This window comes from Cognatishimia sp. MH4019 (assembly GCF_020177595.1).
In the GTDB taxonomy this organism is placed as follows: domain Bacteria; phylum Pseudomonadota; class Alphaproteobacteria; order Rhodobacterales; family Rhodobacteraceae; genus JAHTBL01.
On the sequence record NZ_JAHTBL010000001.1, the window covers coordinates 170,278 to 282,157 of the forward strand.

Consider the following 111,880-nt stretch of genomic DNA (forward strand, 5'->3'; position numbering starts at 1 on the left):
TGAAACTGCGGGGCGTTTGTCGTTTTGGCATACAAAAGTATCCTGTAATATTGTGATATATTTAGTATTTTCTTGTTTACAAAACGCCTGTCGTGTCTACCTAAAACCTTATGAACCAAACACGTCAGATATCCGCGCCCATGCAAGATCACCCGTTGCGCTATGCGCTCTCCAATGAATTGCACGCCCGGCCTTTCCCATCGCTGGATGCGCCTTGCACGGCGGCCTATCTGGCCATCAAGCAGCCCAAGGATGCGGCGGCTCGCAACAGGCAGGCTGATACGGACCATCTGACAGCGCTTCTGGACCGCTACGGCGCGCCCCATCCGCAACCCGGCGCAACGCATTACTTTGGCAAGATCGGGCGGCATACGCTGAAATGGGAACAGCATACGGAGTTTGTGACGTACACCGTCTTTTCCGAAGGGCTGGGCAGCCGCCCCTTTGATCCGCATGATTTTGAGGTTTTTCCAGAAGACTGGTTAGCTGATGCGCCAGGCAACCGGGTGACATCCGCATTGATCCGCGTCGATGACCGCCCCGAAGAAGAAGATCAGATTGCGCCGCTGATTGCCGATTGGTTCGTGCCGGAAAGCTTGGCGTGCAGCCATGTGCTGGACCAGACCGCGACGATTGCAGGGGATTTCCGGATTGATCCGGCAGGCCATTTGCGGTTCGCGGTTTTTGTTGCGGGTGACACAGGCGCACGGCGGGTGGGCCGGATCGTGCAGCGGCTTTGCGAGATCGAGACTTATAAATCCATGTCGATGCTGGGCCTTGCGCGGGTGCGCGATATGGGCAAACGCATGAACGAAATGGACACCGAGCTGACCGAATTGGTGGGGGATATGACCTCGAACGGGGCGCCTGCTGAATCGACGTTAAAAAGCCTGCTTGGCATTTCCGCAGAGCTTGAAAACATGATGGCGCAAGCCTCGTTCCGCTTTGGTGCAACGGGGGCTTACGAGGCCATTGTGAACCAGCGCATCGACGTGCTGCGCGAAGAGCGGTTTCAAGGCCGTCAGACCTTTGCCGAGTTCATGATGCGCCGATTTGATCCGGCGATGCGGACTGTGAAGGCGACCGAGCGGCGCTTGGCGGCCATGTCAGACCGTGCGCTCCGCGCCGGCGACCTGCTGCGTACACGGGTGGACGTGGAACGCTCGGCCCAGAACCAAAAACTGCTGGAGAGCATGGACAAGCGCGCTGATCTGCAGCTGCGCTTGCAAAAGACGGTTGAAGGCCTCTCGGTCGTGGCGATTAGCTATTATGCCGTCAATCTGGTGATCAACATGGCCGAGCCGTTCGGCGATGCCGCAGGGCTGTCGAAACTGGTGATGACAGCGATCGCGACGCCTGTTGTGATCTTGCTGGTCTGGTGGATGGTCCAGCGCGTCAGAAAGTCGATGGAGTAGGGGCGCGCGCCATCTAAGAAAGCCTTCGGCGAGAGTATTTTTGGCAAAGATGAAACAGCCATTAACCTTAATGGGCGCTTCACCTTTGTCTAAATACTCCGGGGTCTGGGGCAGCGCCCCAGCCACCGATCACCGTCCGCGAATACGCGGGTCGAGCGCATCGCGCAGGCCGTCTCCGAGGTAGTTGACCGACAGCACTGTCAGCGAGATGGCGAGGCCTGGCAGCATCACACGCTCAGGGAATTCGGCCATCCGTGGCACGCTATCGGACAGGATCTTGCCCCATGTGGGGAAGTCCGACGGGAAGCCGACGCCGAGGAACGACAGCGCACTTTCGGTGATGATCGCGGTTGCGAGGCCGAGTGTGGCAGACACCATGATCGGTGAGACGACATTGGGCAGCAGGTGACGGCGGATGATGGTGAAGGGCTTTGTGCCGATGGAGCGGGCGGCAAGCACGAACTCGCGCTCTTTCAGGGCAAGGATTTCGCCGCGCACGATGCGGGCTGTGTTCATCCAAGAAGTCAGGCCGATAACGGTCACGATGAGGATGAACATGCCTGTCTCAGGTCCAAAATTGGCGCGTAGCGGTTGGCGGAAAAGCGTCACGGCGACCAGCAGCAGAGGCAGGATCGGCAAGGACAGCACCAGATCGGTAAAGCGCATCAGGAACCCGTCAAGCGCTTTGAAATAGCCCGAAATCACGCCGATGGCCGTGCCGATGATGAGCGACAGCAGCATCGCGGTCCAGCCCACCGCCATGGAGGCGCGCCCGCCTGAAATCATGTTGGCCATGATATCGCGGCCCAGATTGTCGGTGCCGAACGGATGGATCCACGCGACCTTCGCATCGCCATCCCACAGCGCCACATAGATCGGGCGCAGGTCCTTGTTGCGGATATCAAGCTGTTGCGGATCGAAGGGCCAGACATAGGGTCCGACCAGCACGAAAAGCGTGATGAAGATCAGAAAGCCGCCACCAAACAATGCGCCGCGGTGTTTGCGGAACTGGTGCCAGATATCACGCATCTGGCTGGAGGGCGGGCCTTCGGGAACCGGGTCGGTCAGAGCGCCTTGGCGGGGGACGACATCAGTCATAGCGGATCCTCGGGTCGAGAATGCCGTAAAGCACATCGGCAATCAGGTTAAAGACAACGATCAGGATCGCGAAGATGAAGGTCAGCGTTTGCACCATCGGCAGATCGTTTGCGAAAAGCGCTGTGATCAGCAGCTGGCCGATGCCGTTCACCTTGAAGACCTGTTCGGTGATGATGGCGCCTCCAAAGATGGCGGGGATGCCGAGGGCGATGACGGTCACAACCGGGATCATCGAGTTACGCAGCACATGCACCATCACGACAGCGCCTTCCTTGAGGCCCTTGGCCCGTGCGGTTCGCACATAGTCTTGCCCCAGATTGTCGAGCATAGAGGCGCGCATGAAGCGGCTGATCTGGGCGGTGGTCTGCAGCGCCAGCACCATCACCGGCAGGATCATTTGCTGCAGCTGAATATTGAAGCTGTCCCAGTCGTTGACCACATGGGTCGTGTCATAAATTGACGGGAACCAGCCGAGGTTGACCGAGAAGATCACAATCACCAGAACGCCCGAAAAGAAAGGCGGCACCGAGAAGCCAATCATCGACACCAGCGTGCCGGCCTGATCGAAAACTGAATACTGCTTGTAGGCGGAATAGATGCCGATGGGCAGGGCGATCAGGATGCCGACCACATAGGACATGCCAACAACCCAAAGCGTCTGCGGCATACGCTGGACGACGATATCCATGACCGGAGAGCGGGTTTGCCAGCTGATGACGCGCTGGCTGCCTTCGGCGAAGGTTGTGCCGAACCAGTGATCAATCAGATGCATCGGTTCGATGATGAAAAACTGCTGGAGCCACTTGAAATAGCGGATATGCATCGGCTCCCCAAGGCCCAGGGCCTCGCGCATGCGCTCCTTTACGTCAGGGGGCACGGTCAAGGGGACCTGCGCCATCGGGTCCCCTGGAGCGAGCTCCAGCAAAAGAAAAATCACGAGTGAGATCAGGATCAGCGTCGGCACGGAGATGGCCAGACGCCGGAGCGTATAAGTGAACATGGATCAGCCCCTGAATGAGAAAACGCGCGCCCCCGTGAGGACGCGCGTTATGAGACGGGATTAGCCGTCGATGCGATACCAGTCGGCTGCATTCCACAGCTCGCTGTCCCAAGTGTTCAGAACCACACCACCCAGCGTATTGGAATGGGCCGAGACACGACCACGGTCCACGAGGGGCACGATGGTGTAGGTGTCTTTGGTCAGCATGTCGTTCAGACGCTTGGCGATCTCACCACGCTTTTCAAGCTCACCCGTGCGGGCCAGCTCGTCGAGCAGCTCGTCATAGGCGGGATCGCAGAAGCGGTTGATGTTCTCACCCTGCCATTGGGAAGAGGGCTTCGGCTCGTTGCCGCAGCGATACATCGACAGATAGGACTGGGGGTCCGTGCCGTCGAAGTTGTTGGCATACATTTCAACGTCCGCATAGAATTTCTGGAACGTATCAGGGCTGCCGGGATCGCCGCCGAAGAAGACCGAGGCGTCGATGTTGCGCAATTCGGTTTCAACGCCGATCTGCTGCCACCAATCCTTGATGAGCGCTTGGAAATCCTGACGCACAGCGTTGGTCGAAGTCTGATAGAGCAGCGATAGCTTCATGCCATCCTTGTCGCGGATGCCATCACCATCGGTGTCGGTCCAACCGGCTTCCTCAAGCAGCGCGCGCGCACCGTCGAGGTCCTGCACCAGACAATCGGTGTTGTCAGAGGCATAGTTCGCAGGGGCAGGGACCAGATTACAGGTCGGACGACCGGCCTGACCATAGCCGATCTCGACAAGCAATTCGCGGTCGATCGCCATGGAAAGCGCTTTGCGGACGTTCAGGTCGCTCAGGATCGGATGCGGCTCAGCCACGGTCGAGCGTGTCTCGGGCGGCAGGTCCGGGCTGGGGTTTGTGAGGTTCATCTCGATCCGCTCAACCAGCGTGCCGAACGCGGAAATGGGTGTGCCCTTGCCGCCTTCTGCCATCTGCGCCAGCACATCAGGGGCCAGTTGCAGGTTCCAGGCATAATCGAACTCGCCCGTTTCCAAAACGGCGCGGCCTGCAGCTGTTGCATCACCGCCGCCTTTGAAGGTCAGCGTCGCGAAAGCGGGTTTTGCCGGGTCGCGGTAGTTCTGGTTCGCTTCCATCTGGATGACGTCATTGGGACGGAAATCGGTAACAACAAAGGGGCCTGTTCCGATGGGGCTGAAGTTCGCCTCGGTGCATTCCGGGGCTCTCGCACCAAGGCAGTCCGCAAATTGTGCGGCCTGAATGATGGGAGATTGGCCGCCCATGAAGGGGCCGTAGGGGTTTGGTGTCGGCTGGTTGAACGTCACTTTGACGGTCAGATCATCGACAGCTTCCACCGTTTCAACGCCCGTGAATTTCGCAAGCTGCGCGCAGCCACCTTCGGGGTGCATGCAGTATTCTGCCGTGAATACCACGTCAGCCGATGTCACAGGCGTGCCGTCGGACCACAGCAGGCCCTCTTTCAGCGTCCACGTAATCGTCGTGAGATCTTCGCTCACGCCGCCATTCTCGACCGTTGGGATTTCTTCGGCCAGATAGGGCACGAGGTTGCCGTCCTGGTCGTAACGGCCCAGCGGTTCGATCACGAGAGAGGCCGCTTCGAGGTCTTTTGTGCCGCCTGACAGATAGGGCGTCATAATGGACGGCGCTTGCCAATAAATGATGTTGACGTTGCCGTCAGAGCCGCGCTCGGCGACTGCTGCAGGGGCCACCATAGCAGTGGCAACAGCGCAGCTGAGGGCTGTTTTGAGTTTCATGATTTCCTCCTTGTTGGATGGGCGAATGCCCTTTGCCTTTCCGGCAAACCGGTGTGGGATCATTGTAATCTTTACAGAATCTCCCTGAATCCCTCACAGATCATGCACCAATTCACGCAGAGATTCGCGAAAATGCAAGCCTCTTGGGCAGTTTCCCTCGCGGCTGCTTGCTCAGCAGGCAGGCATATGCCCAAGGTTTCAGCCCATTGCGTCAAAAGCCTTTACACTTGCGCGGGCTTGCGGCTTTCTTAGTGGATCATTTCGGGAGAATGGCATGCTCGACGGTCCTGTCGCGTCACTTGAAAACCTGCGGGTCGAATTTCAAACCAAGGGCGGCACGGTCGTCGGCGTAGAGGATGTGTCCTTCACAATCAACGCAGGCGAGACGGTCTGTGTCGTGGGTGAAAGCGGCTCAGGCAAATCTGTCTCGTCGCTGTCTCTGATGCGGCTGGTCGAGTTCGGCGGCGGCAAGATCGCCGGCGGCGCTCTGAAGTTCAAACGCGATGACGGCGTGATTGATTTGCGCAACGCCGATGACGGGCTGATGCGCACCATCCGCGGCAATGAAATCGGGATGATCTTTCAGGAGCCGATGACATCGCTGAACCCGGTCTTCACCATCGGGCGGCAGCTGACCGAAGGCGTGAAGCTTCATAAGGGCGTTACCCAGAAGCAGGCCGAAGAGCGGGCGCTGGAGTTGCTGCGCGAGGTCCGCATTCCAGAACCCGAGCGGCGCTTGACCCAATACCCGCATGAGCTGTCAGGCGGCATGCGCCAGCGGATCGTGATCGCCATGGCGATGGCCTGCAAACCCCGCCTGCTGATCTGTGACGAGCCGACCACCGCGCTTGACGTGACCATTCAGGCCGAGATTTTGGCGCTGATCGACCGCCTTAAGCGCGAAAGTGGCACAGCGGTTCTGTTCATCACCCATGACATGGCCGTGGTGGCCCAAATGGCCGACCGCGTGATCGTCATGTTTCGGGGCAACATGGTCGAAGAAGGCCCTGTTGAGGAGATCTTCGAGAACCCGAAGGAAGACTATACCAAGGCGCTTTTGGCCGCAGTCCCCAAGCTGGGGGAGATGACCGGCAAGGCCAACCCCGAGCCGATGAAGCTGGTCGGTCAGGACAATGACACCAGCCCGATCATCGCCAAGGAAGACCGGGTGCTGCTGGAGGTTAAGAACCTCACGACGCGCTTCCCGGTAAAGGGCGGCTTCTGGCGCCAGACGGTGGCGAATGTCCATGCAGTCGAAGATCTGACATTCGACGTGAAATCGGGGCAAACCCTGTCGCTGGTGGGCGAATCCGGCTGCGGCAAGTCCTCTGCCGGGCGCTCGATCCTGCGTTTGGTAGAGCCGCAAAGCGGCACTGTAAACCTTGACGGCACTGATATTCTGGCGCTGGGAACGTCCGGCCTGCGCGAAGCACGCCGCGACATGCAGATGATCTTTCAGGACCCGTTCGCCTCGCTCAATCCGCAGATGCAGCTGATGGATGCAGTGGCCGAGCCGATGGTGAACTATGGGCTTTATTCAGCGTCCGAACGGCAGGATCGCGTGGCCGCGCTGTTTGACCGGGTGGAGCTGCCCCGCAGCTTCCTCAAACGCTTCCCGCACGAGATGTCGGGGGGGCAGCGTCAACGCGTCGCGATTGCCCGTGCGCTTGCTTTGAACCCTAAGCTGATTGTCGCGGATGAGGCTGTTTCGGCGCTCGATGTGTCGGTGCAGGCGCAAGTGCTGAACCTGCTGATGGAGCTTCAGGCAGAACTGGGCATTTCGATGCTTTTCATCAGCCACGACATGGCCGTGGTCGAACGTGTCAGCCACCAGACAGCCGTGATGTATCTGGGCCGCATCGTCGAGATTGGCCCGCGCCAGTCGATCTTCGAGAACCCGCAGCACCCTTATACCAAGCAGTTGATGTCTGCGGTACCTGTCGCTGACCCGCGCAAGCGCAAGTCAGAGCGGGACCTGAACTTTAAACCGATCCCGTCGCCGATCTTCCCCGTCAGCCACACGCCTGAGCCGAGTGTCTATGAAGAGGTCGCACCGGGTCACAAGGTTCTGGTGGGTGAGTGGGGCGGCTTCAAACGCGACGGCGACAGTTTAAATGCCGAAGCTCGTCTGCGTGAAGGTGTTGATGCGCCTGAAGGCCTTGCAGGTCGGCGCTTGTATGACTGACGCGTCAGTCTAGGTTTAAGGCATGAACGCAAAACTCACGCCTCGCGATCTGCTGGATCGCCTTGTCAGCTTCCCGACCGTCAGCCGCGACACGAACCTCCCGCTGATGGATTTCGTGGAGGAGTACCTCGACGGCTACGGCGTTAAGGCGCATCGCGTCTATGATGCGACGGGCCAGAAATGTAACCTCTACGCCCATGTCGGCCCCGAGGTGGAGGGCGGTGTCGTGCTGTCCGGTCACACCGATGTCGTGCCGATTGACGGGCAGGATTGGCACACCGATCCGTTCACCGTGGTCGAGAAGGACGGCAAACTCTTTGGACGTGGCACCACCGACATGAAGGGCTTTGACGCACTGGCTTTGGCCGCTGTGCCGTTGGCGCTGGAGCGGGGGATCAAGCGCCCGCTGCAACTTGCGCTGAGCTATGACGAAGAGGTCGGCTGCATCGGCGCACCCTTCATGATCGACGAGATGAAGACGACGCTGCCGCGCGCCTCTGCCGTGATTGTGGGGGAACCCACGGGTATGCAGACCGTCACGGGCCATAAGGGCACGACCGGGCTTGACGTGACAGTGCATGGGTTCGAGGTGCATTCCTCGCTTCTGCATACGGGCGTGTCGGCGATCATGATCGCGGCGCAATTGGTCGAATGGTGTCGCCAACAGACAGCCGCCAATATGGCGCGCGAGCCGGACCCGGTGGCCGCGATCTTCGAGCCGCCGTTCACCTCGCTCCATGTGGGGGTGATGAATGGCGGGACGGCGCATAATATCACCGCAAAGACCTGCCGCTTCACGGTGGATATCCGCGAAGTGCCCACGGAAAGTCCTGCCGAATGGGTCGCCAAGTTCCGGGCCGAGGCCGCGCGACTTGAGGCAGAGGCGCGCAAGATCCGCCCTGAGGCGCGGATCGAAATCAGTCAGTATTCCGCCAGCCCCGGCTTGCGCCCGGAGGATGACCCAACTGCTGAGCCCCTCGTGCGCCAACTCACCGGCGACAACGGCACCCATGTCGTCAGCTACGGCACCGAAGCCGGTCAGTTTCAGGAACGCGGCTATTCCACCGCGATCTGCGGCCCCGGCGATATTGCCATGGCCCATCAACCCAACGAATACATCACCGTCGATCAGTTCCAAAAGGGCGAAGCATTCATGCACCGCCTGATCGACCATCTTGTGGAGAGCTAACATGCCCGTCAAAAACCGCTTTGCAGAGCTGCTGCCCGAAATCACCGAATGGCGTCGGGACCTGCACGAAAACCCCGAGATCCTGTTCGAGACACACCGCACTTCGGCCATGGTCGCCGACAAGCTGGCCGAGTTCGGCTGCGATGAGATCGTCACCGGATTGGGCCGCACAGGCGTTGTGGGGGTTATCAAAGGCAAGACGAACTCCTCGGGCCGCACGATTGGCTTGCGTGCCGATATGGACGCACTGCCGATCCATGAGGCGACGGGGTTGGAGTATGCCTCCAAAACCGATGGCGCGATGCATGCGTGCGGGCATGACGGGCATACCGCGATGTTGCTGGGTGCTGCGAAATACCTCGCTGAGACGCGCAATTTCGATGGCACCTGCGTGGTGATTTTCCAGCCCGCCGAAGAAGGCGGTGGCGGCGGCAAAGAGATGTGCGATGACGGCATGATGGAGCGGTTCGGCATCCAGGAGGTCTACGGCATGCACAACTGGCCCGGCAAACCCGTGGGCAGTTTCGCGATCCGTCCGGGGGCGTTCTTTGCTGCCGCTGACCAGTTCGAGATTGAGGTCGAAGGCAAGGGCGGCCACGCCGCCAAGCCGCAAGAGACCGTGGATACAACCGTCATGGCCAGCCATATCGTGCTGGCGTTGCAGACCATCGCCAGCCGCAATGTGGACCCGGTCAAGCAATGCGTCGTCTCGGTCACCTCGTTTGAGACGGACAGCAAAGCCCATAACGTGATCCCGCAGCGGGTGACGTTGCGCGGTACGGTGCGGACGCTGGACGCAGAGGTGCAGGACCTTGCCGAAAAGCGTTTGATCGAGATTGCAGAGGCCACGGCGAAGGTTTTTGGCGGCGAAGCGCGGGTGGATTATCAGCGCGGATATCCAGTGATGGTGAACTCGGAAGAGCAGACGGAATTTGCGGCGGAAGTCGCTGCAAAAGTGTCTGGCGAGTGTGAAGAGGCACCGCTGGTCATGGGCGGCGAGGATTTCGCCTTCATGCTGAACGAGCGACCGGGGGCCTATATTTTGGTCGGCAATGGCGACACGGCGTCTGTGCATCATCCGGAATATAACTTCAGTGATGACGCGATCCCGGCGGGTTGTTCCTGGTGGGCCGAGATCGTCGAACAGCGCATGCCCGCCGCTTGAGGCTGGACCTGAGCGGGGGGAGCGGGTAACCCGCCCCCATGACGACCGCCAATATCATCTGCATCAAATGGGGCACGCTGTTCGGGCCGGAATATGTGAACCGGCTCTATTCCGGCGTGCGCCGCAATATTAAGGCCGATGTGCGGTTTTTCTGCATGACCGAGGATAGCGCCGGGTTTCATCCCGATATCGAGGTGCTCGATCTGCCGGTCGAACCTTATGCGGATGAAATGGACAAGGCGCTGGCGGTGGCCAATCGGCAAGGCGCGATGCGCAAGGTGAGCCTGTTCAAGCCCGGATTAATCCCCGATCTAGAGGGGTCCGTTTTGGGCTTTGATCTGGATGTGGTGATTACCGGCGATCTGACTCCGATCTGGCAAATGGCCCCCGGCAAAGTGGCGATGCGCCATGACTGGACCGAAGAGCGCAAAGGGCGGCCCACAGGGCATGGATCGGTCTTTCGATACGATCCGGCGGTGCATGGGTTTCTCTATGACGACCTCGCGGCGGACCCCTATAAGGTCGTCGAAGAGGCACGAGGCTCAGAGCAGCGCTATACCTCGCACAAGGCGATGGATAAGGATGCTTTCGCCTATATTCCAGAGCCTTACGTTGTGTCCTTCAAGTATGACTGCAACCCGTTTCCGGGCAACTACTGTCGTGCGCCTGCTTTGCCTGCTGACGCGCGTGTGGTGTGTTTTCATGGGCGTCCGAAGATGTCAGAGGCCATCTACGGCTACTCCGGATCATGGGTCCGGCGTTCAAAGCCATGTCCATGGTTGGAAGATCACTGGATTACGCGCACGCGCGCGGATTTGGGCGCTGACTACGGCTGATTAGCCGCCTGTGTGGCTCATATGGCGGGTCATCTGACCGCCAAGCTCTTGCCGGGAATAGTCGAAATCGTGGCCTTTTGGCTTGAGCGCAATCGCGGCCCGGATCGCCTCTTCCAACGGGAAATCGGTGTCGGGATAGGCCCGCAGCGGCGCGCGCAGATCGGATTTTCCTTCCTGACCCAGACAGGTGTAAATCTCACCTGTGCAGGTGATCCGCACGCGATTGCAGCTTTCGCAGAAATTATGGGTCAGCGGCGTGATAAAGCCGATCTTTTGGCCCGTTTCTTCAAGCCGGATATAGCGGGCTGGGCCGCCCGTGCGCTCGGCCAGATCGGTCATGGTGAAGCGCTCGCCGATGGTCTTGCGCATGTCCTTGAGCGACCAATACTGCCCCAACCGGTTCTCATTGCCGATATCGCCCATCGGCATGACCTCGATAAAGGTCAGGTCCATGTCGCGGGAGGCACACCAGTCAATGAGCGGAAATAGCTCATCCTCGTTGAACCCCTTCAGCGCGACCGTGTTGATCTTGACCCGAAGCCCTGCCTTCTGCGCCGCATCAATGCCCTTGATGACCTGAGGCAAACGCCCCCAGCGCGTAATCTCGGCAAACTTGGCCTCGTCCAGCGTATCAAGCGAGATGTTGATCCGCTTCACGCCACATGCGGCCAGATCATCTGCGTATTTTTCCAACTGAGAGCCATTTGTCGTCAGCGTCAGCTCTTTCAAAGCGCCGCTTTCCAAATGACGCGACATGGCGTCGAAATAGGTCATGATCCCGCGCCGCACCAAAGGCTCGCCCCCGGTGATGCGCAGCTTTTGCACGCCCAGACGGACGAATGTCGAACACAGGCGGTCCAACTCCTCTAAAGTCAGCAGCTCTTTCTTGGGCAGAAAGGTCATGTTTTCCGACATGCAGTACACACAGCGAAAATCGCAACGGTCCGTGACGGACACCCGCAGGTAGGAAATCGCGCGCTCAAATGGGTCAATCAATGGCTGGCTCATCCTTAGAAAGGTAAGCGGGAAAACCGGAGGCCACAAGCCCGCGGGGCGGTTGCGGGCAGGCAAAACCCTGTTAAGACTAGGGATATGAGCTTGATGCGACAATTTGGAACTCTTTCGGCATTGGTGTTTCTGGCGGCCTGCGCGGTCCCGGCGACCCAAACGGCACCTGACCCCGAACCAGAAAACGCGGCACCTGAGGCGGCCCTGCCGAAACCGGCAGCCCCACCGCCTTCTGCACGCACAGTTGAGCAGTTTGACACGACCACCGCAGAGGAGCGGGCCGAGGTCGTCAAAGCTGCTGCAACGCCTGCGCAAGACAGGGCGTTGGGAACGACGGTGGCGTCGCTGGGCGATCCGACCGATCCTGGCTTTTGGCTGAAAACACCGCTGGTCTCGTCCGAGCAGCCGGGCCGCGTGACCTATCCGGCAGCCGGCACCAGCGTTGCCGTGACGCTGATCCCGATCGACGGCCCGTCGACAGGGGGGTCGCGGTTGTCCTTGCCCGCGATGCGGCTGCTGCAGGCTCCGCTGACAGGGCTGCCTGAAGTCACTGTTTTCGCACGCTAAATGACCCGCGCGCTGGTCCCTTGGAACGGCGATTGGGATGACGCCCGCGCGGCATTTCGCTGGAGTATTCCGCCTGTATTCAACATCGCCGAGCGTTGTTGCGACAGCTGGGCCTTGAGTGATCCTGATCGTGTTGCGTTGATCGTGCCTGACGGACGCGATTGGACCTATGGTGCGTTGAAAGAGGCCAGCGACCGTTTCGCCAATGTGTTGCGCGCGCAAGGCATCGGGCCAGGCGACCGGGTGGCTGTCCTGCTGCCTCAAGCGCCCGAGGTGATGATCACCCATTTCGCGGCAATGAAGCTGGGGGCTGTCAGCCTGCCGCTTTTCACGCTTTTCGGGACCGAGGCTTTGGCCTATCGCCTATTTGATAGCGGTGCGAAGGCTGTGGTGACCCATAGCGAAGGGGTTGAGAAGCTCACCGCGATCAGCAATCAAACGCCCGATCTCAAAGCGATTTTCAGTATCGAGGGCGGGGTAGAGCCCATCCGCGATTTCTGGGCCGATATTGAACGGGCCTCTTCGCAGATCACGCCTGTCGCGACGGCGGCTGAAGACCCCGCGATGATGATTTATACCTCTGGCACAACGGGTGACCCCAAGGGCGTCCTGCACGCCCATCGCTTCTTGCTGGGCCATTTGCCATGTGTCGAGATGCACCATGAGGGTCTGCCGCAGCCCCGCGATTTGGGCTGGACCCCTGCAGATTGGGCCTGGATCGGTGGTCTGATGGACCTCGCGATGCCCTGCCTTTATTATGGCATCCCGCAGGTCGTGACGCGCATGCGCAAATTTGATCCGCAATCGGCTTTTGATCTGATTGCGCGCCATAAAATCCGCAATATGTTCCTGCCGCCCACTGCGCTCAAATTGATGCGCGATGTGCTGGTTCCCGATGCGGTCGATATTCGTAGTATCGGATCGGGGGGCGAAAGCCTTGGCGCTGATCTGTTGGAGTGGGGCCGCGAGGTTTTGGGCGCGCCGATCAACGAGCTTTATGGCCAGACAGAATGTAATCTTGTCATCACGTCGCGCGCCGGGGCTGGCGTTTTGCGTCCCGGCACGATGGGCAAGGCGGTTCCGGGCCATGATGTGGCGGTGATCGACGGCGACGGTAACCCCGTCGCCGATGGGCAAGAGGGCGAGATCGCCGTGCGGCGGGGAAGTGCCTCTATGTTTTTGAAATATTGGAACAAAGCTGAGAAGACGGCAGAGAAGTTTACAGGCGATTGGATGCGCACGGGCGATCTTGGCACCCGCGACGAGGCCGGTTATTTCCGCTATGCGAGCCGCGACGACGATGTGATCACCTCGGCTGGCTACCGAATTGGACCGACCGAGATTGAGACCTGTCTGACAGCGCATCCCGATGTGTTGAGGGCAGCCGTGATCGGTGAACCTGATCCGCTGCGCACCGAAATTGTCGTTGCGTATGTGGTTTTGCGAGAGGGCGTGGAATGGGAGGGCTTGTCGGACGTGTTAATCGACCGTGTCCGCAAAGAGGTCTCCCCTCATGTGGCCCCGCGCCGGATTGAGCGGCGCGAAAGCTTGCCCATGACCGCCACGGGCAAGATCATGCGGCGCGCATTGCGGCAGGATTAATCGCGCAACAGACGTCCGGCTTCCTTACGCAGAGAGGGGCGCATTTGATCACCATGGCGAGCGAGGAAGGCGCGGACGCGTTCGGCATCATGCTTGGAGAGCTCTCTGATCCACCACGCAACAGCCTTCTGAATAAACCATTCAGAATCAGTGGTATAGCTGGCTGCCCAGCCCAGAACCCGGTCACGGATTTCAAGCTCTTGCGGTTTTGGGAAATTCTGTTTCGTCCATGGCAACGTCATCACAAGGGCTGCGCGCCGGGTCCAGAGGTGGTCGGCGGTGGTCCATTCTGCCACAGCGTCAATCCGCGCGGGGTCAGCCAATAGGCGTTTTTGACCGGCGATACAGGCGTGATCTGCGATGGCCCAGGCATCAAATTGCGGCACCCAGCTTTGGAGGATTGTCCAGACACGGGCGTCATCGGGTTTGATCCGGGCTTGGGTAAAGAGCTTTGCTGCTGCGATGCGTGCTTCATGAATATCAGTTGCCCAAAGCCCTTCGGCCAGATCGCAGCGGGCGCCCAGATCCATGTTGGCGCGCCACGTCTTTGTCAACGCGTCAATTACCGGGTTCGCGACGCCCAAGTAAACGCGGGGGACTTTGTGATAGGCGGCCATTTCAGCGGCCTTTTCTGGCGATGTTCCAAGCGCGGCAAGCGCCTCTTCAACTGTCATTCGACGGTCACGGATTTCGCCAGATTGCGCGGTTGGTCCACATCGGTGCCTTTGGCAACAGCGGTGTGATAGGCCAGCAATTGCGCAGGCACGGCGTAAAGTATGGGCGCCAGCAGCGGCGAGACGGCAGGCATCTCAATCTGCTCCCACACGCCGATGCCGCCGGTTGCGATCCCGTCTTGGTCCGAGATCAGGACAACCTTGCCGTTGCGCGCCATGACCTCTTGCATGTTCGACACGGTTTTGTCGAAAAGCGGGTCGGTAGGGGCCATGACGACCACGGGCATTTTCTTGTCGATCAAGGCAATAGGCCCATGCTTCAACTCGCCGGATGCATAGCCTTCGGCATGTATATAGCTGATTTCTTTCAGCTTTAAGGCGCCTTCCAATGCAAGCGGGAACATCGCGCCACGCCCCAGAAAGATCACGTCCTGCGCTTCGGCGAGCTTTCGTGATACTTTTCGAACGGTTTTTTCGATGCGGAGCGCCTGATTGAGCAATCCGGGCAGCGCGCGCATATCCGCCAAATGGGCCGCAAGCTGATCCGGGGGCAGGGTGCCACGTTGTCGTGCGGCCTCCATCGCGAGGGTGAGCAGTACAGTTAATTGGCAGGTGAACGCTTTGGTGGAGGCGACACCGATTTCGGTGCCTGCGAGGATCGGCAAGGCCAGATCGCTTTCGCGCGCGATGGAGCTTTCGGGGACGTTGACGACCGATAGAATCGTGTCGGCCTTGCCCTCGCAATAGCGCAAGGCGGCCAGCGTGTCCGCGGTTTCCCCTGACTGGCTGACAAACAGGGCCGCGGTGCCTTTAGCGATAGGAGGCTCCCGATAGCGGAATTCAGAAGCGATATCGACTTCGACGGGCAGGCGGGCGACCTGCTCGAACCAATATTTTGCAGTGAGGCAGGCCAGATAGGCAGTGCCGCAAGCAACCATGGTCAGCCGGTCGATCTTGGTGAAATCAATCGCGCCGGGCAGGGTGATCGTGTCATTCGCGCCAATGTAGAAGTTTAGCGCGTTGCCCAGAACCATCGGTTGCTCGGCGATCTCCTTGGCCATGAAATGCTTGTAGCCTCCCTTCTCGACACCTGCGGTTTCAAGCTGAATCTGCCGTTTCTGTCGATTGGCGCGGGAGCCGTTTTTATCCGTAATTTCAACGCTGTTTCGGGTGACGACGGCAAAGTCGCCTTCTTCAAGATAGGTCACCTGATCCGTCATCGGGGCAAGCGCAATCGCGTCTGATCCGACGAACATCTCCCCCTCGCCATGACCGATGGCCAAGGGCGATCCAAGCCGCGCGGCCACGATCAGGTCTTCTTCACCATGAAATAGAAAGCAGAGTGCAAAGGCACCTTCCAGCTTGGCGATGGTTTTTCGCGCGGCCTCGACGGGTGTGTCGCCATTCCTCAGAAAATGATGCGCGAGCATGGCGACGGTTTCAGTGTCGGTCTCGGTCTCGCTGGTCAGGCCGTGTTCGGCCAGTTCGGCGCGCAGATCGCGGAAATTCTCGATGATCCCGTTATGCACCACGGCCACGTCTCCGCAGCGGTGGGGATGCGCGTTCTCCGCTGTAGGTGCGCCATGTGTCGCCCAGCGGGTATGTCCGATCCCGGACTTACCTGCCAGCGGGTCATGCACCAGCAAATCCGACAGGTTCACCAGCTTACCCACCGCTCTGCGGCGGTCTAAAGCGCCATCATTGACGGTTGCAATTCCAGCGCTGTCATAGCCGCGATATTCGAGCCGCTTCAGCGCCTCAACAAGGATCGGAGCCACCTCATGGGTGCCAAGAACACCTACAATACCGCACATTATGAGCCGTCCTTCTGTCGTTTGGCCTTTATAGCCTTTAACTTTTCGAACAATTTTACGGCAAAGCCGGATTTGTTCTCCTGCCGGGCGCGGGCCACGGCCAGATCGGTTGCCGGGACGTCGCGCGTGATGACAGAGCCGCTTGCCGTCATCGCATCGTCGCCCAGTTTCACAGGGGCGACCAGCATCGTGTTGGATCCCACGAATACGCGCGCGCCAATCTCGGTCTGGTGTTTCAGAACGCCATCGTAATTGCAGGTGATCGTGCCCGCCCCGATGTTGGAGGACGCGCCGATCTGTGCATCGCCGATATAGCTGAGGTGGTTCACCTTGGCGCCTTCGGCGAGGGTGGCGTTTTTCAGCTCGACGAAGTTACCGATTTTCACGTCTTCCGACAGTTCGGTGCCGGGGCGCAGGCGGGCATAGGGGCCGACCACCGCGCCGCGCGCGACATGGCACCCCTCTAGATGCGAGAACGCACGTATGCGCGCACCAGTCTCAACCGTGACACCGGGGGCGAAAACCACATTGGGCTCGATAACGCTGTCGCGGCCCAGCACTGTATCGGCGCTGAATTGCACTGTTTCGGGCGCTTGCAATGCCACACCATCCTCCATCGCTTTGCGGCGCATCTGGGTTTGGAAAATCCCCTCCGCCTGGGCGAGTTCCGCGCGGGAGTTGATGCCCAGGGTTTCGGCCTCATCGCAGCGCACGACGCCTGCCGTCAAACCGCGCTTGTGAGCCAGTTCCGGAATGTCGGTGAGGTAGTATTCCCCAGCGGCATTGTCATTGCCAACCTCGGAGAGAAGCTCAAAAAGCACATTGCAATCAGCCGCTATAACACCAGAATTACAAAGTGTTATAGCGCGTTCCTCATCCGAAGCCTCATTGTATTCAACGATCCGCTCAAGCGTATCGCCTTGCGTCACAAGCCGCCCGTAACGCGCTGGATCAGCCGCTTCGAACCCCAGCACAACCACGGCATATTTAGTGCGGGCCTCAAGCATCGCTTCCAAGGTTTCGGGTTGGATAAAGGGCGTATCGCCAAAGAGCACTATGGCGTCGCCCTCGAACCCCGCCAAAGCCGTGCGAGCCTGTTCGACCGCATGGGCGGTGCCCAATTGCTCGGTCTGCAAAACAACGTCGACCTCGGGGTCGTAGATCTGGGCGGCGGCCTTCACGGCCTCGGCACCGTGACCGGTCACGACGACGCTTCGGGTTGGAGAAATCGCAGCTGCCGATTGCATCGCGTGATGCAAAAGCGGCGCATTGCCGATCTCGTGCAAGACTTTGGGCAGGTCGGACTGCATTCGCGTGCCTTTACCGGCCGCCAATAGAATGAGTGCGGTCGCCATGCCTGCCCCTTTTCTTTCTCTTGGCCCCGTTTTATCCATCCCTCAGCGCGCCGCAAGGGTGGGCGGATCACATCCAATTACCGAACGTGTCAGCGAGGCCCTTATGCGCACAGTTGTTTTCGATCTCGACGGCACGTTGGCCGATACCAGCAAAGACCTAATCGCGGCTGCGAACGCTTGTTTTCAAGGGCTTGATTTGGGCAATCTGCTGGACCCGGTAGACGATGCCGCGACGGCTTTCGCAGGCGGACGGGCCATGCTGCGGCTGGGATTCGAGCGGGCCGGGCGGCATGGTGAGGATGAAGTCGATCGGCAATATCCCATTCTTTTGGACGCCTATGCGCAGGATATTGACCGGCACACAGTGCTTTATCCCGGCACGATGGAAGCGGTGGAGCGTTTGAAATCAGGCGGCTACGCCGTGTCGATCTGCACCAACAAGCCCGAAGGTCTGGCCGAAACGCTGATGCAGCGTCTTGGCGTGCGCGGTGCGTTCGGTGCTTTGGTCGGGGCCGATACCTTGCCAGTTCGCAAGCCCGACCCCGCACCGTTTTTTGAGGCGGTTGACCGGGTCGGCGGCACGCGCAACCTGTCGCTTTTGGTGGGCGATACCGTGACGGATCGCAAGACCTCCGCTGCGGCGAAGGTGCCATCGGTGCTGGTTACGTTTGGCCCCACAGGCCGTGCGGTCGCGGATCTGGAGCCGGAAGCGCTTTTGGATCACTACGATCAACTGGATGCCGTAGTGGCCGGTCTGATTGGCTGAGCCAAGAGGCCGAGAAGCGGTGCGAAGGTGCCATTTGCCAAGCTCATGATCTCGTTTGCGAGCTGATCCGTGTCCTGTATGCCCAGAACCGGGCGAACCAAAGCGTCGAATTTTTCACGTAACTCCAATGGGGTGGGTGGCGCGTCGTGATCCCATCGGGGCTGATGCCAATCGCTGCTCAGCCGGGTGCCATCTTGCAATGTCAGATGCACCTGCGCGAGCCGCGTTAGGGGGAAGGCCGCATTTGCCTCCTCGGCCTCGACCATCTTGGTGGCCTGCGACAAGCGCAAAATCTCTGGGTCTTTCAGCGCGTCGCCGGTCAGGTCAGACGGCGCAATGCCATCGCGCACAAAGGCGACCGCGCAGGGAAAGGATGTGGAATACTGAGCGTCTTCGGTGCTGGCGGGCAAGGACGTGGCCAGGCGGGTGCATTCGTGAAACGACGCAATCTCGATGGCTTTGATCTGGGTGGAGACCAGACCGTGCTGGCGGCGCAGGGCAAGCGCGGCTTCCACCGGTGGCTGAGCCCAACGGCAGACAGGATAAGGCTTGAAATACTGCTCATGGATATACCAGCGCGCACCCAGATCTTCCCAAGCGGGGCCATGCGCTGTGAGGGCAGGTGCACCGGTGAAGCCGTCGCGCGCCAGCAGCGCCGCGCTGACACCGGCCATCGCGCCCCAACCAGAGCCATCCTTGACCATGGTTGGATGGTCAATGCAGCGCATCATCTGACTGCGCGGTCCGTGATACTCCGCAATGCCCATTGCATGCTCCATCTGTGCGGGGGGCAGGCCAAGCATCCGCGCCCCCATAGCCGCCACCGCGACCGCGACCCAAGCGCCTGATGTGTGGTAGTCCGGCACCGTCTCATGCAAAGTGATCGCAAGGCGTGCGCCGATTTCGTAAGCAAAAACAAGCGCTTCCAAAAGTACTTTGCCGTCGTCGATCCGCGCCTCCTGCGCCAAAGCAAACAGCCCCGCGACGACCCCGCAGCCGATATGGCCTTTCGACGGGTTAAACCCGTCATGCCCATCCAATGCGTCGATTGTCATGCCCGTCGCCAAGGCGACCCCGGCGGCACTGGCTGTCTGATCGCTGAAAGGCACGCTATGAGATCCGCCAAACTGGCGCGCCGCATGGGTGGTGATGATGCGCGCGAGCTCGGTCTGTGCGCCGCCAAACCCCACCCCGATCAGGTCCATCAGACACAGATGCGCTTGGCGCTGTGTCGCCTCGTCGAGCCCGTCCCAAGACAGGCTCTCGCTGAAATCATGCAGTTTGATCATGTTGGAAAGCATGGCGGGTAAAATGGTTTCGCGCATTGACATTTACGACGATATGATGTCGCGCCTCTCCATTGACGTGACGCTGCAAACGGGCGCACACTCATGCGTATGACCGAAGTCTTCACAGGCAGTTTCACCCAGCAAGAACCGATCCCGGAGGCAGGGATCGCTGCCGCGCTGGACGTGCTGCGTCACGGTCGGCTGCACCGGTACAATACGATCCCCGATGAGGTTGCCGAGGCTGATCTGCTGGAGCAGGAATTTGCCAGCCTGATGGGCGCGAAATACGCGCTGGCCGTGGCGTCTGGTGGCTATGCGATGGCCACGGCCCTGCGCGCGTGCGGCATTGGAGCAGGCGACAAGGTGCTTTCCAACGCGTTCACATTGGCCCCGGTGCCTGGGGCGATTGCCAGCGTCGGTGCGACCCCGGTCTTCGTCGAAGTGACCGAGGATCTGACAATTGATCTGACGGATCTGGCGGCGAAGGCCGATCAGGCCCGCGTCTTGCTGCTCAGCCATATGCGCGGCCACATCGCGGATATGGATGCGCTGATGGCGCTTTGCGAAGCGCGTGACATCACGGTGATCGAGGATTGCGCGCACACGATGGGCGCTAAATGGAACGGGACATGGTCCGGACGTCATGGCGTGCTGGGCTGTTATTCGTGCCAGACGTACAAACACGTCAACTCGGGCGAAGGCGGTTTTCTGGTCGGGGATGATCCAGAGCTGATGGCGCGGGCCGTGATGCTGTCGGGCAGCTATATGATGTATGGCCGTCACGGGGCAGCACCTCCGGTCGAGACATTCGAGGATATCCGCTTGGAAACGCCCAATATTTCAGGCCGCATGGACAACTTGCGCGCCGCGATCTTGCGCCCGCAATTGCAGGATTTGGCCACGCAATGTGACCGCTGGAACGCGCGCTACCGCGTGATGGAAGACGGGCTGGCGCAGACACCCGGTCTCTATCTGCCGCATCGCCCCGAGGCGGAAGATTATGTGATGTCGTCGTTTCAGTTCCTGTTGCTCGACTGGGACGAGAACGCCATCCGCCGCGTGATCGCAGGCTGCCTCAACCGAGGGGTGGAATTGAAATGGTTCGGCGCGGAAGACCCGGTGGCCTTCACCTCGAAATACGACAGCTGGCGCTATGCCAATCCGCAGCCGATGCCACAGACCGACAGGGTCCTGCACGGCATTCTGGATATGCGCCTGCCGTTGACATTCAGCCTTGAGGATTGCGCTCTGATCGCCCGGATCATCCGAGACGAGGTCGCGCGCGCGTTTCAAATGGCAGCGGAATGATTTGACGGAGCCGACTCCTCCGCTATAAATGAACAAGCGTTCAATAAGCGCATGGGAGGATTTGCAATGTTCATGGCGTCGATGACGTTCGATCTGGGCGAAGATGTTGCCGCACTGCGTGAAATGGTCCACCGCTGGGCGCAGGATCGTGTCAAGCCGATGGCGGCCGAGATTGACCAGACCAATATCTTTCCGGCTGATCTTTGGCGCGAGATGGGCGAATTGGGCCTTCTGGGCATCACGGTCGACGAAGCCTATGGCGGCGCGGGCATGTCCTATCTGGCGCATACCGTCGCTGTTGAAGAGATTGCGCGGGCGTCTGCCTCGGTCTCGTTGTCTTACGGGGCGCATTCGAACCTGTGTGTGAACCAGATCAAGCTGAACGGCACCGATGCGCAGAAAGAGAAATACCTGCCGCGCCTTATCTCGGGCGAGCATGTCGGCGCGTTGGCAATGAGCGAGGCGGGGGCGGGATCAGACGTTGTCTCGATGAAGTTGCGCGCAGAAAAGCGCAATGATCACTATAGGTTAAACGGCAACAAATATTGGATCACCAACGGCCCGGATGCCGACACGCTTGTTGTCTACGCCAAGACGGACCCGGATATGGGATCGAAAGGCATCACCGCATTCCTGATCGAGAAAGAGATGACGGGTTTCAGCACCTCGCCCCATTTCGACAAGCTGGGGATGCGTGGTTCGAACACGGCAGAACTGATCTTTGAGGATGTTGAAGTCCCGTTTGAGAATGTGCTGGGCGAAGAGGGACGCGGTGTGCAGGTCCTGATGTCCGGGCTCGACTATGAACGCGTTGTGCTCGCAGGCATCGGCACCGGCATCATGGCCGCCTGTCTGGACGCAATCATGCCCTACATGGCCGAGCGCAAGCAATTCGGCGAATCCATTGGAAACTTTCAACTTATGCAGGGCAAAATTGCGGATATGTATACCGCGATGAACTCCGCCCGCGCTTATGTCTACGAGGTCGCAAAGGCCTGTGATCGCGGCGAGGTGACCCGCCAGGACGCCGCGGCTTGCGTGCTTTATTCCTCGGAGGAGGCGATGAAACAGGCTCATCAGGCGGTGCAGGCCATGGGCGGGGCGGGGTTTTTGAACGACAGCCCGGTGGCGCGCCTGTTCCGCGATGCCAAGCTGATGGAGATCGGCGCAGGCACGTCCGAGATCAGGCGCATGCTTGTGGGCCGCGAGATGATGGGAACCATGCTGTGAACAATTCGACCGTAAAAGAAAATGATGCCTATAAAGAGGGACTGGCTGAGATACGGTGGAAGTATGAGACTTTTGGTAAAAATACCTCTGAAAGAGCTTACGAATACGGTACGTTAGTAATTAAGAATGCCTTTCTTGTTTCGGGCGGAGGTTTATTTTTCATTCCAGCAATGCTTGGAATGTCGTCTGAGTTAAATGTTGAATACGCCTTCTTATCCGGCATTTTCTTCTTTGGTTCTGTAGTCTTGGCCTTGGTGTCTAACTTTTTGATTTACATTAACTTTTCGCTTCTGGAGCGTTCTGGGGAAGCAGTTTTTGATCTTGAAAAAATATATTTGCGGCGAAATCTTTCACGAGAGTTTGAGACAGACAAAGCTGATGAAGCAGAGCTAATCAGAAAGTATAATTCATCTGACGCATGGATTTTTCTTTCCTATTGGCTACCAATCATTTTCGCATTTCTTTTCTTAGCCTCACTTTTTTTTGGAGCTTATTTTCTTTATCTCGCCTTCGGATTGACTTGGGAGGGAAAGCAGTGAAGCTTTCTGTCCAAGCGCTGCCCTCATCGCAGGCGTTTCAAAAGAACCGCGCGGCACATCTTGAGGCCTTGGCTGTTGTACAAGAAGCCGCCGCGTGGGCCGCTGCGGGTGGCGGCGAAAAATCCCGCGCGCGCCACGTCTCGCGGGGCAAAATGCTGCCCCGTGACCGCGTGGCCGGGCTTCTGGACCCCGGATCGCCCTTCCTGGAGGTTGGCGCAACAGCGGCGCATGGGCTTTACGACGGCGCGGCGCCTTGTGCTGGCGTGATTGCCGGTGTGGGCCGCGTTCAAGGCCAGGAGGTTATGGTTATTTGCAACGACGCCACTGTGAAAGGTGGCACTTATTACCCCATGACCGTTAAGAAACACCTAAGAGCGCAGGAGATTGCCGAAGAATGTCGCCTCCCTTGCGTCTATCTGGTGGATTCCGGCGGGGCGAACCTGCCCAATCAGGATGAGGTGTTCCCGGATCGCGATCACTTTGGGCGGATTTTCTACAATCAGGCACAGATGAGCGCGAAGGGCATTCCGCAGATTGCCGTGGTGATGGGATCGTGCACGGCGGGGGGTGCTTATGTGCCCGCGATGTCCGACGTGACGATCATCGTGAAAGACCAAGGCACGATCTTTCTGGCAGGCCCGCCGCTGGTGAAGGCCGCGACCGGAGAGGTCGTCACAGCCGAGGATCTGGGCGGTGGCGATGTGCACACGCGGCTGTCGGGTGTCGCGGATTATCTGGCCGAAGATGATGCGCATGCCTTGGCGTTGGCGCGCCGGGCGGTGGGATCACTTAACTTCGATAAGCCTTTGACTGTGCAATGGGAAACACCAGAAGAGCCGGCTTATGACCCCGAAGAATTATTGGGTGTCGTCCCTGCCGATCTGCGCACGCCCTATGACATTCGCGAGGTGATTGCACGGGTTGTTGATGGCTCTCGCTTTGATGAGTTCAAGGCGCGGTTTGGGGAGACTTTGGTCACGGGCTTTGCCCATATCAACGGCTGCCCTGTGGGCCTTGTGGCGAATAATGGCGTGCTCTTTTCCGAGGCCGCACAGAAAGGGGCACATTTCGTTGAGCTGTGCTCGCAACGCAAAATCCCTTTGGTGTTCTTGCAAAATATCACGGGCTTCATGGTGGGCCGCAAATACGAAAACGAAGGCATCGCGCGGCACGGGGCGAAGATGGTGACGGCGGTTGCCACGACATCTGTGCCGAAGATCACCATGGTGGTTGGAGGTTCTTTCGGAGCTGGAAATTATGGAATGGCAGGAAGGGCTTATCAGCCGAACTTCATGTGGTCCTGGCCCAATTCCCGTATCTCTGTCATGGGCGGTGAACAGGCGGCGGGCGTCTTGGCGACCGTTAAACGCGACGCTTTGGAGCGTGCGGGCGAAAGCTGGTCGGCGGAAGATGAGGCCAAGTTCAAGGCCCCGACGATCAAGATGTTTGAAGAGCAATCGCACCCGCTTTATGCCAGCGCGCGGCTTTGGGATGACGGGGTTATAGACCCCAGAAAAGCGCGCGATGTGCTGGCGTTAAGCCTGTCTGCCGCTTTGAATGCGCCCATCGAGGACACGCGTTTTGGCGTGTTCAGGATGTAGGGACAGGCCGTATGGTTTGCGTATGGAAAACGTATGGCTCGGGTATGGCTTGGGTATGGACAGGTTAGGACAGATATCATGACCCTTCAGGAGTTGATCGACGCCAACCCGGATGCGGACACGTTCCGTTTTGGTGACAGTGAGGCGCTGTGTAACGAAATCTTAGCTCTTGTGCGCTCTGGTCAGAAAACGGCGACCTGCGAAGCGATGGAGGTGTATGAAGGCGATGATGTGATGCCCCGCGTGGGGCGGCGCGATATTGCGCTGAACTGGGACGGCACGCCTGCGGTGATGTTGGAGACGGTCGAGGTCACGCAGCGCAAATTCTCAGAGATGGATGAGGAATTTGTCGCCGCTCAAGGCGAGTTTCGCGATCTGGGACATTGGCGCAAAGGTTATACCGCGTATTTCAAGCGTAATGGCCTCTTCAAACCGCATATGATGCTGATGTGCGAGCGGTTCCGACTGATCGAGGATTACGCCTGATGTTTCGGCGCATCCTGATCGCGAACCGGGGCGAGATTGCGTGCCGCGTGGCGCGGACCTGCCGCGATATGGGCGTAGAGACGGTCGCGGTGCATTCGGACGTCGATGCAGGCGCGGCGCACGTGGCGGCGTGCGATCTGGCGGTATCACTCGGCGGCGCGACCCCGGCTGAAAGCTATTTGCGCGGCGACGCGATTATCGAGGCGGCATTGGCGACGGGGGCAGAAGCGATCCATCCGGGATACGGGTTCTTGTCGGAAAACCCGGATTTCGTGGATGCGGTTGAAAAGGCGGGCTTGGTTTTTATCGGGCCAAGCGCGGATGCGATCCGCGCCATGGGGCTGAAAGATGCGGCCAAGGAATTGATGGAGAAGGCGGGCGTGCCTGTCGTGCCGGGATATCACGGTGCCGATCAGGACGATGCGGTGCTGGCAAACGCCGCCGATGAAATCGGCTATCCGGTGCTGATCAAGGCTGTCGCAGGGGGCGGCGGCAAAGGCATGCGGCTGGTCGATGATGCATCCGGGTTCGCGGCAGGGCTGGCCAGCGCGCGCAGCGAGGCGAAGGGAGCCTTCGGCAACGATGCGGTTCTGGTGGAGAAGTTCGTCTCCAAGCCGCGCCATATCGAAGTGCAGGTCTTTGGCGACGGCAGCGATGCGGTGCATCTTTATGAACGCGATTGCTCGCTTCAACGGCGGCACCAGAAGGTGATCGAAGAGGCGCCTGCGCCGGGCATGACACCCGAAATGCGCGCCGCGATGGGGGCAGCGGCGGTCGAAGCGGCGAAGGCTATCGGCTATAAGGGCGCAGGCACGGTGGAGTTCATCGTCGACGGTTCTGACGGGCTGCGCGTGGATGGCTTTTGGTTCATGGAGATGAACACGCGGTTGCAGGTCGAACATCCGGTGACCGAGGCCGTCACGGGCGTTGATCTGGTCGCGTGGCAACTGCGTGTGGCGGCGGGCGAGGGTCTGCCAAGCGCGCAGGACGACATTCCTTTGCACGGCCATGCGTACGAAGCGCGGCTTTACGCAGAGGATGTTCCGGCGGGGTTCTTGCCCGCGACGGGCACGTTGTCCCATCTGGTCTTTCCCCAGGGGGTGCGCGCCGATAGCGGGGTGCGCGCGGGCGATACAATTTCGCCCTTTTACGACCCGATGATCGCAAAGGTCATCGTCGCAGGAGAGACGCGCGACGTGGCTTTGGCAAAGCTGCGGGCCGGGTTACGCGGCACGCAAGTCTCTGGAACTGTGACGAATTTGGCGTTTCTGCAAGCCTTGGCGGATCACGAGGGCTTTGCGGCAGGCGATGTCGATACCGGGTTGATCGGGCGAGATCTGGACGCTTTGGTCGCGGTGCCAGACCCCTCGGCAGAGGTGATGGCACTGGCCGCAATCGGCGCGCTTGGGTTGGATCACGGATCGGATTTTGAAGGGTTTGCCTTGTGGACACCTCTGGTGCGTGAGGTGGTCTTGGGGGAGCACACCGCGCGGGTCAGCGTGCAAGGCGCGGGGCAGTTCGAGGTGTCGGTCGGCGCTACGGTCGTCTCTGTCGAGCGTGATGACGGCTGGCGCGTGGACGGCGCAAAAAGCGTTGCGGATGTGATCCTGACCGACGGCGTTGTATCTGTCTTTGCACAGACGGCCTATCACTTTGATCTGATTGACCCGCTGGCCCGCGATGCCAGTGCTGGCGGCGACGCCTCGCTGATCGAAGCGCCGATGCCGGGCTTGGTGCGGGCCGTGTCCGTTACCGCGGGCGCCGAGGTTGCGAAGGGCGACGCGCTGGTTGTTTTGGAAGCGATGAAGATGGAACACGCTCTGGTCGCGGCGCGCGACGGGGTTGTCGCGGAAGTGCTGGTGACCGAAGGCGCGCAGGTCGAAGCCGGGGCCGCGCTGATCCGGTTGGAGGACGCATGATAACGCTGCATCATTGTCACCAGACACGCTCCATGCGGGTGCTTTGGTTGCTCAATGAGCTGGAAGTTGACTTTAAAGTCGTCATCTATCCCTTTGACCAGACGCTGAAATCTGATCAGTATCTGACCGTGCATCCAGTCGGGCGAGTGCCTGCGCTGCAGATCGACGGGGAGGTCATGTTTGAAAGCGGCGCGATCGTCGAATACCTGTGCGAGCGGTTTCCCGAGGCCGGTTTGGGGCGCGCGCCGGGTGATCTGGACCGGATGGATTGGCTGAATTGGGTGCATTTTGCAGAGACGATCTCGCAGCATACGGCGGCACTGACCCAGCAGCATGTGGCGCTTTATGAGGATGCCATGCGCTCCCCCGTCGTGATGAAGATCGAAGCCAAGCGGATCGGCAAATGTTTCGACGCGATTGAAGCGCGGCTCGACACACCGGTGGAGCAGCGGGACTATTTGCTGACGTCGGGGTTTTCGGCCGCGGATATCGGTGTCGGGCAGGCGGTGTATATGGCCAAGCATTTCGTAAAACTTGATCCCTATCCGAAGCTGTCCGCCTGGTATGCGCGGATCACGGAGCGGGCGGGGTTTCAGGCCGCGTTGCCTCCGGACGACGGGCGCTTGTATGCGCAGGATTTCTATCCGGTGTGGTCGGATGTCTGACGTCGTTGAGATATACGAGGTCGGGCCGCGGGACGGGCTGCAGAACGAAGCGGCTGTGATTCCGGTGGCGCGCAAAGTGGCGCTGGTGGATGCGCTCTCCGGCGTGGGGTTCCGGCGGATCGAGGTAGCAAGTTTCGTGTCTCCGAAATGGGTCCCGCAGATGGCCGATAGCGGTGCGGTGATGGATGCGATGCGTCGGGCAGAGGGTGTGGGCTATGTCGCCCTGGCGCCGAACCTGCGCGGGTTGGCGGATGCAGAGGCGGCAGGGGCCGACGAGGTTGCCGTGTTTTTGAGCGCGTCGGAAGGGTTCTCAAAGGCGAACATCAATTGCTCGGTTGCGGAGAGTATCGAACGGGCGCGGGCGGTTGTTGACGCGGCACGCGTTCCGGTGCGCGGCTATGTGTCTTGCGTGGTGGAATGCCCCTATGATGGCCCGGTTTTGCCAGCATCGGTGGTGCGTGTGGCCAAGGCCTTGATCGAGATGGGCTGCCACGAAGTATCGCTGGGCGACACGATCGGGCGCGGGGTGCCGGACGCGGTAGACGCGATGTTGGCAGCGGTTTGTGATGCCGTGGATGTGGCGCGTTTGGCGGGGCATTTTCACGACACATCTGGGCGCGCGTTGGAGAATGTCGATGTCGCCTTGGCGCGCGGCGTGCGGGTCTTTGATGCGGCGGTCGGCGGCTTGGGCGGGTGTCCCTATGCGCCGGGGGCGGCAGGGAATGTCGCAACAGAAGCGGTGGACAGGCATTTGAGGGCGCTGGGCTTTGAGACCGGGCTGGATGCTAAGGCTTTGGCCAAAGCGGCGGAGATGGCAAAGGAGATGCGCGGTGTTTGAGACGTTGGATCTGGCCGTCGATGGGCGCGGCGTGGCTTTGTTAACCTTGAACCGGCCTGAAAAGCACAACGCAATGTCGGGACAGATGATCGGTGAGCTGACCGAGGCGGCGGCGGTGTTGGGCGCGGACAAGGCTGTGCGGGTTGTCGTGCTGACAGGCGCGGGGAAAAGCTTTTGCGCAGGCGGTGATCTGGGCTGGATGAAGGCGCAGATGGAGGCGGATGGGCCGACGCGCGTGGCGGAGGCGACCAAGCTGGCCATGATGCTCAAGGCGTTGAATGAGTTAGACAAACCGCTGGTGGGGCGGGTGCAGGGCAATGCGTTTGGCGGCGGGGTCGGGTTGATCTCAATCTGCGATGTGGCGGTTGGTGTGGACGGTGTGAAACTAGGGCTGACGGAGACACGGTTAGGCCTGATCCCGGCGACCATCGGCCCGTATGTGGTGGCTCGCATGGGCGAGGGGATGGCGCGGCGCGTCTTCATGTCGGCGCGGGTCTTCGCAGCAGAGGAGGCGGTGGCGCTGGGGCTTTTGGCAAAGGCGGTGCCGGCGGATACGCTCGACGCGGCCGTGGAGGCCGAGGTCGCGCCTTATTTGGCGTGCAAACCGGGTGCTGTTGCAGCGGCGAAGCGGCTCGCGCGGCGGTTGGGGCCGGATTTGGGGGAGGACGTTATCGCGGAGACGATTGAGGCGCTGCGGGTGCAGTGGGAGAGTGATGAGGCGCGGGACGGGGTTGAGGGGTTCTTTAGGGGGCGGTGAGCAGGTTTACTTCGTGTTGGTCGATTCACAAGTTTCGTTTTTATTGCAGTAGTCAAATGGAAGGCTGAAGAAGTCTTCAATCGCCCAAAAAGAGATGTCAGGCTCTGGCATAATTGAAACTATGACTTTGCCTGCGACATTGTCGCCGACAACTGAGCGAATGGAGGAGACTGTTGGACCCACTGAGTGTTCGGCAAATTCCGGAGGTAAAAATTCCCAAGGAATTTTCGGGATTTCGCGATTGTAAGTGCCGACCTCTGCCGCAGTGCTAAATAGTTGATCGACCACGCCCGGGGCAACGCTTTCCAATGAATTGGCGCACTGCCATCCAAGCATAAAGTCGTCTTTGTGTATTGCGATAATGAACTCGGTGACGCCTAAAGGAAGCTTATCACCTACCTCCCACTCAGTTATGATTGTTTTGTCAGTTTCGAACGCTTGATCGCGACTTAAATCTTGTAAGATGAGTGCATCGAAGTGCTTTAGGCTCGAGCAAATGAGAACGTCGGCTGCTGCGGTACCAGCTATTGTGGCCCAACCAATAGCTATCAACCATGTTCTCATGCCGGACCCGTCGAAAGTGAGCATTGCAAGACGTCTATCAGCTTGCCAGTCCAATTTATCAGTCTTGCCTATAGCATGCCAATTGGGAGACGCCACGCGCTATCTGCTACGAGCGAAAAGAGAAAAAGTGTCTATAGCGTTCATTTTTCTTTCACCTTCTGCAAAAGGCGCTTCGCTCTGGTCGGTTGAGAAGAGGCCCGGTTTTGATTTCTTTTTGGGAACTGTATCAGCTCTATTCCGGCAAAACCTGCCATCGCCGGGTTCTCAGTGTTTCACTCCCCTTCGGCTTCAATTGCAGCTGGCTAATTACTCCAGACCATCCCCGCGACCCCAAACCGCTCCCACTTCCCGTTGACCCTCACCACGCACCGGAATAGATACCAGAGCAAGCCAAGCAAACATGCGTCCCTCCGCATGAAAAGGAGCCAAAATCGTGGAAGAGCTGCTGAGCGAATACCTCCCGATTGTCGTTTTTCTGGGTCTCGCCATCGCCTTGGGGCTCGTGTTGATCCTCGCCGCTGTCGTTCTGGCCGTGCGCAACCCGGACCCCGAGAAAGTCAGCGCCTACGAATGCGGGTTCAACGCGTTTGATGATGCGCGCATGAAGTTTGATGTGCGGTTCTACCTTGTCGCGATCCTGTTCATCATTTTCGATCTGGAAATCGCGTTCCTGTTCCCCTGGGCGGTGGCGTTCCAAGACATCAGCATGCTTGGGTTCTGGTCGATGATGGTGTTTTTGGGCGTTTTGACCGTGGGCTTTGCCTATGAGTGGAAAAAAGGAGCGCTCGAATGGGAGTAGGTGAGGCGAAGATTTCGACGAACGGAAATACCGCCGGGGCGGACCGCGAGGTTGCCACGCAAGAGCTGAACCGCGAGTTGCAGGACAAGGGTTTCCTGCTGACCTCGACCGAGGATATCATCAACTGGGCGCGCACCGGGTCGCTCCACTGGATGACGTTCGGGCTGGCCTGCTGCGCGGTCGAGATGATGCACACCGCCATGCCGCGCTACGATATGGAGCGATTCGGAACCGCGCCGCGCGCCTCCCCGCGCCAGTCTGATCTGATGATTGTGGCTGGCACGTTGACCAACAAGATGGCGCCTGCGCTGCGCAAGGTTTACGACCAGATGCCCGAGCCGCGTTACGTGATCTCGATGGGGTCGTGTGCCAATGGCGGTGGCTACTATCACTATAGCTATTCGGTGGTGCGCGGGTGCGACCGGATCGTGCCGGTGGACGTCTATGTGCCGGGCTGCCCGCCGTCGGCCGAGGCGCTTTTGTACGGCATTCTCCAGTTGCAGCGGAAGATCCGCCGCACGGGCACGCTGATCCGCTAGGGGACTGATATGACTGACGCTTTGCAAGAACTGGGCACCCATATTGCGCTGAAGCGGCCCGATTGTGTGCTGTCTTGGGACGTCACCCATGACGAGCTGAATATCGACGTGGCGCCGTCTTCGCTGACCGGGTTTGTCGAGTTTCTGAAGGCGGATCGGACCTGCCAGTTCTCAAGCTTGGTGGATATCACGGCGGTGGATTATCCCAGCCGCGACAAGCGGTTCGACGTCGTTTACCACTTTCTGAGCATGTATCAGAACCACCGCATTCGTCTGCGCGTGAGCATTCGCGAGGAAGACATGGTGCCGTCGATCATCGAAATTCACCCCTCGGCCAACTGGTTCGAGCGCGAGGTGTTCGATATGTTCGGTATCCTGTTCACTGGCCACCCCGATCTGCGCCGGATCCTGACCGATTACGGGTTCCGCGGCTATCCGCTGCGCAAGGATTTCCCGACGACGGGTTATACCGAGGTTCGCTATGACGAGGCGCAAAAACGTGTGGTTTATGAGCCTGTTTCGCTGACGCAGGAATATCGGCAGTTCGACTTTATGTCGCCGTGGGAAGGGGCGGAATATATCCTTCCGGGTGATGAGAAGACCGAGGAGAAGGCATGAGCTTGACCGGATCCTGCCTGTGCGGTGCCAGCACTTTTGAGGCCGAGCTTGGCCCGATGGGGGCAGGGGCCTGTCATTGCGGGATGTGCCGGAAATGGTCCGGCGGGGTCTATCTGTCGGTTGATTGCGGCGAGTCTGTAAAGTTCAAGGAAGGCGCGCCGTTGGGGTCCTACAAAGGCTCGGAATGGGGCGAGCGGGTGTTTTGCAAGGACTGCGGCTCATCCCTGCTTTGGCAGACGCAAGACGGCAAGAACCAGCACGTGTCGATCCAGTGCTTTGAGGACCCGTCCCAGTTCGAGATCGGGATGGAGCTTTTCATTGATCGAAAGCCGTCGAGCTACGCTTTGGAGGGCGAGCGCAACAAGATGACCGAGGCAGAGATCTTTGCGATGTTTGCCGATATGGAGGTTGAGAAATGATGGACGGAACCAATTTCGACGACGCCCTGACAGGCGAGCAGAAAATCCGCAATTTCAACATTAACTTCGGCCCGCAACACCCTGCAGCACATGGCGTTTTGCGTCTGGTGCTGGAACTGGACGGCGAGATTGTCGAGCGTTGCGATCCGCATATCGGGCTGCTGCATCGCGGCACCGAGAAGTTGATGGAGAGCCGGACCTACCTGCAAAACCTGCCGTATTTCGACCGGCTGGATTACGTGGCGCCGATGAACCAGGAGCATGCGTGGTGTCTGGCGATTGAAAAGCTGACCGGTGTGGAAGTGCCGCGTCGCGCGTCGCTGATCCGGGTGCTTTATTCCGAGATTGGCCGCATCCTCAGCCACATCCTGAACGTCACCACGCAGGCGATGGATGTGGGCGCGCTGACGCCGCCGCTTTGGGGCTTTGAAGAGCGTGAAAAGCTGATGGTGTTTTATGAGCGTGCGTGTGGCGCGCGTCTGCACGCTGCGTATTTCCGCCCGGGTGGGGTGCATCAGGACCTGCCGAATGATCTGATCGATGACATCGAAACTTGGGCCAAAGAGTTCCCGAAGGTGCTGGATGATATCGACGGGCTGCTGACTGAGAACCGGATTTTCAAGCAGCGGAACGCAGACATTGGCGTCGTGACTGAAGAAGACATCCAGAATTATGGCTTCTCTGGCGTGATGGTTCGTGGCTCGGGCCTTGCCTGGGACCTGCGCCGCGCGCAGCCCTATGAATGCTATGACGAGTTTGAATTTCAGATCCCTGTCGGCAAGAACGGCGACTGCTATGACCGTTATCTGTGCCGAATGGAGGAGATGCGCCAATCGACGTCGATTATTTTGCAAGCCATTGAAAAGCTGCGCGAAACCCCCGGTGACGTGCTGGCCCGCGGCAAGCTGACCCCGCCGACGCGCGGTGAGATGAAGACCTCGATGGAGGCTTTGATCCACCACTTCAAGCTTTACACCGAAGGCTTCCATGTGCCCGAGGGCGAGGTGTACGCCTTCGTCGAGGCGCCAAAGGGCGAATTCGGCGTCTACCTTGTGGCCGACGGCACCAACAAACCCTACCGCGCCAAGCTGCGCGCGCCGGGCTATCTGCATTTGCAGGCGATGGATTACCTGTGCAAAGGCCACCAACTTGCCGACGTCGCGGCCATCATCGGCACGCTCGACATCGTATTCGGAGAGATTGATCGGTGAAGAACATCTTTGTCTTGTTTGTCTCGTTTTGGCTGGCGACAGGGGTCGCAGCTGAAAATCCGTATAGGGCCTATTCTGAAGCCATTCGGGAGTTTGTCGAGAGCTATGTCAGCGAAAAAGGTCACGAAATAACGGAGATGTCTGGAGCTGAATCGCAAGCGTTCCAGAGAGAACTGCGCGAGTATATGGATACCGAAATGAATCGGCGTTTCAACCTGGATTGGCAGGACGAAACCGAACTGTTGGACGCTTATCTAACCCTAGTCGAGCAATGCGATCTGCCGGCTTCAATTTGCGAAGCATGGGCCGCCCGCGACTACACCCGTTATAGTGGCTTCGGTGAGTCGTTCGTCGTTATGAGCTTGCTGAGTGATGCTGTGCCAAGCGTAGGTTCGCCGGCGCCTGTGCGATGTGAGGCCTCTCATGCAGGCTTCGTAAACGGACCTGTCTTGCGGACAGAAACATATAGCTTTGTCGTAAGAACGCATACGAGCGATGCCAATTCGCCATGCTTCCTTCAAAAACTAGGACAATAGTAGATGCTACGCCGTCTTCACCACGACCAACCCGATCACTTCGCCTTTACGCCTGACAACCAGAAATGGGCCGAGGCGCAGATGACGAAGTACCCGGAGGGGCGGCAGGCCTCAGCAATTATTCCGCTGCTCTGGCGCGCGCAGGAGCAGGAGGGGTGGCTGTCGCAACGCGCGATTGAGACTGTGGCCGAGATGCTGGATATGGCCTATATTCGCGCGTTGGAAGTCGCGACGTTTTACTTCATGTTCCAGTTACAACCTGTTGGAAGCGTGGCGCATATTCAGATTTGTGGCACGACGTCCTGTATGATTTGCGGGGCGGAGGATCTGGTGGCGGTCTGTAAGGAGAAGATTGCTCCGAAGCCGCATCAGATCAGCGCGGATGGCAAGCTGAGCTGGGAAGAGGTCGAGTGTCTGGGCGCATGTTCCAACGCGCCGATGGCGCAAATCGGCAAGGATTATTACGAAGACCTGACGGCTGAGAAATTCGGTCAGATGATCGACGATTTCCGCGCGGGCGAGGTGCCGGTGCCGGGGCCGCAGAACGGGCGGTTTGCGTCGGAGCCGCTCAAGGGGCTCAGCAGTCTCGAAGGGTTTGACAGCGGCAAGACGAAATTCAATGCATCGGCGCAACTGGCCACTGACCTGAACGATACAGTCAAGCGGATCGACGGCACCGAAGTACCGCTGTTGACGCCGTGGCAAGGCAAGCCTGCGAACCGCACCAGCAAGCCCAAGACAAAAGCCAAGCAAGGGCATGTGGAGGCGGATCGAAGTCCGAAGGCAACGGCCAAGCCCGAATTGACCTCTGCCTCGCCGACACAGAAAAAGCCGCGCACGATGAAAGCACCGCGCAAGGCTGGAGCGGATGATCTTAAGCTTATCAAAGGCGTGGGGCTAAAGTTGGAGGCGCTTTTGCAGTCGATGGGCTTTTATCATTTCGACCAGATCGCCAAGTGGAGCGCCGATGAAATCGCTTGGGTCGATGACAATCTGGAAGGTTTCAAAGGCCGGGTGAGCCGCGATGATTGGGTCTCTCAGGCGAAAATCCTTGCAGATGGGGGCGAGACGCCGTTTTCTGCTCGTGCTAAGAAGAGCTAAGGGCTGCGTCGATCAAGCCCAAGACGGACAGGGAGACGACTTCGATGAAGGATTATGAAGCCAAGGCGGCCTGCAATAAAACATGCTGGACGGTTGCCGCGCTCGCAGGCGGTATGTTGGGACTTGGGCTGTGGCTGGTCGCGGAATACACAGCCACGCAAGCGATATTCATGGCAGTGATTGCCTTCCTGCTTTTAGGCGTCGTGCTGGCGGTGTTTTTGTGCCGCTCCCCTGCGCCGAAGATGGAGCAGGCGGGCACCGCGGGCAAAACGCCAGCACCGGCCCCAGCGGCCAAGGCGACGCCTGCGGCGGCTCCGGCAGCCACAGCGGCTCCGGCCGCTACTCCGGCACCGGCTCCTGCGGCAGCTCCGGCCACGCATGATGCGCCGAAACCGGCTGAGAAGCCTAAAGCGGCGGCCAAACCCGTGGCAGCCGATGGCAAGCCCGAGATGCTGAGCGCGCCGCGCGATGGCGGGGCCGATGATCTTAAACAGATCAAAGGTGTCGGACCCAAGCTGGAAAAGCTGCTGCATTCGATGGGCTTTTACCATTTCGACCAGATCGCCGGATGGCGTAAGAAAGAGGTCGAATGGGTCGATGAGAACCTTGAAGGGTTCAAAGGCCGTGTAAGCCGAGATGAATGGGTCAAGCAGGCCAAACTTCTTGCCAAAGGTGGTGAGACAGAGTTTTCCAAGAAAGTCGCCAAGGGTGGCGTCTACGACGGATAAAAGCATCGTCCGTCTCTGGTGCAAATCGGGGACGGGCATTTAACGGCATCGCTTTTGGGAGGGGCGTTGCGGACAGGCCCGAAAGGGTCTGTGCACTTTCCAAATGGAGCGAGACTGACCAATGACTGACATGAACAAATGGACCGACGCGGCCTTGTCTGCACGCAGGACAGGGTTGCTGATGACGCAGTTGCCGATGGCCCCTGCAGCAGCGGGGCTGTATTTCTGGCGTCTGGCCGTGGCCCCCGTGGCGTTGAGCGTGATGCCGCCCAAGGCCGCGCGCCCTGCGACGGTGGGCGATGTTGTGGCCAAGGTGAAGAAGGCGGCTCCGAAGCCGAAGGCAAAGGCGGCGCCTGCTGCGAAGAAAGCCGTTAAAGCGCCTGCGCCGGTTGCCAAGGCGGCGCCTTCAAAACCTGCGCCGAAGGTTGCGAAAGCGCCTGCACCGGCTGCGAAACCGGCCCCGGCAAAAGCCGCTACACCGGCTGCAAAACCGGCCCCGGCCAAGGCAAAGGCGGCGCCTGCGAAAAAGCCAGCGGCGTTGGCGAAACCTGCCGCCAAAGCAACAGCGCCAGTCAAGCCCGCGGTTGCAAAGACAGCGGCGGCCCCGAAACCTGCGCCCAAAACCGCGGCACCGGCAAAGCCTGCGGCAGCGAAGAAGGCGGCTCCGGTGAAAAAGGCGGCAGCGAAGCCTGCGGCCAAACCCGCAGAGGCTCCGAAAAAGGCAGCTCCGGCGGCGAAGGCCCCGGCTGCTAAGCCCGCCAAGGTCGAGACCGAGTCCTATCGGGTCAAATCCAGCAATCAGAAAGCCAAGGTGACGCTTGCGGCCATGCCCGAGCGGAAAACCACAAGCGACAAGTCGTAAGCCATGGCAGAGCGCTCCAACCTGTCTCGCGATGAAGAAGCCGCACTGGCCCGGAAGGGGCGGATCGCGGCTTTGGTGATCGCAGGCACCATGCTGATCTGGCTGGCCGCGCAAGTGGTCGGACCCGCGATCGGCATGGCGGGGCGCTATGCGCTGCTGTTCGATTTTGCCGCATTGGCGGGGCTGTTCTGGGCGTTAGTTGTCACATATCAGATCTGGCGCGCGCGCCGGCAATCGTAAGGGAGTTCAGCAATGCTGAAGGATGAAGACCGGATCTTCACCAATCTATACGGGATGCACGACCGCACCCTGAAGGGCGCACAGCAGCGCGGCCATTGGGACGGCACCGCAGGCATCATCAAGAAGGGCCGCGACTGGATCGTGGACGAGATGAAGTCCAGTGGCCTGCGCGGGCGCGGCGGGGCCGGGTTCCCGACCGGTCTGAAATGGTCGTTCATGCCCAAGGAAAGCGACGGGCGTCCGTCCTATCTGGTTGTGAACGCAGACGAATCCGAGCCGGGGACGTGTAAAGACCGCGAGATCATGCGCCATGATCCGCATACCCTGATCGAAGGCTGCCTGATCGCGTCTTTCGCGATGGGGGCGCATGCCTGCTACATCTATATTCGTGGTGAGTATATCCGCGAGCGCGAGGCGCTGCAGGCCGCGATTGATGAGGCTTATGATGCTGGGCTTCTGGGCAAGAACGCCGCGAAATCCGGTTGGGATTTCGACCTTTACGTCCATCACGGGGCCGGGGCCTATATCTGCGGCGAGGAAACTGCGCTTCTGGAAAGCCTTGAAGGCAAGAAGGGTATGCCGCGCATGAAGCCGCCGTTTCCGGCAGGGGCTGGCCTTTATGGCTGCCCGACGACTGTGAACAATGTCGAATCGATTGCGGTTGTGCCGACAATTCTGCGGCGCGGGCCGGATTGGTTTGCCAATTTCGGACGTCCGAACAACGCCGGCACCAAGCTTTTCGCGATCAGCGGTCATGTGAATAACCCTTGCGTGGTCGAAGAAGAGATGTCGATCCCGTTCGAGGAACTGATCGACCGTCACTGTGGCGGCATTCGCGGCGGTTGGGATAACCTCAAGGCGATTATTCCAGGGGGCTCGTCTGTGCCGTGTCTGCCCGCTGAGATCGCAAAAGACGCGATCATGGATTTTGACTGGCTGCGCGAGCAGCGGTCTGGTCTTGGCACCGCAGCCGTGATCGTGATGGATCAAAGCACCGATATCATCAAAGCGATCTGGCGGCTGAGCGCGTTCTACAAGCATGAAAGCTGCGGGCAATGCACGCCCTGTCGCGAAGGCACCGGCTGGATGATGCGCGTGATGGACCGTCTGGTGAAAGGCGAGGCCGAGGTCGAGGAGATCGACATGCTGCTGGATGTGACCAAGCAGGTCGAAGGCCATACAATCTGTGCGCTGGGAGATGCGGCGGCTTGGCCCATTCAGGGTCTGATCCGCCATTTCCGCGACGAGATTGAGGACCGGATCAAGCATAAGCGGGCCGGTCGGCCTGCGGTGGCGGCAGAGTGATCCGCCACGCCGCCTTGATGTGTCTTTTGGCCAGCCCGGTGCTGGCCGAAGACCAGACTGCCCCTGATTACTTCGTGGATACGGTCGTAGCGACCGGTGTCGCGCAGCAACTGGCACGGGCGTGTCCGACGCTTAGCCTGAACCCGCAAACCGTGGCTAAGGACAGCGATGAGTTGATGAACCAGCTCGCCGCAGACGGGGTCATGTCCGCCGAAGAAATGCCTTGGGCCGAGGATGCAAATACCCGCATCGAGGCGCAGGTGCAGGCGTTCTTGACCCGCACAGGGCTGGATGAGCCGACACAAGACAAGGTCTGTGATGTCGGCTTGACCGAGATTGCGGAGGAGACCGCAATCGGGCGCTATCTGCTGGAAGTGCCTGCGTGAAGCAGCCCGCCGGACATCACCTCGCTGAACTGAATGTCGGTCGGCTTAAGGCGGATGTTGGTGATCCGCTGGTCGCCGAGTTCATCGACAATATCGATCGCATCAACGGCATGGGCAAAAGAATGCCAGGATTCGTGTGGATGCTGGAAGGCTCTGGCGCACCGGGGGCGACATCTCATGCGATTGGCGGTGATCCGCGCTATGTGCCGAACCTGACCGTCTGGGAAGATGTGGCGAGCTTGCGCAGCTTCGTCTGGGACACGGTGCATGCACGGTTTCTCAACAAGCGCCAGGAGTGGTTCGACGCCTTGGAAGAACAGCATTTCGTGATGTGGTGGGTGCCTGAAGGGCATCGCCCGTCGCTGGACGAAGCGCTGGACCGGCTGGAGATGCGCCGCGCGCAGGGCGATACAGATCAGGCTTTTGGCTGGGATGCGCTGGGCGGTGCGAAAGCCGCGGAATAACGCTGATTTTCAACGAAACCTCGCCTGATATTGAATAACATCGGCGGAAATTCCCATAGTCAGACCAGACGCGCATGCCTATCTAAAGGGCATGGCAAAGCCGAGGACCGAGCTATGAAGACACTTTTATCCGCAATGCTACTGGGCGTGATGGCCACAAGTGCGGCTGCATTGACGCCTTTGCCGGAAGAAAAACACATCAACGATCAGCTTTTGGCGGCCTCTGTCGGTGACAAGATCCGCAAGAACTGCCCCAGCATCTCAGCGCGTATGTTTGTGGTTTGGCAGAAGGCCAATGATCTTGAGGATTACGCCCGCGACAAGGGGTATTCGGAAGAAGAGGTAAAGGCGTTCCTGAAAGACAAGGATGAGCGCAAGCGGATGAAGCGTCTGCGCAACGCCTATCTTGAGGAAAACGGTGTCTCCAAGGACAACCCTGACAGCTACTGCGCGCTGGGCGAGAAAGAGATCAAGGCCAAGTCCTTGATCGGAGAGCTTTTGCGCGCGAATTAAGGCGTTTCATGGTTGCTCCAACGGCGGGGCGGGGGTAGATGTCCCCTAGCCAATGAGACGGGATGCCGGTGGCGTCCCGTTCGCCATGAAAGGGACCCCATGAGCGACCTGCGCAAGATCATCATTGATGACAAAGAGCTGGAAGTTGACCCCGCGATGACGCTGATCCAGGCCTGTGAAGAGGCCGGCGTCGAAATCCCGCGCTTTTGCTATCACGAACGCCTGTCGATTGCGGGCAATTGCCGGATGTGTCTGGTCGAAGTTGTGGGTGGGCCGCCCAAGCCTGCGGCCTCCTGCGCGATGCAGGTCAAGGATTTGCGCCCCGGCCCCGATGGGGAACCACCGCAGGTGCGCACGAACTCCCCCATGGTCAAGAAGGCCCGCGAGGGCGTGATGGAGTTTCTGCTGATCAACCATCCGCTCGATTGCCCGATCTGCGATCAGGGTGGTGAGTGCGATCTGCAGGATCAGGCGATGGCTTACGGCGTCGATTTCTCGCGCTTCCGCGAGCCGAAGCGGGCTGTTGAGGATTTGGACCTTGGCCCGTTGGTTGAGACCCACATGACCCGCTGCATCTCCTGCACCCGCTGCGTGCGTTTCACGACCGAGGTCGCGGGGATCACGCAGATGGGCCAGACGGGCCGGGGTGAGGATAGCGAGATCACGTCCTATCTGGGCGAGACGCTCGACAGCAATCTGCAGGGCAACATCATTGATCTATGCCCGGTGGGCGCGCTGGTCTCAAAGCCCTACGCCTTTACTGCGCGGCCTTGGGAGCTGACCAAAACCGAGAGCATCGACGTCATGGATGCGCTTGGCTCCAACATTCGCGTGGACACCAAAGGCCGCGAAGTGATGCGCTTTCTGCCGCGCAACCATGATGGGGTGAACGAGGAATGGATCGCCGACAAGACGCGCTTTGTCTGGGACGGGCTGCGCCGTCAGCGGTTGGACAAGCCCTATGTCCGCGAGAACGGCAAATTGCGCGCGTCGACCTGGCCAGAGGCTTTGGGCAAGGTTGCTGAAGCGATGAAGGGCAAGAAGGTTGCGGGCCTGGTCGGTGATCTGGTTCCGGTGGAAGCGGCGTATGCGTTGAAAGCGCTGATCGAAGGGCAGGGCGGCTCGGTCGAATGCCGCACCGATGGCGCGAAGCTGCCCGAGGGGAACCGCTCCGGCTATGTCGGCAATTGCACCGTCGAGGAGATCGACGACGCCGAGCATATCCTGCTGATCGGGACAAACCCGCGGATGGAAGCGCCTGTTCTGAATGCGCGCATTCGCAAGGCGTGGAGTAAAGGCGCGACGGTTGCTGTCATCGGTGAGGATGTCGATCTGACCTATCCGACCCAACATGTCGGCAATAGCCGCGAGGCTTTGGCGGCGTTGGCCAAGATGGACCATTCGGCGAATGCGGATGTGAACGGGATGATTATCCTCGGCATGGGCGCGTTGATGGAGGCTGATGGCGCGGCGGTGCTAGGCACGGCGATGCAACTGGCAGAGACTGTAGGCTCCAAGCTGATGATCCTTCACACCGCTGCGGCGCGCGTCGGCGCGATGGATGCAGGTTGCACCACCGAAGGCGGCCTCAGCGCTGCCATCGACGGAGCCGAGGTGATCTATAACCTCGGCGCGGACGAGATCGACATCGAGGCCGGGCCGTTCGTAATCTATCAAGGCAGCCATGGCGACCGCGGCGCGCACCGCGCGGATGTGATCCTGCCGGGGGCGGCTTATACCGAGGAACAAGGCCTCTTCGTGAACACCGAAGGGCGGCCTCAACTGGCGCTGCGGGCGGGTTTCCCCCCCGGTGAAGCCAAGGAAAACTGGGCGATCCTGCGGGCGCTGTCGGCCGAGATGGGCGCGACGCTGCCCTTTGACAGCCTTGCACAGCTGCGTCAGGCGCTTGTGAAAGCTATGCCGCATCTGGCGAAGATAGACGAGGTGCCGGAAAACGAGTGGCAGGCATTGCCCGCGGGCACGCTGGGGGATGCGTCTTTCCGCTATGCGATCAGCGATCACTACCTCACCAACCCGATTGCGCGGGCGTCCCAGTTGATGGCCGAGCTGTCGGCGAATGCCAAAGCCCGGTCCGAGCAAAAGATCGCGGCGGAGTAACGAGATGCGCGGGGCGTTGATCGGGCTGGCCGCTTTGGCCATGACCGCCTGCACCCCGCCGCATTTGCAACAGGCTAATCCGGATCAGATCAACTTGCCTTTCTCACCCAAATATAACGGCATCGAGACCCGCCTTCTGGACGGCGATCTGGTGAGTTTTCTTGTCTCCATGGAAGGCGCACGGGGGCCAAAAGACGTTGAAGACTATGCACGCTGCGCCGCAGCACAGTATACCTTGATCCGAGGCTACGGATTCGCGCGACACGTGCGCACAAGTGTCGAGGAAGTGGCTGGTATTTGGACTGCAGATGCGGTTTACACCATCTCAGCCGCGCTGCCTCGTGGAACGCAGACCTTGGACGCCGAGGTGGAGGTGGCCAACTGCAGGGAACTCGGGATACCCACGGTGTGAGGACATATGGCTGACTTTTTCGCAACCGGAGCCGGTGTGGCGGTGATCATCGTTGCTCAATGCCTTGCTGTCATTGGGTTCGTGATGATTTCGCTGCTATTTCTGGTCTATGGTGACCGCAAGATCTGGGCCGCTGTGCAGATGCGGCGCGGGCCCAATGTTGTGGGTGCGTTCGGTCTGTTGCAGACCGTGGCCGACGCGCTGAAATATGTGGTCAAGGAAATCGTCATCCCCGCAGGTGCGGATAAGACGGTCTTCATGCTCGCCCCGATGGTGTCTTTCGTTCTGGCGCTGATCGCCTGGGCGGTGATCCCGTTCAATGACACTTGGGTGCTGGCCGATATCAACGTGGCGATCCTCTATGTTTTCGCGATCTCCTCTTTGGAGGTCTACGGCGTCATCATGGGCGGCTGGGCGTCGAACTCGAAATACCCGTTCTTGGGCAGCCTGCGCTCTGCCGCGCAGATGATCTCTTACGAGGTGTCGATTGGCCTGATCATCATCGGTGTCATTATCTCGACCGGGTCTCTGAATTTCGGGGATATCGTCCGCGCGCAGGATGGCGATCTTGGCTTTTTCAACTGGTATTGGCTGCCACATCTGCCGATGGTGTTTCTATTCTTTATCAGCACCTTGGCTGAGACGAACAGACCGCCCTTTGACCTACCCGAAGCGGAATCCGAACTGGTCGCGGGCTATCAGGTGGAATACTCGTCCACGCCCTTCCTGCTGTTCATGGCAGGCGAGTACATCGCCATCTTCCTGATGTGCGCGCTGATCACGCTGCTGTTCTTCGGCGGCTGGCTGTCGCCTATCCCATTCCTGCCGGACAGCCCGCTGTGGATGGTCGCCAAGATGGCGTTCTTCTTCTTCCTCTTCGCGATGGTCAAAGCCATCGTGCCACGCTTCCGCTATGACCAGTTAATGCGTCTGGGCTGGAAAGTGTTCCTGCCGATGTCGTTGGCTTGGGTCGTGATCGTGGCATTCTTCGCAAAGTTTGAACTTTTCGGCGGAGCGTACGCCCGCTGGGCTGTTGGAGGGTGAGCGATGGACTGTGAAATGCCACAGCGATACGTAGATTACCCTGCCTATCAGGAGTGTCTTCAGCGACAAGGGTTCTCAGATGAACTTCGCGAGCCGTTGGTGGAGGCCTGTGCAACTGAAGGCCCAAAAGTGAAGTTGGATGAATTGAAGGTGTCGAGCGGAACTTATCAGGTCATGTTTGATTGCTCGCAGATTCAGAGTGGATCAGACGCTTCAGTCCCAGAAAAGGAGGCAGATGAATGACGCAGATCGACTATGGACGGGCCGCGAAATACTTTCTGCTGGCCGATTTCTTCAAAGGCATGAAACTGGGGCTGCGCTACTTCTTTGCGCCGAAAGCGACGCTGAACTATCCGCATGAAAAAGGGCCGATCAGCCCTCGGTTCCGGGGCGAGCATGTGTTGCGGCGCTATCCCAATGGCGAAGAGCGGTGCATTGCGTGCAAGCTGTGTGAAGCCGTCTGCCCTGCGCAGGCGATCACCATTGATGCCGAACCGCGCGAGGATGGCTCGCGCCGGACGACGCGCTATGACATCGACATGACCAAATGCATTTATTGCGGGTTCTGTCAGGAAGCCTGTCCGGTGGATGCCATCGTGGAAGGACCGAATTTCGAGTTCTCGACCGAAACCCGCGAAGAGCTGTTCTACGACAAGGAAAAACTGCTTGCGAACGGCGACCGCTGGGAAGCCGAGATTGCCCGCAACCTTGAGATTGACGCGCCTTACAGATGAGCTCTTCCGACGCATATGACCGCGGCAAGCCGATGGCTGAGGCCACCAACCCCGGCATCGAAGAGACGCTGGCGGCGCGCTATGACGCGTTGTTGCCCGGTTTTTCGAAGTCGCTGATCGAGGTGGCGTATGGGCATTACTACACCCGAGAGGGGCTGGATGCGAAGACGCGCTATCTGACGACGATTGCGGCGCTCACCGCGATGGGCGGGCAGACCGCGCCTCAGCTAAAAGTGCATATTCGCAATGCGTTAGGGTCCGGCGCGAGCCAGCGCGAGATTGCGGAGACGATCAATCAGATGGCTTTGTATGGCGGATTTCCGGCGATGGTAAACGCGCTGAACGCCGCCATCGAAGTGTTCGAGGAGGACGCCGCATGAGCGATCCAACCAACCCTTTTGCCGCGATGATGGTGCAGTCGCAAGAATGGCTCAAATCCATGAACCCCGCGTTGGAGCAGTTCACGCCGAAAGGCTTTGAGGCGCTGTTTCCGACCATGTCGAAAGACATGATGGAGACGTTCATGGGCAAGACTTTCAACCCCGAAGGTCTGGATGCAAAGACCCGGCTTTTGCTGACCTTGGCAGGCCTGACGATCATGGGGGCGCAAGCGGAATCGCAGGTGCGCATGACCGTGCGCCACGCGCTGGAAGCTGGTGCGACCAAGCAGGAAATCGCGGAAGCCATCGCCCTGATGGGCGCGTTCGGTGGCTTGCCTGCAATGACCAAAGCGATGGAATTGGCGACTGAGGTGACCGACGCCGCCGAGAAGGAGAGCGACACATGACCGTTCCGGTGATTGCCTTTTACTGCTTTGCGCTGGCGACTGTGACGGGGGGCCTGTTCACCGTCATCTCGCGCAACCCTGTGCATTCGGTGCTGTGGTTGATCCTTGCGTTTCTCAGCTCGGCGGGCCTGTTCGTGCTGCTGGGGGCCGAGTTCGTCGCGATGCTTTTGGTGATCGTTTATGTCGGCGCGGTGGCGGTGCTGTTCTTGTTCGTTGTCATGATGCTCGACGTGGATTTCGCCGAACTCAGGGCCGAGATGTCGAAATATGTCCCGGTGGCTTTGCTGATCGGCGTCGTGTTGATGATGCAGCTGGCGATTGCCTTTGGCGCATGGGGCTTTTCCAGCGGGTTTGAAGAACGTCTGGCGGCCAACACGCCCGATGACATCCATAATACCAAGGCGCTGGGGCTGCTGATTTACGATGAGTACATCCTTCTGTTCCAACTCGCGGGCCTGATCCTGCTGGTCGCGATGATCGGGGCGATTGTCCTGACCTTGCGCCACCGCAGCGACATCAAGCGCCAGGACGTGCTGGCGCAGATGTATCGCGATCCCGCCAAGGCGATGGAGCTGAAAGACGTGAAACCGGGGCAGGGGCTTTAGGCCGCCGCCGATACGACCCTGAAAGGGCGAGGGACGAAAGAGAACGATGATCGGACTTGAACACTATCTGACCGTGGCCGCGACGCTGTTCGTGATCGGCATTTTCGGTCTGTTCCTGAACCGCAAGAACGTCATCATCCTGTTGATGTCGATCGAGTTGATGCTGCTGGCCGTCAACATCAACCTTGTCGCGTTCTCCAGCTTTCTGGGTGATCTGGTGGGGCAGGTCTTCACGCTGTTCGTCCTGACCGTCGCCGCCGCCGAGGCCGCCATCGGCCTTGCCATCCTCGTCTGCTTCTTCCGCGCCCGTGGCACGATTGCGGTCGAAGACGTCAACAATATGAGAGGCTGAGGCGATGGAACCGATCATGTACATCGGGATAGCCATTGCGGTGGCTGCAGGCATAGGCGGCTTTTTCTACGCTTTGAGAAGCGACAAGACCACGACGGACAAGAAAGACTGACGCGATGGAAACGATTATCCTTTTCGCCCCGCTTGTCGGTGCTCTGATCTGCGGTTTCGGCTGGCGCATCCTTGGGGAAACGGCGGCCTGCTGGGTTGCGACCAGCCTTTTGTTTCTCGCGGCACTGCTGTCCTGGATCGTCTTTCTGGGCTTTGACGGCGAGACCCAGCGCATCGTCATTCTGCGCTGGATCGAAAGCGGTAGCCTGACGACCGATTGGGCGATCCGGCTGGACCGTCTGACGGCGATCATGCTGATCGTGATCAACACGGTCTCCGCGCTCGTGCACCTGTATTCGTTCGGCTACATGGCCCATGACGACCATTTCCGCGAAGGGGAAAGCTACCGCCCGCGTTTCTTCGCCTACCTGTCCTTCTTCACCTTCGCGATGCTGATGCTTGTCACCTCGGACAACCTTGTGCAGATGTTCTTTGGCTGGGAAGGCGTGGGCGTCGCCTCCTATCTGTTGATCGGGTTCTACTTCCGCAAAGAGAGCGCAGGCGCCGCCGCGATGAAGGCGTTTATCGTCAACCGTGTCGGTGATTTTGGCTTCGCGCTGGGCATCTTTGCGCTGTTCTATCTGACGGATAGCGTGAATTTCGATGTGATCTTTGCGTCGGGCGCAGAGCTGGCCGAGACGCAGGTTAGGTTCCTCTGGACGGAATGGAACGCGGTCGAACTGGTCGCGTTGCTGCTCTTTATCGGCGCGATGGGCAAGTCGGCGCAGCTCATTCTGCACACTTGGTTGCCGGACGCGATGGAAGGCCCGACGCCCGTGTCTGCGCTGATCCACGCGGCGACCATGGTCACCGCGGGTGTGTTCCTGGTGTGCCGTATGTCCCCGATCATGGAATATGCCGACACCGCAATGGCCTTTGTGACCGTGCTGGGTGCCACGACCGCGTTTTTCGCGGCCACTGTCGGTCTTGTGCAAAACGATATCAAACGCGTGATCGCGTATTCGACGTGCTCGCAGCTGGGCTACATGTTCGTGGCCGCAGGCGTTGGCGTTTATTCGGTCGCGATGTTCCACCTGTTCACCCACGCGTTCTTCAAGGCGATGCTGTTCCTTGGCGCAGGCTCGGTCATTCACGGGATGCACCACGAACAGGACATGCGGAACTATGGCGGCCTGCGCAAAAAGATGCCCTATACCTTCTGGGCCATGATGATCGGCACGCTGGCGATCACTGGGGTGGGCATACCGCTGACCTATTATGGCTTCGCAGGCTTCCTGTCGAAAGACGCCGTCATCGAAAGTGCGTTCGTCGGTTCGCAATATGCGTTCTGGCTGCTGGTTGTGGCGGCGCTATTTACCAGTTTCTATAGCTGGCGGCTGATGTTCATGACCTTCTACGGCACACCGCGCGGCGACAAGCATACCCATGAGCATGCCCATGAAAGCCCGATGATTATGGTCGCTCCGCTGGGGATTTTGGCGTTGGGTGCGATCTTTTCGGGCATGATCTGGTATGGCAGCTTCTTTGGCAAAACCAACGAGGTCGGCAAGTTTTTCGGGGTGCCGTACGAGGTGGCAGAACACCATGACGACGGGCATTCAGACGACGACCATGCAGACGATCACAGCGGTGAAAACGCCGAAGGTGATCACGGCGAGGCACATTACCAGCTGATCGGCGCGCCGGGCGAGGGGGCTATCTATACCGCCCCTGATAACAACGTGCTGAACGAGGCGCATGAGGTTCCCAAATGGGTCAAGGTCAGCCCGTTCATCGCGATGCTGATCGGTTTCCTGACGGCTTATCAGATGTATATCCGCCGCCCCGACTTGCCCCGCAAACTGGCCGAGAGCCAGTGGCCGCTTTACAACTTCTTGCTCAACAAATGGTATTTTGACGAGCTTTATAACGCGATCTTCGTGCAGCCTGCGAAAGGGCTGGGCAAGTTCCTGTGGAAGAAGGGCGACGGGGCCACGATTGACGGCGGCATCAACGGGCTGGCGATGGGCATTGTGCCCTTCCTGACCCGTCTCGCTGGCCGCGCGCAGTCGGGCTACATGTTCCACTATGTCTTCGCGATGGTGCTGGGGATCGTTGTCCTTATAACCTGGATGACGATGTTCGGAGGAGCCAACTAATGGACAACCTTCTCTCCATCGTCACCTTCCTGCCGCTGCTGGGCGCGATCATTCTCGCGCTCTTCCTGCGCGGCGATGACGAGGCCGCACAGCGCAACGCCAAATGGGTCGCGATGTGGGCGACCACGGCGACGTTCCTTTTTTCGCTCTTCATCCTGACCGGGTTTGACCCGCAGGATACTGGCTTTCAGTTCGTCGAAGAGCGCGACTGGCTGCTGGGTCTGCAATACAAGATGGGCGTCGACGGGATCAGCGTTTTGTTCGTGATGCTGACGACCTTCACCATGCCGCTGGTCATCGCGGCCAGCTGGCACGTCACCCATCGCGTCAAAGACTATATGATCGCGTTTCTCATCCTTGAGACGCTGATGATCGGCGTTTTCTGCGCACTGGATCTGGTGCTGTTCTATCTCTTCTTCGAGGCGGGCCTCATCCCGATGTTCCTGATCATCGGCATCTGGGGCGGGGCGAACCGCGTCTATGCCAGCTTCAAGTTCTTCCTCTATACCTTCCTCGGCTCTGTGCTGATGCTGGTTGCGATGGTCGCGATGTTCAGCGATGCGGGCACGACCGATATCCCGACGCTGATGGAGCATAATTTCGGCACCCAGACTTTCAGCCTGATGGGTATCCAGATCATCGGCGGTATGCAGACGTTGCTGTGGCTGGCCTTCTTCGCGTCCTTTGCGGTAAAAATGCCGATGTGGCCGGTGCACACATGGTTGCCGGATGCGCACGTGCAAGCGCCTACCGCAGGATCGGTCGTGCTGGCGGCGATCCTGCTGAAAATGGGTGGCTACGGCTTCCTGCGCTTCTCGTTGCCGATGTTCCCGGTGGCGTCCGACCTTATGGCTCCTCTGGTGCTGTGGATGTCGGCCATCGCCATCGTCTACACTTCGCTCGTCGCGATGGTGCAGGAGGATATGAAAAAGCTGATCGCCTACAGCTCGGTTGCGCATATGGGCTTCGTCACGATGGGTATCTTCGCCGCGAACCAGCAAGGCGTCGATGGCGCGATCTTCCAGATGCTCAGCCACGGCTTCATCTCGGGCGCGCTCTTCCTGTGTGTCGGCGTGATCTACGACCGCATGCACACGCGCGAGATTGACGCTTACGGCGGCCTTGTCGCGCGGATGCCCGCATACGCGCTGATCTTCATGCTGTTCACCATGGCCAATGTGGGCCTTCCCGGCACGTCCGGCTTCATCGGCGAATTCCTGACGCTGGTGGGCGTGTTCCAAGTGAATACGTGGGTCGCCGCGGTCGCCACCACGGGTGTCATCCTGTCAGCGGCCTATGCGCTGTGGCTCTACCGCCGCGTCGTCATGGGTGATCTGATCAAGGAAAGCCTGAAAACCATCACCGACATGACCCGCCGCGAGCGTGCGATCTTTGCGCCGCTCGTGATCATGACGATCCTGCTGGGCGTCTACCCGGCACTGGTCACCGATATTATCAGCCCATCCGTCGCGGCCCTCGTGGCGGATGTGGAAACCGCGCAGGCCGCCTTTGAGGCCGCCACGATGGTTGCCGAGAATTAAGGAAAAGACGCAATGATTTCCGCCGATATCTCTGTTGTCCTGCCCGAGCTTTTGCTCGCCGTCTTCGCGATGGGCGCGCTGCTGATCACGGTTTACACGTCCAAGGACAAGGCCGCGCCGATGGTGCTGTGGACCACATCCGTCGTGCTGCTCGCGACCGCGATCTGGATCGCGCTGTCGGGCGGCGGCACGCGCGTGGCCTTCGGCGGCATGTTTGTCGATGACGGCTTTGCACGCTTTGCCAAGGTCACGATTTTGCTCAGCGCGGCCGCTATCCTGCTGATGAGCCAGGAATATATGCTGAAACGGGATCTGCTGCGGTTCGAATATCCGATCCTTGTCACATTGGCCGTTGTAGGCATGATGATGATGGTCAGCGCAGGCGATCTGATGGCGCTTTACATGGGGCTGGAGCTGCAATCGCTGGCGCTTTACGTTGTCGCCTCGCTGCGCCGTGACAGTGTCAAATCGACCGAGGCTGGGCTGAAGTATTTTGTTCTCGGCGCGCTGTCCTCGGGGCTGCTGCTCTACGGGGCCTCGTTGACCTATGGCTACGCAGGCACGACGCTCTTCACCGGCATTGTAGAGGCTGCGTCCGAAGGCATCTCGCTGGGTCTGCTCTTTGGCCTTGTCTTCCTGATCGCGGGTCTGGCGTTCAAGGTTTCTGCCGCGCCATTTCACATGTGGACGCCGGACGTCTACGAAGGCTCCCCCACACCTGTAACAGCCTTTCTTGCCACCGCGCCCAAAGTGGCCGCCATGGCGCTTTTCGCGCGCGTTGTGCATGACGCGTTTTCGGGCGTGGTCAGCGATTGGCAACAGATCGTCGCGTTCCTGTCGGTCGTGTCGATGTTCCTTGGGGCCATCGCCGCCATCGGACAGCAGAATATCAAACGCCTGATGGCCTATTCGTCGATCGCGCATATGGGCTTTGCGCTGATGGGGCTGGCCGCAGGCACGGTCTTTGGCGTGCAGGCGATGCTGATCTATATGGCGATCTATGTGGCAATGAATATCGGCACGTTCGCTTTTATTCTGAGCATGGAAAAGGACGGGCAGCCCGTCACCGATATCGCCAGCCTGCAGATGTATTCCAAACGCGAGCCGCTCAAGGCGCTGGCCGTGCTGGTCCTGATGTTCTCCCTTGCCGGTGTCCCGCCTTTGGTCGGCTTCTTCGGCAAATTCTACGTATTGCGCGCGGCTTATGATGCGGGGCTTGGCTGGCTGGCCGTGGCTGGCGTCATCGCCTCGGTGATCGGCGCGTTCTACTACTTGCGCATCGTTTACTACATGTATTTCGGCGAGGACAAAGAGGGCTTGGACAGCGGCATGAACCCGGTGCTCTGGGGCTTCCTCATGGCCTCTGCGGGGGTGATGTTGCTGGGTGTTATCAACCTCTTCGGGGTCGAAGGCGTGGCAGCGGCAGCGGCGGCAACTCTTGTTAACTAACTGGCCCGAGGGCGTTGAGAAACGTGTGCTGGAGCGTGTCGATAGCACGCTCAGCGAGGCCGACCGTGTCGCGGGCACACTCTCTTCCCCCTGCTGGATCCTCGCGTTAGAGCAGACCGCTGCGCGGGGCAGGCGTGGGCGGCCCTGGTCGATGCCCAAGGGGAACTTCGCGGCGACCTATGTCATGCAGCCGGTTGAACAGCCCGAACAGGTGGCCTTGCGCAGCTTCGTGGCCTCGTTGGCACTGAATGACGCGTTTGTGGCAGCTACAGGCCGGGTCGAGAGCTTTGCGCTGAAATGGCCCAATGACGTGCTTCTCAACGGGGGCAAGGTTGCTGGCATCCTGCTGGAGCGCACGGGGATGGGCCATCTGTCTATCGGGATCGGCGTGAACCTTGCAGACGCGCCTGCAACGGCAGAGGTTGAACCGGGCGCGGTTGCTCCTGTCTCCTTGCAAGGAGAGACGGGCGTGCTGCTGACGCCAGAGTCGTTTCTGAACTTGCTCGCCCCGGCCTACGCCCATTGGGAAGCGCAATTCACCACCTACGGGTTCGAGCCGATCCGCACCGCATGGCTGGCCCGTGCCGCCCGTTTGGGCGAGGTGATCCGCGCCCGCACGGTCAGCGACGAATGGACCGGGACTTTCGAGACGGTGGACGAGACCGGCCAACTTGTTCTATTGACCGCGAAATCCCGTGTCGCGATCCCCGCGGCCGACGTTTTCTTTGAAGGGGCATAAGATGCTTCTCACCATCGACTGCGGCAACACCAACACCGTCTTCGCGATCTGGGACGGGTCCGAGTTTATCGCCACCTGGCGCGCCTCGACCGAGCATCAGCGCACGGCGGACCAGTATTATGTCTGGCTGCGCACCTTGATGGAGGCCGAAAACCTGATGGACGTGAAGATCACAGAAGTGATCATCTCGTCCACGGTGCCGCGCGTGGTCTTCAATCTGCGCGTCTTGTCGGACCGCTATTTCAACTGCCGCCCGTTGGTGGTTGGCAAGCCCGAATGCGCGCTGCCAGTAGAGCCGCGTGTGGACGAGGGAACCCAGGTGGGGCCGGACCGGTTGGTCAATACTGTTGCAGGATATGACTTGCATGGCGGTGATCTGATCATCGTAGATTTCGGCACTGCCACCACCTTTGACGTGGTCGATACCGACGGAGCTTATATCGGCGGCGCGATCGCGCCCGGCGTAAACCTGTCGCTTGAAGCGCTCCACCAAGCTGCTGCCGCCTTGCCCCATGTGGATGTGACGGTGCCTCAACGGGTGGTTGGGACCAACACGGTGGCTTGCATGCAATCAGGTGTCTTCTGGGGTTATGTCGGCCTTGTCGATGGCATCTGCAAAAAGATTAAGGACGAGCGAGACCGTCCGATGAAAGTTGTCTCGACCGGGGGGCTGGCCCCGTTGTTCCAGCAAAGGCAGGCCCTCTTTGATGTCTTTGAGGATGACCTGACGATGCACGGATTGACCGTGATACACGCGTTTAACAAGGAAAAGTAATGAGCATTGAAAGAGCAGTGTACCTCCCCCTCGGTGGCGCGGGGGAGATCGGGATGAATTGTTATGTCTACGGCTATGGGGCCGAAGGGCGCGAGCGGTTCATCGTTGTGGATCTGGGCGTGACCTTCCCGGATATGGACACGACACCTGGTGTCGATCTGATCCTGCCGGATGTCGCCTGGCTGGAAGAGCGCAAGGACCGCATTGACGGGGTGTTCATCACCCACGCCCATGAGGATCATGTCGGCGCAGTGGGCCATCTTTTTGGTCGCGTCGGCGCGCCAGTCTTTTGTCGCGCCTTCACCGCCAATATCGCGCGGCGTAAGCTGGATGAATACGGCGTCGGACCAGAGGCGGTAACGACGGTCAGCCCCTATCCCGAAACGGTCGAAGTGGGACCGTTCAAGGTGGCGTTCGTGCCAATCTCGCATTCGATACCCGAAAGCTCGGGCCTGGTGATCGACACACCAGACGGGCGCATCGTGCACACCGGCGATTTCAAGATCGACGAGACGCCCCTGGTGGGCGAAGCCTTTGATCGCGCGCTTTGGGAAGAAATTTCCAAGCCGGGTGTGAAAGCGCTGGTTTGTGACAGTACCAACGTCTTTTCCCGCAATGAAGGCCGGTCTGAGGCGACCGTTGGCCCAGAGATCACCAAATTGGTCGAAAGCGCCGAAGGTATGGTCGTGGCCACGACTTTCGCCTCCAACATCGCGCGCGTGAAAACGCTGGCCGAGGCTGGAGTCGCGGCAGGGCGTTCCGTCTGTCTGCTGGGCCGCGCCATGAGCCGGATGATCGAAGCCGCGGTAGAGACAGGCATCCTTACAGATTTCCCATCCCTGGTGACGCCCGAAGACGCCGTCAGCCTGCCGCGCCAGAACCTGATGCTGGTCGTGACCGGATCGCAAGGGGAAAGGCGCGCGGCCTCGGCCCAGCTGGCCCGCGGCAAATATCGCGGCATTACGATGAAAGAGGGGGATATGTTCCTCTTTTCCTCGAAAACCATCCCCGGCAACGAACGCGGCGTGATCTCGATCATCAACCAGTTCTCGGAAATGGGCGTCGATGTGGTCGATGACAGCTCAGGTCTTTATCACGTCTCGGGGCACGCCAACCGGCCCGATCTGGAAACGATGCACGACATCGTCAAACCGCAAATCCTGATCCCGATGCATGGCGAACATCGCCATTTGCGTGAACATGTGAAAATCGCGAAGTCCAAAGGCATGGCCGGTGTTGTCGCCGTCAACGGCATGATGGTCGATCTGGGTGGCAACGCTCCGTCGGTTTCCGAATACGTCGAAACGGGACGCACCTATCTGGACGGCTCGGTCCAGGTGGGTGCGCTGGACGGGATCGTGCGCGACCGGATGCGCATGGCTTTGAACGGCCATGTCATCGTAACAGTCATCATCGACGAAGAGGGGGAGCCGTTGGGCGAGCCATGGTGCGAGATCAAGGGTATCGCCGAGCAGGGCGCCTCGAACGCGCCGCTGGTCGATATTCTGGAAGAGGATCTCAGCCAATTTCTGCGACGCGCGGATGACCGGACGCTGGCCGATGATGACAAGCTGGAAGAACAGATGAAACGCATCGTGCGCCAAGCCACTCAGGCCGAGATCGGCAAGAAGGTCGAGGTCACCTCGGTCATTTCGCGCCTCAGCTAGGGCGGCACCCGTCGGAGCCTTCGGCGAGGATATTTGAAAAAAGCGAAGGGGCGCGCGCGTTAAGGTTAATGCGCTCTTAAACGCCAAAGACGAAAAGAAGAAGGGCCGGGTCTGTGATGAACCCGGCCCTTCTTTTGTCTTTAAATACCTGAAACCGAAGGCTTATCCAGAGTACCGCTCTTCAAAGCTCTTGGCGATGAAGGTGGGCATATGATCGCCCATCCCGACAACACGGGTATTGCCACCATCCTCTTTGCGGCCCCGGCCACGACCGCCCCGAGAGCGTTGCTCGCGTTCGGGCTTGGCGTCATCCTTGGTATCCGCTTGCACCGTTTCTTTTTCTTTCGGCGCATCGTCTTTGGGCTTGCGCGCGCGACGTTCGCGCTTGGGCTTCTCCTCGGATGCGTCCGCTTTTGGCGTATCTTCTGTCTTGTCGGATTTGCCACCGCCCAGCGGGTTCTCGATCCGCGGGATTTCCATCTTCACCAGACGTTCGATATCCGTGAAGTTTTTCTCGTCACGCGGCACGCAGATCATCATTGTCGTGCCTTTTTTGCCCGCGCGGCCCGTGCGCCCGATGCGGTGCACATAGTCTTCGGCATGGCTGGGCACATCATAGTTAAAGACGTGGCTCACATCTGGAATATCCAGACCCCGCGCGGCCACATCCGAGGCCACAAGGAACCGCAAGCTGCCATCGCGGAAGCCGTCCAGCGTCTCCATCCGTTTGGACTGGTCCAGATCGCCATGGATCGGGGCGGCATCCAGGCCGTATTTCTTCATGGATTTGGCGACCACATCCACATCGACCTTACGGTTGCAGAAGATGATTGCGTTCTTGCACTCTTTGCCTTCGTTTTCGATCAGCGTCCGCAGTAATTTGCGTTTTTCGGTCCCTTCGCGGTCCTTGCGGGAGGCTTTGAACATCACAACGCCCTGGCGAATATTCTCGGACGTGGTGGCCGCTCGGGCGACCTCGATTTTGGCAGGGGCGCTCAGGAAAGTATTCGTGATCCGCTCGATCTCGGGCGCCATGGTGGCCGAGAAAAAGAGCGTCTGGCGCGTGAATGGTGTGAGCGAGAAGATGCGTTCGATATCCGGGATGAACCCCATATCCAGCATCCGGTCGGCCTCGTCCACCACCATGATCTGCACGCCGGTCAGCAGCAGCTTGCCACGCTCGAAATGATCGAGCAGGCGACCGGGTGTGGCGATCAGCACATCAACGCCGCGATCAATCAAAGCATCCTGCTCTTTGAAGGACACACCGCCAATCAGCAGCGCTTTCGTGAGCTTCAGATGTTTGGTGTATGTGTCGAAGTTTTCTGCCACCTGAGCGGCCAGCTCACGTGTCGGTGCCAGCACGAGGCTGCGCGGCATCCGTGCGCGGGCGCGGCCTTTGGCCAGCATCGTGATCATCGGCAGCGTGAAGCTGGCGGTCTTGCCAGTGCCGGTTTGGGCGATGCCCAGAACGTCGCGCCCTTCGAGGGCTGGGGGGATGGCGCCTGCTTGAATCGGCGTTGGGGTGTCATAGCCCGCGTCTGCGATGGCTTTCAGGACCTTGGGGTCCAGGTTCAGATCGGTAAATTTTGTCATGCGTATCCGAGGTTTACGGACACGTCTGGCCCGTATCGATTAATGGGGGCAGGCCCGTATGGCCCGTGGTTATCCACAATGCGCCCGTCATGGGTGGCATTTACGCAATTCAAGCGGATTGGTCAATGAAACCTCTTGTGAACAGGCGGTTTCGTCACGGGCGCACGCCATTGTCAACATCTGCGCAACAGTGCGCTAAACCGGCTTGGACCGTTGCGGGGTTGGACCTTCAGATCATCATCTCTTTCGTCGCAGTTAACCTAACGTCAGGATAGTCGCGTTCGATGCGGTCAATATCCCATTGCAGCCGCGTCAGATAGACGACGTCGCCATCATGGTCATGGGCGATGTGCTGCTTGTTACTATTCACAAACTTATCCACAGCGTCCTTTTCGCCATTGACCCAACGGGCAGAGGTGAACTGGCTTTGATCAAACCGCACAGGGAGCCCATATTCCAACTCGATCCGGGAGGCCAGAACCTCGAACTGCAGCGCGCCGACGACACCGACGATAAAGCCCGATCCGATGGAGGGCTTGAAGACCTTCGCGGCCCCTTCCTCGGCAAACTGCATCAGCGCTTTTTCCAGATGCTTGGCTTTCATGGGATCGCCCGCGCGCACGCCTTGCAGCAGCTCCGGCGCAAAAGACGGGATGCCCGAGACGCGAAGCGCTTCACCTTCTGTCAGCGTATCCCCGATGCGGAGCTGGCCGTGGTTTGGAATGCCGATGATATCGCCCGCCCAAGCCTCTTCGGCCAATTCGCGGTCGGACGCCAGAAAGAGCACCGGGTTGCTGATCGCCATCGGCTTTTTACTGCGCACATGGGTCAGCTTCATGCCGCGTTTGAAATGGCCCGAGGCCATGCGCACAAACGCCACGCGGTCGCGGTGCTTGGGGTCCATATTGGCCTGCACTTTGAACACAAAGCCTGCGACTTTCGGCTCTTCCGGCGCAATTTCGCGCGGTTGGGCGCGCTGCACTTGCGGCTCTGGTCCGTAACTGGCGATGCCGTCCATCAGCTCCTTGACGCCGAACGAGTTGATCGCAGAGCCGAACCAGATCGGCGTCAGCGTGCCGTCCAACAGCGCTTGCGGGTCGAGCGGGGGGAGCAGCTCCTTCGCCATCTCGACTTCTTCGAGGAACTTTTCGAGCAAATCAGCAGGCACATGTTCGGCCAGTTTGGGATCATCCAGTCCGGTGATTTCGATACTGTCGGCGACCTTGTTGCGGTCGGCGCGGTCCATCAATTCCAGCCGGTCGCGCAGCAGATCATAGCATCCCAGAAAGTCGCGACCGACCCCGATGGGCCAGCTGGCAGGTGTCACGTCAATCGCAAGGTTTTCTTGGATTTCGTCAATAATCTCGAATGTATCGCGGCTTTCGCGGTCCATTTTGTTGCAAAAGGTCAAGATCGGCAGGTCACGCAGACGGCAAACTTCGAAAAGTTTCTGGGTCTGGCTCTCCACCCCCTTGGCCCCATCAATGACCATGATGGCCGCATCGACCGCCGTGAGCGTCCGATAGGTGTCTTCGGAGAAATCCGAGTGACCGGGCGTGTCGACAAGGTTGAACCGGAAATCGGCATAATCAAACGACATCGCAGACGCGGACACCGAAATCCCGCGGTCCTTCTCCATCTGCATGAAGTCCGAGCGCGTGCGCCGCGCTTCGCCTTTGGCGCGCACCTGACCGGCCATCTGAATGGCACCGCCATAGAGCAGGAACTTCTCGGTCAGGGTCGTCTTGCCCGCATCCGGGTGCGAGATGATCGCGAAGGTGCGACGGCGCGCAATTTCGGGCGGCAGATCGGGGCGATTTGTTGGTGTGTCTAACATGCGCAACCCTATAGGCGAGGCCGCGCAGGATGGGAAGCGGTGGAGCCTCCGGCGGGTATACTTTGAAAAAGCGAAGGGGGCGGGCGCAATTGTAGATAAAGTGTCGGGATGCGTGGATCAGCGTGTGGACGCGCGGCGCAGGGTTTCGGCGGCATCCTCGGAGAGCAGCTTTTCGGTCACTTCAAACTCCCGATGTGCGCTTTCGGAATGGGTGGGCAAGACGCGATCGAGCGCTTCGTCCAGCTTTTCAGGCAAGGCCGGGCGCGTATGGGGGTCGATCAGGAAGCTTTCGGCGGCAATGCCTTCGGCATAGATAATCTGGTGGCTGTCAAAGAGCAGTTGGAAGTAATCCACGAAGCCACCGTCTTGCTGGATGACGGTTGTGCCATTGACCAACAGCCGCGCTTTGACCAGCACTTCTGAGCGGCCGGCCCCCAGCGCGTCGTCGCGTTGATAGATGAAGAGGCGGTGATCGGGGCTGACGATCAGATCGCCCGCGTTGTTCAGCGTCCCGCTTTTGATGCAAATCGGTGCAAAGCTGCCCACGGCGCGCATCGTGCTTTGACCGATCCAGCGGATTTCCTGCGCGCCATCATCTCGGGTCAGGACACGGTCACCGATATGAAGCTCTTCGATGGGTTTTTGCGCACCCGAGGCCATCGTGATCATCGTGCCGCGGGTGAAGGAGACGCACGCCAGTTCGGACATGCGTTTGGCGCCAGCAGTCTCGTCGATCCCGACCAGCGTGTAGTCCAGATTGGGCTGCAACTGGGCGAGGGGGACGAGATAAATCTCGGCAATTTCGTTATTTTCGACCTCGACCAGAACGAGGATTTCGCAGGTCGAGCTATCGGTCGACATCAGCGTAATCGCGCAATCAATGGCCAGATCGGCGCCGGGCGTTCCAATTTCGGTGTCTTTGGCAACGGTGAAGCCGTCGCGCGCGGCGTCGAACGTAATCGCCAGCCGGTGCTGGCTGTCATCCTCGACAAGACCGTAGATGTCATCGTGTAGCAATTCGTCGGCGGTCATGATCGGATCGCCCTGGTTCACCCCGTTGGTCACGCGCACGGCAGAGTTGCGCAAAACCGGCACGCTTTGACTGGGGGTGACTTGCGCGCTCATAAACGAAAATCCTTTGTGACAAATCAACCGCGGCTATCAGAAAAGTAATGTAGAATTAGGGCAGCACCGCGTCAACGAGCGGGCGGTTTTAGGTCAATGTTGCTGATGGCCGTCGGGAATGCTACGCCCGCTCCAAATCAGGGAGGTTGTTGTTATGGATTTGGGATTAAAGGGAAAACGCGCGCTGGTCTGTGCCTCGTCAAAAGGTCTGGGACTGGGTTGCGCGCGCGCGCTCGCCGAGGCGGGTGTCGCACTTGTCATGAACGCGCGCGGGGCCGAAGCGCTGGAGGCCGCAGCAGCAGATATTCGCAGTGATTTCGGGGTCGATGTGACAACCGTGGCTTGCGATGTGACAACGGCAGACGGGCAGGCACAAGTGCTGGAGGCTGCGGGCGATATCGACATTCTGGTGACCAATGCAGGCGGACCGCCTCCGGGCATGTGGTCGGATTGGGACCGGGAGGACTTCATCGCCGCGCTGGACGCCAATATGCTGACGCCGATTGCGTTGATGAAAGCGGTTTTGCCAAGAATGATGGAGCGCGGCTGGGGCCGGGTGGTCAACATCACCAGCCAATCCGTGCGGGCGCCCATCGGTGTCTTGGGCCTGTCGAATGCTGCGCGCACCGGGTTGACGGGCTATGTCGCCGGAACTTCCCGTCAGGTGGCGCATGCGGGTGTGACGATCAACAATCTGCTGCCGGGCATTCATGCGACGGACCGTGCCATCTCGCTGGATAAAGGCGTGACCGAGGCGCAAGGCATCACGATGGAAGAGGCCAAGGCCCAACGCGAAGCCAGCATCCCGGCCCGCCGCTACGGAACCAAAGAGGAATTCGGTGCGGCCTGTGCCTTCCTGTGCTCACAACATGCGGGCTTTATTGTGGGTCAAAACATCTTGCTTGATGGCGGTGGGACGAACATCACCATGTAAAAGAGACCCCTTTTGCAAAGCCTTTGTAGGCGCGCCACCCTACGTTTTGCCTAGGTCCAGCAGCATAGTATCCAGTTCCCGCAACGTTCTTGGGTCCGATTGTGCGGCAGCAAATTTTAGGATCTGTTTGCAAAATGCAGGATAGCTGGCCGTGGATCTGCACGTCGCCCCTGCGGCGGTGCTGGTCCAAGCGCGCAATCCATGCCGCGCAATGCTATCATAAATTGGGAAAGCATTGGGCCGATGGAAATGAAGGTATTTCGATGCAAATGAGATATTCTGCGCGTGCGCAAACTTCCAGAGTGCAGTCGTCTCCGGCGCGCCCCCGGTCAGTGCCCAGTCGTGTTTCACCGAGCAAATGATCTTTACCAACTCTGCATGGCACTGGGTAATGCGTTGAAAAAGCATGTCGCTATCGATCTGAACATCAGCCTCTGTCGTCAGCGTTTCAAGCGGGCCGATGTCTGCCAACATCTTGTCGAGGCCCTTGTCCTTCAGGGCATGGGCCAGCCCCTCATACAATGCCTTGCGCCGATGTGAGTGTGGCCTAGGAGCATGCCGAAACGGGTCGGCGGCATATATCCGACCTATGGCCATGATCTTGCCCATCGTTACGAAGCAACCGTCATGCAACAAATGCTTGTGCGTCATCGCATACAGAACATGGTTTTCGAACGGTCCAAAAAGCGCAGGATCGTTAAGATAGTCTTTCAATACTCTCGCTTTGATGCGCATAGAGCGGGCCCTTTTTTGTCGTTCAGATACGGTAAACGCTCACATTCCCGTGGGCCACGGTTTTGTGGCTGGGCGGGTCCGGGTGGCGCTGCTAGAGCTTGCAAAACGCTTCAGTTAAGGACTCCCCCACATGCAAGCTGCTCTGCTCATTGGCCTTTTTGGCCTTGTCATTCTCGCCTCCTTGGCGGTCGCGCCCCGTCGTGCGTCGGTTGAAGGGTTTTATGACGGCGCGGGTGAGGGCGGGCAGGCGCCGGGGCTTTGGACGCTGGTTCTCAGCCAAGTCACCACGTGGATTTTTGCGCGCTCGCTCATGAACGCCGCAATCCTTGGGTATTTCTACGGGGCCGCAGGAACGCTGGCCTATGCCGCCTATTACGGCTCTTTCCTGAGCGGCGGGTTCATCGTCGCAAAGCTGCGGGGACAGGATGCTCGGTCGGTTCAGGATTGGCTGTCGGCGCGGTTCGGCGGCGTGGGCGTGACCTGCTACAACGTGGTCATCGGGCTGCGTCTTTTGTCAGAAGTGTTCGCAAACCTGATCGTTGTGGGCCTGATCTTCACCGCTGTGTTGCCCGAGATGACCAGTGCCGGACCGCTCTCGATCATTGTCGTGGCGGTGCTGGGGTTGGCCTATTCCGCGTGGGGCGGCCTCTCGGCGGCTTTGCGCACCGACGTCATGCAGATGCTTGTTTTCCTTGTGGTTTTCGCCGTTGCGTTGGTGGCGCTTATCACGTCGCCGGGCTTCTCGCTGGGGGCGGTTCTGACGGCCGAGGGCACCTCGGGCAGCTATAATGGCTGGGTCTTGCTGGTCGTCGCGTTCCTGCAGGTCTTCAGCTATCCGGCCCATGATCCGGTGATGATGGATCGCGGTTTCATCGCGGATGAAAAGACCACCAAAGCATCCTTTCTCCATGCCTTCTGGATCTCGACCTTGTGCATTCTGGCCTTCGGGATGTTCGGCATTCAGGCGAGCCTCGTAGGTGCCGAATACGAGGGTGAGCTGATTGGAACATGGGCTGGCATGTTCCCGGCCTGGGTCTTTGTGGCGCTGTTGGTGTCGCTGCTGGTTTCGGCGCTTTCCACGCTGGACTCGGCACTGGCCTCCGCCGCGCGGCTGACTGTGGAAGAACTGCGCCTGCTGCCTCGCACCCTGAATGGCGGGCGCATCGCGATGGTGGCCTTCATGGTGGGCGGCGCGGCGTTGACCCTGTGGGGCAACAAGGCGCTGTTCGATGCGGTCGCTGTCAGCGGGACGGCGTCGATGTTCCTGACGCCTGTACTGATCGTGGGGCTGGTGATGAACCGCGTTATTGCGCTTTGGGCTTACATCGTGGCCTTTGCGGCGGCGATGCTGGGGGCAGTGGCCTATTTCCTGCGCGGCAACGAACTGGTCGCGGCGATCTTGCCGGAAGGTCACAAATACGAGCAGCTTCTGGCGATCTGCGTTGTGGTTCTGGTCGTCGGTTTCGCCGCCGTTTTGGCTGGCGCGCGCCGGCCAAGCGGGGTTGCGAGCGACGCGGGGGCCTGATACCCCCGCCGCTAACCCAAGTGTTTTCGTAAGGATAGGCAGTGGCAGCTTCTGCGCCCCGGCTTGAGATCAAAAACCTGATGCGCCGGTATGACGGGCGCGCCGTTGTGGATGATGTCTCTCTGCAGATCAGAGCAGGGCAGGTGACCTGTCTGCTGGGCCCCTCTGGCTGTGGGAAATCCACAACTTTGCGGATGATCGCTGGGGTCGACATGCAAGACAGCGGCGAGATTTACGTTGATGGCGATCTTGTGTGCGACACGGTTTTTCGCGTGCCGCCCGAACGGCGGGCTATTGGTCTGATGTTTCAGGACTTTGCGCTGTTTCCACACCTTAGCGTCGCGCAGAACGTGGCGTTTGGCCTTGAGGGTCCGAAAGACGCACAGCGCGCGCGGGCGCTTCAGTTGCTGGAGCGGGTCAATATGGGCCGCTTCATTGACGACTATCCCCACCAGTTGTCAGGGGGCGAGCAACAGCGCGTCGCACTGGCCCGCGCCTTGGCGCCCAAGCCCAAGATTATGCTAATGGACGAGCCGTTTTCAGGTCTCGACAACCGTCTGCGCGATGAAATTCGCGACCAGACGCTTGAGGTTCTCAAGGAAGAAGGCACTGCCGTTCTGCTTGTGACCCACGAGCCGGACGAGGCGATGCGCATGGCCGATGAAATCGCGCTGATGCGGGGCGGCAAGATCGTCCAGCAGGGCGCACCGTACAATATCTACAATGCACCAAAGGACAAGCGTGTCGCCGCGTTCTTCAGTGATATCAATGTGATACCGGGCAAAGTTCATGGGGCTTTGACAAAGACCGCGTTTGGCGAGTTTCTGGCCCCCGGCGTTCCCGATGGTGGCGAGATCGAGATTGTGATCCGGCCCCAGCACCTTCGCATTGACTTTGATCGCCACGGAAGCGGCCCCTTGCCGACGCCCGTCGATGGTGCGCCTGCACGCGCATTGGTCGAACGCGCGCGTTTTATGGGGCGCGAAAGCCTTGTGGAGTTCCGGATGGAGTATGATGGCAGCCTGATGACGGCCTCAATTCCATCGGTCTTTTTACCCAAGCCGGGTACGCCGCTCTGGCTGATGATCCGCCGGGACCGGTGCTTTGTTTTCCCCAAAGAGGTGGGCTAGCCGTCCGCGAGACGGCCAGCCCCATTTTTTAACGCTCGGCAATGACCTTTACGATGGCCGCGGCAATCTGAGAGACCGCTGCATTACGCGTGTCCCAATCAGCAGGTGTATCCGACACGAAAATGGCGATCAGATAAGGCGCGTCCTCGGGCTTTTGCACCATCGCAATCAGATTGCGCGTGTGATCCCGCCCGCCGCCGGATTTGTCCCAGATGCCCCAGTCCTCGGGCGCATGGGCGCGGATGAACTGACCCGTCACACTGCCACGGCTCAGCCAATCGGCCAATTGCGCTTGCGACGTGTCACTCAGCGCGTCGCCCAGCAACAAAGCCTGCCAACTGGTCAGCATGCCCGTGGGCGTCGACGTGTCACGCGGATCGCCCGGCGCAAACACGTTCACCTCAGGCTCCAACCGGTCCAGCCGCGTGTCCGGGTCGCCGATCTGTCGCAGGAAATCGGTGACCTCTTGCGGGCCGCCCAACCGTCCGGTCAAGAGATTGGCGGCGGCATTGTCGCTCATATCGACCGTTGCAAGGCACAGTTCTGCCAGCGTGAGCGCGCTGCCGACATTCTTCTCCACCACCGGGGCATAAGGAACCAGATCGCTTTCGCGGATGGCGATAGCCTCGTCCAGCGAAAGCAAGCCCTCATCGACCCGGTTCAGGATCGTCCCGCACAGCAACGTCTTGAACGTGCTGGCCATCAGAAACCGCTCGCCCTCGCGATGCGCCCATTGCCAATCAGACCCGGTATCAAGCACCAGAACGCCAATCCGAGCATCCAGATTGGCCTCCAACGCCTCGATATCAGCGGCCAGAGCGTCTTCAAGCGCCTGCGCTGCCAAGGGCAACGCCAATGTCAGGGAGACGCCGAGCAAAGCGGCCTTCATCTGTGCTGCGATTGTGGGAAAGCTCGTAAAAAACCACGATTTACCAATAGGTTTGCACTGTATCATCTGTTTTGCCTCGTCGCGTTAATATGCAAATCGTAGGGTCCTCGTGACAGGCCCGGACGGCGAGCGAAAGCTGTGGTTTACAACGAAAAAGCCAATCGGCGGGTTTTCACCAAGCTTAGGGTCGGTCGGTCAGGCGTTTGCCCGGCTCATCGGTAAAAAGCTCAGGCAGAACACGCAGATCGGTGATCTGGTCGAGGCGCAGATCGGTGAAAGCAGCGTCGGTTTCTGACCACGCGATGCAGGTCCACACACGGCCCCAGTAATCCAGCTTGAGCGGGCGCAGGATGTGCCGCACACCGTCAATCTCAACCGCCACTTTCTGGCGCGCGCGGATTGCGGCACGCAGGCTGGGCATATGCTGAAATCCAAGGGCGGCATCCGCAAACGGGTAGGCGGCCACGCCCCAGCCCACGGGCGCGGTCTCGCGATCTTCGGGCAGCACTGCATCCACCTTGGCAGACAACGACCGCGCGGCCTCTTTCAGCGCATCATCTCCTGCATCCGCGATGACCGACAGGCCCAGATGCAGCGCCTCCAGCTCGTCCGTGGTCAGGTTCAGCGGGGGCAGGGTCACCTGCGCCGTCACCCAATACCCGATCCCGCGCGCCCCTGCGATCGGCACCCCAGCAGAGGCTAAACGCTCCATATCGCGGTAGATCGTGCGTTGGGACACGCCTGTCGCAGCGGCCAGATCAGCCGCCTTGTGGAGCGCACCATCGCGCAGGATCTGGATCAACTGGGTGAGACGGTCAGCACGGGACATGGGTCGACATACTGACAGATTTTCGACAACTGACAAGTTTTTGTCACGAAGGGTTCGAATCCTTCTTGAATTGCCACTTTTGCCGCGGTTTTCCCTCTTTTGATCGGTCAAAGGCCTGTCTAGTGTCCCTTCAAGACAGATATCCCCCGCAGTTCTTCGGAGAGAAAACATGCTGAATAATATTGGCCCCATGGGCTTCCTTCTGATCGCCGTTGTCGTCCTCGTTCTTTTCGGGCGCGGCAAGGTGTCCAGCCTGATGGGTGAGGTCGGTAAAGGCATCACCGCGTTCAAAAAGGGCGTGAATGACGGCGCCAACGAGTTGGAAGAAGAAAAGGCCGCCGAGGCCAAGGACGTCACCCCTGAGGCCGAAAAAGACAAAGCCTGAAGCGCGGCTCAAGCGTCGGAGGCGTAACTATGTTTGGATTGGGCTGGGGCGAGATGGTCGTCGTGGGGCTTGTGGCGTTGATCGTCGTGGGTCCCAAAGAGTTGCCGGTGATGTTTCGCACCGTGGGTCGCTTTGCGGGCAAAGCGCGCGGCATGGCCCGCGAGTTCTCTCGCGCGATGGAAGACGCCGCCGATGAGGCGGGCGTCAAGGATATCGCAGGCGATCTGAAAAACATGAGCAACCCCAAGAAATACGGGCTCGACAAGGTCAAAGAGGCGACAGATTTCGCCAAATGGGAACCGTCGGAGCCGACCAAGCTGCGCGAAGGCTCCGAGACGGCGAAGCTGGCCGAAGAACGCGCCGAGGCGGCCAAGAAAATCCACGAGGTCTCTGCCCGCAAAGCCCAGGAACGGCTGGATCGTGAGGCCGCCGCCAAAGCGGCAGAGGCTGCACCGGACACGCCAGAGCCCGCCCCCAAGGATGCAAAAGCATGAGCGACACCGAGCAGATTGACGACAGTCAGGCCCCGCTGATCGAGCACCTGACCGAGCTGCGCACGCGGCTCATTCGCTCTGTTCTGGCCTTTGTGGTTGCCATGGTGGCCTGTTTCACCGTGGCCGAACCGATCCTGAATTTCCTGGCCGAACCCATCGCAGACATCCTGCGCGGACGCGGCGAAGACCCCCGCCTGATCTTCACAGCCCCACAGGAAAAATTCTTCGTATTGATCCGCATCTCCGTGATCGCGGGCTTCGCGCTCAGCTTTCCCGTGATTGCGCATCAGCTTTGGCGGTTCGTGGCCCCCGGCCTCTATAAATCTGAAAAGAGCGCGTTTCTGCCCTTCATCATCGCCTCGCCGTTGCTGTTCCTGATGGGTGCGTCCTTCGCGCACTACGTTGTGACACCGCTGGCGATGAACTTCTTCATCGGCTTTTCCGACGCGATCCCCGCGCTGACCGCTTTGGTCACCGGCGAGACCGTCGTGCCAAGCGCGGAAAGTCAGGAGCTGTCGACGGTCTTCCTCGGCTCCGTGCGCGAGTCGCTGGACGTCTCACTCAAGTTCATCTTTGCCTTCGGGCTGTGCTTCCAATTGCCCGTCTTGCTGACCCTGATGGGCAAGGCCGGGCTGGTTTCATCGCGCGGTCTGCGCGAGGTGCGCAAATATGCCGTCGTCGGCATTTTGGTGCTCGCCGCGTTGGTGACCCCGCCTGATGTCGTCACGCAGATCATCCTGTTCGTCGTGGTCTACGGCCTCTATGAGGTTTCGATCTGGCTTGTCCAAGGCGTTGAGAAGAAACGCAAAAAGCAGATGCAGGAAGAAGGCCTCTGGGACGAAGAGCTGTATGGCGACGGCGATCTCGACGAAGACGAGGCCGCCAAGTGAGCAAAACCCTCAAGCGGATCGCCGCTGCGCTGGACCGGATGAGCCCGCCCCCCGCAGGCGCGCCGGATTTCGACGCCGCCGGCGCCTTCGTCTGGCACACCAACCCCGACGGCCTGACCCCGGTGCCAAAGGTCAACCGCATCGCCCTTGATCTGCTGATCGGCGTCGACCGCTCCCGCGAGACATTGCTGGAGAACACCCGCCAGTTTGCGCGCGGTCTGCCCGCCAACAACGCGCTCCTCTGGGGCGCGCGCGGGATGGGCAAATCCTCTCTCGTCAAAGCTGTGCACGGCGCGGTGAATGCTGAAGGCCTGCCGCTCAAAGTGGTCGAACTTCAGCGCGAAGACCTGCCCAGCATCTCGCGTTTGCTTACGCATCTACGCGCCTCCGATCACCGCTTCCTGCTCTTCTGCGATGACCTCAGCTTTTCTCATGACGACCAGCACTACAAATCCCTGAAAGCCGTTTTGGATGGTGGCATCGAAGGCCGCCCCGAAAACGTGCTGTTCTACGCCACCTCCAACCGCCGCCACCTGATGCCCCGCGATATGATCGAGAACGAGCGCGGCTCGGCGATCAATCCGTCCGAGGCGGTTGAAGAAAAGGTCTCTCTTTCCGACCGTTTCGGGCTGTGGCTGGGCTTTCATGCCTGCAGCCAGGACGAGTATCTGGCGATGATCCGCGGCTATTGCGACGCCCACGGTGTCGAGATTGAGGACGACGTCTTGCGTGCCGAGGCCGTCGAATGGCAAGCAACGCGCGGCGCGCGCTCAGGCCGTGTCGCGTGGCAGTATTTCACTGATCTGGCCGGCCGTCGCGGTGTGAAGGTCGCGGGATAGAGGGCGGCGTTACGCCTGTTTTTCCGAACACGTTACCTGAGGTTTCAGCCCTGACTGCCCAACGCACTGTAAGCAAATCCACGGGTTTTCGTGTCTTCACCAGATCTCACGCACGCGAAAATTTCACGGTCTTGATCTCAAAAGGCTTGAGCGTCACAGCGACCCTGTTCTGATCGAGCGCCAAAGGCGCGATCGGGTCCTCGAAAATCGTTGCCACATGGGCCGCCTTGCAGCCAAAACCCAAGGTAAGCTCGGTGGTCGTCGCAACGCCATGCGCTTCGAACATGCGCAGGACGATGTCACCGTCGGCATTTGCGGGCTTGATCGTTTCGATGATGACATTGCGCGCGCTTGAGGCTGCAACCGGTTTGGACGCGGCCATATCCGAGGCAGACGTCTCCAGCACCCTGAGCGGGGCGTTCAGATCATATGCCTCGTGATCAAGCTGTTCCGGCTGATCGGCATCGAACGGCAATAAGGCATAGGTGAACCGGTGGCCCCCTTGGTCTGCATTCGGGTCGGGGGCGGTTGCCGATTTGATGAGCGTGATACGGATACGCCCGCCAAGCACATCATAGCCGTATTTGCAGTCATTCAGAACCGCGACGCCAAGGTTTTTGTCCGTCAAACACGCCCATTTCTGGGCCGGTACTTCAAAGCGCGCTGCGTCGAAATCAGTGTCGCGACGCGTGCTGCGCGACACGCGGCCCCATTGCGTATCATAACTCGCAGTGTCGCTGACGAGTGTTGTCGAGAACGCGGCTTTCAGCAGCGTGTGCTGCTCGTGCCAGTCCACATCCGTGACAAAATCCAGCCGTGCGGAATGCGCGCGCAGTTGGATGCTTTGGCGGATTTCGCTGTGCCGCCAACGCGTGACAAAGTGGATGGTTGCCCGTAACGGTCCTGTTTCGACAATCTCAGCTATGGTGTCACCGGTGACCAGCGCGCAATGCTCTTCATAGCTTGGGTCAATGTCCCAGGCGTCCCAGCAAATCGGACGATCTTCAAATGCCAGCAGTTGGTTTCCAAGACTGCCATCTGCAAGAACGCTCCGCTCGCCCCGCTTGTCGAAAACCTCTGAAACAGTGCCATCGGGTGTCAGCACGACCCGCAGCAACGGGTTTTCCAGGATAAACCGCGCACCGTCCTTGCGGGCGGTGACCTCACCTTTTGGCATGACAGCCGCAGAGATTGGCACAACGCAATAGCCCGGCAAGTCATCGAAGAAGGCAAGTGTGCCCTCTGCCGTGGTCTGCCCCTTCACCGCCGTATTGTCACCAAACAGTGCCAGCCGTGGGCCTGTCGTTGGCGCCGTGTTCACCGCGCGCGGCTCAGGCCCGGCCAGCGCTTTGGCCGCCGTGCTTGCGGCATCCTCGACCAAAGCTCTGATGTTGGCAAAATCACCGCGCGTGTCGTCAAACACCTGTCCGATTGATGTGCCGGTGATGATGTCATGGAACTGGTTAAGGCATAGCAGCTGCCACGCCTCCGTCAGGTCCGGGTTCTGCCCTGCCATCACGGCCATCGCTTCGGCCTCGTGCAGCGCCCACTCCGCCTTGCGGTTCGCGCGTTTGATCCAGCCTTGAGATGTGTAGGTGCCGCGATGACCCTCCATGTAATGCTCACCCTGCCAAACGGGCAGATCAGGAGTGTCCTTGATGGCGTCAAACATGTCGCGCACGTTGCTGTATTTGAACTGCGGCATGCCGGGCATGCTTTTGAAGGCTTGCGCCTTGGCAAGAAGGTCCTCGGTGGGGCCGCCGCCGCCATCGCCGTAACCAAAGCAAATCGGCAGATCGCGCACCGACTGGGGCGAGGTGCATCTGGTGACCGTGCCCAGAACCTCTGGCGCGGTCAGGTCACTTTTGTAGTTGGTTGGAAAAGGCAGATACTGCACGTCGCGCGGTGTGCTCAGCACATGAGCCAGCACACGCGACCCGTCCAGCCCCTCCCAGTGATGCGTTGAGGAGGCGATCTGATTAAGCTGGTTCCAGTTCAGCTTGTTCGTGACGAACCAATCAAGCCCGGCAAGCTGCATCAGCTGCGGGATTTGTGCGGGAAAACCGAACGTGTCGGGGAGCCAGAGGACAGGCGTCTCCACCGCCCCAAACGTATCGCTGAAATAACCGCGCCCCAATGTGAGCTGCCGGATCAGCGATTCTGCACCGATGACATTCAGGTCAGGCTCAACCCACATGCCGCCCATGACCTCCCAGCGGCCTTCGGCAACGCGCTCTTTGATCTTGTCGAAAAGGGCAGGGTAGTCCTTTGCGGTGTAGGCATAAAGCTGGGGTTGCGAATGCGAGAACTGGAAATCGGGATCGTCCTCCATCAAACGCAGCACATTCGTATAGGTCCGCGCGTTCTTCAGCCTGATCTGATCGACCGTCCAAAGATAGGCGATATCCATATGCGCATGGCCGATGCCGTGCAGGGTGATGTCCAGCGGGTCCCCGGCCGAGGGCAGTTCAGCCTTCAGGAGCGACAAAGCTTCGGGGGCGGTGCTGTAAAGCGCATCACCGATGGGATCACGCGTGTCGAGCAGGCGCAGCGCATGATCCAATATGTCCAGAACGGCCGCGCCTGTCGCGTTGTCGAGCGTTGTGGCCGTGTCCAATACGGTCTGCGCAAGTTGCACCAGCTCCAGCAATACCGGGTCGCGTTCGACCAAAGCCGGCACCCCCATGAACAGCTTGGATTTGGAGTTCGGCTCAGGGGGCCAACCGGCCAGCCCGGTCCAGCCGTGCAGTGACAGCACATGCGGCGCACCATCAGCGACATCAGGATCAAGGCGGATCGTGTGGTGATAGCGATCCGCCGAGCCGATGGGGATGCGGTCAACATGCACCATCGCTTCGGGATGATTGAACACATCGCCCAGAAGACCCAACGGCAAATGAAGCGCGAGGTTTGTCGCGTCCCAACCGTCCGGCACTTGAAAAGTCGATTTCATGACGAAATTCAGATCAGCATGACCCCAATAGCTTTCATGGGGGATTTCATCCCATAGTGTCGGATCGCCGCAAATGGGCGCATCCAGCATCGGTTCCAGCAAGGGAAGGATGCGAAAATGCGGCAAGATGGATCGGCGCCGATGCACATAAGGCGCGATCAGCTTAAGCCGCGCGCCCAGCTTTTCGGGGGTGAAGGGCCATTGGCGTTTCATGCTTCCTGCAAATCAAAACCCGGGACGATGCCACGATAGATGGAGCGCGCTTTCGCGGCTTCGGCCTCCAGCTTGACCGGGTCCCAGTCTTGCCGTCCGTCCCCCCAGCTTCGATGCAGGTCAGGCCATGGGATGCTGTCGATCAGCAACTTGGTATAGGGGTGCTGTGGTGCGCCGATGACCTCTTTCGGTGGCCCCGCCTCGACCACATGGCCTTTGAACAGGACCATGACGTAGTCGCTGACGTGATAGGCCGTTGCCAGGTCATGGGTGATGTAGAGGATCGAGATACCGTATTTGTCTTTCAGATCGTAGATGTTCGACAGGATCGACGCCCGCAGGGAGGCATCAACCATCGAAACGGGCTCATCCGCGATCAGCAATTTGGGGCTGAGCATCAGCGCACGCGCAACGATAAGGCGCTGGCGCTGCCCACCAGAGAGCTGGTGAGGATAGCGGTTGAGGACCAGATCGGGATCTAGCCCGACAGCATCGCAGGCCTCTTCCATGGCGGTCTGGGTATGAGCGTCGGATTTGGCCAGCCCGAACTGCTTGAACGGAAATTTCAGCGCGTGATTGACCCGGTAGAACGGGTTGAAACACGCGTAGGGGTCTTGGAAAACGGCCTGCACATTCTTGCGGAAATCGAGCGATTGTGCCGCAGACATTCTTGCCACGTCCTGCCCTTCAAACAGCACGCGCCCTTCACTGGGCGGATTAAAACCCAGCATGATCGACCCCATGGTCGATTTGCCAGACCCCGATTGTCCGACGATGGAAATGATCTGCGGTGTGTCGCCTTGCAGGGTAAACGACATCGGATGCAGGGCTGTCACCGCGCCGTAGTTTTTCCGCACGTCCTCAAAGCGCAGCAACGGCTCGGCACTTGCGCGTTCAGGGGCCTTGGCACGGGCATCGGGGTTAAGGAAACTCTCGCCCCCAACCAACGGAACCGAGGAGATTAAGTCGCGCGTATAGGGGTGCTTTGGCGCCTCTAGAATTTGTTGCACCGTGCCGTGCTCGACCAGTTCGCCGTCTTTCAAAACGGCCAATTCATCCACGGTCTGTGCCATCAGCCCCATGTCATGGCCGATCAGCATCAGACCGGAGCCAATCTCGGATTGGATCGCCTTGAGCGTTTGCATCACCTGCCGCTGGGTGACCACATCCAGCGCCGATGTCGGTTCGTCCGCGATGATCAGTTCGGGGTTCAAGATGATCCCCATCGCGATACAGACCCGCTGTTTCATGCCGCCTGACAGCTCGTGCGGATAAAGATCGGCGGTATGCTGGGGCAGGCCGACGCTTTCCAGCGCGGCATCCGAACGGCGTTTAAGCTCGGCGCGGTCCAGTTTGCCCTCATGGGCGATGATACCGTCCCACATCTGCGGCTCGACACGCATCACCGGGTTCAGCGAATTCATAGCCCCCTGCGGGATGTAGGCCACGCGGCTCAGGCGTGTGCGGCGCATCTGGTCTTCGTCAAGATCCAGCACATTGGTGCCGCCCAGATCAATCGTGCCACCAGCAACGCGCCCGGGTTCCGCCAGCATTTGCATCACCGCCAGCGCGGTCGTCGTCTTTCCGGAGCCGCTTTCGCCGATAAAACCAACGCGTCGGCCTTTGTGGATATCGAGCGACAGCGCTTTGACCGCCTGCACCACGCCTTGCGGGGTCGGAAACTCGATCGACAGGTCTTTCAGGGTGAGGACGGGTTTCTCTGTCATGACAGCCTCCTCAGGCGGGGATTTGAAACCTCATCAAGGCCGAGATTGATCAGCAAAAGCCCAATGAAGATGATGGCCAGCAGCAATGTCGGAATACCCCACCACCACCACAGGTTTTGAATCAGCGCGCCTGCGTTGATGGCCTCGTAGATCGTGCGGCCAAGGGTCGGGATGCGTTGTGGACCAAGCCCGAGCACCTCGAGCCCCACGGCGGTCACAATGGATGTGGTGACCGACGCGATGAACGAGCCAAAGAGATACGGCACCAGATTGGGCATCATCTCGCGGAACATGATGTGGCTGGTCGAGGCACCGGATAGCTGCGCCATTTGCACATAGCCCGATTGCTTCATCGACAGGACCTGCGCCCGGATCAGGCGGGTCGGCGATTGCCAGACGAACCCCGCGATGAGCAGGGCCATCATCGTAAGCGAGACGTCTCCGAAGGCGGATTGGAACACGACAAGGATCAGCAGGGGAGGGATGGTGATCATCACATCGGCGCTCACGCGAATGATATCGTCCGTCCGTCCCCCCAGAAAACCTGCCGAGAAGCCCAGAAAGATACCGATGGACATACCGATCAAAGACGCGAGCAGACCCACGAAAAGTGTGTTCGGCGCGCCGATGATGATCAGCGCCAGCACGTCGCGGCCTCCGCCATCCGTCCCCAGCGGGTTTGCCATGCTCCCGGCCTGACCGCGCAGGTTCTCAAAACCGACAGGGGGCAGACGCAGCATGCTGGATCCGGTGAACACCAGATCGGGATCCCAGACGAACCGCCCGATGATCCCCATCGCGATGATACCAAGCAGCAGGGCAGCGCCCCAGATCAGCTTGGGGTTCATCCATGGATTATCAAAGCGTTTGATCCGTTTTGCCTGCCGCTTTTCAGCGCGTGTCGGGGGCAAGTGGTCTTGGGATGTCATATCAAGCCACCTCATGCCGGATGCGAGGATCAATAAACGGGTAGACCAAATCGACAAGAAACACGCTGAGCGCGGTGATCAGAATGATCACGAAGCTCACACCCTGGATCACGGGGAAGTCCTGATTGAGGATCGCATCGTATAGCAGCTTGCCCATGCCGTTATAGGCAAAGATGCGTTCCACCAGAACCTGTCCCGCGATGAGCAGACCGATCTTGAGCGCAAAGGCCGTGATCTGCGGCAGGATCGCATTGCGGATCATGTAGCGGTAAAGAATGTAGCGCGGGCGCAGGCCCTTGGCCTCGGCCAGTTTAACGTAGTCTTCGCCTTGCACCCCGATCATCAGGCCGCGCATGCCCAGGGCCCAGAAGCCGAATGTGACAACGACAATCGAAAGGGCAGGCAAAAAGCCGTGATAGACGACCGACTGCACGAACTCCCATGTCCAGCCGGGTTCGACAAATATGCTGTAGGCCCCGGTCAGCGGGAACCATTGCAGCTTGGCCGCAAAGACCCACATCAGCAAAAGACCCGACAGAATGGGCGGGATCGAGGTAAAGACCATCGCAGCCGGAATGGCCACCCGCACCAGTTTGGGCGAGCGGTCCCAGACCATCAGCGCGCCCAGCAGGTTGCCGATGACAAAGGTGATGATCAGCGACAGGATCATCAGCCCCAGCGTCCAGGGCAGCGCGTTGAGGATCAAGGTGGAGACGGGCGTTGGAAAGGCCGCCGTCGAGAGCCCGAAATCAAACACCAAAGCACCGGTGATATAGCGGAAGTATTGCAGGAGCATTGGCTCGTCGATGCCCATATTGGCGCGCAACTGGGCCAGGATCTCTTCCGAATTGGCAACAGACCCTGCACCGGCAGCCATGCGGCCAAGGGCGATTTCGGCGGGATCAACAGGCGACAGGCGCGGGATGATCCAGATGATCGTCGCGGCGATCAAAACGGTCAGGATCAGCGTGGTCAGCCGGTTGATGAGATAAGCGCGAGGAATGCGTCCCAAAGGGTCTCTCCTTCATGTCAGGTGGCGCTATAAACTCGCCACTCGTGACCGGCGCCCGCTGCAAGCAAAGCGCCGGCCACTCTCTCTGGGAGGGGTCGTCAGTTACCAGCCGGTTCCAGATTATGGATGATCTGATGGGTGTGGTTCCACCAGAAGAACGGATGGTTGTAGTAATTGTCCGCCGTGGGCCAGCCTGTCCAATAGGTCTCGTTCATCGGCAAGAGCTTGGCTGCCTGAACAAGTGGAATGAAGGGCATTTCGGCGTCCAGATGGGCGTAGGCTTCGGCCACAAGACCGGGGATTTCCGCATCCCCCAAAGGACGCGCGGCGATATCTTCCATGATCGCGCTATAGCTTTCAGCAGCCGGACCATCCCAGCGGGCGGTGTTGTTAAAGCCCGGACTACGCTCGCCCACGGGCACCACATCGGCGACCGTATAGCGACCCATCGAGGCCCAAGGCTCGTTCACCGAACCACATGACAGCCAGCTGTAGGACATCTCATACGCACCGAACGGCAGAACCTCGCCCCAGAACACACCGTTTTCCACCGGCACCGCACGGGCGTCGATGCCAGCGCGTTGCAACTGCTCGACAATCACGTCGATGGTGCGGGTGTATTCGGTTGAGGCAGAGTTGACGTGGATCTGCACCGAAAGCGTTTCGCCATCCTTGGTGTAGAAGTCGCCGTCTTTCGACCAGCCCTCCGCCTCAATCAGCGCTTGCCCCGCAGCGACATCAGCGCGTGCAGGCAAACCGTAGCCCGCCTCCACCACAGCGTCGATGAACGGCGACATGGAGCCATATTGCGCGAACATCGTTTGCGACGCGGCCGTCGTGCCTTCATAGGCCACATTCACGATCTGTGTCCGGTCGATGATATTGGCCACGGCTTTGCGCATATTCGCGTTGTCCCAAGGGGCAACGGTTGTGTTGATCTCCAACTGACGCGCACAGGGGTCGGCGGCGGCGTAGGGGTAATCCGCATACCAGGCGATCACATTGGGGTTTTGGGCCTGAATGGCCTCAAATGTGCCGATTGTCACATTCTGCGCGGCATCCAGCTGGTTGGCGGCCATCAACTGCGCCCGGCTTTCCTCGCCGCCGGTTTCCACAAAGACCACACGTGCGGGCGCGGGCAGGTCCATGAAGCCGGTTTTGGCACCCCACCAGTCATCATTGCGATCCCAGATCGCACGGTTCGACGCAGCGGATGTGAAGGTGTAGGGGCCTGTCCCAATCGGTGGGTTGAAGGCGAATGTCGCGGGGTCCTGTCCAGCCCAGACATGCTCTGGCATGATCAGGAAAGACCCGAAGATGCGCACGCCGAAATTTTCAACGATGAAGCGTGGGTTGGGATCGTTGAGGGTGAATTTGACGGTCAGGTCGTCAATCTTCTCAACCGACGCAACCTGCGCTTTGATGGTGGAGGCCTCGCGCGAGGAAATGTCTTCGTTGGTCAGCGCGATATCAGTGGTGAAGATCACGTCATCGGCGTTGAACGCCTCTCCATCTGACCACTCGACCCCGTCGCGCAGCGAGATCGTGAATTCGGTGCTGTCCGCATTGCTTTCAAAGCCAGTCGCGAGCCAGGGATCAACCTCGCCGGTGCCGTAGTTGAGGATAAAAAGCGGCTCCCACATCGTCTGATGCGCGCCGTGCATCCGCTTGGTGCCCGGTGTCATCCAGTTGAAGTTCTCGGGGTCCTGAATGGTGCGATCAAGGTCAAAAATGACCGTGTTCTCGCGGGCAACATCTTGGGCCAATGCCGCCGTTGCCGCCAAGGCAACCGCAGAGGTCGCCAAAAGTAGTCTTCCCAGTTTCATGTTCTTTCCTCCCAGAAAAGGGCTTTTCGCCCAGTATTTTGTCCGGTTACCGGACGTAGTCCATGACCAAAACACGTGTGCGGTCTGGCAGGGCCTCCTTCGTGATTACATGCGTCGCGCCAAAGGCGAAATCGACATCTTCGTCCTTGAAATGGCTCAGAAAACTCTCAATCCACATGGTGTTGCGCGGCTTGTAGGTCAGCGTGCGAAAATGCATCGGGATCACCAGCTTGGGCCGGGTCCGGTGGATCATTTCCATCAGGTCGGGCAACTCCAGCGTCAGATAGCCACCCGCAAGGGCAAAAAGCACATCGACATCTTCGAAAAATGCTTGCTGGGCGTCGGTCAGTGGATTGCCGACATCCCCCATATGCGCAAACCTAATCCCGTCCAGAGTGAACCGGTACATGCCATTCTGGCCCGGAACCTCGTGTTCCGGGTGGTGGTCCCACTCGGCGCCCTCGATGGCGGTGATTTCAATACCGTTCGCTGTCACCGATCCACCGCTCTGCGCTACTGTCAGCGCATTCACCACCGTCGGATCGCCATCGATCAGATCCGCGCGGCAATGGGCGCTGTCATCGTCGGAAGAGATAATGACAAGATCGGCAGGCTCTTTGATCGGCGCATAGCCCACACCTTCGGGTGTATAGGGATCGGTGATTACCCTTGGCCCGCTCGCCGGTGTTACTCCAAACGCTGCATGGCCGAACCACGTGATTTCCATTCAGTTATTCCCCACCACATGCGGACTTTGGGTCAGTTTGATATCGTCATTGTCAGGCCGTGGATGCGTCACCCAGTCTCCGGCATCCCCCCGGCACAAGATCGCTTCCACCCCTTTTGCCCACGCCGGATCAGTAATCCTGACACTGGGTGGGCAATAGCGCAGGGTCAAACCGCAGCGCCTGCGATCAGACCGGTTGGCCAGTGATCCATGCACAAGCATATCGGCATGCAACGAGATTTGTCCCGCCTTCAGCGTATTGGTGAAGGGATCGCCAAGCGCCTCTGCATTCGCGGTTTCCTTATGAAAAACCGCCTCACGTCCGGTAGCCTGCACATCCAGCGCACCTTGGTTATGCGTGCCCGGAATGAACCGCATCGCCGAGTTTTCCGCATCAGCATCATCAATCGCCAGCCAGACCGTTACCGTCCGGGCAGGCGACAGCGCCCAGAATGACGCGTCTTGGTGCCAAGGGACGGCTTTGGGATCGTGCGGTTTCTTGGACAGAACAGCCGTTGCCCAACACAGGATATCAGGACCGATGATGTCCTGCACATGGTCCAGAATGCGAGGGTTGGTCGCGATATCCCAAAGACCCGAAAGACGCGCCTGATAGCAATTCACGCCATAGGCGCCATCGGGCCCTAGATCCGCCATGAGTTGATCAAGATACCGACGAATATGCACGATTTCAGAGGCCGAGAAGACATCGAAAGGCTGCACGAAACCTTGCGCATTGTAATCCGCGACCTGACGCGCGGACAGCTTGAGCCCGTCTTCCTGCACAGCCGGCACAAAGCGCAGGTCCTGCATATCTTCAATCATTGTCGTCCTCCCGCCGGCCATGGTCAGGGACCAGCTGCCAAGAGTCACTAACGAGCTTTGACATTTTATTACACTATATTGATTTTTTATAGCTGCACAGCAGCATTTAATTGCTAATCTTGCGGTATGCAGAAAACAACCTTCTACATCGAGAACTACATCAGGCCGGATGAGGCTTTTCATTTCGCCCGCAAGTCTTTGGCAAAACGGTTTCCCAATGCCGCCCATGATCATAACTTCTTTGAAGTCTTCCTGATTGAGAGCGGCCAAACCAGCCATTGGATCAACGGTGAAACCCAGCAGCTCGAGCCGGGGCACCTGACTTTCATCCGCCCCAATGATGTCCACGCTTTTCGCGCTGACCGCGCCAAAGGATGCCAGATCATCAACGTGATGTTTCGGGTGGAAACAGCGCAGCACCTCAAGGCCAGATACGCCAATCCAATCGCAAACGCGTTCTTTGACAGCGCCGCGCATATGCCCGAAATGCACAAGCTGGACACCGTCCGATTTGCCCGCGCCATCAATGTCGCGCAGCAATTGCAAACGGCCCATCGCTCTTTGGCGCGCATTGAAGAGTTTCTTCTTGTGTTGACCAATCGGGTGGCGGATGCCGCCGGTGGGCTGACCCCAAACGCGCCGCGCTGGTTCGCCGAAGCGTGTAGTGCGGCACAATCGCAAACCGTTTTCAGCCAAGGGGCCGCCGGTTTCATCGCCGCTGCCGGTCGCAGTCACGAACATGTCTGCCGCACCTGCAAAGCGGTCACAGGCCTGACCCCGTCCGAATACATCAATCAGGTTCGCATCGAATATGCAGCCCACCTGTTGCGAAGCGATGAACGTGCCATTGATGATGTGGTCGACGCCTGTGGCTTTGACAACAGCAGCTATTTCTACAGACTGTTTCGCCGCCAATACGGGACGACGCCGCGCAAATACAGGCTCGAAAATCAAAGGGACCCGTTCCAGATGGTTGATAGGGACGGTCGATAATCGACCGACCAGCCGCAATGCGGGATTGCCCCCAAATCACAACGCCTGACAAAAATTCCCAATCGCCAGATCGGATATTGCTCCTGATCTTTGCCGCCAGAAAACTTCGATCTTGCAGCGAAAACCACAAACGGATGGCCAAAATTGGATCGGGCCGCCGGTCTTCAACTCGCGATTATTCAACCATCCGTTGATGAGGCTCCCGCAAGCGATCAAGGAATAGACAGACGCTGTGCCATGGTTTGGGAACACGCATGCGGATGCCTTTGTGCACTGGACAAATCCACCGGCGAGTAAGAACATTCCAGCCAATCAGAAATCAGGGAGACGTTTGGATGAAATTGCTTGCGACCACAGCTTTGGCCTTGGCTATCTCTGCGACCTCGGTGCTGGCTCAAGGCACCTGCGCTGCCGGAAAGACGCTTTCCGACGGCGTGCTGACCATCGCGACCGGCAACCCGGCCTATTATCCGTGGGTGATGAATGACGCACCCGAAAGCGGTGAAGGGTTCGAAGCCGCCGTGGCCTATGCCATCGCCGACAAGATGGGGTTTGCGGCGGATGACGTGACATGGGTGCGCACAAGTTTTGATGAAGCGATCCAGCCGGGTGCGAAGAACTTTGACTTCAACATGCAGCAATACTCGATCACGCCAGAGCGCGAGGAGATGGTCGATTTCAGCCTGCCTTACTACACGGCTGCCATGGCGGTGCTGACCACGCAAAGCGTTGTCGATGCCGGAGCGACCGCAACGTTGGACAGCTTGGCGGGCCTGAAATGGGGGGCGGTCGCGACGACCACCGCGCTTCCGATGCTCAACGACGTGATCCAGCCCGCAAGCGATCCGCTGCTGTACAACGACAACGCCGATGTGAACGCCGCCATCATGGCCGGTCAGATTGATGCGGCGCTCTATGATCTGCCGACCGCGCTTTATCTGTCGGCTGTGGTCGTCGAAGGCGGCGCGCTGTTGGGTCAGTTCCCGCCCGAGCAATCAGAGCGCCCCGACCAGTTTGGCCTGTTGATGGAAGAGGGCTCTGCGTTGAAGGAATGCGTTGATGCCGCAATCTCCGAGCTGACCGAAAGTGGTGAGTTGGCCGCGATCGAGGCCAAGTGGCTCGCCGAAGCAACAGGCGTTCCGGTCATCGAGTAGATGGCCGACACATCGTTGCAACCCCGCACGAAAGAGCGCGCCGCCGACGCGCCCACACGCCGCGAGGTCTATGAGGCGGGTGTGCGGCGTCGCGCGAACCGGATCGCGCTGATCTCGACGGTCAGTGTGGTTTTGGCCATTGTCCTGCTGGTGCCGCTCGCCCCGGGGTGGGAGGCCGTGCAACGCGCCTTCTTCAACGGTCGGGTCTTTGCAGCGACCTTTCCCGGGCTACTCGAAGCCTTTTTGTTGAACGTGATGATCTTTGCGTGGTCCGCGCCCCTGATCGCGCTCACCGGTCTGGCCATCGCGCTGTGCCGGGACGCCCGTGCGCCTGCGCTCTTTCCTCTGCGGCTGTTCGGGATCGCCTATACGGACATCTTTCGGGGCCTGCCCGTCGTGCTGGTCATCTACATCATCGGCTTCGGCGTCCCCGGACTGGGCCTGCCGCGACCCTGGAACAGCCCGTATATCTGGGGCACGCTGGCGCTTGTGCTGGTCTATTCGGCCTATGTGGCCGAGGTCATCCGGTCGGGTATCGACTCGATCCACCAGTCCCAACGATCCGCCGCCGCCTCGCTGGGTCTCAGCGACCGGGACACGATGCGTTTTGTCGTGCTGCCGCAGGCGATCCGCAATGTGGTGCCTGCCAATATGAACCTCTTTATCGCGCTTCAGAAAGACGTGGCGCTGTTGTCCTTTATCGGCCCGGTCGAGATCTTTCGGCAGGCGGGCGTTTACAAATCGCTCTACGCGAACTTCACGCCCTATGTCGGTGCGGCGCTGATCTTTCTGGCCTTGACGATCCCCGCTACGCGATATGCCGATTACCTGATGAACAAACAGAACCGGGCGCGCTCATGACGGCAAAACTGAGATTGCGCGGGGTGCGCAAGCGGTTCGGAGATCATGAGGTGTGCAAGGGCATTGATCTGGATGTGGCGGAAGGCGAGATGGTGTGCCTGATCGGTGCATCCGGGTCGGGCAAATCCACGCTGCTGCGCTGCATGAACCTTCTTGAGCCGATTGACGACGGGACAATCTGGCTGGACGGGCAGGATATCTCCGAGCCGGGTCTCGATCCCCAGCCCGTGCGCCAGAAGATCGGCATCGTGTTTCAAAGCTATAACCTCTTCCCCCATATGACCGCGGCCGAGAACGTCATGCTGGCCCCACGCCGCGTGCGCGGGCTGAGCCGGGATGATCTGCGCCCGAAAGTCACCCAGCTTTTCACGCGCTTTGGGCTGGGCGACCGGATGGAGCACTATCCAGACCAGCTCTCTGGCGGTCAGCAACAGCGGGTCGCGATCATCCGGGCGCTGGCGATGGAACCGCAGATCATGCTGTTTGACGAGATCACAAGCGCGCTTGACCCCGAACTTGTGGGCGAGGTTCTGGACGTGCTGCGCGATCTGCGCGGGCAGGGGATGACGATGGTGCTGGCCACGCACGAGATGGGCTTTGCCCGCGAACTGGCCGACAAGGTCTGCTTTCTGGATGCCGGTCGCATATTGGAGCAAGGCCCGCCAGACGCGCTATTTGCGGCCCCCCGCGAAGCGCGCACCAAGGCTTTCCTGTCGCGCGTCCTGTGACGCGATTTTGTGGCGAGCATCCGCCGCCAACGCGCGCGCCGATCAAAGTTGCGGCATCGCAATGGACTCTCATAGACGACCTGCGCCATTGTCAGACAGGTTGAGGGTGTTGTGCTGTCATTTCGGCGGTCTGGCCCAGATAAGTCATCAAGCGGAGACAGATCGTGAACCAGGACACAAACGGGCTGCGCCATGCGCGCGAGGTTGAAGACCACCTGACATGGCTCGACAGTTTCACGTCCGCAGCCCTTGGCGTTCTGGCCGTTGCATCGGGCATCTACACCTATCTCGGGGTGCGCGGATTGCTTGACGATGGTGGCGCCTTGTCACTTTTCGCCGCTGTTGCGTATTCCGCCGCCGTTTCCACGGGGATCTTTGTGTTCTGGTCCTATCTGCTGCGCCTGCTGCCGGTGATGCGCACCGCAGCGACGCGGCTTTGGCTGCTTTTTGCGATGGTCATCGGCTCTGGTGCCATCATCGCGATGTCATCCTGGCTGAACGCTGCAGCCCTTGCAGGCTCGGCGGCGGTTGAACAACACCTCGCCAAGACCGTGCAGGACTATCAGACATCTCTTGAACGCTCCCACGAGATCACCTTGCAGGCCCAAGCGCTTGGGCTGGATGTCGGACGCACCCGCCAGAGCTTCGAGGACCTGTCCGAGCAAGAGGCAGGCGGTGGCCTGTCAGGCCTTGCCGGGCGCGGCGCTGTCTTTCGCGTTCTGACCCAAAAATCAGACGAACTGGCCGCACTTGAGCAATTGATCCTTGCGCAGGAGGTCCCGATCGCAGCGGCTTTTGCGGAAGGCAACGCCATTCTCAGCCGGATGCGCGCGCTGACCGTCGCCCCCGGCGCGGTCGAGGACCGGTCGGTGCAATTCTCGGAAGAAGCCGTCAGATTGGCGGGCGTGATCACGACACTCAGGCAGCTATCGGTGGCCCCGCTGGTGGATCGCGCGGCCCGTGATCTGGCGCAATCGGTGGTGTTGCCACGGCTGGATGCGGACAATGTTGGCGGGCAGGCGGCACAGCAGGCCACCATCACCTCTCTGCTTGAGGTCCTCGCGCAACGTGCCGATACGCTGCAAGTCGCAGCCTCGGACGTGCTGGCCATCGAACCTGCATCAGAGGTGATTTATACGCCCATCTCCACAGCCGATGCCGTGATCCTTTATGCGCGCAACTTCGCACCGTCTTGGGCGGGGGCGATTGCGATTGATCTGTTGCCAGCGGTTTTGGTGATGATTGTCGCGGTAGCACAGGCCGCCATCCGAACGGGGCGCGAACCAGCCGACCCCAAAGACACCCTGACAGTGGCCGAATTACAGGCGGCGGTGATCGCCATTCGCGATATGCAGAGCGCGCCCTCGGCGCAAAGTCATGAAACCACCGAGCGGCCACCGACACCGCGGGTCGTCGAATGACCGATCAGACCCAAACCGACCCTCCGGTTCTGACCGAGCGGCGCACGATGCGGTGGCTTTTGGGCGGTCAGGTTGTGGTCGCCTTGCTTTTGAAACTGGCGGATGCGGCGGGCATGCTGCCCAGCTTGCTTGCGCCATCCTCGGACGCGCCCGCGTTGAACCGGCCCACGCAACCCGGCGATCAGACGCGCCGCTACCAGCCGTCAAATCCGACGCAACCGGGCGCAGGCATTGACCCCAACATGCCAAGCCAGCTGATAGTGACGACCCAAGGCGTCGACACTGTGACCCTGCGCGGTGCGATTGCGCCGGGCGACGGGGCGCGTATCGTTGCGGAACTGCAGCGGATTGCGCCGACGATCGTGACGCTCGACAGCCCCGGCGGCAGCGTATCGGATGCGTTGGAGATCGGGCGCACGCTACGCCAGTTAGAGATGACAACACAGATCGCAGAGCAAAGCGTGTGCCTGTCTGCCTGTCCTTATATCTTTGTCGGCGGGGTCCAACGGACAGTCGCAGAAGGGGCCCGCGTCGGCGTGCATCAGCATAGTTTTGGCGAAAACACGATGTTGCCCGCGTTTCTTGCAACGCAGGACATTCAAAGCGGTCAGGCCGAGGTCTTGGCGCATTTCGATGACATGGGAATTGATCTGCGCATTATGGGGCCTGCCTTGGCAACACCTTCAAACGAAATCTATATCCTGAACCGGACCGAACTGACCGACTGGAATGTCGTGTCAGAAGGGGCCTCCTGACGCGCGACCCTGTAGCGGTTTGCGCGACAGGGTCTCAACCTTCATCTAGGCAGGATCACGTCCCGCAGGCTCTCGACCAAAACAAGATCCTTACCGGCAGCTCAACACAGCGCCCGCGGACCGCTCAAACAGCTCTGTGCATTGTTTAAGAAAACCTGATCAGACCGACCGGCGCTGCGCTGCTCGGTATTATGTTAAGTCTGGAAATGCCCGATCCAACCGGACCTGGTTCATTGCCACATCAAGAGGGTTTCGCATGCGAAACCCTTCTCAGCCGCCCAACCCAAACTAAGCCCCGTTTCGCGTGCGAAACCGGATTTTGGCGGGGCAGGCAGCCCTTTGCTGAATGCAACCTTAAGAGCGCGTGCGGCGCTAGTTCAGATAAGGCATCGGATCGACGGCATCAAAACCCTTGCGGACCTCGAAATGCAGGAACGGCGCGTCCGAGCCGCGTACTTCGGCGATCTTCTGGCCCTTGCGCACCTGCGCGCCCTCCGCGACCGCGATGTCATCGATATTGGCATAGACGGTCAGCAACCCGTCCGAATGGCGCAGCACAAGGATCGGCACCTGATCGGTATCTGCCGTGATCGCGGCCACCTCGCCGCCATCGGCGGCGCGCACGGGCGCACCTGCAGCCGCTCCGATGTCGATACCGTCATTGGTTCCTTTGCGGAACGCCCGGATGATCGGACCGTCTGCGGGCATCTGCATCCGCGCGTCTGAATTGGAGGGCTGCGTTTGCTGCGCGCCAAGATCCGGGCTTTCAGGGCGCGGCGCGGCGGCGGCGATATTCGGGTTATCCTCGGGCAAGGGCTGCACAGCGCTGGGCGGTGTCGGCGTGGGCGATCCGGTGCCAGGATCGTTTACCGCAGCCGGGGTCGGGCTGCCGCCCGGGACCACAACAGGGATCAGCAGGAACTGGCCTTCGCGCACCGACATGGCGCTGTCCAGACCGTTCCATTCGGCCAGCGACCGGGGCGAAACATTGTAAAGCCGCGCGATGGAGAAAGCGGTCTCTCCGCGCTCGACCCGGTGGCGGATCGGCTCCACGCCTGTGGGCGCATTCGGTATGACGCGGGGCTGGCTCGCCTCGGCATTGGCAATCGCGCTGCCGGCAAGCTCGGTCACATCGACCTGTGACGGGGTCAGCGGCCCGGTTGTGGCCGACCCGGTGGCGGGCGAGGGTTCCGTCACACGGCGCGGGAGCGAGATCAGCTCCCCTTCGCGCAGCACGTCGCCCGTGGTCAACCCGTTATGGCGCGCCAGCTCGTCTGGCGACAGGCCAATGCGGCGGGCCACATCCGCGACCGTGTCACCGCGACGGGCCAGGGCGACTTGGTAATTCGGATAGGAAATGACCCCCCGATTGTCCGAGGGCGGACGCGCGGCGGTGGCGTTTTGCGCAGCATCCGTGGTGTCAAACCCACCTCCCAGATCGCGCAGATCGAAATCCAGCGGCTGGTCGCATGCGGCCAGAAAAAAGCATGTGCTGCCCAGCAATAAGGGCCTCATCAGCGGGCGGGCGGGCAAGCGGAAAACTGCCATGGCGCGTGTCCTCAATCCTTTCGGCGCGGGTTTCTCCCACACTCTTGTCATCTACTCTTTGCCCAGACCTTCCAGAAGGGGCACAAATCTCACGGGGCGCAATTCGTCGTAGTCATAGCCTGTGTCACTGCGCGTCACCCGTATCAGGCTTTGCACCGTGTCCGACTGCCCCACCGGCACAACCATGATACCCCCGATCTTGAGCTGCGCCAAGAGCGGACCGGGCGGGTCCTCGGCTGCCGCTGTCACGAGGATGCGGTCAAAGGGCGCCTGATCGGGCAAGCCATGGCTGCCATCGGCGGTGAAGGCGGTGATATTGGTAATGTCTTGCGCGTCAAATATCGCGCGGGCTTCTGTCACCAGACGCTTGTAGCGGTCGACCGTGTAGACCCGCCGCGCCAGATGGGCGAGGATTGCGGCTTGGTAACCCGAGCCGGTGCCGACCTCCAGCACCTTGTCGCGCGGGCTCACTTTGAGCGCTTGGGTCATCAAGCCCACAACCGATGGCTGGCTGATTGTCTGCCCACAGGCGATGGGCAAGGGCATATCCTCATAGGCGCGTTCCGCAAACAGCCCTTTCACGAAGGGGCCACGATCCACCTTTTCCATTGCATCCAGAACGCGTGCATCCGTCACCCCGCGCGAGCGCAGCGCGAAGAGAAACTGCATTTTGCGTTCAGCCTCAGAGGTCATCAGGGCGTCATCCCATCTGCGCTTTCAACGCATCGAGCGTGTCATGGGCCGTCAAATCCGCGCGCATTGGCGTGACGCTGATATAGCCATCAAGATTGGCATGCGCATCGGTGCCGGGAGCGGTCGGATGATGCTGGGGACCGCCTTTGACCCACAGGAACTTGCGGCCCGAGGGCGCGTGATGCGGTTCGACCTTGAACTGGGTGTCCGGGCGGCGGCCTTGGGCCGTGACGGCGACCCCTTTGACCTCCGCGCCGCGCACGGGCGGAAAGTTGACGTTATAGAAGATCGAATAATCGCTGGGATTGTCCAATTGCGCGGCCAACAAGCGGCGCACGACATCGGCACCATGCTGGGCAGAGGCCTCGAACGGGTTCTCCAGATCGACATTCTCTGGCCCATAATATTGCGACAATGCCATGGCGGGAATGCCCTGCAACGCGGCCTCCATCGCGCCACCGATGGTGCCGGAATAGAGCGTGTTTTCCGCCGAGTTATTGCCCCGATTGACGCCAGAGAGCACCAGATCGGGGCCGTTGCCATTCATCACGTCATGCAGTCCGGCCAAGACACAATCCGCAGGCGAGCCTTCGGCGGCAAAGCGGCGGGGGCCCAGCTCCATAATCATCGTCGGGTGCGTGTAGGAGATGCAATGCCCAACGCCCGATTGCTCAAAGGCGGGTGCGACCGTCCAGACCTCGCCCTCGGGGCCTGCAATCTCGGTTGCGATCGCGGTGAGAACCTCTAGCCCCGGTGCGTTGATACCGTCGTCATTTGTGATGAGAATACGCATGCTTTGCCCCTTTTGACCTTCCTATGGGAGCAGGGTGCGGGCGACAAGCCTCTTCATCTATGCCCAAATACTCCCGCCGGAGGCACCTGACCCCAACGCGCGGATTTAGGTATTTAAAGACAAAAGAAGCCTAGAGCGCGAGATCGGCGATGATGCGGTCCGCCTCGGTCGCAGGGTCGGTCAGTTTCGAGCGGTCCTCGCCGGGATGAAAGCGGCCGCGGGTCGCGGTGGGCATGGCTTTGGGGTTGGCGATATCGACGCGCGGGCCGGTCTTGGCGGTTTCCGATTGCCAGCTGCGCACAAGAGCGGTTTGTGCGGCTTTTGATGCGCCGTAGCTGCCGTAGAACGGCGTCGCGATGGTGGTGTCATCAAAGAAAACCGCGCGGCCTGTCGTGCCCAGAAGCGGGGCGACATAGGCGATCAAGCGCGAGGTGGCGCGAGTGTTGACCGCAAAGCTCTTGTCCCAGTCTTTCTCGTTGATGTGGGAGGCGGGCGACAGCGGGGCGGCGTGCACGGCGGCGTGGATCCACAGGTCGATCTTGCCCCAGCGATCATAGATGGATTTGCACAGGTGCTGCATCGCGCCGTCATTGGTGATGTCCATGGGCGCGAGCGTGGCCTCGCCGCCTTTGGCCTTGATGCGGTCGTCCAGCTCTTCGAGCGCGCCAACTGTCTTGGCGACGGCGATCACGTGGTAGGCCGGGGCCAGCGCTTCGGCCATTGCGGCACCAAGGCCGCGGGAGGCCCCGGTAATAAGGACTGTTTTTTGGGTCATCGGTTACTCGGCAGCCGTCTTCATCTGGAAGCCCTGGTCGATCATGTCGCGCGGCTCCACCGGGTACTCACCTGAGAAGCAGGCGTCGCAATATTGCGGGGCGTTCGGGTCGCGGCCTTTGGCCTCTCCGACAGCGCGGTAAAGCCCGTTGAGCGAGATGAACTTGAGGCTGTCTATCCCCAGATGATCGCGCATTTCCTCTTCAGACATCGTGGCCGCCAGCAGCTTTTCGCGCTGGGGCGTGTCGACGCCATAAAAACAGGGCCAAGCCGTGGGCGGGGAAGCGATGCGGAAATGCACTTCCTTGGCGCCCGCATCGAGGATCATTTCCTTGATCTTGCGGGAGGTCGTGCCGCGCACCACGCTGTCATCGACAAGGATCACGCGTTTGCCTTCGATCAGGGCACGGTTCACGTTCAGCTTGAGGCGGACGCCCATGTTGCGGATCTGCTCGGTCGGCTCGATAAACGTACGGCCCATATACTGGTTGCGGATGATGCCCATCGCGTAGGGGATGCCGCTTTCGTGGCTGTATCCGATGGCTGCAGGTGTGCCGCTGTCGGGCACAGGGCAGACGAGATCAGCCTCCACCGGGGCTTCGCGGGCCAGTTCCACGCCGATCTGGTGGCGGGTCTCATAGACCGAGCGGCCCCCGAGGATGCTGTCTGGGCGCGAGAAATAGACGTGTTCGAAAATGCAGAACCGCGATTTGGTGGGGCGGAAGGGGTAGCGGCTTTCGACGCCGTCATCGGTGATGACGACCATCTCGCCGGGGTTGATCTCGCGCACGAACTCGGCGCCGATGATGTCCAGCGCGCAGGTTTCGGAACTCAGCGCATACCCATCGGCGACGCGGCCCAGCACCAGCGGGCGCACGCCCAGCGGGTCGCGCACGCCGATGAGTTTGGTGCGGGTCATGGCGACGACCGAGAATGCGCCTTCGACACGGCGGAGTGCGTCTTCCATGCGGTCGGGGATCGTGCGCTGCAAGGAGCGCGCCATCAAGTGGATGATGCATTCGCTGTCCGAGGAGGACTGGAAGATCGAGCCGCGCTCGATCAGCTCACGGCGCAGGCTGTCGGCATTGGTGATGTTGCCGTTATGGGCAATAGCGGCCCCACCCATGGAGAACTCGCCAAAGAAGGGCTGCACATCGCGGATCGCGGTGTTGCCCTTGGAGCCGGTGGTGGAATAGCGCACATGGCCGATAGAGAGCGGCCCCGGCAGCGTCTCCATCAAGGAGGCTTTGGTGAAATTGTCGCGCACATAGCCAAAGCGGCGGGCGCTGTTGAAGCCTTCCTCGGGGTGGTGGCTGACGATCCCGCCGGCTTCTTGCCCGCGATGTTGCAGTGCGTGCAGGCCGAGGGCTACGAAATTCGCAGCGTCAGTGACGCCGATGACACCGAACACCCCACATTCTTCACGGAGTTTGTCGTCGTCAAAAGGATGGGCGGGGGGCATCGCGGGGATGTTTTGGCAGGTCAAGGAACGGGGCTCCGAATCCGTGGCAGCGGTCGCCCTTGTCATAAGCGAGAGCTTGGGCAGTGTCACGAAACTATCATAGTTCGCGCAGCCCCTGCGGCGATAGAGCTTAATGAGTGAGCTTTATTGACAACGCCCGCAGCGCATCTGTTGTTTTGCTGGACAGGTTCTGATCCGGGGCGGTGATCTGGTGCAGCTTGTGCACGGCGTCTTCCAGTGCATCCGCCTCAGACGAGGTGAATGCGCGCGACTGATTGGCAAAGCTGGCGATGCTCAGGCTATCGTTCTTCTCAAGAGCGACGGTCAGGCCGTGTTTCAGCCCGAAATCCGCGGCTTGCTGCATCACTTTGGCAGGGCTCGTGTCTTCCAGGTCGGCCCAGTCGATGCGCCCTTGATTGGCAAAACCCCACAGCACCGTCGGATCCTGCAGGACCAAACCGTTTTGCGTGTAATGTGTCATCCACGCGCTAGGGTAGGTCTGAAACATAAAGCTCGGTGTCGAAAAGGTAATATGCAAACCCACGGCAAATCCGTCCGGCGCAAGCGCGCTCAGTTCAGAGAGTGTCGCGTCAACAGCGCGAATTTGCTGAGTGGACGTGCTAGCCTGCGTCAAGTTGTTGCCGTTTCGTTAATCGGTTGCGATACTACCCCAAGGATAGCTTAGTCGGGACAGGGCGACTACTTTTTTATACATTGCCTTTTGGCTAGTGCTCTGGGCGGGATGAAGAATTTGATAGACCTAGAAGAGCTGAAAACGCTCGCCCCAGCGGGCTATCACATCGCTGTGCGCATGGGGTTTGTCTTTCCCGCAGAGGAACATAATGCGATGCCGCTTGGCTGGGTGCGTCACTACACGGCGCGCGGCTTCATGATGCAGGACCCGATTCTGCGCTGGGCCTATGCCGAAACCGGCCAAACCCGGTGGAGCGCGCTGAAAGAGAACGACCCGTTTGGTATCCTCGATCAGGCGCGCGGTTTCGGCTTGACGTTCGGTGTCGCCGTCAGCCTGCGCGACCTGCCAGGGGACGCCGCCACAGGCGTCGAGCAGGGCAGTCGCAGCTTTGGGTCATTCGCGCGGCATGATCGGGAGTTCGCACCATCCGAGATCGCCCGCCTGCAAGATATCGTGCAAGAGCGTCATGATGCCCTGACGCCGCCCACAAACCTGACCGAAGCCGAGCTGGAAGCGATGCGTCTTGCGCGCGACGGGATGCTGCTGAAAGAAATCGCGCATCAGCTGGGCGTATCCGAAGGCGCGATCAAGCAGCGCCTGAAAAGTGCCAAGCTGAAACTGGATGCGCGCAATTCGACCCATGCGATCGCCAAGGCCACTCAATTCGGGCTGATCTAGGCCTGCGCTTTGTCTTTTGATGATTTTGACCGTCAGGCTGCTAAATTCTGACAGGTCGCCCGTGTTTTATGTTCACAGAACCCCTTGGCGGCGATTAACTCAGAGTCGCCAAAAAGGAGAGCTAAAATGAAGAACATCACCTTTGACTTGTCTGACATGCATCTGCATGGCCCTGCCTTTTTTCAGTTCCTCAAACTGCGCAAACGTTTCTTCGTCGATGATCTGGGATGGGACATTCCCCATGATGATCGGGTTGAAATGGACCAGTATGACAACCCCTCGGCGCATTATTCGTTGGTGATCCGCGACGGGCGGGTGATTGGCGGTGCGCGGGCGATGCCGACCACCGCTGTCTGGGGGCCACACAGCTATATGCTGCGCGATGCCGCCAAGGGTATGCTGGCCGATATTCCGGGCGATGTGATGGACGCCGATCTGGCGACACCGCGCATCTGGGAGATCACGCGCTTTGTCGTCGATGACGCGCTTTGCGCGGCAGAGCGAAGCCGCTGTCTGACGCTGATCCTGGACGGGTTGGTCTGCATCGCCAAAAAGCGCGGCGGTGTCGAGCTGATGTCGCTATCGCCGCTGCCGATGGTGCGGGCACTGCGGCAGTTGGGATATCCAGCCAAACGTGTGGGCCAACCCCATGTCGATACCGGGGACGGGCGGCGCTATGCGGTGATCTCGATGCCTGCAAAACGTCTGCCGGGCATGATCGCGAAAGAGCGTATTCAGGCGTGGGCCTCCGAGCCGCTGCCTTTCGAGAACCGGGGTCACGCGATGTCTTTGATCGCGGCAGAGTAAGACCGGCGCGTTTTGGCGCCAGTGACGGGGAAATGGGTTACTCGGTCGGGGTTGCGGCCTCTGCCGGGGCTGCACCGCAAGTGCCGACAAGCTGCTCATATTGCGCTGTCATCCAGCCCAATGCGGCAGAGGGGTCACGCTCTTCGATCTGGCCGGTCATCTGGCCGAAGACTTTTGCGGAACGGGAGTTGTCCACCATTTCAAGGTCCTGACTGGTCAGCACCGTGTCGTAGACGAAGAAGGCTACGGCCACCAAAAGGATGCCGCGCAGCACGCCGAAGAGAAAGCCCAGACCCTGGTCAAGCCCGCCCAGAGCCGAGCGTTGGATCATGCTGGAAAAGAGCGGCGTGAAGACCGACACGACCACAAGCGAAATCGCAACCACGGCGGCGAAGGCGGCAATGATCGACAGCTCGCAGCTGTCGCCGATGAAGTCACCTACAACGGGGATTTCGCGCACCAGCGGCTCGACAGCGGGGGCGAACATGAAGGCCAGAACGGCAGCGCCGATCCAGCCGGCAATCGCCATGGCTTCGCGCACAAAGCCGCGCGAATAGGCCAGAAGGGCTGAGACCACCACAATTGCGGCGACCACACCGTCAACGATTGTAAAACCTTCCATGCCGTCCGCTCCTTGGGTTCGGGCCTAGCGTTCGCCGAACACTTGCGTCACAAATTCCGCCAGATCAGCCATTTGCTTGATTTCCAGCGCTGCACCCGCGCCCAATTTGCTTTGGGCCGGAGCGATTGCGGAGGTGAAACCAAGTTTCTGCGCTTCTTTCAACCGATTTTCGGTCTGACCCACGGGTCGAAGCGCACCTGAGAGGCTGATTTCGCCAAAAACAACACAGTCTTTGGGCAAGGCCGCGTCCTCGCGGGCCGAAATCAGCGCGGCGGCGACGGCCAGATCGGCGGCGGGCTCAGAGATGCGCATGCCGCCAGCGACGTTCAGATAGACATCAAGGCCGGTGAAGGGCACACCGCAGCGCGCCTCGAGTACCGCGAGGATCATCGCAAGGCGTCCGCCGTCCCAACCGACGACTGTGCGGCGGGGTTGGGAATGGGGCGAGGGGGCGACCAGGGCTTGGAATTCACACAGGACAGGCCGCGTGCCTTCGATGCCAGCGAAGACGACCGACCCGGGGGAGGGTTGCCCGCGCTCGGACAGGAACAGGGCGGAGGGGTTCTTGACCTCGGCCAACCCTTTGCCGGTCATTTCGAACACGCCAATCTCGTCTGCCGGGCCGAAGCGGTTCTTGACCGCGCGCAGGATGCGGAACTGGTGGCCGCGCTCGCCTTCGAAATAAAGGACGGTGTCGACCATATGTTCGACGACGCGCGGACCGGCGATCTGGCCGTCCTTGGTGACGTGGCCGACCATGACGATGGCGATGCCCTTGCGTTTGGCAAAGCTGGTCAGCTCGTGTGCTGCGGCGCGGACTTGAGAGACGGAGCCGGGGGCGGCCTCCACATTGTCGGCCCACATGGTTTGGATCGAGTCGATGATGGCGAGGTCGGGCTTTTCTTCCTCAAGCGTGGTGAGGATATCACGCAGGTTGGTTTCCGCGGCCAGATGCACGGGGCTTTGGGTCAGGCCAAGGCGCTGGGCGCGCATTTGCACCTGTGCGCTTGCTTCCTCGCCCGAGACATAGATCACCTTGAGGCCGTTGCGCGCGAACCGTGCGGCGGCTTGCAGCAACAATGTCGACTTGCCGATGCCGGGATCGCCGCCGACCAGCAGCGCCGAGGCTTCGACCAGACCGCCGCCCAGAACGCGGTCCAGTTCGGCCACGCCTGAGAGCGTGCGTGGGGGTGGAGCCTCTTGCGTGGCAAGATCGGTCAAATGCAGCGCCTTGCCGCGCCGGTTGCCCAGCGACTTGGACGAGGGGCCGGAAGACAGCGGCTTTTCCTCGGCCAGCGTGTCCCATGCGCCGCAGCCCTCGCATTGGCCTTGCCATTTGGAATGGGCGGTGCCGCATTTGGCGCAGACAAACCGTGTGCCTTTGGCCATTACCAGATCGCCGCCGAGATGTGGCGCAGGATGCCCGGAAGCACCCCGATCATCGGCAGGAACGTGATCAGCACCACGGCGCCCATCCATTTGTCCCAGCCTGGAACAGGCACATTCGGGGCGGATGCGCGCAGATATAGTGCCAGCCCGATCGGCATCGCCCAAGCCACCGACCAGATCAGAATCGTGGCCGATCCATCCGCCATCGCGCGGGTAAAGCCAAAGAGCACCATGAAGAACCCAAAGATCGCGCTAAGCGCCCAGGCCTTCGCCTGTCCGTCCAAAGCTTTTGCCCGATAGACCGTCACCGGCAGCCAGATCACACTTGCCCAAAGAAGCAACATGCCCAGAAGGGCGACGTAATTCTCCATGCGGGTCCTCCTTTTTGCCCCTAATGCCCTAGCTTGACGGGCTTGCCAAGCGGGGCGCAAACCGCGGGGTCAGCAAGGAGATGGCAAGCGACGCAAGGATGCAGGCGGTGAAGAGGTAAAGGCCCCACGCGATCTCGATGCGGCCCACGCCGATGCCTTTGATGACCACCACATAAAGCGCGATCAGAAAAACATCCGCCATGGCGAGCTTGCCAAGCCAGGCAATCAGGGGCAGGTGGCGGTCCGACAGCTTGCCCAGATGCAGTGCAGCAAGGGTCAGCGTCTTGGCATAGGGTGCGACAAGGGCGAGGAAACTAACCAGCACCGCCAAAAGGATATCCTCGGCCCAGAGCGCCTGAATGCCCGACAGCACGGAAATCTCGTTCAGCTTGAACAGCGGGAGCAGGCCTGCGCGAATAAGCGGCGCGGCCCAGGCGATGGGAAAGAGAACCAGAAGGGCCAGATTGGTGAAGATCAAGGCAGAGCGCATGGCGCGCAGAGTGGCATGAGCGCGGGCCAGCGTCACGGGGGTTTTCGCGAGGTGGCGTTAGGCTTTGCTGGCGCGCTCTGTCTTGGCCATGGTGACAACTTTGGGATCGTCTTGCATCAGACCGAGACCCAGCGGGGCCAAGACGTCGACCAGATCATCCTGCAGACGGCGCAGTTGGGAGGCGACGATGCTTTCGTCCATTTCGACCTGTTGTTGCCAGTGCCTGATCTCGCGGGTGATGACCTTTGCGTTCTCGATCCGCTCTTCGAGCTTGCGCACCTCTTGTTGGCGCTGGCGCAGGAAGTTGCGCGCGCGGTCGACCTTTTCGTCGGAATAAAGCGAGGCCAGTTCCTGGGATTCGTGGCTCATCTGGGCGGCGATCTCCAGGATCTCCGGCTCAAGCTCTTCCAGATCGGGATGGTTCTTGAGATGCATGATCCGCTCTTTGACGCTGTCAAATTCCGAGCCGAGCGTGAAGAGACCTTTACGGTCTGCTGAATGGGCCTTGTGATAGGCGCGGGCCACGTCATCCATACGCAAGGAAAACTCCCGATGGGATTTCTCAAGCGCCATGATCCGGCCATTGGCGGGCAGGTAAAAGCACAGCGACAGGGCGAACAGCGCAAAAGCGATCTGGATCGCCATGCCTGCCCAAGGGTAGGTCACGCCGCCAAATGTCAGGGATAGCTCCAGCCACGGCAGTATGGAAAACGCCGCAAGGATCGTGAGGCCGATCACCGCAAAGGCGAGCGTGAGCATCAGAAATAGAGAAATGCGCTGCATGAAAATTTGCACGTTAAAAAGCGCAGACCGTTGCGTATCCATCGTAAAAAGCCGTCCTAATTGACGCCTTACAAAACCAACCCCGTCGAGGTCACGCACTGGATCGCTGAACGATCTCTCTTACTGACAACCCCTGAGACAAACGTTAACCGAATTAACGTTTCAAGCAAGTCTTTGATTTCGCATGCAAACGCGCTTGTGGCGTGATTGTTTACCGGACGGCTTCAATCGGGCCTTCCGCACGGCCATTGATGAATTGCTCGACATAGGGGTCGCCACACGTGTCCATCTGCTCCACGTCACCGGTCCATTGGATCACGCCGTCATGCAGCATCGCCACATCGTCGGCGATGGCGCGGACGCTGGACATATCATGGGTGATGGTCATGGCGGTGGCGCCCATTTCGACCACGATTTCGCGGATCAGATCGTTGATGACACCGGCCATGATCGGGTCAAGCCCGGTGGTCGGTTCGTCGAAAAAGATGATCTCTGGCTCTGCGGCGATGGCGCGGGCGAGGCCTACGCGTTTTTGCATGCCGCCGGATAACTCCGCCGGGAAACGGTCTGCGACGTTTTCCTTCAGGCCCACCCGGCGCAGTTTTTCGATGGCGATGGCGCGCGCTTCCTCGGCCGGTTTTTTCAGCGATCCGCGCAGCAGGCGGAAGGCCACGTTTTGCCAGACGGTGAGGCTGTCGAACAGCGCGCCGCCTTGAAAGAGCATGCCAAACCGCGCCAGAAACGCGTCGCGTTCGACGGCGGTTACGTCTTGGCCATCGACGATGATCTGCCCCGCATCCGGGGTCACAAGCCCCAGCACAGATTTCAGCATGACCGATTTGCCGGTGCCTGAGCCGCCGATGATGACCATGCTTTCGCCCTTGGGGATCGTCAGATCGACCCCGCGTAAAACGTGGTTATCCCCGAATGCTTTATGAACCTGATGGAGTGTGATCATGCCGAGAAGAACAGCTCCGTCAGCAGGTAGTTGGAGGCGAGGATCATCACCGATGCGGCGACGACGGCGGCTTTGGTGGCACGTCCGACGCCTTGCGCACCGCGGCCCGAATTCATGCCGTAGTAGCAACCCATGAGGGCTACGATGAAGCCGAAGACGGCCCCTTTGATAAGGCCTGACGCGACATCCCAAAACTCTAAAAAGTCAACGGTATTAGATAGATACGCGGCGGAGTTAAGGCCGAGCCTGTTCACGCCAACCAGATATCCGCCCATGATGCCGATCGCGTCGCCCACGCCCACCAGAACCGGCACCGCCAGCGTGGCGGCCAGCACGCGCGGCACGGTGAGGTATTTCATCGGGTGCGTGGACAGCGTCACAAGCGCGTCGATCTGCTCGGTCACTTTCATCGTGCCGATCTCGGCCGCGATGGAGGACGCAACGCGGGCGGCAACCATCAGGCCGCCCAGAACTGGGCCCAGTTCACGCACCATGCCGATGGCGACGATGGAGGGCACGACAGATTCCGCATTAAAGCGCGAGCCGCCTTCATAGATCTGCAAGGCCAGCGCAGCCCCTGTGAAAATCGCGGTCAGACCCACAACCGGAAGGGAGAAGTATCCAATGGTGATAAGGGCTTGCCCGAACTCTTTAAAGTAAAAAGGTGGGCGCAGAAGGTGGCTGATTGTTTGCGCGGCGAACAGCGCCACCCGCCCGACAGCGGCAAGCATGGCAAGTACGGCACTGCCCAGTGCTGCAATTGGTCGAAGAAGGATCATCCGGTAACGTAGCGACGCCCGTAGCGCGCCCCGAGGGAGGTCAGGATTTCATAGCCAATGGTGCCTGCGGCCTCTGCCAGCGTCTCCACCGTTTGTTTGTCATCGAGCAACGACAACGCACGCGGCTCCTCATCGAGATCGGTGATATCGACCGTGATCAGGTCCATCGAAATGCGTCCAGCGACCGGGCAAAGCGCCTCTCCGAACCGAAGCTTCGCATTCGGCCCCATCGCACGGATCACACCATCGGCGTATCCGGCGGAGACGGTTGCAACGCGCGACATTCGCTTCGCCTCCCAAGTGTTTGAGTAACCGACAGTTTCGCCTTCCGCCACATCACGTACCTGGATGATTGGCAGGTCGAGATATGCAACTGGTGCAGCGTCTGTGAACGGTGCACCACCGTAAAGACCGACGCCGGGACGGCACATGTCAAAGTGATACTCAGACCCCAGCAGGATGCCCCCGGTTGCCGCCAGCGAGCGCGGCGCGTTGATCCCGTCGGTCATGGTGCGAAAAGCGTCGAGTTGCTGGGCGTTCATGGGATGATCCGGCGTGTCGGCGCAGGCCAGATGGCTCATCACCATCACCGGGTTTTGCGGCAAAATAATCTCGCGCAGGGCGTTCCATTCTGCGGGCTCAAGGCCCAGACGGTTCATGCCTGTGTCCAGCTGGACGCCAAAGGGATGACCGGGCAGCGCTTCCAGATGGCGGGTCAGCTGTTCGACCGAGTTGAGCATCGGGGTGAGATGCAGATCCGCGATCATGTCGGTGTCGCCGCGCATATGGCCTGAGAACACATGGATCGCGGGGCCGGGGCCAAGCGCTTCGCGGATGGTGGCACCTTCCTCGGCGACAGCGACGAAGAAGTGCCGTGCGCCAGCTTGGGCGAGCGCGCGCGCCACTTTGCCCGCGCCCAACCCATAGCCATTGGCTTTGACGGTGGCACCGGTTTCGCAGGTTGTCATCGCATCCAGCGCGCGCCAATTGGCGACCAGCGCCGGAAGATCAATTGTTAAGCTCGCGGTTCCCATGCGCACCGTTTTGACAGGAGGGGTCGGGGCGTCAAGCCCAATTCAAAGCCCGAGTAGAAGCCATTTTAAAAGCTCGTCTCGCCATCGCCTTGCTGCCAAGGCTTCACAAGATTGCCGAAGCGGGTGAAGCGGCCCTCGAAGGACAGCTCGACCGTGCCGATGGGGCCGTGACGTTGCTTGCCGATGACAACTTCGGCGCGGCCGTGCAGGCGCTCCATCTCGTCTTGCCAGACGGCCATTTTTTCAAGCTCGTGATCGCCGGGTTTCTCGCGCTCTTTGTAGTATTCCTCGCGGTAGACGAACATCACGACGTCGGCGTCCTGCTCGATTGAGCCGGATTCGCGCAGATCTGACAGTTGCGGGCGTTTGTCCTCGCGGCTTTCGACCTGACGCGAGAGCTGCGAGAGTGCGACCACTGGGATGTCGAGTTCCTTGGCGATGGCTTTGAGGCCTTGGGTAATCTCCGAGACCTCGTTTACGCGGCTGTCCTTAGCGGTCGCCGGGCGGACAAGCTGCAGATAATCCACGATCAGGCAATCCAGCCCGTGGGTGCGCTTCAGGCGGCGGGCGCGGGCCGCCAACTGGCTGATCGGCAGGGCGGGCGTGTCGTCGATATAAAGCGGGCAGGCTTCGAGCTGCTTGGCGGCCTCAACGAACCGGCGGAACTCGGCCTCGGTCATGTCGCCGCGGCGAATCTGCTCGCTGGGGACTTCGGAGGCTTCTGACAGGATACGTGCGGCGAGCTGTTCGGCGCTCATCTCCAGCGAATAGAAGCCGACGACGCCGCCTTCGACCGCGCCTTCGGAACCGTCAGGCAGCGCGCCGTGCTTATAGGCCTTGGCGATGTTGAACGCGATGTTGGTCGCGAGAGAGGTTTTGCCCATGGACGGACGACCTGCGAGGATCAACAGGTCAGAGCGGTGCAGGCCGCCCAGTTTCTTGTCCATGTCGATCAGGCCGGTAGAGACACCAGCCAGCCCGCCATCGCGTTGATAGGCAGCGTTGGCAACATTAACTGCGTCTGTTACCGCCTTGAGAAAGCTCTGAAATCCGGTTTCGGACTGACCTTGTTCAGCCAGCTTGTAAAGCTGCTGTTCGGCTTCGACGATCTGCTCTTTCGGTTCGCTTTCGACATCGACCCGCGCGGCCTTAGCCGAGATATCGCGGCCCACGCCGATCAATTCGCGGCGGATCGCGAGGTCGTAGATAATCTGCGCATAATCGCGCGCGGCAAAGGCGCTTATAGCGGCACCGGCAAGGCGCGCGAGGTAAGCGGGACCGCCAAGTTCCTTAAGCCCTTCATCTTCTTCGAGAAACGCTTTCAGCGTCACTGGGGAGGCGAGCGCGTTTTTGGTGATCCGGTTGGCGGCGGTTTCAAAGATGCGGGCGTGGACGGGGTCGTAGAAATGCTCTGGCCCGATGATCGCGGCGATGCGGTCGAAAATGTCGTTATTCGTCAGGATTGCGCCCAGAAGCTGCTGTTCGGCCTCAATAGAGTGGGGCATCGTGTCGAGCCCGCTATTTGCATCAACCTGTTGGCCGGTTATCGGCGTTATATCGTTCATTCTATCACCCGTTTTTCCCGTGATCGGGATAGCCGAGGGCTGTCACAGTCGCAAAATGTATCTTTATGTGGACAGCCTGTGGAAAAGCCGGAAAGGCCCTCATATTGTCGCAAGAGGGGCGGTCACGTCAATATGTAGGGTTGCGCCAGCGACGATCCGCGTGGGAAGGCCGCAGAATTTGGCGGTTATTTGCGGGCGTCCTGCCATGCGCGCGGGTTTTTGAGGAAGCTCTCCACCTCGATCAGGGTGGGCTCGTCAAAGGCGCCTTGGGCGCGGGCCTCGGCCACGACATCGGCCCATGTGCACAGGTGGTGCAATTGAACCCCATGATCGCCAAGGGTTTTTTCCGTTTCCGGAAAAATGCCGTAATAGAAGATCACCGCGGTGTGCCCGCAAGTGGCCCCTGTTTCGCGAATCGCGTCGACGAAGCTCAGCTTGGAGCCGCCATCGGTGGTCAGATCTTCGATCAGCAAAACCCGCTCGCCCTCGGACATTGCGCCTTCGATCCGGGCGTTCCTGCCATACCCTTTAGGCTTTTTGCGCACGTAGCTCATCGGCAGCGCCATGCGCTCGGCCACGAAGGCGGCGAAGGGGATGCCTGCGGTTTCGCCACCGGCGATATTGTCAAAGGCTTCAAAGCCTGCGTTGCGCATCACCGTGACGGTCAGAAAATCCATCAAGGTGGACCGAATGCGCGGATACGAGATCAGCTTGCGGCAATCGATGTAGGTGGGCGACGGCAAGCCAGAGGCCAGAATGAACGGCTCGTCCGCATTGAAATGCACGGCTTTGATTTCCAGAAGCATCCGCGCGGTGAGGCGCGCGATTTCGGATGCGGGGGGGTAGGAGCTGGGGATCATTCGTTAACCTTCCACATACCAGTGCAGATCGAAGCCGGGGTCAAAGACCGTGACGGGGCCTTCGCCGCTGGCGATTTTGTCGGGGTAGGACACGGGCGCGCCTTTACGCAGGGTGATCGTGTCGGCGTTGGGCGGCAGGCCGTAAAAGGCCGGACCGTTGAGCGAGGCAAAGGCCTCGAGCCGAGGCAGGGCGTCTGCAGCCTCGAAAACCTCGGCAAGGCAGGAGATCGTGTTGGTGGCTGAAAAGACGCCAGCGCAGCCACAGGCGCTTTCCTTGTTTGGATCGCTATGGGGGGCGGAATCCGTCCCAAGAAAATAGCGGTGATCGCCGGATGTAGCAGCCTTGACCAGCGCTTCGCGATGGCTTTCGCGCTTGGCGACGGGCAGGCAGTAGTAATGCGGTTTGATCCCGCCCACGAGCATGTGGTTGCGGTTGATAATCAAATGGTGTGTGGTGATGGTTGCACCCAAATTCTTTTCGTTTTCAGCGACATAGGCGACGGCGTCAGAGGTCGTGATATGCTCCATCACCACACGCAGACCTGGGGTGGCGCGGCGGATCGGGTCGAGCACACGTTCGATGAACACGGCTTCGCGGTCGAAGATGTCGATGTCACTGTCAGTGACTTCGCCATGCACGCAAAGCGGCATGCCGATCTCGGCCATCCGCTCCAGCACGGGGCGCACCTTGTCGAAATCGCGCACACCGGAGGCGGAGTTTGTAGTGGCCCCGGCAGGGTAGAGCTTGACCGCCGTGACGATACCTTTCGCATGGGCGTCGGCGACATCATCGGGATCGGTGTCTTCGGTCAGATAGAGCGTCATCAGCGGCTTGAAGCTGTCCATCTCGGGCGGGCAGGCGGCCAGAATACGCGCGCGATAGGCGGCCGCATCAGCGCCCGTGACGACGGGTGGCACGAGGTTCGGCATGATGATGGCGCGGCCAAAATGACGAGCGGTTTCTGGCAGAATGGCCTTGAGCAACGCGCCATCGCGCAGGTGCAAATGCCAGTCATCGGGTCGGCGGAGTATCAGGCTCTCGGTCATGGCGCAGGGGTTACACAAAAGCTGCCGCGCCTTCCAGAGCGAAGATATGCCTAATTTATGGGCGGTTTCTGGATGCGATGGGCGGAATCCGTAAATTAACCTTTAATTGCTGCGCTGCAGCATTGGCAGGCTGGGCTCGCTATGCGAAAGAAGAGCCATGCTTGATACGACTGCCGTGACGCCCCCTTTGACGATGCAACGCGCCCGCGGTCGGGCCGAGGTCTCGTTGAAAGCGGACGGCGCGCGCACCCGGCTTGATACCTTGCATCAATCGGGATCAGCCAAGGCGTTTTTGCCAGTGGTGCATTCCGATGTGCCAGAGGTCGTTTTTCTGAACACATCCGGCGGATTGACCGGGGGGGACCGTATGCGGTTTGCGCTGTCCTTGGCCGCCGGAACGCGCGCTATAGGCACGACCCAAACAGCAGAGCGGGCCTATGCGTCTTCGGGCGGTGTCGCTGAAATGGCGGTCCATCTGAAGGTTGGCGCTGGGGCGCATCTGGATTGGCTGCCGCAAGAAACCATTCTCTTTCAAAGCTCTGGCTTGTATCGCAAGACGCTCGCCGCGCTGGAGGGGGACGCGTCGATCCTGATGGTCGAGACGGTCGTTCTGGGCCGCGCTGCGATGAATGAGACTGTGACGCGGCTTGCCTTTCACGACATGCGTCACGTGACCCGCGACGGTACGCCCGTGCTGATTGAGCCGCTGCATCTGACCGATCTGACGCTGGCCAGCGCGGGTCTGGCAACCCATGGAACGCACCGCGCCTTCATCACGATTGCGCTGATCCAGCAAGGTGCCGAAGACGCGGTCGCCCCGCTACGCCGCTTGCTGCCCGAGGCGTTGCCAAGCGGCGTGTCTGGCTGGGACGGCAAATGCGTGATCCGTATGGCGGCGCCCGATGCCTGGCCGCTGAAACAGGCCATTGCCCCTATTTTGATCCATCTGCGTGGCGCATCACTGCCGCGTGTCTGGCAACTGTAAGAGACCAAGATGAACCTGACCCCCAGAGAAAAAGACAAACTTCTGATCTCGCTCGCGGCCATGGTGGCGCGCGGTCGGCTGGAGCGCGGCGTGAAGCTGAACCACCCCGAGGCCATCGCTTTGATCACGGACTATGTCGTGGAAGGGGCGCGCGACGGACGCTCGGTTGCGGAACTGATGGAGGCAGGCGCCCATGTCGTGAGCTGCGCCCAGTGCATGGAGGGGATCGCCGAGATGATCCACGATGTGCAGGTCGAGGCGACGTTTCCCGATGGCACCAAGCTGGTGACCGTGCACCACCCGATCAGATAGGAGGATATCATGCTGCTCAATCTCTTTCTTGGCGCGCTGGCGGGGTATCTGACACCGCAGGCGGAGCCGCATCTCAACAAAGCGCTCAAAGACGTTTTGCTGGATGATGTGCCGATGAAGGAAGGCGAGTTCCGCTTGTTCACCTTTATCGTCATGATGATCGTGGCGGCTGTTCTGGCGGCGCTGTTCGGGGCTGATAGCTCGGCCTTTTTGCTGCTCCTCGGGGGTGGGTTGGGCGTTTTTGGCCAGCGGATCTACACCGCGCTGACCACCAAGAAAATCGAGCCAGCAAAGTCTGAGGAGGACAGCGAATGATCCCTGGCGAAATCATGACCGCCGCAGGCGAGATCACGTTGAATGACGGGGCAGAGGCGATCACGCTTGAGGTCGCCAATACCGGCGACCGCCCGGTGCAGGTCGGCAGTCATTATCATTTCGCGGAAACCAACGCGGCGCTTGCCTTTGACCGCGACGCGGCGCGCGGGATGCGCCTCGACATCGCTGCAGGCACCGCTGTGCGCTTTGAGCCGGGCCAGACCCGCAATGTCACGCTTGTTCCTTATGGGGGCGACCGCAAGATTTACGGATTTAACCAATCCATCATGGGCGCACTTTAGCGCCTGCATCTAGGAGCCGATATGGCACGAGTTGTTACCCCGATTGATCTGATGAACACATCCTTGCAGTTCGTCACTCTTATGGCCGAGACGCAGACCGTCATGGCCTACCGCATGATGGGGATGGCGGGGCTTTGGTCCGTCACGCCTCATGAGAAAAAGCGCATGATCAATGAAAAAGGCCCCGCCTTCATGGAAGCGGTGTTGGCCGGCACGATGACGGCTGCGCGGGGTCAGAGCCCTGACAGGGTGATGCGCGCCACGATGGCGCCGCTGAGCCGCACAACCGCGTCCAACCGCAGACGGCTCGCCAAGCGCGGCCCCAACACCAAGTAAGGAACGCCCATGCCCGCCACGATTTCCCGCGCGACCTATGCCGATATGTATGGCCCCACCACGGGCGACAAGGTGCGGCTGGCCGACACCGATCTGATCATCGAGGTGGAGCGTGATCTGACCATTTACGGCGAAGAGGTGAAATTTGGTGGCGGCAAGGTGATCCGCGACGGGATGGGGCAAAGCCAAGTGACCAACGCCGAAGGGGCGATGGACACGGTGATCACCAACGCGCTTATTCTGGACTATACCGGGATTTATAAGGCCGATGTCGGCCTGCGGGCCGGTCAAATTGCGGTGATTGGCAAGGCGGGCAACCCCGATACGCAAAGCGGCGTCGATATCATCATCGGACCGGGGACAGAGATCATTGCAGGCGAGGGGCGTATCCTGACGGCAGGTGGTTTCGACGCCCACATCCATTTCATCTGCCCGCAACAGATGGAGGATGCGCTGCATTCGGGGGTCACGACTCAGCTGGGCGGTGGCACGGGGCCAGCCCATGGCACGCTGGCCACGACCTGCACGCCGGGGCCTTGGCATATTGGGCGGATGATGCAGGCGGTGGATGATGTGCCGATGAATATCGGGTTATCCTGCAAGGGCAATGCGTCAAAGCCCGACGCCTTGGTCGAGATGATCAACGCAGGCGCTTGCGCGATGAAGCTGCACGAGGATTGGGGCACGACGCCCGCCGCGATTGATTGCTGTCTGACGGTCGCCGATGACATGGACGTGCAGGTGATGATCCACACCGACACGCTGAACGAAAGCGGCTTCGTGGAAAATACCGTGGCCGCCATGAAAGGCCGCACGATCCACGCGTTCCATACCGAAGGGGCAGGCGGGGGCCATGCGCCGGATATCATCAAAGTGGTGGGCGAGGAGCATGTGATCCCAAGCTCCACCAATCCGACGCGGCCTTACACGGTCAACACCATCGAAGAGCATCTGGATATGCTGATGGTCTGCCACCATCTGGACAAATCCATCCCCGAGGATGTGGCCTTTGCCGAAAGCCGCATCCGGCGCGAGACGATCGCGGCGGAAGATATCCTGCACGACATGGGCGCGTTTTCGATCATCGCATCCGACAGTCAGGCCATGGGCCGCGTGGGCGAGGTGATCATCCGCACCTGGCAAACCGCGGATAAGATGAAGAAACAGCGCGGGCGTCTGGCTGAGGAAACCGGCGAGAACGACAATGCCCGGGTGAAGCGGTATGTGGCGAAATACACCATCAACCCGGCGATTGCGCACGGGGTTTCAACGCATATCGGGTCGATTGAGCCGGGCAAGCGGGCGGATCTGTGCCTTTGGAACCCAGCCTTCTTTGGCGTGAAACCTGAAATGGTTTTGATGGGCGGCGCGATTGTCTGTGCACAGATGGGCGATCCGAATGCTTCGATCCCGACGCCGCAGCCGGTTTACACCCGGCCCATGTTTGGCGCGATGGGCAGGTCTGTGCAGCATAATGCGGTGACGTTCGTGTCTGCTGCGGCGCAAGCCGAGGGGATCGGTGCGTCGCTGGGCTTGGCCAAGCAAACACTGGCGGTCGAGAAAACGCGGGGCATCGGGAAATCCTCGATGAAGCTGAACACCAATACGCCGCAGATCGAGGTGAACCCCGAAACCTACGAAGTGCGTGCGAATGGTGAGTTGTTGACCTGTGAGCCTGCGACCGAATTGCCGATGGCGCAGCGCTATTTTATGTTCTGATGGGGCAGAGTGGCGCGATCACATCAACCATCTTTTCCGGCGCTTTGATCTGGCCTCGGACGCCCCCAATTCATCGGCCCGAGGGGCCGCAAATCTGCGCGTGGTGTCGCTCATACGCGCCAGATTGATCGCTGAGGTTTAAGGAAAGCAGAACATGTTGCATTTTTCGCAAAGCACTGAGCAAACGGGTAAAAACCCGCCTATTCACGGCATGCAATGCTGCATTGCAGAAAGTTTACTTAAATCCTTAACCAATCTTCACTACCTTAGAGCCCATGGGAGGAAACCCAGACTGACAGGCCCCGAAAGGGACAGCGAGGTTTCCGATGGCACGACACGATTTTTCAATGCAGTTTTCCCCGCGCAATCCTGCGCGACTTCTCGACAGTTATCTGGCCGAGATCGGGATGGGCTTCAATTCCTATCCGGATCGGCAGCGGCGCTTGCAGGATATCGCGACGCTGGACGCGCTGAGCGATGCGCAACTGGCAGAATACGGCATTTCCCGCGTCGATATTCCGGCGTTTGTCTATCGCGATCTGCTTGGCTAGGAGTGGCGGCATGAGCGTGCCGCGCGCCAGCGCGGTGCGTCGCCATGTGCACCACCCGGATGATATTGTCGGGCTGGATTATGATACGCGTCTGCTGCGCCGCAAGCGGCTGACAAGCGCGTCTGGCGAGGATTTTATGGTCGATCTGGCAGAGGTCACCCATCTGGATCATCTCGATGCGTTTGTGCTGGAGGATGGTCGCACCATTGGTGTGATCGCGGCCCCCGAAGCGCTGATCCGCATCGAAGGGGATTTGCCGCGTCTGGCCTGGCATATCGGCAATCGCCACACGCCGTGTCAGGTCCATGCCGATCACTTATTGATCCGGTCTGACCATGTTCTGCGCGCTATGTTGGAACAACTCGGCGCGACCCTGACAGAGATCGAAGGGCCCTTCAGCCCCGAAGGTGGCGCTTACGGTCATGGGCGCACGTTTGGGCATGAGCATAGCCATGAGCACTGATCTTCTGACGCTCACCCAATGGCTGTCGCCAGCGTTTCCGCTGGGCAGTTTCGCCTATTCGCATGGGCTGGAACAAACAATGGCGCAAGGGCGCGTTCAGAGTGCCGCGGAGTTGCAGATTTGGCTGGAAGAAACGCTGCGCTTTGGGGCCGGCTGGATGGACGCGGTGCTGCTTTGTCAGGCGATGGCGGGGGCGGATGTGGCTGATATGGCCCGCGCGCTGGCCGCCAGCAAAGAGCGGTGGGAGGAGACTTTTGCCCAAGGCACGGCTTTCGCCGAGACGCTGAAGTCCATGGGCCACAGCGTCCGACCTGCGGCACTACCGGTCGCGGTGGGTGAAGCCGCGCGTATGCTGAGCCTTGCGCCGGCAGATGTCGCGCAGCTTTATCTGCATGCTTTTGCCTCCAACCTTGTGTCGGTCTCGGTGCGTTTTGTTCCGCTGGGGCAGTCAGAAGGCCAAGCGGTTCTGGCAGCCCTTCACCCGGTCATTGCAGAGGTCGCGCAGCGGGCCACGGACACGCCGCTTGACGTCATAGGCGCGGGCGTTTTGATGGGGGATATCGCAGCCATGGCCCATGAAACACTGGATGTGAGGCTATTTCGGACATGAAAGACATCTCAAGCAATGGCCCTTTGCGCGTAGGCATCGGCGGCCCTGTCGGCGCAGGCAAGACGACGCTGACAGAGCAGCTATGCCGCGCGTTGACGGCCGAGTACTCCGTCGCCGTCATCACCAACGATATCTACACGCGTGAGGATGCGGACTATCTGACCCGCGCGCAGGTTCTGCCATCCGAGCGTATTCGCGGCGTGGAGACCGGGGGCTGCCCGCATACCGCGATCCGGGAGGATGCCTCTATCAACCTCGCGGCGGTGGCCGATCTGCGCAATGGCTTCCCTGATCTCGACGTGATTCTGATTGAAAGTGGGGGGGATAATCTGGCCGCGACGTTCTCACCCGAACTGGCCGACCTGACGCTTTACGTCATTGATACTGCGGCGGGTCAGGACATTCCGCGCAAGCGGGGGCCGGGGGTGACGCGGTCAGATCTGCTGGTGATCAACAAAACCGATTTGGCGCCTTATGTCGGCGTCGATGAGGCGCTTTTGGAAAGCGATGCGACCAGCGCGCGTGGAGTACGGCCTTTCGTTATGGCAGCACTCAAAAGCGGCAAAGGCGTGGATCAGGTTGTGGCGTTCCTGAAAGAGGCTGGCGGTCTGTAATTACTCTGCAGGCTCAAGCGAAGGCAGTGTCACGCCCGCGGCCTGCAAATCCTGCAAGCGTCTGCGGAAGCGCGCCCCGGCGCCCCGCTGCACGAAGTTGCGGCAGACCAGCGCTTCGCGGAATGGCCGGTCTTCGTCCTGCAGATGCCCCATCAGACGGCGCATATAGCGGGCAAACTCGCGGCGCTTGCGCAGGATCTGCGACAGAATCGTAGGGGTCAACTGGCCCAAGGCCGCGTGTTCCAGGATCGGCTCAAGGCAGCCCATGATGCGCAGTTCAGCTTCAAGGTCGCGGACCATCAGGCGGGTGCGGTGGTGATGTACATAGGGCGCGTCGAAAAGGGTGGCGTGCATCGCATCAAACGCCTCCATCGCTTCGTGGATGATAAAAACATCGCCCGCGCCTTCGGTCATGTCCGGCGCGTAGCCATAGCGGCTGGTGAAATCCGTGCGGCGCATCTTGGGAAAGCGTGTGTCCCAGCCGGCCTTGTCGGTGGCCAGCGTCGCCTGCGGCTGCAATGCGACTACGGTCGCCCCGGGGGAGACGACGGAATAAGCCGCCGCTGCATACCCGCCCATGCCCGCGCCATAGAACACCACGCGGTCGAAATCCTCGAAAAAGCCGTCATCGACGAGGCGGTCGAAATAGCCATAGACGGCAGGGTCACGAAACCATGTGTCGCCGTCCGAGATCAGCGCCAGATGCGACCAGCCGTTCGCCTCGGCTGTGGCCCATCCTGCGGGCGCGCAATCAGCATCGCGGCGGCAGATGTTTTGCTGACTGTCAAAGCTCACAATCAAGGTGGGCGACTGGTCGATGAAGGCCGCCGAATGGCGCGCGCCGATAGGTTGGAAATAACCCAGATCTTCGGCCAGCTCGTCCAGCGCATCCAGCCAGTCCTGACCTTTCAGCCCCGCAAGCGCCTTGGCAAATTCTTCTTCTGTCACAGTCATCGGGGCCCCATCAGGTATCTTGGCGCAGTGTAGTCTGGCCTTGGATGGCAGTGCAATGGGGCAAGAATGCGCTGTGTTCATGCTCATATGATGCGATTGTTTCGCGTGCTGCGCGGGTCTGTTTCTCAAACCGTGCCGATGGCCGATGGTTGACGCGCGCTCTGCGGCGGCTAGCATCGCTGAGAGGGAGGATTGAAATGACCAGCCAGATCAACACGATCGACGAGGTGCAATCCCTCCTGAGCGCGCAAAACTACGTCTGCGGGCGTGCGCTTGCGACGGTGGTGTTCTTGTCCTTGCGTCTGGGACGGCCGCTTTTTCTGGAAGGTGAGGCGGGTGTCGGCAAGACCGAGATCGCCAAAGCCATTGCTGCCGCTTTGGGGCGCCGGCTGATCCGGTTGCAATGCTATGAGGGGCTGGATGCGTCCTCTGCGGTTTATGAGTGGAACTTTGCCGCCCAGATGGTCGCGATCCGCGCCGCGGAAGCAGGCGGCGGGGCCGACAGCAAAGCGCTTCAAACGCAGCTCTTCTCGGACGACTATTTGATTGAGCGGCCTTTGCTGGAGGCGATGCGCCCCGATCCTGCAGGCCCGCCTGTGTTGCTGATCGACGAACTGGACCGCACGGATGAGCCGTTTGAGGCGTTCCTGCTCGAAGCCCTCTCTGACTTTCAGGTGACGATCCCCGAGCTTGGCACCATCAAGGCGCCCGAGCCGCCCATCGTCATACTGACCTCCAATCGGACCCGCGAAGTGCATGATGCGCTCAAACGGCGCTGCCTCTATCACTGGGTCGATTACCCCGATCTGGAGCGCGAGATGGACATACTCGAGGCCCGCGCGCCCGAGGCGTCCCAAGCGCTGTCGCGCGAGGTGGTGGCCTTTGTGCAAAAGCTCCGCACTGAAGATCTGTTCAAAAAACCCGGCGTGGCGGAAACCATCGATTGGGCGAAATGCCTGCTGGCGCTCGACGTCATTAACCTCTCGCCGGAGGTCATCGCAGATACGCTGGGTGCGATCCTGAAGTATCAGGATGACATCCAGAAGCTGCAAGGCTCCGAGGCGAAACGGATACTGGACGAGGTGAAGGCAGAGTTGGCACCAGCGTGATGCTTCTTTTGTCTCCAAATACCTTATCCCAAAACCGGCCAAAGGCGCGCCGATGGTAGCACTTCCCGACCTCGAACTCCCCGAAAACCCCAAGCTCACGCGCAACATCACCCACTTCGCGCGGGCGCTCAGGCAGGCGGGTTTACCGATTGGGCCAGGGGCCACGCTTAACGCGATCAACGCTGTGAAGGCCGCAGGCTTCACCGAACGCGCGGATTTCTATTGGACGCTGCATGCCTGTTTTGTCACGCGCCCCGAACATCGCGCCACGTTCCGACAGCTGTTCCGACTTTACTGGCGCGACCCGCGCTATCTTGAACATATGATGTCCTACATGATCCCGGCGACCCGCGGCGTCGCGGAAGAGCGCCGCGCCAAGGCGGCCGAGAAGCGCGCGGCGGAGGCGTTGCTGGACGGGGTGGAGCGGGATCTCCCCGAGATCGAGAAAGACGATGGCGAAACCCAGATCGAGATTGACGCTTCGCGCACGATGTCGTCGCAGGAACGGCTGAAAAGCCTTGATTTCGAACAGATGAGCACAGCCGAGATGGCCGAGGCCAAGCGGATGCTCGCGCGTCTGACGCTGCCGATCAAACCTTTGCCGAGCCGCCGCACGCAGGTGTCCCCGATTGGGGCACAGATCGACGCGCGGCGCACCTTGCGCGCGGCGATGCGGCAGGGGGGCGAGACCCACAAGCTGGTTCTGAAAACGCCTCGTACCCGGTGGCCGAACCTTGTGGCGCTGTGCGATATCTCAGGCTCCATGAGCCAGTATTCCCGCGCTGTGTTGCATTTTCTGCACGCGGTGGCCAACCAGCAGGGGGCGGGCTGGGCAAAGGTCCATGCCTTCACCTTCGGCACGCGGCTGACCAACATCACGCGCCATCTGGGCACCCGCGATGTGGACGCGGCCCTTGCTGCCGCCGGCGCTGAGGCACAAGATTGGGAAGGCGGCACGCGCATCGGGGCATGCCTGACCGAGTTCAACCGCGACTGGTCGCGGCGGGTTCTGGGATCAGGGGCCATCGTTTTGCTGATTACCGATGGTCTGGACCGGGACGATCCCGACGATCTGGCCCGCGCGATGGAGCGCTTGCATCTGAGCGCGCGCAAGGTGATCTGGCTGAACCCGCTTTTGCGTTGGGATGGCTTTGCCCCCAAGGCGCGCGGCATTGCCGAGATGTTGCCAAGGGTGGACAGCTTTCGCGCCGGTCATAACATCGCGTCGCTCGAAGCTCTTGCCGATGCGCTCTCGCGCCCTGATGATAGGGGTGAAAAGGCGCGCCTGATGGCCTTGTTGGAGGACTAGATGGACCGGATACCCGAGATTGCCCTCGAGTGGCACCGCGCCGGAAAAGGCGCGGCCTTGGCCACTGTTGTGCGCACTTGGGGCAGTGCCCCGCGCCGGGTGGGCAGCCAGTTGGTGATCTCAGGTGCAGGGGAGATTGAAGGCTCCGTCTCTGGCGGCTGCGTCGAAGGCGCAGTGATCGTGGAGGCGATTGATGCGCTGGAGGACGGCGCGCCCAAGCTGCTGACCTTCGGGGTCTCTGATGATGAAGCCTTCGCCGTTGGACTGGCCTGTGGTGGCGAAATCGCGGTGCTGGTCGAGCCGGTCGGCAAGGCCATGCCGGAGGACATGCTGGCCGATCTGGTCGCTGCCCGCGCGGCGCGTCAGCCGATTGCCTATCACGTGAATACCGCAAGCTGGGCGCGCAGTTTAAGCACGGATAACTCGGATGACCGCTTCCGCATGGACCGCTCTGGCTTTGAGGAAGACACCTTTATTGCCATTAACAATCCGCCCTTGCGCATGGCAGTGATCGGGGCCGTTCACATTACCCAGCCCTTGGTGCAGATGGCGCGCATGGCGGGCTATGATCCGTTCATAATCGACCCGCGCGAGATATTCGGCTCCGAGGCGCGTTTCCCCGGCGAGATGCTGAGCAACGAGTGGCCGGATGAGGCGCTGACGGCTTGGGGCATTGATGCGCGCACGGCGGTTGTGACCTTGTCCCATGATCCCAAAATCGACGATCCCGCGCTGCATGTCGCTCTGAAATCCGACGCTTTCTATATCGGCGCGCTGGGCTCGACCCGGACCCATGCCAAACGGTTGGCGCGGCTGACCGAAGCGGGGTTCAGCGATGCGGATATCGCGCGCATCCACGCGCCCGTTGGCCTTGATATCGGTGCGGCCAGCCCGGCGGAAATCGCGATTGCGACGCTGGCCCAGATCACAGGCGTCCTGCGGGGGCGCGCGTGAAATTCGGCCCCGTTCCCGTCGCGCAGGCGCAAGGCGCAATCCTTGCCCATTCGCTGCGATTGCAAAGCGGGGTGCTGAAAAAGGGCAGGGTGCTGGAGGCAGGCGATCTTGCCAAGATCACCGCCGAAGGTGTGGCCGAGATCATCGTCGCGCAGCTTGCGCCGACGGATGTGGAAGAAAACGCCGCCGCCGCGCGTCTGGCTGCGTCCATCGCACCGGACCCAAAGGCCGCTTATCTGCGGGTCGCCGATCCGTTCACCGGGCGTGTGAACCTTTACGCCCAATCCGCCGGGATCATGGTGATCGACACGGATGCGGTGCACGCCCTGAACAGGGTGAACCCGCTTATCACGCTGGCCACGCCGCGCCCTTACACCCGCGTTGCTGCGGGTGCGCTGGTGGGGACGGTCAAGATCATCTCATATGCTGTGCCCGAGCATGATTTGAACAGGGCCTGCGAAGCCGCCACCACCGCCCTGCGCCTGCAGCCTGCGACGCTGCCGGATGCCACGCTGATCCTGACCGATCTGCCGGGTGCGCCTGACAATGCCAAAGGGGAAGCGGCCGTGGCCAGCCGCCTTGATGCGCTGGGCGTCACCCTTGCCGAGACACTGCGCGTCCCGCATGCCACGAAAGCTGTCTCTGAAGCGATAGAGCGCGCAAACGGTGCGTTGATCCTGATCCTGACGGCCTCTGCCACGTCTGACCCTGCCGATGTCGCACCTTTGGGTCTGACTGCGGCAGGCGGCGCGCTGGTACATTTCGGCATGCCCGTGGACCCCGGAAACCTGCTTTTTCTCGGTGATTACAAATCCCGCCCGGTGATCGGCTTGCCCGGTTGCGCGCGCTCGCCTGCGCTCAACGGGGCCGATTGGGT

At 59.9% G+C, this 111,880-nt stretch carries 114 protein-coding genes (1 of these 114 cut by a window edge); 74 read left to right on the top strand and 40 right to left on the bottom strand.

What is annotated here, in order from left to right:
• Positions 1-140 precede the first annotated feature (140 nt).
• The gene (locus KUW67_RS00765) at positions 141-1,415 is read left to right on the top strand and encodes a DUF3422 family protein (protein WP_224823359.1); all 1,275 of its coding nucleotides are present in this window, start codon (positions 141-143) and stop codon (positions 1,413-1,415) included.
• 129 nt (positions 1,416-1,544) lie between these two features.
• Here the strand turns inward: KUW67_RS00765 and KUW67_RS00770 are convergent, their stop codons facing one another.
• From KUW67_RS00770 to KUW67_RS00780, 3 genes are read right to left on the bottom strand one after another with little or no spacing between them, the layout of a single operon-like run.
• Complete coding sequence (locus KUW67_RS00770) at positions 1,545-2,513, bottom strand: ABC transporter permease (protein ID WP_224823360.1); 969 nt, start codon at positions 2,511-2,513, stop codon at positions 1,545-1,547.
• Positions 2,506-3,513 carry an ABC transporter permease gene (locus KUW67_RS00775; protein WP_224823361.1) on the bottom strand — a complete coding sequence of 336 codons (1,008 nt, stop codon included), beginning with the start codon at positions 3,511-3,513 and terminating at the stop codon, positions 2,506-2,508. The genes KUW67_RS00770 and KUW67_RS00775 overlap by 8 nt, the downstream gene beginning before the upstream one ends.
• A 60-nt stretch (positions 3,514-3,573) precedes the next feature.
• A complete protein-coding gene (locus KUW67_RS00780) occupies positions 3,574-5,280 on the bottom strand; it encodes a peptide ABC transporter substrate-binding protein (protein WP_224823362.1) in 1,707 nt (568 codons plus the stop codon).
• A 274-nt stretch (positions 5,281-5,554) separates the two neighbouring features.
• Between KUW67_RS00780 and KUW67_RS00785 the strand changes: the two genes are divergently transcribed.
• From KUW67_RS00785 to KUW67_RS00800, 4 genes are read left to right on the top strand one after another with little or no spacing between them, the layout of a single operon-like run.
• Positions 5,555-7,465, top strand: coding sequence for an ABC transporter ATP-binding protein (locus KUW67_RS00785; RefSeq protein WP_224823363.1), 1,911 nt, complete (start codon positions 5,555-5,557; stop codon positions 7,463-7,465).
• Positions 7,466-7,487: 22 nt separating this feature from the next.
• Positions 7,488-8,654, top strand: a complete 1,167-nt coding sequence (argE, locus tag KUW67_RS00790; protein ID WP_224823364.1) for an acetylornithine deacetylase — start codon at positions 7,488-7,490, stop codon at positions 8,652-8,654.
• A gap of 1 nt (position 8,655) precedes the next feature.
• The gene (locus KUW67_RS00795; RefSeq protein ID WP_224823365.1) at positions 8,656-9,819 is read left to right on the top strand and encodes a M20 aminoacylase family protein; all 1,164 of its coding nucleotides are present in this window, start codon (positions 8,656-8,658) and stop codon (positions 9,817-9,819) included.
• A 38-nt stretch (positions 9,820-9,857) separates the two neighbouring features.
• Positions 9,858-10,655, top strand: a complete 798-nt coding sequence (locus tag KUW67_RS00800; RefSeq protein ID WP_224823366.1) for a glycosyl transferase — start codon at positions 9,858-9,860, stop codon at positions 10,653-10,655.
• On the opposite strand, the gene moaA is transcribed toward KUW67_RS00800, so the two are convergent.
• Positions 10,656-11,663 (bottom strand): GTP 3',8-cyclase MoaA, encoded by a 1,008-nt coding sequence (gene moaA / locus KUW67_RS00805; RefSeq protein ID WP_224823367.1) that lies wholly within the window; start codon positions 11,661-11,663, stop codon positions 10,656-10,658.
• Positions 11,664-11,756: 93 nt separating this feature from the next.
• Here moaA and KUW67_RS00810 point away from each other — a divergent pair, with 93 nt between their 5' ends.
• On the top strand, positions 11,757-12,230 hold the full coding sequence (locus KUW67_RS00810) for a hypothetical protein (protein ID WP_224823368.1): 474 nt from the start codon (positions 11,757-11,759) through the stop codon (positions 12,228-12,230).
• A complete protein-coding gene (locus KUW67_RS00815) occupies positions 12,231-13,832 on the top strand; it encodes an AMP-binding protein (RefSeq protein ID WP_224823369.1) in 1,602 nt (533 codons plus the stop codon). It begins immediately after the preceding gene.
• Here the strand turns inward: KUW67_RS00815 and KUW67_RS00820 are convergent.
• Genes KUW67_RS00820 through glmU form a run of 3 tightly spaced genes read right to left on the bottom strand, consistent with a single transcriptional unit; the run spans position 13,829 to position 17,675 of the window.
• Entirely contained in the window at positions 13,829-14,506 is a 678-nt protein-coding gene (locus KUW67_RS00820) for a DNA alkylation repair protein (protein WP_224823370.1), read from the bottom strand. The genes KUW67_RS00815 and KUW67_RS00820 overlap by 4 nt on opposite strands.
• Entirely contained in the window at positions 14,503-16,320 is a 1,818-nt protein-coding gene (glmS, locus tag KUW67_RS00825) for a glutamine--fructose-6-phosphate transaminase (isomerizing) (RefSeq protein WP_224823371.1), read from the bottom strand. The genes KUW67_RS00820 and glmS overlap by 4 nt, the downstream gene beginning before the upstream one ends.
• The gene (gene glmU / locus KUW67_RS00830) at positions 16,320-17,675 is read right to left on the bottom strand and encodes a bifunctional UDP-N-acetylglucosamine diphosphorylase/glucosamine-1-phosphate N-acetyltransferase GlmU (RefSeq protein WP_224823372.1); all 1,356 of its coding nucleotides are present in this window, start codon (positions 17,673-17,675) and stop codon (positions 16,320-16,322) included. Before glmU ends, glmS begins: the two co-directional genes overlap by 1 nt.
• 103 nt (positions 17,676-17,778) lie before the next feature.
• On the opposite strand from glmU, the gene KUW67_RS00835 reads away from it, so the two are divergent.
• Positions 17,779-18,441, top strand: a complete 663-nt coding sequence (locus KUW67_RS00835) for an HAD-IA family hydrolase (RefSeq protein ID WP_224823373.1) — start codon at positions 17,779-17,781, stop codon at positions 18,439-18,441.
• On the opposite strand, the gene KUW67_RS00840 is transcribed toward KUW67_RS00835, so the two are convergent.
• Entirely contained in the window at positions 18,405-19,730 is a 1,326-nt protein-coding gene (locus tag KUW67_RS00840) for an MmgE/PrpD family protein (RefSeq protein ID WP_224823374.1), read from the bottom strand. The genes KUW67_RS00835 and KUW67_RS00840 overlap by 37 nt on opposite strands.
• Positions 19,731-19,838: 108 nt before the next feature.
• Here KUW67_RS00840 and KUW67_RS00845 point away from each other — a divergent pair, with 108 nt between their 5' ends.
• The 9 genes from KUW67_RS00845 to KUW67_RS00885 all read left to right on the top strand — a co-directional run bounded on the left by KUW67_RS00845 (position 19,839) and on the right by KUW67_RS00885 (position 29,073).
• Positions 19,839-21,038 carry a DegT/DnrJ/EryC1/StrS aminotransferase family protein gene (locus KUW67_RS00845; protein ID WP_224823797.1) on the top strand — a complete coding sequence of 400 codons (1,200 nt, stop codon included), beginning with the start codon at positions 19,839-19,841 and terminating at the stop codon, positions 21,036-21,038.
• Between the two features lie 66 nt (positions 21,039-21,104).
• A complete protein-coding gene (locus KUW67_RS00850; protein WP_224823375.1) occupies positions 21,105-22,268 on the top strand; it encodes an isovaleryl-CoA dehydrogenase in 1,164 nt (387 codons plus the stop codon).
• Entirely contained in the window at positions 22,265-22,807 is a 543-nt protein-coding gene (locus tag KUW67_RS00855; RefSeq protein WP_224823376.1) for a hypothetical protein, read from the top strand. The genes KUW67_RS00850 and KUW67_RS00855 overlap by 4 nt, the downstream gene beginning before the upstream one ends.
• Positions 22,804-24,408, top strand: a complete 1,605-nt coding sequence (locus tag KUW67_RS00860) for a carboxyl transferase domain-containing protein (protein WP_224823377.1) — start codon at positions 22,804-22,806, stop codon at positions 24,406-24,408. Before KUW67_RS00855 ends, KUW67_RS00860 begins: the two co-directional genes overlap by 4 nt.
• A 78-nt stretch (positions 24,409-24,486) precedes the next feature.
• Entirely contained in the window at positions 24,487-24,894 is a 408-nt protein-coding gene (locus KUW67_RS00865) for an ASCH domain-containing protein (RefSeq protein WP_224823378.1), read from the top strand.
• On the top strand, positions 24,894-26,813 hold the full coding sequence (locus KUW67_RS00870; protein ID WP_224823379.1) for a biotin carboxylase N-terminal domain-containing protein: 1,920 nt from the start codon (positions 24,894-24,896) through the stop codon (positions 26,811-26,813). Before KUW67_RS00865 ends, KUW67_RS00870 begins: the two co-directional genes overlap by 1 nt.
• A complete protein-coding gene (locus tag KUW67_RS00875; protein WP_224823380.1) occupies positions 26,810-27,478 on the top strand; it encodes a glutathione S-transferase family protein in 669 nt (222 codons plus the stop codon). Before KUW67_RS00870 ends, KUW67_RS00875 begins: the two co-directional genes overlap by 4 nt.
• The gene (locus tag KUW67_RS00880; protein WP_224823381.1) at positions 27,471-28,316 is read left to right on the top strand and encodes a hydroxymethylglutaryl-CoA lyase; all 846 of its coding nucleotides are present in this window, start codon (positions 27,471-27,473) and stop codon (positions 28,314-28,316) included. Before KUW67_RS00875 ends, KUW67_RS00880 begins: the two co-directional genes overlap by 8 nt.
• Entirely contained in the window at positions 28,309-29,073 is a 765-nt protein-coding gene (locus tag KUW67_RS00885; protein WP_224823382.1) for a crotonase/enoyl-CoA hydratase family protein, read from the top strand. Before KUW67_RS00880 ends, KUW67_RS00885 begins: the two co-directional genes overlap by 8 nt.
• Positions 29,074-29,079: 6 nt before the next feature.
• On the opposite strand, the gene KUW67_RS00890 is transcribed toward KUW67_RS00885, so the two are convergent.
• On the bottom strand, positions 29,080-29,661 hold the full coding sequence (locus KUW67_RS00890) for a hypothetical protein (protein ID WP_224823383.1): 582 nt from the start codon (positions 29,659-29,661) through the stop codon (positions 29,080-29,082).
• Positions 29,662-30,070: 409 nt separating this feature from the next.
• On the opposite strand from KUW67_RS00890, the gene KUW67_RS00895 reads away from it, so the two are divergent.
• From KUW67_RS00895 to KUW67_RS01030, 28 genes are all read left to right on the top strand, one after another.
• Positions 30,071-30,436 carry an NADH-quinone oxidoreductase subunit A gene (locus KUW67_RS00895; RefSeq protein WP_224823384.1) on the top strand — a complete coding sequence of 122 codons (366 nt, stop codon included), beginning with the start codon at positions 30,071-30,073 and terminating at the stop codon, positions 30,434-30,436.
• Positions 30,427-30,975, top strand: a complete 549-nt coding sequence (locus KUW67_RS00900) for an NADH-quinone oxidoreductase subunit B family protein (RefSeq protein WP_224823385.1) — start codon at positions 30,427-30,429, stop codon at positions 30,973-30,975. Before KUW67_RS00895 ends, KUW67_RS00900 begins: the two co-directional genes overlap by 10 nt.
• Before the next feature lie 9 nt (positions 30,976-30,984).
• A complete protein-coding gene (locus KUW67_RS00905) occupies positions 30,985-31,593 on the top strand; it encodes an NADH-quinone oxidoreductase subunit C (RefSeq protein WP_224823386.1) in 609 nt (202 codons plus the stop codon).
• On the top strand, positions 31,590-32,012 hold the full coding sequence (locus KUW67_RS00910) for a GFA family protein (protein WP_224823387.1): 423 nt from the start codon (positions 31,590-31,592) through the stop codon (positions 32,010-32,012). The genes KUW67_RS00905 and KUW67_RS00910 overlap by 4 nt, the downstream gene beginning before the upstream one ends.
• A complete protein-coding gene (locus tag KUW67_RS00915; protein WP_224823798.1) occupies positions 32,012-33,223 on the top strand; it encodes an NADH-quinone oxidoreductase subunit D in 1,212 nt (403 codons plus the stop codon). Before KUW67_RS00910 ends, KUW67_RS00915 begins: the two co-directional genes overlap by 1 nt.
• A complete protein-coding gene (locus KUW67_RS00920; protein ID WP_224823388.1) occupies positions 33,220-33,759 on the top strand; it encodes a hypothetical protein in 540 nt (179 codons plus the stop codon). The genes KUW67_RS00915 and KUW67_RS00920 overlap by 4 nt, the downstream gene beginning before the upstream one ends.
• Positions 33,760-33,762: 3 nt before the next feature.
• On the top strand, positions 33,763-34,860 hold the full coding sequence (gene nuoE, locus KUW67_RS00925) for an NADH-quinone oxidoreductase subunit NuoE (RefSeq protein WP_224823389.1): 1,098 nt from the start codon (positions 33,763-33,765) through the stop codon (positions 34,858-34,860).
• Positions 34,861-34,904: 44 nt separating this feature from the next.
• A complete protein-coding gene (locus tag KUW67_RS00930) occupies positions 34,905-35,588 on the top strand; it encodes an NADH:ubiquinone oxidoreductase (RefSeq protein ID WP_224823390.1) in 684 nt (227 codons plus the stop codon).
• A 121-nt stretch (positions 35,589-35,709) separates the two neighbouring features.
• Positions 35,710-36,450, top strand: a complete 741-nt coding sequence (locus tag KUW67_RS00935; RefSeq protein WP_224823391.1) for a hypothetical protein — start codon at positions 35,710-35,712, stop codon at positions 36,448-36,450.
• Positions 36,451-36,453: 3 nt separating this feature from the next.
• Positions 36,454-36,690 carry a DUF5337 domain-containing protein gene (locus KUW67_RS00940; RefSeq protein ID WP_370634856.1) on the top strand — a complete coding sequence of 79 codons (237 nt, stop codon included), beginning with the start codon at positions 36,454-36,456 and terminating at the stop codon, positions 36,688-36,690.
• A 12-nt stretch (positions 36,691-36,702) separates the two neighbouring features.
• Complete coding sequence (gene nuoF, locus KUW67_RS00945) at positions 36,703-37,995, top strand: NADH-quinone oxidoreductase subunit NuoF (protein ID WP_224823392.1); 1,293 nt, start codon at positions 36,703-36,705, stop codon at positions 37,993-37,995.
• The gene (locus KUW67_RS00950) at positions 37,992-38,381 is read left to right on the top strand and encodes a DUF5333 family protein (protein ID WP_224823393.1); all 390 of its coding nucleotides are present in this window, start codon (positions 37,992-37,994) and stop codon (positions 38,379-38,381) included. Before nuoF ends, KUW67_RS00950 begins: the two co-directional genes overlap by 4 nt.
• Positions 38,378-38,845, top strand: a complete 468-nt coding sequence (locus KUW67_RS00955; RefSeq protein ID WP_224823394.1) for a DUF3291 domain-containing protein — start codon at positions 38,378-38,380, stop codon at positions 38,843-38,845. The genes KUW67_RS00950 and KUW67_RS00955 overlap by 4 nt, the downstream gene beginning before the upstream one ends.
• Before the next feature lie 114 nt (positions 38,846-38,959).
• Positions 38,960-39,358 (top strand): DUF5333 domain-containing protein, encoded by a 399-nt coding sequence (locus KUW67_RS00960; protein WP_224823395.1) that lies wholly within the window; start codon positions 38,960-38,962, stop codon positions 39,356-39,358.
• Between the two features lie 99 nt (positions 39,359-39,457).
• The gene (gene nuoG / locus KUW67_RS00965; RefSeq protein ID WP_224823396.1) at positions 39,458-41,476 is read left to right on the top strand and encodes an NADH-quinone oxidoreductase subunit NuoG; all 2,019 of its coding nucleotides are present in this window, start codon (positions 39,458-39,460) and stop codon (positions 41,474-41,476) included.
• A gap of 4 nt (positions 41,477-41,480) precedes the next feature.
• On the top strand, positions 41,481-41,888 hold the full coding sequence (locus KUW67_RS00970; RefSeq protein ID WP_224823397.1) for a hypothetical protein: 408 nt from the start codon (positions 41,481-41,483) through the stop codon (positions 41,886-41,888).
• Between the two features lie 6 nt (positions 41,889-41,894).
• Positions 41,895-42,932, top strand: coding sequence for an NADH-quinone oxidoreductase subunit NuoH (gene nuoH / locus KUW67_RS00975; RefSeq protein WP_224823398.1), 1,038 nt, complete (start codon positions 41,895-41,897; stop codon positions 42,930-42,932).
• A gap of 239 nt (positions 42,933-43,171) precedes the next feature.
• Entirely contained in the window at positions 43,172-43,666 is a 495-nt protein-coding gene (gene nuoI / locus KUW67_RS00980) for an NADH-quinone oxidoreductase subunit NuoI (protein ID WP_224823399.1), read from the top strand.
• Entirely contained in the window at positions 43,663-44,046 is a 384-nt protein-coding gene (locus KUW67_RS00985; protein ID WP_224823400.1) for a carboxymuconolactone decarboxylase family protein, read from the top strand. Before nuoI ends, KUW67_RS00985 begins: the two co-directional genes overlap by 4 nt.
• A complete protein-coding gene (locus tag KUW67_RS00990) occupies positions 44,043-44,453 on the top strand; it encodes a carboxymuconolactone decarboxylase family protein (RefSeq protein ID WP_224823401.1) in 411 nt (136 codons plus the stop codon). Before KUW67_RS00985 ends, KUW67_RS00990 begins: the two co-directional genes overlap by 4 nt.
• On the top strand, positions 44,450-45,058 hold the full coding sequence (locus KUW67_RS00995) for an NADH-quinone oxidoreductase subunit J (RefSeq protein WP_224823402.1): 609 nt from the start codon (positions 44,450-44,452) through the stop codon (positions 45,056-45,058). The genes KUW67_RS00990 and KUW67_RS00995 overlap by 4 nt, the downstream gene beginning before the upstream one ends.
• 46 nt (positions 45,059-45,104) lie before the next feature.
• Positions 45,105-45,410 carry an NADH-quinone oxidoreductase subunit NuoK gene (nuoK, locus tag KUW67_RS01000; protein ID WP_224823403.1) on the top strand — a complete coding sequence of 102 codons (306 nt, stop codon included), beginning with the start codon at positions 45,105-45,107 and terminating at the stop codon, positions 45,408-45,410.
• A gap of 116 nt (positions 45,411-45,526) precedes the next feature.
• On the top strand, positions 45,527-47,620 hold the full coding sequence (gene nuoL, locus KUW67_RS01005; RefSeq protein WP_224823404.1) for an NADH-quinone oxidoreductase subunit L: 2,094 nt from the start codon (positions 45,527-45,529) through the stop codon (positions 47,618-47,620).
• Entirely contained in the window at positions 47,620-49,161 is a 1,542-nt protein-coding gene (locus KUW67_RS01010) for an NADH-quinone oxidoreductase subunit M (RefSeq protein ID WP_224823405.1), read from the top strand. The genes nuoL and KUW67_RS01010 overlap by 1 nt, the downstream gene beginning before the upstream one ends.
• Before the next feature lie 12 nt (positions 49,162-49,173).
• Positions 49,174-50,610 (top strand): NADH-quinone oxidoreductase subunit NuoN, encoded by a 1,437-nt coding sequence (nuoN, locus tag KUW67_RS01015; protein ID WP_224823406.1) that lies wholly within the window; start codon positions 49,174-49,176, stop codon positions 50,608-50,610.
• Positions 50,600-51,349, top strand: coding sequence for a biotin--[acetyl-CoA-carboxylase] ligase (locus KUW67_RS01020; protein ID WP_224823407.1), 750 nt, complete (start codon positions 50,600-50,602; stop codon positions 51,347-51,349). The genes nuoN and KUW67_RS01020 overlap by 11 nt, the downstream gene beginning before the upstream one ends.
• A 1-nt stretch (position 51,350) precedes the next feature.
• Positions 51,351-52,124, top strand: coding sequence for a type III pantothenate kinase (locus KUW67_RS01025; protein WP_224823408.1), 774 nt, complete (start codon positions 51,351-51,353; stop codon positions 52,122-52,124).
• Positions 52,124-53,791 carry a ribonuclease J gene (locus KUW67_RS01030; RefSeq protein ID WP_224823409.1) on the top strand — a complete coding sequence of 556 codons (1,668 nt, stop codon included), beginning with the start codon at positions 52,124-52,126 and terminating at the stop codon, positions 53,789-53,791. Before KUW67_RS01025 ends, KUW67_RS01030 begins: the two co-directional genes overlap by 1 nt.
• Before the next feature lie 162 nt (positions 53,792-53,953).
• Here KUW67_RS01030 and KUW67_RS01035 read toward each other — a convergent pair whose 3' ends face one another.
• From KUW67_RS01035 to KUW67_RS01045, 3 genes are all read right to left on the bottom strand, one after another.
• The gene (locus tag KUW67_RS01035; RefSeq protein WP_224823410.1) at positions 53,954-55,387 is read right to left on the bottom strand and encodes a DEAD/DEAH box helicase; all 1,434 of its coding nucleotides are present in this window, start codon (positions 55,385-55,387) and stop codon (positions 53,954-53,956) included.
• A 229-nt stretch (positions 55,388-55,616) separates the two neighbouring features.
• A complete protein-coding gene (locus KUW67_RS01040) occupies positions 55,617-57,224 on the bottom strand; it encodes a peptide chain release factor 3 (protein ID WP_224823411.1) in 1,608 nt (535 codons plus the stop codon).
• 117 nt (positions 57,225-57,341) lie between these two features.
• The gene (locus tag KUW67_RS01045; RefSeq protein ID WP_224823412.1) at positions 57,342-58,349 is read right to left on the bottom strand and encodes a Hint domain-containing protein; all 1,008 of its coding nucleotides are present in this window, start codon (positions 58,347-58,349) and stop codon (positions 57,342-57,344) included.
• Between the two features lie 154 nt (positions 58,350-58,503).
• On the opposite strand from KUW67_RS01045, the gene KUW67_RS01050 reads away from it, so the two are divergent.
• On the top strand, positions 58,504-59,283 hold the full coding sequence (locus tag KUW67_RS01050) for an SDR family oxidoreductase (RefSeq protein WP_224823413.1): 780 nt from the start codon (positions 58,504-58,506) through the stop codon (positions 59,281-59,283).
• A 39-nt stretch (positions 59,284-59,322) separates the two neighbouring features.
• On the opposite strand, the gene KUW67_RS01055 is transcribed toward KUW67_RS01050, so the two are convergent.
• Positions 59,323-60,018 carry a hypothetical protein gene (locus KUW67_RS01055; RefSeq protein ID WP_224823414.1) on the bottom strand — a complete coding sequence of 232 codons (696 nt, stop codon included), beginning with the start codon at positions 60,016-60,018 and terminating at the stop codon, positions 59,323-59,325.
• A 130-nt stretch (positions 60,019-60,148) separates the two neighbouring features.
• Here KUW67_RS01055 and KUW67_RS01060 point away from each other — a divergent pair, with 130 nt between their 5' ends.
• Both KUW67_RS01060 and KUW67_RS01065 read left to right on the top strand, forming a co-directional pair.
• Positions 60,149-61,543 carry a sodium:proline symporter gene (locus KUW67_RS01060; RefSeq protein ID WP_224823415.1) on the top strand — a complete coding sequence of 465 codons (1,395 nt, stop codon included), beginning with the start codon at positions 60,149-60,151 and terminating at the stop codon, positions 61,541-61,543.
• Between the two features lie 80 nt (positions 61,544-61,623).
• A complete protein-coding gene (locus KUW67_RS01065; RefSeq protein WP_224823800.1) occupies positions 61,624-62,673 on the top strand; it encodes an ABC transporter ATP-binding protein in 1,050 nt (349 codons plus the stop codon).
• Positions 62,674-62,701: 28 nt separating this feature from the next.
• On the opposite strand, the gene bla is transcribed toward KUW67_RS01065, so the two are convergent.
• Positions 62,702-63,562, bottom strand: a complete 861-nt coding sequence (gene bla / locus KUW67_RS01070; protein ID WP_224823416.1) for a class A beta-lactamase — start codon at positions 63,560-63,562, stop codon at positions 62,702-62,704.
• A 181-nt stretch (positions 63,563-63,743) separates the two neighbouring features.
• Positions 63,744-64,391, bottom strand: coding sequence for a YafY family protein (locus KUW67_RS01075; RefSeq protein ID WP_224823417.1), 648 nt, complete (start codon positions 64,389-64,391; stop codon positions 63,744-63,746).
• Positions 64,392-64,560: 169 nt separating this feature from the next.
• On the opposite strand from KUW67_RS01075, the gene KUW67_RS01080 reads away from it, so the two are divergent.
• From KUW67_RS01080 to KUW67_RS01095, 4 genes are read left to right on the top strand one after another with little or no spacing between them, the layout of a single operon-like run.
• Entirely contained in the window at positions 64,561-64,776 is a 216-nt protein-coding gene (locus KUW67_RS01080; RefSeq protein ID WP_224823418.1) for a twin-arginine translocase TatA/TatE family subunit, read from the top strand.
• 29 nt (positions 64,777-64,805) lie between these two features.
• Positions 64,806-65,270 carry a Sec-independent protein translocase protein TatB gene (gene tatB, locus KUW67_RS01085; protein WP_224823419.1) on the top strand — a complete coding sequence of 155 codons (465 nt, stop codon included), beginning with the start codon at positions 64,806-64,808 and terminating at the stop codon, positions 65,268-65,270.
• Entirely contained in the window at positions 65,267-66,160 is an 894-nt protein-coding gene (gene tatC, locus KUW67_RS01090) for a twin-arginine translocase subunit TatC (RefSeq protein ID WP_224823420.1), read from the top strand. The genes tatB and tatC overlap by 4 nt, the downstream gene beginning before the upstream one ends.
• A gap of 38 nt (positions 66,161-66,198) precedes the next feature.
• Positions 66,199-66,999 (top strand): ATP-binding protein, encoded by an 801-nt coding sequence (locus tag KUW67_RS01095; protein WP_224823801.1) that lies wholly within the window; start codon positions 66,199-66,201, stop codon positions 66,997-66,999.
• 106 nt (positions 67,000-67,105) lie between these two features.
• Here the strand turns inward: KUW67_RS01095 and KUW67_RS01100 are convergent, their stop codons facing one another.
• From KUW67_RS01100 to KUW67_RS01130, 7 genes are all read right to left on the bottom strand, one after another.
• Positions 67,106-70,165, bottom strand: coding sequence for a glycoside hydrolase family 38 C-terminal domain-containing protein (locus KUW67_RS01100; RefSeq protein WP_224823421.1), 3,060 nt, complete (start codon positions 70,163-70,165; stop codon positions 67,106-67,108).
• Entirely contained in the window at positions 70,162-71,892 is a 1,731-nt protein-coding gene (locus KUW67_RS01105) for an ABC transporter ATP-binding protein (protein WP_224823422.1), read from the bottom strand. Before KUW67_RS01105 ends, KUW67_RS01100 begins: the two co-directional genes overlap by 4 nt.
• A complete protein-coding gene (locus KUW67_RS01110) occupies positions 71,889-72,821 on the bottom strand; it encodes an ABC transporter permease (RefSeq protein WP_224823423.1) in 933 nt (310 codons plus the stop codon). Before KUW67_RS01110 ends, KUW67_RS01105 begins: the two co-directional genes overlap by 4 nt.
• Position 72,822: 1 nt before the next feature.
• On the bottom strand, positions 72,823-73,833 hold the full coding sequence (locus KUW67_RS01115; RefSeq protein ID WP_224823424.1) for an ABC transporter permease: 1,011 nt from the start codon (positions 73,831-73,833) through the stop codon (positions 72,823-72,825).
• 98 nt (positions 73,834-73,931) lie between these two features.
• Complete coding sequence (locus KUW67_RS01120; RefSeq protein WP_224823425.1) at positions 73,932-75,659, bottom strand: ABC transporter substrate-binding protein; 1,728 nt, start codon at positions 75,657-75,659, stop codon at positions 73,932-73,934.
• A 46-nt stretch (positions 75,660-75,705) separates the two neighbouring features.
• Positions 75,706-76,386, bottom strand: coding sequence for an MBL fold metallo-hydrolase (locus tag KUW67_RS01125; RefSeq protein WP_224823426.1), 681 nt, complete (start codon positions 76,384-76,386; stop codon positions 75,706-75,708).
• Positions 76,387-77,211, bottom strand: a complete 825-nt coding sequence (locus KUW67_RS01130; protein ID WP_224823427.1) for a phytanoyl-CoA dioxygenase family protein — start codon at positions 77,209-77,211, stop codon at positions 76,387-76,389.
• A gap of 126 nt (positions 77,212-77,337) precedes the next feature.
• On the opposite strand from KUW67_RS01130, the gene KUW67_RS01135 reads away from it, so the two are divergent.
• The 6 genes from KUW67_RS01135 to KUW67_RS01160 all read left to right on the top strand — a co-directional run bounded on the left by KUW67_RS01135 (position 77,338) and on the right by KUW67_RS01160 (position 83,123).
• Positions 77,338-78,204, top strand: a complete 867-nt coding sequence (locus KUW67_RS01135; protein WP_224823428.1) for an AraC family transcriptional regulator — start codon at positions 77,338-77,340, stop codon at positions 78,202-78,204.
• A 335-nt stretch (positions 78,205-78,539) separates the two neighbouring features.
• Positions 78,540-79,358, top strand: a complete 819-nt coding sequence (locus tag KUW67_RS01140; protein WP_224823429.1) for an ABC transporter substrate-binding protein — start codon at positions 78,540-78,542, stop codon at positions 79,356-79,358.
• The gene (locus tag KUW67_RS01145; RefSeq protein ID WP_224823430.1) at positions 79,359-80,219 is read left to right on the top strand and encodes an amino acid ABC transporter permease; all 861 of its coding nucleotides are present in this window, start codon (positions 79,359-79,361) and stop codon (positions 80,217-80,219) included. It begins immediately after the preceding gene.
• Positions 80,216-80,947, top strand: a complete 732-nt coding sequence (locus tag KUW67_RS01150; protein ID WP_224823431.1) for an amino acid ABC transporter ATP-binding protein — start codon at positions 80,216-80,218, stop codon at positions 80,945-80,947. Before KUW67_RS01145 ends, KUW67_RS01150 begins: the two co-directional genes overlap by 4 nt.
• A gap of 164 nt (positions 80,948-81,111) precedes the next feature.
• Positions 81,112-82,368 (top strand): hypothetical protein, encoded by a 1,257-nt coding sequence (locus tag KUW67_RS01155; RefSeq protein ID WP_224823432.1) that lies wholly within the window; start codon positions 81,112-81,114, stop codon positions 82,366-82,368.
• Positions 82,365-83,123: a hypothetical protein gene (locus KUW67_RS01160; RefSeq protein ID WP_224823433.1), complete on the top strand. Its 759-nt coding sequence runs from the start codon at positions 82,365-82,367 to the stop codon at positions 83,121-83,123. The genes KUW67_RS01155 and KUW67_RS01160 overlap by 4 nt, the downstream gene beginning before the upstream one ends.
• A gap of 372 nt (positions 83,124-83,495) precedes the next feature.
• Here KUW67_RS01160 and KUW67_RS01165 read toward each other — a convergent pair whose 3' ends face one another.
• The 6 genes from KUW67_RS01165 to KUW67_RS01190 form a co-directional block, all read right to left on the bottom strand.
• Positions 83,496-84,671 (bottom strand): LysM peptidoglycan-binding domain-containing M23 family metallopeptidase, encoded by a 1,176-nt coding sequence (locus KUW67_RS01165; RefSeq protein WP_224823434.1) that lies wholly within the window; start codon positions 84,669-84,671, stop codon positions 83,496-83,498.
• 51 nt (positions 84,672-84,722) lie between these two features.
• The gene (locus KUW67_RS01170) at positions 84,723-85,364 is read right to left on the bottom strand and encodes a protein-L-isoaspartate(D-aspartate) O-methyltransferase (protein WP_224823435.1); all 642 of its coding nucleotides are present in this window, start codon (positions 85,362-85,364) and stop codon (positions 84,723-84,725) included.
• 7 nt (positions 85,365-85,371) lie between these two features.
• Positions 85,372-86,157, bottom strand: coding sequence for a 5'/3'-nucleotidase SurE (gene surE, locus KUW67_RS01175; RefSeq protein WP_224823436.1), 786 nt, complete (start codon positions 86,155-86,157; stop codon positions 85,372-85,374).
• A gap of 130 nt (positions 86,158-86,287) precedes the next feature.
• Entirely contained in the window at positions 86,288-86,932 is a 645-nt protein-coding gene (locus tag KUW67_RS01180; RefSeq protein WP_224823437.1) for an SDR family oxidoreductase, read from the bottom strand.
• Positions 86,933-86,935: 3 nt separating this feature from the next.
• Entirely contained in the window at positions 86,936-88,393 is a 1,458-nt protein-coding gene (gene purF, locus KUW67_RS01185) for an amidophosphoribosyltransferase (protein WP_224823438.1), read from the bottom strand.
• A 130-nt stretch (positions 88,394-88,523) separates the two neighbouring features.
• Positions 88,524-88,937: an autoinducer binding domain-containing protein gene (locus KUW67_RS01190; protein ID WP_370634858.1), complete on the bottom strand. Its 414-nt coding sequence runs from the start codon at positions 88,935-88,937 to the stop codon at positions 88,524-88,526.
• Positions 88,938-89,135: 198 nt separating this feature from the next.
• Between KUW67_RS01190 and KUW67_RS01195 the strand changes: the two genes are divergently transcribed.
• Together KUW67_RS01195 and KUW67_RS01200 are read left to right on the top strand one after the other, a co-directional pair.
• Entirely contained in the window at positions 89,136-89,765 is a 630-nt protein-coding gene (locus tag KUW67_RS01195; protein ID WP_224823439.1) for an autoinducer binding domain-containing protein, read from the top strand.
• A 126-nt stretch (positions 89,766-89,891) separates the two neighbouring features.
• On the top strand, positions 89,892-90,572 hold the full coding sequence (locus KUW67_RS01200) for an acyl-homoserine-lactone synthase (protein ID WP_224823440.1): 681 nt from the start codon (positions 89,892-89,894) through the stop codon (positions 90,570-90,572).
• 37 nt (positions 90,573-90,609) lie between these two features.
• Here the strand turns inward: KUW67_RS01200 and KUW67_RS01205 are convergent, their stop codons facing one another.
• From KUW67_RS01205 to pyrC, 11 genes are all read right to left on the bottom strand, one after another.
• Positions 90,610-91,194, bottom strand: a complete 585-nt coding sequence (locus KUW67_RS01205) for a CvpA family protein (RefSeq protein ID WP_224823441.1) — start codon at positions 91,192-91,194, stop codon at positions 90,610-90,612.
• Positions 91,195-91,218: 24 nt separating this feature from the next.
• The gene (gene radA, locus KUW67_RS01210) at positions 91,219-92,583 is read right to left on the bottom strand and encodes a DNA repair protein RadA (protein ID WP_224823442.1); all 1,365 of its coding nucleotides are present in this window, start codon (positions 92,581-92,583) and stop codon (positions 91,219-91,221) included.
• Positions 92,583-92,954 (bottom strand): hypothetical protein, encoded by a 372-nt coding sequence (locus tag KUW67_RS01215; RefSeq protein WP_224823443.1) that lies wholly within the window; start codon positions 92,952-92,954, stop codon positions 92,583-92,585. The genes radA and KUW67_RS01215 overlap by 1 nt, the downstream gene beginning before the upstream one ends.
• 28 nt (positions 92,955-92,982) lie before the next feature.
• Positions 92,983-93,444, bottom strand: a complete 462-nt coding sequence (locus tag KUW67_RS01220; RefSeq protein ID WP_224823803.1) for a paraquat-inducible protein A — start codon at positions 93,442-93,444, stop codon at positions 92,983-92,985.
• Between the two features lie 57 nt (positions 93,445-93,501).
• Complete coding sequence (locus tag KUW67_RS01225; protein WP_224823444.1) at positions 93,502-94,269, bottom strand: DNA repair protein; 768 nt, start codon at positions 94,267-94,269, stop codon at positions 93,502-93,504.
• Between the two features lie 169 nt (positions 94,270-94,438).
• A complete protein-coding gene (locus KUW67_RS01230) occupies positions 94,439-95,185 on the bottom strand; it encodes an ABC transporter ATP-binding protein (RefSeq protein WP_224823445.1) in 747 nt (248 codons plus the stop codon).
• Positions 95,182-95,964: an ABC transporter permease gene (locus KUW67_RS01235; RefSeq protein ID WP_224823446.1), complete on the bottom strand. Its 783-nt coding sequence runs from the start codon at positions 95,962-95,964 to the stop codon at positions 95,182-95,184. The genes KUW67_RS01230 and KUW67_RS01235 overlap by 4 nt, the downstream gene beginning before the upstream one ends.
• Positions 95,961-96,998 carry an alanine racemase gene (gene alr / locus KUW67_RS01240; RefSeq protein ID WP_224823447.1) on the bottom strand — a complete coding sequence of 346 codons (1,038 nt, stop codon included), beginning with the start codon at positions 96,996-96,998 and terminating at the stop codon, positions 95,961-95,963. The genes KUW67_RS01235 and alr overlap by 4 nt, the downstream gene beginning before the upstream one ends.
• 65 nt (positions 96,999-97,063) lie before the next feature.
• Entirely contained in the window at positions 97,064-98,563 is a 1,500-nt protein-coding gene (locus KUW67_RS01245; RefSeq protein ID WP_224823448.1) for a replicative DNA helicase, read from the bottom strand.
• A gap of 185 nt (positions 98,564-98,748) precedes the next feature.
• Positions 98,749-99,423: an orotate phosphoribosyltransferase gene (locus KUW67_RS01250; RefSeq protein ID WP_224823449.1), complete on the bottom strand. Its 675-nt coding sequence runs from the start codon at positions 99,421-99,423 to the stop codon at positions 98,749-98,751.
• A 3-nt stretch (positions 99,424-99,426) separates the two neighbouring features.
• Entirely contained in the window at positions 99,427-100,470 is a 1,044-nt protein-coding gene (gene pyrC, locus KUW67_RS01255; RefSeq protein ID WP_224823450.1) for a dihydroorotase, read from the bottom strand.
• Between the two features lie 157 nt (positions 100,471-100,627).
• Here pyrC and KUW67_RS01260 point away from each other — a divergent pair, with 157 nt between their 5' ends.
• From KUW67_RS01260 to ureG, 10 genes are all read left to right on the top strand, one after another.
• Positions 100,628-101,455 (top strand): urease accessory protein UreD, encoded by an 828-nt coding sequence (locus KUW67_RS01260; RefSeq protein WP_224823451.1) that lies wholly within the window; start codon positions 100,628-100,630, stop codon positions 101,453-101,455.
• A 9-nt stretch (positions 101,456-101,464) separates the two neighbouring features.
• Positions 101,465-101,767 (top strand): urease subunit gamma, encoded by a 303-nt coding sequence (locus KUW67_RS01265; RefSeq protein ID WP_224823452.1) that lies wholly within the window; start codon positions 101,465-101,467, stop codon positions 101,765-101,767.
• A gap of 9 nt (positions 101,768-101,776) precedes the next feature.
• Positions 101,777-102,082 carry a hypothetical protein gene (locus KUW67_RS01270; protein ID WP_224823453.1) on the top strand — a complete coding sequence of 102 codons (306 nt, stop codon included), beginning with the start codon at positions 101,777-101,779 and terminating at the stop codon, positions 102,080-102,082.
• Complete coding sequence (locus KUW67_RS01275; protein ID WP_224823454.1) at positions 102,079-102,384, top strand: urease subunit beta; 306 nt, start codon at positions 102,079-102,081, stop codon at positions 102,382-102,384. Before KUW67_RS01270 ends, KUW67_RS01275 begins: the two co-directional genes overlap by 4 nt.
• Positions 102,385-102,405: 21 nt before the next feature.
• Positions 102,406-102,720, top strand: coding sequence for an antifreeze protein (locus KUW67_RS01280; protein ID WP_224823455.1), 315 nt, complete (start codon positions 102,406-102,408; stop codon positions 102,718-102,720).
• Positions 102,721-102,729: 9 nt separating this feature from the next.
• Positions 102,730-104,439: an urease subunit alpha gene (ureC, locus tag KUW67_RS01285; protein ID WP_224823456.1), complete on the top strand. Its 1,710-nt coding sequence runs from the start codon at positions 102,730-102,732 to the stop codon at positions 104,437-104,439.
• 347 nt (positions 104,440-104,786) lie between these two features.
• Positions 104,787-104,990, top strand: coding sequence for a DUF1127 domain-containing protein (locus tag KUW67_RS01290; protein ID WP_224823457.1), 204 nt, complete (start codon positions 104,787-104,789; stop codon positions 104,988-104,990).
• A gap of 10 nt (positions 104,991-105,000) precedes the next feature.
• Positions 105,001-105,453 carry an urease accessory protein UreE gene (locus tag KUW67_RS01295; RefSeq protein ID WP_224823458.1) on the top strand — a complete coding sequence of 151 codons (453 nt, stop codon included), beginning with the start codon at positions 105,001-105,003 and terminating at the stop codon, positions 105,451-105,453.
• Positions 105,443-106,063, top strand: coding sequence for an urease accessory protein UreF (locus tag KUW67_RS01300; protein ID WP_224823459.1), 621 nt, complete (start codon positions 105,443-105,445; stop codon positions 106,061-106,063). The genes KUW67_RS01295 and KUW67_RS01300 overlap by 11 nt, the downstream gene beginning before the upstream one ends.
• Complete coding sequence (gene ureG, locus KUW67_RS01305) at positions 106,060-106,677, top strand: urease accessory protein UreG (protein WP_224823460.1); 618 nt, start codon at positions 106,060-106,062, stop codon at positions 106,675-106,677. Before KUW67_RS01300 ends, ureG begins: the two co-directional genes overlap by 4 nt.
• On the opposite strand, the gene KUW67_RS01310 is transcribed toward ureG, so the two are convergent.
• Positions 106,678-107,631: a phosphoadenosine phosphosulfate reductase gene (locus KUW67_RS01310; protein ID WP_224823461.1), complete on the bottom strand. Its 954-nt coding sequence runs from the start codon at positions 107,629-107,631 to the stop codon at positions 106,678-106,680. It abuts the gene before it with no gap.
• Between the two features lie 197 nt (positions 107,632-107,828).
• Here KUW67_RS01310 and KUW67_RS01315 point away from each other — a divergent pair, with 197 nt between their 5' ends.
• The 4 genes in view from KUW67_RS01315 to KUW67_RS01330 are tightly spaced (at most 52 nt apart) and all read left to right on the top strand, a layout consistent with a single transcriptional unit that may run on beyond the window.
• Complete coding sequence (locus KUW67_RS01315) at positions 107,829-108,740, top strand: MoxR family ATPase (protein WP_224823462.1); 912 nt, start codon at positions 107,829-107,831, stop codon at positions 108,738-108,740.
• Positions 108,741-108,792: 52 nt separating this feature from the next.
• Positions 108,793-110,049 (top strand): VWA domain-containing protein, encoded by a 1,257-nt coding sequence (locus KUW67_RS01320; RefSeq protein WP_224823463.1) that lies wholly within the window; start codon positions 108,793-108,795, stop codon positions 110,047-110,049.
• Positions 110,050-111,003 carry an XdhC family protein gene (locus KUW67_RS01325; protein ID WP_224823464.1) on the top strand — a complete coding sequence of 318 codons (954 nt, stop codon included), beginning with the start codon at positions 110,050-110,052 and terminating at the stop codon, positions 111,001-111,003.
• Positions 111,000-111,880: the 5' portion of a molybdopterin-binding protein gene (locus KUW67_RS01330; RefSeq protein WP_224823465.1), read on the top strand. 112 nt of this gene lie beyond the right edge of the window; only the first 881 of its 993 coding nucleotides appear in the window; its start codon is at positions 111,000-111,002; its stop codon lies beyond the right edge, outside the window. Before KUW67_RS01325 ends, KUW67_RS01330 begins: the two co-directional genes overlap by 4 nt.

Excerpts from the sequence above, each read along its gene's own strand:
- radA (WP_224823442.1), bottom strand. The coding sequence starts at position 92,583 with ATGGCCAAAGGCACACGGTTTGTCTGCGCCAAATGCGGCACCGCCCAT.
- KUW67_RS01100 (WP_224823421.1), bottom strand. The coding sequence starts at position 70,165 with ATGAAACGCCAATGGCCCTTCACCCCCGAAAAGCTGGGCGCGCGGCTT.
- KUW67_RS01095 (WP_224823801.1), top strand. The coding sequence starts at position 66,199 with ATGAGCCCGCCCCCCGCAGGCGCGCCGGATTTCGACGCCGCCGGCGCC.
- KUW67_RS00935 (WP_224823391.1), top strand. The coding sequence starts at position 35,710 with ATGACTGACATGAACAAATGGACCGACGCGGCCTTGTCTGCACGCAGG.
- KUW67_RS00960 (WP_224823395.1), top strand. The coding sequence starts at position 38,960 with ATGAAGACACTTTTATCCGCAATGCTACTGGGCGTGATGGCCACAAGT.
- KUW67_RS01150 (WP_224823431.1), top strand. The coding sequence starts at position 80,216 with ATGACGGCAAAACTGAGATTGCGCGGGGTGCGCAAGCGGTTCGGAGAT.
- KUW67_RS00930 (WP_224823390.1), top strand. The coding sequence starts at position 34,905 with ATGAAGGATTATGAAGCCAAGGCGGCCTGCAATAAAACATGCTGGACG.
- KUW67_RS01310 (WP_224823461.1), bottom strand. The coding sequence starts at position 107,631 with ATGACTGTGACAGAAGAAGAATTTGCCAAGGCGCTTGCGGGGCTGAAA.
- KUW67_RS00800 (WP_224823366.1), top strand. The coding sequence starts at position 9,858 with ATGACGACCGCCAATATCATCTGCATCAAATGGGGCACGCTGTTCGGG.
- KUW67_RS01290 (WP_224823457.1), top strand. The coding sequence starts at position 104,787 with ATGCAGTTTTCCCCGCGCAATCCTGCGCGACTTCTCGACAGTTATCTG.
- nuoG (WP_224823396.1), top strand. The coding sequence starts at position 39,458 with ATGAGCGACCTGCGCAAGATCATCATTGATGACAAAGAGCTGGAAGTT.
- nuoI (WP_224823399.1), top strand. The coding sequence starts at position 43,172 with ATGACGCAGATCGACTATGGACGGGCCGCGAAATACTTTCTGCTGGCC.
- KUW67_RS01145 (WP_224823430.1), top strand. The coding sequence starts at position 79,359 with ATGGCCGACACATCGTTGCAACCCCGCACGAAAGAGCGCGCCGCCGAC.
- KUW67_RS01125 (WP_224823426.1), bottom strand. The coding sequence starts at position 76,386 with ATGGAAATCACGTGGTTCGGCCATGCAGCGTTTGGAGTAACACCGGCG.
- KUW67_RS01110 (WP_224823423.1), bottom strand. The coding sequence starts at position 72,821 with ATGACATCCCAAGACCACTTGCCCCCGACACGCGCTGAAAAGCGGCAG.
- glmS (WP_224823371.1), bottom strand. The coding sequence starts at position 16,320 with ATGTGCGGTATTGTAGGTGTTCTTGGCACCCATGAGGTGGCTCCGATC.
- KUW67_RS01260 (WP_224823451.1), top strand. The coding sequence starts at position 100,628 with ATGCTTGATACGACTGCCGTGACGCCCCCTTTGACGATGCAACGCGCC.
- KUW67_RS01140 (WP_224823429.1), top strand. The coding sequence starts at position 78,540 with ATGAAATTGCTTGCGACCACAGCTTTGGCCTTGGCTATCTCTGCGACC.
- KUW67_RS00840 (WP_224823374.1), bottom strand. The coding sequence starts at position 19,730 with ATGATCAAACTGCATGATTTCAGCGAGAGCCTGTCTTGGGACGGGCTC.
- KUW67_RS01170 (WP_224823435.1), bottom strand. The coding sequence starts at position 85,364 with ATGACCTCTGAGGCTGAACGCAAAATGCAGTTTCTCTTCGCGCTGCGC.
- argE (WP_224823364.1), top strand. The coding sequence starts at position 7,488 with ATGAACGCAAAACTCACGCCTCGCGATCTGCTGGATCGCCTTGTCAGC.
- KUW67_RS01045 (WP_224823412.1), bottom strand. The coding sequence starts at position 58,349 with ATGAGCGCGCAAGTCACCCCCAGTCAAAGCGTGCCGGTTTTGCGCAAC.
- KUW67_RS00775 (WP_224823361.1), bottom strand. The coding sequence starts at position 3,513 with ATGTTCACTTATACGCTCCGGCGTCTGGCCATCTCCGTGCCGACGCTG.
- KUW67_RS01250 (WP_224823449.1), bottom strand. The coding sequence starts at position 99,423 with ATGATCCCCAGCTCCTACCCCCCCGCATCCGAAATCGCGCGCCTCACC.
- KUW67_RS01225 (WP_224823444.1), bottom strand. The coding sequence starts at position 94,269 with ATGGATACGCAACGGTCTGCGCTTTTTAACGTGCAAATTTTCATGCAG.
- KUW67_RS00875 (WP_224823380.1), top strand. The coding sequence starts at position 26,810 with ATGATAACGCTGCATCATTGTCACCAGACACGCTCCATGCGGGTGCTT.
- alr (WP_224823447.1), bottom strand. The coding sequence starts at position 96,998 with ATGGGAACCGCGAGCTTAACAATTGATCTTCCGGCGCTGGTCGCCAAT.
- KUW67_RS01230 (WP_224823445.1), bottom strand. The coding sequence starts at position 95,185 with ATGATCACACTCCATCAGGTTCATAAAGCATTCGGGGATAACCACGTT.
- KUW67_RS01195 (WP_224823439.1), top strand. The coding sequence starts at position 89,136 with ATGAAGAATTTGATAGACCTAGAAGAGCTGAAAACGCTCGCCCCAGCG.
- KUW67_RS00890 (WP_224823383.1), bottom strand. The coding sequence starts at position 29,661 with ATGCTCACTTTCGACGGGTCCGGCATGAGAACATGGTTGATAGCTATT.
- KUW67_RS00995 (WP_224823402.1), top strand. The coding sequence starts at position 44,450 with ATGACCGTTCCGGTGATTGCCTTTTACTGCTTTGCGCTGGCGACTGTG.
- ureC (WP_224823456.1), top strand. The coding sequence starts at position 102,730 with ATGCCCGCCACGATTTCCCGCGCGACCTATGCCGATATGTATGGCCCC.
- KUW67_RS01080 (WP_224823418.1), top strand. The coding sequence starts at position 64,561 with ATGCTGAATAATATTGGCCCCATGGGCTTCCTTCTGATCGCCGTTGTC.
- KUW67_RS00815 (WP_224823369.1), top strand. The coding sequence starts at position 12,231 with ATGACCCGCGCGCTGGTCCCTTGGAACGGCGATTGGGATGACGCCCGC.
- KUW67_RS01165 (WP_224823434.1), bottom strand. The coding sequence starts at position 84,671 with ATGGCAGTTTTCCGCTTGCCCGCCCGCCCGCTGATGAGGCCCTTATTG.
- KUW67_RS00795 (WP_224823365.1), top strand. The coding sequence starts at position 8,656 with ATGCCCGTCAAAAACCGCTTTGCAGAGCTGCTGCCCGAAATCACCGAA.
- KUW67_RS01270 (WP_224823453.1), top strand. The coding sequence starts at position 101,777 with ATGCTGCTCAATCTCTTTCTTGGCGCGCTGGCGGGGTATCTGACACCG.
- nuoE (WP_224823389.1), top strand. The coding sequence starts at position 33,763 with ATGCTACGCCGTCTTCACCACGACCAACCCGATCACTTCGCCTTTACG.
- KUW67_RS01180 (WP_224823437.1), bottom strand. The coding sequence starts at position 86,932 with ATGACCCAAAAAACAGTCCTTATTACCGGGGCCTCCCGCGGCCTTGGT.
- KUW67_RS01295 (WP_224823458.1), top strand. The coding sequence starts at position 105,001 with ATGAGCGTGCCGCGCGCCAGCGCGGTGCGTCGCCATGTGCACCACCCG.
- KUW67_RS01280 (WP_224823455.1), top strand. The coding sequence starts at position 102,406 with ATGGCACGAGTTGTTACCCCGATTGATCTGATGAACACATCCTTGCAG.
- KUW67_RS00905 (WP_224823386.1), top strand. The coding sequence starts at position 30,985 with ATGACTGACGCTTTGCAAGAACTGGGCACCCATATTGCGCTGAAGCGG.
- nuoN (WP_224823406.1), top strand. The coding sequence starts at position 49,174 with ATGATTTCCGCCGATATCTCTGTTGTCCTGCCCGAGCTTTTGCTCGCC.
- KUW67_RS01130 (WP_224823427.1), bottom strand. The coding sequence starts at position 77,211 with ATGATTGAAGATATGCAGGACCTGCGCTTTGTGCCGGCTGTGCAGGAA.
- KUW67_RS01060 (WP_224823415.1), top strand. The coding sequence starts at position 60,149 with ATGCAAGCTGCTCTGCTCATTGGCCTTTTTGGCCTTGTCATTCTCGCC.
- KUW67_RS00845 (WP_224823797.1), top strand. The coding sequence starts at position 19,839 with ATGACCGAAGTCTTCACAGGCAGTTTCACCCAGCAAGAACCGATCCCG.
- purF (WP_224823438.1), bottom strand. The coding sequence starts at position 88,393 with ATGCCCCCCGCCCATCCTTTTGACGACGACAAACTCCGTGAAGAATGT.
- nuoL (WP_224823404.1), top strand. The coding sequence starts at position 45,527 with ATGGAAACGATTATCCTTTTCGCCCCGCTTGTCGGTGCTCTGATCTGC.
- KUW67_RS01245 (WP_224823448.1), bottom strand. The coding sequence starts at position 98,563 with ATGAACGATATAACGCCGATAACCGGCCAACAGGTTGATGCAAATAGC.
- KUW67_RS00850 (WP_224823375.1), top strand. The coding sequence starts at position 21,105 with ATGTTCATGGCGTCGATGACGTTCGATCTGGGCGAAGATGTTGCCGCA.
- KUW67_RS01275 (WP_224823454.1), top strand. The coding sequence starts at position 102,079 with ATGATCCCTGGCGAAATCATGACCGCCGCAGGCGAGATCACGTTGAAT.
- KUW67_RS01160 (WP_224823433.1), top strand. The coding sequence starts at position 82,365 with ATGACCGATCAGACCCAAACCGACCCTCCGGTTCTGACCGAGCGGCGC.
- surE (WP_224823436.1), bottom strand. The coding sequence starts at position 86,157 with ATGCGTATTCTCATCACAAATGACGACGGTATCAACGCACCGGGGCTA.
- KUW67_RS01065 (WP_224823800.1), top strand. The coding sequence starts at position 61,624 with ATGCGCCGGTATGACGGGCGCGCCGTTGTGGATGATGTCTCTCTGCAG.
- KUW67_RS00770 (WP_224823360.1), bottom strand. The coding sequence starts at position 2,513 with ATGACTGATGTCGTCCCCCGCCAAGGCGCTCTGACCGACCCGGTTCCC.
- KUW67_RS00820 (WP_224823370.1), bottom strand. The coding sequence starts at position 14,506 with ATGACAGTTGAAGAGGCGCTTGCCGCGCTTGGAACATCGCCAGAAAAG.
- moaA (WP_224823367.1), bottom strand. The coding sequence starts at position 11,663 with ATGAGCCAGCCATTGATTGACCCATTTGAGCGCGCGATTTCCTACCTG.
- pyrC (WP_224823450.1), bottom strand. The coding sequence starts at position 100,470 with ATGACCGAGAGCCTGATACTCCGCCGACCCGATGACTGGCATTTGCAC.
- KUW67_RS01010 (WP_224823405.1), top strand. The coding sequence starts at position 47,620 with ATGGACAACCTTCTCTCCATCGTCACCTTCCTGCCGCTGCTGGGCGCG.
- KUW67_RS01205 (WP_224823441.1), bottom strand. The coding sequence starts at position 91,194 with ATGGAAGGTTTTACAATCGTTGACGGTGTGGTCGCCGCAATTGTGGTG.
- tatC (WP_224823420.1), top strand. The coding sequence starts at position 65,267 with ATGAGCGACACCGAGCAGATTGACGACAGTCAGGCCCCGCTGATCGAG.
- KUW67_RS01235 (WP_224823446.1), bottom strand. The coding sequence starts at position 95,964 with ATGATCCTTCTTCGACCAATTGCAGCACTGGGCAGTGCCGTACTTGCC.
- KUW67_RS01075 (WP_224823417.1), bottom strand. The coding sequence starts at position 64,391 with ATGTCCCGTGCTGACCGTCTCACCCAGTTGATCCAGATCCTGCGCGAT.
- glmU (WP_224823372.1), bottom strand. The coding sequence starts at position 17,675 with ATGGCGACCGCACTCATTCTATTGGCGGCCGGTAAAGGCACGCGAATG.
- bla (WP_224823416.1), bottom strand. The coding sequence starts at position 63,562 with ATGAAGGCCGCTTTGCTCGGCGTCTCCCTGACATTGGCGTTGCCCTTG.
- KUW67_RS00780 (WP_224823362.1), bottom strand. The coding sequence starts at position 5,280 with ATGAAACTCAAAACAGCCCTCAGCTGCGCTGTTGCCACTGCTATGGTG.
- KUW67_RS00940 (WP_370634856.1), top strand. The coding sequence starts at position 36,454 with ATGGCAGAGCGCTCCAACCTGTCTCGCGATGAAGAAGCCGCACTGGCC.
- KUW67_RS01030 (WP_224823409.1), top strand. The coding sequence starts at position 52,124 with ATGAGCATTGAAAGAGCAGTGTACCTCCCCCTCGGTGGCGCGGGGGAG.
- KUW67_RS01315 (WP_224823462.1), top strand. The coding sequence starts at position 107,829 with ATGACCAGCCAGATCAACACGATCGACGAGGTGCAATCCCTCCTGAGC.
- nuoK (WP_224823403.1), top strand. The coding sequence starts at position 45,105 with ATGATCGGACTTGAACACTATCTGACCGTGGCCGCGACGCTGTTCGTG.
- nuoH (WP_224823398.1), top strand. The coding sequence starts at position 41,895 with ATGGCTGACTTTTTCGCAACCGGAGCCGGTGTGGCGGTGATCATCGTT.
- KUW67_RS01050 (WP_224823413.1), top strand. The coding sequence starts at position 58,504 with ATGGATTTGGGATTAAAGGGAAAACGCGCGCTGGTCTGTGCCTCGTCA.
- KUW67_RS01220 (WP_224823803.1), bottom strand. The coding sequence starts at position 93,444 with ATGCGCTCTGCCTTGATCTTCACCAATCTGGCCCTTCTGGTTCTCTTT.
- KUW67_RS01300 (WP_224823459.1), top strand. The coding sequence starts at position 105,443 with ATGAGCACTGATCTTCTGACGCTCACCCAATGGCTGTCGCCAGCGTTT.
- KUW67_RS01105 (WP_224823422.1), bottom strand. The coding sequence starts at position 71,892 with ATGACAGAGAAACCCGTCCTCACCCTGAAAGACCTGTCGATCGAGTTT.
- KUW67_RS00915 (WP_224823798.1), top strand. The coding sequence starts at position 32,012 with ATGGACGGAACCAATTTCGACGACGCCCTGACAGGCGAGCAGAAAATC.
- KUW67_RS00765 (WP_224823359.1), top strand. The coding sequence starts at position 141 with ATGCAAGATCACCCGTTGCGCTATGCGCTCTCCAATGAATTGCACGCC.
- KUW67_RS00865 (WP_224823378.1), top strand. The coding sequence starts at position 24,487 with ATGACCCTTCAGGAGTTGATCGACGCCAACCCGGATGCGGACACGTTC.
- KUW67_RS00985 (WP_224823400.1), top strand. The coding sequence starts at position 43,663 with ATGAGCTCTTCCGACGCATATGACCGCGGCAAGCCGATGGCTGAGGCC.
- KUW67_RS00880 (WP_224823381.1), top strand. The coding sequence starts at position 27,471 with ATGTCTGACGTCGTTGAGATATACGAGGTCGGGCCGCGGGACGGGCTG.
- KUW67_RS01265 (WP_224823452.1), top strand. The coding sequence starts at position 101,465 with ATGAACCTGACCCCCAGAGAAAAAGACAAACTTCTGATCTCGCTCGCG.
- KUW67_RS01120 (WP_224823425.1), bottom strand. The coding sequence starts at position 75,659 with ATGAAACTGGGAAGACTACTTTTGGCGACCTCTGCGGTTGCCTTGGCG.
- KUW67_RS00810 (WP_224823368.1), top strand. The coding sequence starts at position 11,757 with ATGCGACAATTTGGAACTCTTTCGGCATTGGTGTTTCTGGCGGCCTGC.
- KUW67_RS00870 (WP_224823379.1), top strand. The coding sequence starts at position 24,894 with ATGTTTCGGCGCATCCTGATCGCGAACCGGGGCGAGATTGCGTGCCGC.
- tatB (WP_224823419.1), top strand. The coding sequence starts at position 64,806 with ATGTTTGGATTGGGCTGGGGCGAGATGGTCGTCGTGGGGCTTGTGGCG.
- KUW67_RS01200 (WP_224823440.1), top strand. The coding sequence starts at position 89,892 with ATGAAGAACATCACCTTTGACTTGTCTGACATGCATCTGCATGGCCCT.
- KUW67_RS01325 (WP_224823464.1), top strand. The coding sequence starts at position 110,050 with ATGGACCGGATACCCGAGATTGCCCTCGAGTGGCACCGCGCCGGAAAA.
- KUW67_RS00785 (WP_224823363.1), top strand. The coding sequence starts at position 5,555 with ATGCTCGACGGTCCTGTCGCGTCACTTGAAAACCTGCGGGTCGAATTT.
- KUW67_RS01055 (WP_224823414.1), bottom strand. The coding sequence starts at position 60,018 with ATGCGCATCAAAGCGAGAGTATTGAAAGACTATCTTAACGATCCTGCG.
- KUW67_RS01135 (WP_224823428.1), top strand. The coding sequence starts at position 77,338 with ATGCAGAAAACAACCTTCTACATCGAGAACTACATCAGGCCGGATGAG.
- nuoF (WP_224823392.1), top strand. The coding sequence starts at position 36,703 with ATGCTGAAGGATGAAGACCGGATCTTCACCAATCTATACGGGATGCAC.
- KUW67_RS00900 (WP_224823385.1), top strand. The coding sequence starts at position 30,427 with ATGGGAGTAGGTGAGGCGAAGATTTCGACGAACGGAAATACCGCCGGG.
- KUW67_RS00970 (WP_224823397.1), top strand. The coding sequence starts at position 41,481 with ATGCGCGGGGCGTTGATCGGGCTGGCCGCTTTGGCCATGACCGCCTGC.
- KUW67_RS00835 (WP_224823373.1), top strand. The coding sequence starts at position 17,779 with ATGCGCACAGTTGTTTTCGATCTCGACGGCACGTTGGCCGATACCAGC.
- KUW67_RS00990 (WP_224823401.1), top strand. The coding sequence starts at position 44,043 with ATGAGCGATCCAACCAACCCTTTTGCCGCGATGATGGTGCAGTCGCAA.
- KUW67_RS00910 (WP_224823387.1), top strand. The coding sequence starts at position 31,590 with ATGAGCTTGACCGGATCCTGCCTGTGCGGTGCCAGCACTTTTGAGGCC.
- KUW67_RS01025 (WP_224823408.1), top strand. The coding sequence starts at position 51,351 with ATGCTTCTCACCATCGACTGCGGCAACACCAACACCGTCTTCGCGATC.
- KUW67_RS01035 (WP_224823410.1), bottom strand. The coding sequence starts at position 55,387 with ATGACAAAATTTACCGATCTGAACCTGGACCCCAAGGTCCTGAAAGCC.
- KUW67_RS01040 (WP_224823411.1), bottom strand. The coding sequence starts at position 57,224 with ATGTTAGACACACCAACAAATCGCCCCGATCTGCCGCCCGAAATTGCG.
- ureG (WP_224823460.1), top strand. The coding sequence starts at position 106,060 with ATGAAAGACATCTCAAGCAATGGCCCTTTGCGCGTAGGCATCGGCGGC.
- KUW67_RS01320 (WP_224823463.1), top strand. The coding sequence starts at position 108,793 with ATGGTAGCACTTCCCGACCTCGAACTCCCCGAAAACCCCAAGCTCACG.
- KUW67_RS01215 (WP_224823443.1), bottom strand. The coding sequence starts at position 92,954 with ATGGAGAATTACGTCGCCCTTCTGGGCATGTTGCTTCTTTGGGCAAGT.